This is a genomic window from Streptomyces sp. NBC_01669, assembly GCF_026339735.1.
Lineage (GTDB): Bacteria > Actinomycetota > Actinomycetes > Streptomycetales > Streptomycetaceae > Streptomyces > Streptomyces yanii.
The window spans coordinates 3,568,067-3,681,027 of record NZ_JAPEQG010000001.1; the positions used below are offsets into that span (position 1 = coordinate 3,568,067).

Genomic DNA, 112,961 nt, shown 5'->3' on the forward strand with positions numbered 1-112,961 from the left:
CCTGCGCGGCCGTGCCGCCGGACGCCTTCGCCCATCGCCGGTTGCCGTCGAGGATGACACCGATGTGCTTGGGCACCTGGGCGTGGTCGAGGCGGGCCTCCACCCGGCGCGCGTAGAGCCCGTACACCAGGTCGCGCAAGTTCACTGAGTTCACCTCTCGGTTCTGTGCGGGCCCTCCCGCCCCATTTCCCGGGGTCCGGGGTCGACCCCGTGGGGATCGTCGCACCGGTCCGCAGCGTCCGTTGCTCCGCCGTGCCGTGGCAGTCCCCGAAGCCGCCACATTACTGCGCAGGCACCGCACCGGCCCAACCCGGTCTGTCACAAGTCCGTGATAAGGAGGGAAACGTGACTGATTCTTCTTTCTCCTACCGCGCCGCCGGTTCGCGCTACGACTCCATGGAGTACCGCCGCACCGGCCGCAGCGGCCTCAAGCTCCCCGCCGTCTCGCTCGGCCTCTGGCACAACTTCGGCGACGACCGCTCCCTGGACTCCCAGCGGGCGATTCTGCGCCGCGCCTTCGACCTCGGCGTGACCCACTTCGACCTGGCCAACAACTACGGGCCGCCGCCCGGCTCGGCCGAGCTCAACTTCGGGAAGATCTTCCACCAGGACTTTGCCCCGTACCGGGACGAACTGATTATTTCTACCAAGGCCGGGTACGAGATGCACCCCGGACCGTACGGCGAGTGGGGCTCCCGGAAGTATCTGCTGTCGTCGCTCGACGCCTCGCTGAAGCGGATGCAGCTCGACTACGTCGACATCTTCTACTCGCACCGCTTCGACCCGGACACTCCGCTCGAGGAGACCATGGGTGCGCTGGCCTCCGCCGTGCAGCAGGGGAAGGCGCTGTACGTGGGCGTCTCCTCGTACAACTCGGAGCAGACCGCCGAGGCAGCCTCGCTGCTCAAGGAGATGGGCGTGCCGGCCCTGATCCACCAGCCGTCCTACTCGATGATCAACCGCTGGACCGAGGACGACGGGCTGCTCGACACCCTGGAGGAGGCCGGCATGGGCTGCATCTCCTTCGTGCCGCTGGCCCAGGGACTGCTCACGAACAAATACCTGAAGGGCATCCCGGAGGGTTCGCGCGCGACCCAGGGCAAGTCCCTCGACCCGGATCTGCTCTCGAACGAGGTGGTCCGCCGGCTGAACGGGCTGAACGACATCGCGCAGCGGCGCGGACAGTCACTCGCCCAGCTGGCGCTCAACTGGGTGCTGCGGGACAGCCGGATGACGTCGGCCCTGATCGGCGCTTCGAGCGTGAAGCAGCTGGAGGAGAACGTCGCGGCGCTCGCCGGACCGGCACTGTCGGCCGAGGAGCTGAAGGAGATCGACACCTTCGCCGTGGACACCGCGGGCACCAACATCTGGGCCGGACGGGGCTGAGACTCCGGTCTTCGCCGGACGGGTACAAAAAACGGGCCGGTCCGTGGGGGGGGTTACGGACCGGCCCGAGGGGGGGTTTCCACCATAACCCTTCGTAAGTGATGCTGCGTGCCACGCCACCCGATAATTACTCTCCGAATTCGGTGGACTCCGGTCCGAGCACGGCACCCGGGGGCGGAAGGGGCGGATGAGGCGGGTGCGCTGCTGGAGGCGTCGGCTTGACGCCGGGCACTCCCCGCCGGAGGTCAGTGACCGCCCTCCGGCTTCACGCAGCCGGTGCCCTCGATGTAGCGGCCGTGCGCCTCGGCCGTGACCTGGCCGCGGCTCGCGCCGTCCACCGCGCCGTACACCACGCCTTCGAGGCAGATCGGGCCGTTGTCGATCAGGTACCTGTGATCGTGGCCCCAGGAGCTGGTCGTGATGGCCCTGGAGGCGTAGCCCAATTCGGTGAGGATCTCGCGGAGACCGGAGTCGGTGGTGTGCGGGTCCTGGGCCGCCGGGGTCAGCGCCTCCTTGATCCGCGCGGCCCGTGTATCGCCCTCGGCCCGTTCGGCCGGGGACAGTTCGCGCGCCTGCTGGAAGGCGTGGTTCTCCTTGTAGTGCGGCGCGCCGTCCACGGTGCCGGGTTCCTGGTACGGACTCGCGCCGACAGGCGGGGAGCCGGACGCCGTGACGGGTGCGGAGGCGCTCGCGGCAGCCGGGCTCGTGGGCGCGGTCGCCGTCGTGGCGGAGACAGAGGCAGCGGCGGGGGCCGCGGCGGTCGGTCCGGCGTTCGGGGTCCGCCCCTTCCCGCAGCCCGCCAGTGCCGGAGCCAGGAACAGCACCGTCGCGCCGATCAGGACCGCAGCTGTACGTCTCGCGAAGGTCATGGGCCGAGTATGGGACAGCCTCTGACCTGATGGGCCGCTAGTTTCCGAATCATGACGACCCGAGCAGCAACCGTGACCTGGACGAGGGCGAACGCACGCCGGATCGAGCGCCAGGGTCTCTCCGCCCCTCTGGCCGCCTCCCCCGTCGACGCCGTGGCGGCGATGCTCGCCGCACACGCGCAGGTGCGGTCCGCCGCCGAGATGTCCGTCGGGCTGCGGCTGACGGGCGGAACGCGTGCCGACGTACGCACCGCGCTGTGGACCGACCGCACCCTGGTCAGGACGTACGGTCCGCGCGGCACCGTACATCTGCTGCCTGCGGCCGAACTGCCGATGTGGACCGGCGCGTTGTCCGCCGTTCCCACCGGGGCCGGTCCGTTCCCGGAGGACGTCCGGATGAGTCCCGGGCAGACCGAGGAGGTCCTGGCGGCGATCGGCGATGCGCTGACGGGCGCCGAGCTGACGATCGACGAGCTGTCCGACGCGGTGGTCGCCCGCACGGGTCCGTGGGCCGGGGAGCGGGTGATGCCCGCGTTCCAGCAACTGTGGCCGCGCTGGCGGCAGGTGATGCATCTGGCGGGCCACCGCGGTGTGCTGTGCTTCGCCCCGGACCGGGGCCGCAAGGTCACGTTCACCAACCCGGGCGCCACTGCGCTCGACGGTCCGGCGGCGCTCGCCGGACTTGTGCGGCGCTATCTGTACGCGTACGGCCCTGCCACCCCTGCGCACTTCGCCACATGGCTCGCGGCGCCGAAAAGTTGGGCGGTGTCGGTCTTCGCGGAGCTGGCCGGGGACGGGGCGATCGAAGAGGTGGCGTACGAGAGCGGTGGTGGCGGCGGTACGGCGTGGCTGGTGGCGGGCGACACCGGATTCCCCGCCGGACCGGCGCGCGGGGTGCGGCTGCTCCCCTATTTCGACGCGTTCGCCATCGCGTCCCAGCCGCGCGAGCGGCTCTTCCCCGGCGCGGCGTACGAGCGCGCGCTGGCACGCGGCCAGGCAGGGAACTTCCCCGTGCTGCTGATCGACGGAACGGTCGCCGGGGTCTGGCACCAGCGCCGCTCGGGCCGCCTGATCGCGGTGACCGTGGAGCCGCTGTCCCCGCTCACCGCCGTGCAGCTGCGGGGGTTGGAGGAGCAGGTGGAGAGGGTGGGGGCGGTGCTGGAAGGGACGGCGGAGCTGACGGTGGGAAAGGTGATGGTGGGGCCGCACGCGTAGGGTCTTTCGTCTGGACTCCGCACGAGCGGCCCACGCGCTACGTGACCGCTTCCGCGCCGCGGTGCCCCCGGGTGAAGCGGATCACCACCGTGTCGCCGCCGATGACGACGAACCGCCCGCCCTCGCACCGGATGACGGCTTCGTGCACCTCGCCGCGCTCGTCCCGGCGCTCCTCGGTGCGGGTGACCGTCCACCCGCCCGCGGGCGGTTCCGGCAGGTGCGGCAGGGCGGAGAACCCCCACTGGCCCGCGGGTACGCACCAGTCGGGCAGCTGCGGCCAGGTGCCGGGACCGACGTGCAGGGTCCAGTCGGAGGCGCAGGTCAGGAGCACCGACTGGCCGTCGGAGAGCAGGAACTCGACGGCCTCCGGTTCCCCCAATTGTCCCTCCGGCCGGTAGAAGAGGCCGAGTACGCCGGTGATCCGTGCCCCTCTGAGCCATTCGGAGTCCCCGCGTCGCGGGCTGCGGAAGGCTTCCTCGTCGTGCTCCACCCTCATGGCCTGCTCCTTCCCCGTGCACTGACCGCCCAGGGTCGCATCATTCGGGCGTACGTCGGTGGAGAGGGTGGTCCCTTCGGGTACGGCGGCCCGCTCGTCTGAAGTGAGCTGCGGTACGAGCCGGTTGGATGCGGCGGCCGTCGCCCCCTCGGAGCTCGGCGAGGAGGGCGCGGGCGGCGCTGAACACCTACCGCGGCTTGCGGGCCTCGATCAGGAAGCGGGTGGTGTGCGCGACGAACGGCCCCTCGGTCTCGATGAGGTGGTGCAGGGCGGCCAGCTGCGGCCGGTACTGCCCGACCGTGAAGCCGGGCACCATCCAGATCACCTTCCGCAGGAAGTAGACGACGGCGCCGATGTCGAAGAACTCGGTACGCAGCGTCTCCAGCCGCAGATCGACGACCTCCAGCCCGGCCGCCTCTGCCTCGGCGCCGGCCCGTTGCGGGTCGCGGGCGCCACGCGCCTCGGGCGGCTGCGGGCCGAGGAAGTACTCGACGAGTTCGAAGACGCTCGCCGGACCGACCTGCTGCGAGAAGTACGTGCCGCCGGGTCGCAGGACGCGTGCGATCTCCGTCCACCAGGTGGTCACCGGGTGACGGCTGGTCACCAGGTCGAAGGCGGCGTCCCCGAACGGCAGCGGCGGCTCGTCCGCATCGGCGACCACGACGACGCCGAGCGGGTGCAGTCGGGCGGTGGCACGGGCGATGTTCGGCGGCCAGGACTCGGTGGCGACGGTGAGCGGAGGCAGCTTCGGCGCGGAGGCGAGTACCTCACCGCCGCCGGTCTGGATGTCGAGGGCGGCGTGGGCCCGGCCCAGCCACTCCCCCATGGCGCGCGCGTAGCCCCAGGAGGGGCGTTGTTCGGTGGCCCGGCCGTCGAGCCAGGAGAAGTCCCAGCCGTCGACGGAGACGGCATCGGCCTCGGCCACGAGCGCGTCGAAGCGTGCGCGTTCCTCTTCGGGTGTTCCAGGCATACGAGGATGGTGTCACCGGTGCGCCCGCGGACGCGACCGGATTCCGGGTGCCCCGGGCCCGGCGGTCCGTGAGCGGTACGACAGGTCAGACACCCCATGTCGTTTGGTGTCAAGCGGCTTGGGGGTGGGCGTGGTGGGACCAGGTGGTTGCTTCGTCGTAGCGGGTGCGGGTTTTGAGGCAGCCGTGGAGGATGCCGACGAGTCGGTTGCCGAGTTGGCGGAGGGCGGGGTTGTAGCCGACTTCGCGGGCTCGTTGTTTGTCGTAGTAGTGGCGGGCGCCGGGTGAGGCGCGCAGGGCGGAGAACGCCTGGGTCTGGAGGGCGTCGGCGAGGCGGTTGTTGCGGACGTAGCGGGCCTGGACGGTGTGGCTCTTGCCGGAGGCCCGGGTGATGGGGCTGGTGCCGGCGTAGTTCTTGCGGGCTTTCGCGCTGGTGTATCGGGTGGGGTCGTCTCCGAACTCGGCAAGCACCCGGGCGCCGGTGATCTCCGCGATGCCGGGCATCGAGAGGTAGATCTCAGCGTCCGGGTGCGCCAGAAAATGCGTCTTCACCTGCTCTTCCATCGCGGCGATCTGCTCGTTCAACGCGATGATCAGACGGGCGTGAGCGGTGGCGGTGGCCGCGTAGGCGGCCGTGACCGGCTCGGGCAGGCCGAGCTGCCGCTCACGCAGCGCGGTCTGGATCGTGGCCGCTTTCGCGGCACGGTTGTGGCGGCGGTGCCGGGTCAGGACGGCGGTGATCTGGGTGCGGGTCAGCTTCGCCGCCGCGGCCGGGGCAGGCGCCTTGATCAGCAGTTCCAGCGCGTCTGTGCTGGTCAGGGTCAGGTCCGCGTAGGCGTTCAGGGCGGCGGGGAAGTACTCGCGCAGGGTGGTGCGCAGCCGCTGGAAGGTGCGGGTGCGTTCCCAGATCAGGGTCTGGTGGGCGCGGGCGACGACCTTGACGGCCTGGGCCTGCTCGCTGTCCCCGGCCACCGGCCGCAGCTGGGCCCGGTCGATGCGGACCATGTCGGCGAGCGCGTGCGCGTCGCCCTTGTCGCTCTTGGCGCCGGAGGAGGCATACCGTTCCTTGAAACGGGCGACCTGCCGGGGGTTGATCGCATAGACCTGGTAGTCGGAGGCGATCAGGGCCTGCACCCAGGAGCCGCGGTCGGTTTCGATCCCGACCACCACCTCGCCCGGATCCAGGTCCTCGCCGCCGTGGCGGGCGAGGAGTTCGTGCAGTTTGGCGATGCCCGCCACTCCCTCGGGCAGGTTCGCGGCGGCCAGCTTCCGGCCGGTCTCGTCCTGGATCTCGACATCGTGGTGGTCCTCGGCCCAGTCATCACCGATCAGCAGCAACAGACCCTCCCCAGTCACGTACTTGACACAGCGGTGCAGCCTGCGGAAGGCACGGCACGCGGCCTAATGGATCCAGTGCTCACACCCTGACGGGCGGGCACGCCACCCCATCAGCGGTCTGGCCTCCCGGCCGACCAGCAGGGGCACGGTCTGACCTCAGAAGTCGATGCTTCCGGCGGCGTTAGTGCTCACCTGCTGGCGGCTACGGAACCGAGCATTCCCCAGTTCCGTAGCTCCCATTAGGCGGCGAGACCGCCCAACAGCAGCCCGAGCAGGGCGCCCCCGATCATGAACGGCCCGAACGGGATGCCCGTCTTGCGCCCGGCCCGTCGCAGGATCATCAGCCCGAACCCGTACACCGAGCCGAACACGAACCCGGCGAAGCCTCCCGCGCAGACGATCGCCCACCCGTACCAGCCGAGGGCCACGCCCAGCGACAGGGCAAGCTTGACGTCGCCGAAGCCCATCCCGTTCGGGTTGATCAGGAAGAGCAGGAGGTAGAAGCCGCCGAGCGCGAGGCCGCCGAGCAGTGCGGAGGTCCACGATCCGGCATGTTCCGGAAGCAGCGCCGCACCGCCCAGGAGCAGGATGGCCGCGCCGGCGAGCGGCAGCGTCAGCTGGTCGGGCAGCCGGTGGACGCGACGGTCGATGGTGGCGAGAAGCACGGCGACAGGGGCGAGAAGCAGCCAGACGACGAGCTCGGGGCGGAGTCCGGTGGCCGCGGCCAGGGCGGTGCAGCCGAGGGCGGTCACGACGGGGGCGAGGAGGGAGGGGGTGTAAGGCTCAGCCGTTCTCCCGGCTTCGCCACTGCCTGCATCCGGCGCGGAGGCGGCAACCGTCGCCGCCCGCGGAGCCGTCCGTACCCCGGCACACGCAGCGCACCGGGCAGAACCGAGCCAGCCGCGGGCCACCCCGCTGAAGGGGTGGCCGGCGGGGCAGGTGTCCCGCCATGCGTCGTCCGGTTCGACCGAGAACCGGTAGGCGGCGCGAGGGACCAGTAGTCCGGCCGCGGCGCCCCAGAGCGCGGCGACTCCCAGCAACATGGCGAACACGGAACCGACCCTAGGCCGGTGGACGCGCACGGGTCATGGGTCCAGGGGCCCACTGCGTACGGTTCCGGGCCCAGCGACGGTCACCGGGCGCTACGGTCGTGGCCATGGGTCAATGGCGCAATGGAAACGGGACGTTGACGGTCACGGACCGGGAGGGCGGACCGGAGCAGCAGGTGCCGCTGCGGATCGCCGCCTCGTACCGGGCGCGGTCCAAGGGGCTGCTCGGGCAGGACGGGATCGACGGGGCACTGATGATCACCCCGTGCGGGAGTGTGCACACGTTCCGGATGCGGTTTGCGATCGATGTGGCGTACCTGGACCGGAAGTTCAACGTCGTGGCGGTCCACACGATGAAGCCGGGGCGGCTCGGGATGGTGCGGCTGCGGTCGCGGCACGTGATCGAGTCGGAGGCCGGGACGATGGAGAAGTGGGGGCTGCGGCCCGGGGCCCGGGTGCGGGTCGTCCAGACCTCCTGACGCGGGGACCTGGGTCAGGAGGGCCGGGGAGATCTGCTTCGCCGCCCGCCGCGCCGGGTTCGGTCCGGGCGTTCGCGGCGGGCGATGACGTACGGCTCAGAGCCTGTCGGGTGACCTTCGATCGGATGGCGGACGCGGTCTGGTGCGTGCGATTCCAAGGCGGCGGGATGTCCTCGGATGGGGTCTCCCCTGCTCGAACGAAGCTGAGAGCTTGGGGAAGGAGCTACTAGGATATTTCGGCAACGCGGGAAGCGTGCGTGCCAGGGCGTGGCCGCCCGATCAGAGGTCACCCGACAGGCTCTCAGGAAGCCGGGCGGCGTGTACCCAGGCCGCGGCCGACGAGCGGGGTCACCGTGCGGATCAGTTTCAGCTGGGTGGAGCGCAGGACCTTCACCGTCATGTCGTCGGACCAGCCGGTGGTCGTGGACCATTCGTATCCCGAGCCGACCATCTCGCTGGCGAACGCCAGCTCCGTCGCGAGCAGGGCCCGCGCCCAGTCCATCGGTTCCAGAGGCTCCTTGGCCGCAAGTGCGGTACGGATCCGGGCGCCTCGCCGGTTCAGGTCGTCCGCGTCGTCGAAGCCCATGGCCACGGCGAACTCCTCCGTGCACCGTGCTGGGCCGCTCCACTCGATCAGGCCCTGTTGCAGGAGCTGGGACTCCTCATCGGTCAGCGTCAGCTGTTCCGCCGTCTGCACGCCAGTCGTCACCCTTCCACCCTTCCGGGAGCCCGCCCGGCCCCGCGGTCGTGGTGCGTACGTGGGTGCCGGCGGAACGTTCAGAACCTCAGGGATGCGACGCTAACGACCCATCGGACGGGCCGTCTTGGGCCCCAGGGCTCATGCCGGGGCCCAGCCGGAGCCGTTGCGGAAGCAGCGGGACGGTCCTTTTGCAGGTCCCGTGGCCGTCGGCCGACCGCGCCGGCGGAGGGCGCCACGGCGCCCGGCGACGTCGACGGGCGCGCCGGACTCGTGGTCGGCGACCCGTCGGAGGACAGCAGCCGGGACGCCCGGTGGATCGTCCGCTCGGATGCCACCGGAGTCATCGCCAAGGGCTCGGTCTCGTTCGGCACGGCCATCTTCGGCGCCCCGACCGGCCCGTCCCGGTTCATCCGGTTCCTGAGCTCCCGCTGACGACGTCGAGCCGCTCCGTCCGACGGACCCGGCCCGACCGCCGAATTCGCTGCCTCCGTTGCGCACTTGGGCCCGACTTTGGGGCCAAGGGCCCAGGTCACGCGGCCAGTTCGCCCGTACGCTCACGCCACACCCGAGGTTCAGTCAGCGGGGCAGGTGCAGGGCGAGTGAGCGTCGGAGAGGGAGAGCCGTGAGCAGTGGCGGGGGCTGGGGACACGGAAGCGCAGGCCGCATACCGCCGGGGCAGGGACCCGGCGGTCCGGGCAGTGGTGGCGGCCCCGGCTGGAACGGCGGAGCCGGGGGCAGAGGCGGTGCGTTCTTTCCGCTGACGCGCAGTTGGGCCGTCGGCGCCCTCGTCTACATCGTCGCCGGGTTCCTGGTGAGCCGCGGGCTGGTGGAGACCCTCGCCACCGGTGAACGGCTCGAAGAGTTCACCTGGCGGCTGGGCCTGCTGCATGTGCCCAGTGTCATCACCTCTCTGCTCACCGTCCTGGCCGCCGCCCGCGTCCTGCCCGAGGAGCAGCGGGAGTCCCGCCCTGTGTATCTGGCCGCCGCCCTGGGTGTGCCGGTCGCCGGACTCGCGTACGGCCTCTTCGTCTCGTGGCATCTCGTCGGCGTCGAGGGCGTGTTGATGCCGTTCGTGGTGCTGGTCACCGGTTCGGCCGCCGGGCTGGCCGTCGACCGGCTGCTGGAGGAGGACGACAGCGCGGAGTCCGTCACGCCGAACTCGTACTCATGGCGGGACAGCGGTGCCACCGCCATGGAGTACCTCGGGGTGATCGTCCTCGTCGTCACGATGATCGGCGCGATGGCGATGGCCGGTGTCGGCGGTCAGATCGGCGAGCGGATCCGGTGTGCGATCAGTTCGCTCGGTGGCGGCGGTGGCGGGTGCACCATCGGTGGCAACAACCCGGTCGCGAAGCCGAAGACGGATGCCGACTACGAGCCCAAGCTCTGCCAGATCTCCAGCGTCTCCGACACGGTCGGTGACAAGGTCAAGATCGGCTGGTTCGAGTGGGGCAACGAGTACGGCTTCCAGCAGAAGGTCAGCCAGGCCAACACGGATGTGAACGAGGACGGCAAGGTCGACGAGAACGACAAGCTGGTCTACATGACGTTCACGGACGCCGCGTCCGTGGGCGCCACCGCCAGCACCCCCGGCTTCAAGCTCGGCAAGCTGGGCAAGGCGGATGTCGACGTCGGCGGCGGCGTCAAGATCACCAACGGTGACACCTGGGTCTTCAAGAGCGAGGAGGACGCCAAGAAGATGCGGGACGACATCGAGGAAATGAAGATGTGGGAGACCTCCACGAAGTACAGCGGCGCCTACGGCGGTAACTGGTACTCGGGGATGAAGTGGGCGGACAAGAAGGAGGACGTCGAGAAGCAGATCGGCAACAAGAAGATCTCCTACTCGACGATCGGCCTCAATGTGTACGCGGACGGCGGTCTCAACATCAGCGCGGGCGACGAGTCCAAGCTCGGCGCGAAGCTCGGCGGCAAGGCCAAGTTCTCCCCGGACGTGACCATCTCGAAGGACGACGTCAACGGCAACGAGTCGTACACGTACACCGCCAAGCTCGAACTGGAGGGCAAGGTCAGCGGTTCGGCCGGCCCGCTCACCGGTACGGCCGGCGCGAAGGACACCCGTACCGGGACCATCACCGTCACCCGTGACCAGAAGACCGGCAAGATCGTCCGTATCGACATGACAAAGACGGTCGAGACGGGCTCCACGTCCGACAAGGGTGAGGCCAAGGGCGACAACGGCAAGAAGGACGGCGACAAGCGCGGCGGCAAGGCGGGCGCCACCGACTCGTCCGGCGACACGGGCATCGAGGTCCAGACGAACTCGATCGTCTTCGGCAAGGACACCGACAAGGCGACCGAGGACAAGCGGGCCATCGCCGAGCAGTGGCTGGACGGCAACGGCAACAACACCGCGCCGTTCGAGTACATGTTCGGCGACAAGTCCCTGCAGCAGAAGCCCGACGGAACCGACCCGTTCGACCAGATGATGTTCCAGGACGGGCTGTCGAGCACGATGCAGTACCACGGCGAGACGGACGCCCAGGAGTTCGGCTTCGAGGTCTCGCTCGGCATGAGCCTCGGATTCTCCCTCTCGGACGAGCACAAGAAGGAGACACTGACGGACGCGCAGTTCCTCGGAGCTCCGCAGGGCGACAAGCGCACGTTCCTCCCGTACAGCTACTGCGCGAAGTGAGCCCCCGTACGCAGCACCCCGCACAACGAAAGGCGATGACGGCAGTGAGGAAGTCCCGGACGTCCGGCGCGGTTGTTGCCGCCGCCCTCGGTCTCACCCTGCTCACCGGCTGCGGCTCCTCGGACGCCGCCGCCGTCCCGGACGGCTGGGGCACGCTCGACACCAGGAGCGTGTCCGTCGGCTACCCCGAGGACAAGGGCTACAAGGAGCAGTCCGCCGCCGACCGCAACAAGAACAACGCGGCCGTCGCGCTCAAGGAGGAGGGCGGGCTGCGCACCGGCATGGTCTCGGTCCAGCTCGACTTCGCGACCGGCATCGACGACGCGAGCGAGGCCGCCTCCGCGGCGGGCGCGGGCATCGGCCTCGGTGCCACCCGCAAGGGCACCACCGACGTGCGGCTCGCGGGCGAGGAGAGCGCCCGTGAGGCGCGTCGGATCGATTACGAGTTCACCTCGTCCGGCAAGGAGCAGACCCCGGCGAACGGCACCCGGATGACGGGGGTCGTGGTGGCGGGGGTCGATTCGAAGGACGTACCGTTCGCCATCCGGATCAATGCGGTGAAGGGCTCGCTGAGCGCTCAGGACCTCGACGCGTTCGTGGGCTCGATCACCGTGAAGTAGCGGGTGGAGGACTGGCGTTCATGGATGTACTGCCCGGCGGGACCGCCACTTTCCTGCTGCTGTTCGGCCTGTTCCTCGGCGCGTTCGCCGTACGGTCGGCGCTGCGGCTGAGCCGCGTGCTGAGCCTCGTGCGACACGGGGAGCGGGCCGAGGGGCGGTGTGCGGAGCGCCGGGTCGTGGACCGGGGGGCGGACCGGGAGCGGAGCTATGCGACGGAGTACGTGTTCGCGTTCCGCACGCTCGACGGCCGCGAGGTCGAGTTCGTCGACCATGCGCCGGGGCCCTTCGGCTTCGAGGTCGGGGCGCCGGTCCGGGTCTCGTACGATCCGGCGGACCCGGAGAAGCGCGCCACGGTCGCCGGGCCGCGGGCCTGGGGTCCGGTACTGATGCCCGCGGTGTTCGCGGTGGTCCTGGGTCTGTTCGCGACGGGGCTGCTGGTCGGGTTCGCGGCGATGCGGGGCTGGCTCTGACAGCCGCCGTCCGGGCGGGTCGACCGGGCGGACCGTCCGGACTCACGTGGATGAGCCTGTCCCCCGGTTACTCCTCGTCGTCCTCGTCGAAGTCGCCCAGCACGTCGGAGAGGTGCCGCTCGATGGGGTTGCCCAGCTCGTCCTCCGTGCAGAACAGTCCGTGCACGGCGCCCATCGGATAGATGGCCTCCTCCGTGTCCTCGCCCGGCATCCCCACGCAGGGGTCGTCGATGACCCCCGACGGATCCGCCTCCCCGAACAGGGAGGGCAGTTCGGCGCCCTTCACGGCGAACGGCTCGAACTTCCACACCGCCCCCTGAGTGCGGCAGACCACTTCCCCGATGTACCAGCAGGCCCCTTGAAGGAATGCGTCGCGGCGCGCTCCGAGAGTCTCCGCGGCGCTGTCGTACCGGCTGCGGATGAGGTCTTCCAACGCATCCAGGGACCGGGGGGAGAAGTCCCATGTCCGGGGGACGCCGGTGGCCTCGGCCCAGTCCTCGAAGCTCCGGGCGCGTTCGGCCAGCCACGCCGGCAGGTCGGGGTGGGTCTGGGGGTCGATGCCGTGGTCCGTGCGGTCAGCCATGCCGCCCACTGTAGACAGGCTCCCGGACCGTGGGGACGAACTGTCCGTCGTGTCACGCCAGTTGACACGCCATGCCTCAGCAACCCGTTGTATCGACCGACGCATGGGGCTCTAGGGTGTGGGGCTGGACGGTGGCAAGCACGGGGGCCCGCACCGTCCAACTCCGTGTCCCATGAGCCCCCCACAGGGACAGACACTTGAGTACCTCCATACGATCACGCATACGATTCCGGCTGGCCGCCTGCTTCGCCACCGCTGCCGCAGCCGGAATCGTCGTCACCGGCCTGCCCGCCTTCCAGGGCACAGCCGACGCCGCACCGGGCAGGATCCGCTGCGATGAGAAGTTCCTCGGCCGCAAATACAACACGGACGAGGCCCGCGGCATCCAGGGCAAGAACACCCCCTACAGCCAGAACCCCGAAGACACCTGGGGCGACTACTTCTTCGACAACCCCTCCCACGCCTTCGACGGGATGTCCACGCCGGACCAGGCGAAGCTGGACGCCGCCGGCAAGACCGAAGACGACGTCCAGAAGTGGAAGAAGAAGTACGGCCGGACCGGTGACCCGCAGTACCGGGCCCTGGAGATCTACGCCCGCTACAACAAGCAGCTCGTCGGCGACGGCCCCCGGAAGATGACGGACTTCCGCCTCTGGCTCGACCAGAGGGTCATCGGCAACGAGGCCAACCAGCGCAAGGGCGACGGCTTCGAATCCCGCATCGTCAAGCAGTTCAAGCTCGTCGGACCGGACTGGATCTGCCAGAAGGAAGTGCCGGTCTTCGACAAGAACGGCAAGGCGGTCATCAACCCCAAGACCGGCGAGCAGGCGGTCCGCAAGTACGACGCCTACAACGCCAAGACCAAAGAGTTCGTCGAGTTCAAGTCCAACGGCAAGCACATCGCCGAACAGCTCCGCTGGGACAAGCACATCCTGCGCAACAAGGAGTACGCCGACCACAAGCTCCGCCTGATCACCGGCGACGAGACCACGGGCAACACCAAGCGCCAGTACGCCTCCCTGAACCGGCAACTCCAGAGCGAACGCGGCACGAGCCTGCCCCAGGCCACGATCCGCGAGCAGCGCGCCAACGGCCACGCCCGCTGGACGCCGAACAGGTACACCCGCTACGACAAGGTCTTCAACCCCGATCCGCGCCGCGTCGGCTCCTACGGCCCGCTGCACGACGACGTGTGGCGCTCGGCGAAGAGCCCTGAGCAGGCACGCAAGCTCCAGCACCAGTACAACCAGGTCAACACCCGTGGCGGCTTCGGGCGGCCCGGAGGCATCGACTTCTCCACCCTGGAGCTTCAGTACGTCGGCAACCCGACCAAGGGCAAGGGTCTCGACTACTCCTTCAAGGCCGACATGGTCGAGGACGAGGACAAGAACCCCGGCTGGGGCGGTGAGCAGCGCCTTCAGCTCTCCTCCGATGCGATGTTCGCCTGGCTGGCGCTGACGCCGGACAAGTTCTGGGTCAACCTCAACCCGGACCAGCCCGACAAGATCATGGACAGGACGTTCGGGAAGACCGACGCCGGACGTGTTCTGCTCCAGGCCGACCTGGAGATGAAGCACGACTACGCGCGTGACATGGACCCCCGCAGCGGCATCGGCAAGCAGTACTGGGATGCCATGACGGCCGCGAACATCCCGTGCGGGCACCAGATCCGGCTGTGGATCGTCCCCAAGACCGCCAAGGTCCGCGCCGACAACAACGGCCTGTACATCCTGGATGCGCCGCTGAAGGTCAACGCCGAGCCGCAGAAGGTCAACTTCCCCAGCCCCAACGGCAAGTGCGACCTGACCGAGGCCCAGATCAACACCTCACAGCGCCTGGTCGAGCAGTACGTCATCCCCGACGTCGAGGAGAAGGTCAACGGCGGGAGCGCGTACGCCGACCTGCGCCGCGTCTACAACGCCCGCGTCGCGGCCGAGTACATCCGCACCCAGGACAAGGGCCACGTCACCGACTTCCGGCCCCTCATCAACAGCAACAACGTGGCTCGGTGGCCTCTGCGGGGCAAGGCCAGGACCTGGACCCCGAAGCAGACGTGGGACGAGTACATGAAGTCCTACACGCAGGGCGACTACAGCTACCCCTGCCAGGTCGACGGCCAGAACAAGACCTGCATCATGGGCGGCGTCGACTTCTCCAAGGCCCCGAAGCGCAATATCTCCAAGACGGAGTTCAACCTCCAGCACCCCAGGACGGACACCACCACCAAGACCTCCAGGACCACCACGGTCACCTACCGCAACAGCAACACCGTCATGTTCGGCGGCTCCAGCTCCGGCCAGGTCTACAACGGCGGCGGGAACGAAACCCCGGGCCCGAAGCCGACCGGCACGGCCAAGCCCACCAGCAAGCCGACCCACCAGCCCACCACCCCGGCGCCGGACCCGTCCGACAGCCGCACTCCCGCCCCCACCGGCTCCCCCGAGGACCCGGACGGCAACCTCGCCCACACCGGCTCCGACACCCCCGTCGGCCTGATCGCCTCCGTCGCCGCGGCACTCGCCGTCGCCGGAGCGGGCCTGACCTGGTGGATGCGCCGCCGTAAGGCCGCCGCGAGCTAGGGTTTTCCGACGCTCACAGCGAAGGCCCCGCCCCCTCCATGGCGAATTCCAGGGGGCGGGGCCTTCCTCCTGACCGGCCCGGTAGTGCTGTGACGGCTGTCTGTTCAGGGGTGGTGGCCCGCAGCCCTGCGGCACGACCTGCCGAAGCGCTACTGGAACGTGGCCCGGTCGAACGGGACCGTCAGCGGCTCCAGCGCCCCGGCCGCCAGCAACTGCCTGTTCACCTCGGTGATCGTGTCGATTCCGGGCAGCTCCGTGCCACCGCGCGTGAGATCGACGACCAGGCCGCCGTCTGCCGTACGGGTGTACGTCCCCGGCAGCCCCTCCGGTACACGGTCCGCCCGGCCCGGGGACAGATACACCGACCGGCCGGCGCGCGGGGCGCCGGCCCGGAGCCCGAACTCCGTCTTCACCGCGCGGAACTCCTCCCTGCTGTACGCCTCACCCCAGTCCGGGCCCCAGCAGGAGACGAGCGCCTCCAGAACGGCCGTGGAGCGGCGCACCAGTTCCGGCGCATCGTCCGCGGCCGAGACGAGCCCCACCACGCACGAGTCGGGCGCCCGGTTCGCCGATCCTCCCGCGGTGACGGAGACGGTCACCTTCACCGTGTCCGGCTGACCCGACCACAGGGACGAGGTGTAGCCGATGTACGGGGCGTCCGAGTCCGGGTTGGTGAGCAGGAGGTACTCCGTCAGGGCGGGCACACCGAGCTCCACCGCCGGCGCCGTCGGGTCGTCCTCCGCCTCCGCCGCCCGCCAGGTCCCGCAGGAATCGGCATCGATGCCGCCGAGGGTACGGAGCAGGTGCCCCCAGCGCTCGGCGATTTCCTGCGGGTCCTCCTTCCGGACGCCCCACAGCCCGTGGACCGTGACATTCAGCAACGGGGTCTCCTCTCACGCTGCCCGGTCAGGGCTTCACCGGGGTGTGCACCACAGTAATGTCGAGGCCCCTGTCGTCGAACATCTCCTGCGTGGCCCTGGCCACGTCGGGGTCCGACATGTGCCAGACCACGGGCTTTCCGCGTGCGGCGTCGAGCTGACGCGTCGCCTGCTGCACCCAGCGGTTGGTCGCCAGGCTGGTGAGCTGGCCCGTCGCCTCGTTGTAGAACCGGGTTCCGCGGTAGCCCCACTTCGTCTCGATGTACGTCTGGTTCGCGGAGTCCCAGCCGTCGAACTCGACGGGCTTGCCGTCCATCTTGTCGAGCGGGACCTCGTACTCCTTGCCGCGCTTCACGCCGGAGACCTGCTCCTGGTAGCGGGCGCCCATCTCCTGCGGGTACGCGTACGTGTCGGCGCTCTTCGACTTCCACTTGCCGTCGCCGAGGTCCTTGGTGCCCGCCCGCGGGTTCTTGAGCTGGTCGTACCAGGACGGCTTCTCCATCTTCGCGAGCCGCTTCCGCTCGGCCTCGCGCTTGGCTTCCTTGGCCGCCTTGTCGGCGTCGTCCGCGTCCTTCTTCGCCTGCTTGGCCGCCTCGACCTCTTCCGGTGAGGCCTCGCAGCCCTCGGTACGGAAGCCGGTGGGGAAGGTGGCGTATCCGGCGTACGCGGCCCGTGTCACGCCGGATGTCGTCGTACGTGTCGTCGTGGCTGCTGTCGTGCCTGCCGTCGTGCGTACGGAGGCCGTGGTGACCGTGGTGGCACCCGGCCGGATGCCCGTACGGCCGAGGGGGCCCGCGCCGATCGGGCAGCCCTTGCTCTCGACCTTCTTCTCCAGGTCGTCGGCGTGCTGACGCGCCTCCTTCGCCGCCTTCTCCGCGCCGCCCACATCGCCGGCCTTGGCGAGCTTCTTGGCCTTGGAGGCGGCTTCCGAGGCCTTCTGGGCCAGCTCACCGACCTTGCCGAGCTTCCCGAGCTTGCCCAGCTTTCCGACCTTGCCGATCAGCTTGGCCTCGCCGTAGCCGGGGATGAAGAGCGAGCCGATGTTCCAGAGACCGGTGCCGATCGCCTGGCCCTCGTTGCCGTTCTTCCACATGTCACGGACTTCGTCGCCGATGAACATGTCGTCGAGGACCTTCCGGCCCGTGCCGCCGGACGCCTTGGTCCAGTCCCAGACGGCGCCGAGGTAGTCGCCCTTGGACCACTTGTCGCCCGCGCCCTTGGAGTCCTCGACCCACTTGTCGCCGAGGCTCTTGCCGTAGTCCATCAGGCCGTTCCACGCCTTGATGGGGTGAATGATCGTGTCGAAGGTGCCGGTGATATCGCCCCACAGGCCGTCGCCGACCAGGCCCTTGAAGAAGCCGCCGGTCTGGTGGGCGGCGCACGAGAAGAATGCTCCGACACCGGAGGTGCAGCTCTCGTCGTCCTTCTTGTCCTGGGTGCCGTCGTAGTCGCCGTAGTCGGCGTCCGGACCCTCGGTGGGGTCCATGTCGTCGCCGCCCTCGTCGACGTCGCCGTCCTGGGTGGTGGTGTCGGTGCCGCCCGAGCCGGTGGTCCCGCCGGTGCTGTCGGATCCGCCCGAGGCGCCGGAGCCCTCGGTGGAGCCGCCCGCGCCGTTGGTTCCGCCCGACGCGTCGGAGCCTCCCGAGTCCGACCCGCCGGAGTCCGAGCCCCCGGACGCGGCCGATCCGCCGGAGTCCGAGCCCCCGCCCGCGACCGCGCCGCCCGAGTCCGTGCCCCCGCCGGATGCCGTACCCCCGCCGTTCGTCCCGCCCCCGGCCTCCACGTCACCGCCGCCCGGCGCCGGGCACGCGCTGCCGGTCAGCTGGCAGATCGCGCTCCGGATCTCCCCGGTCAGCTGGGCGCCGATCCCCGTCGCCACGAGGCCGCCGATGAGGGCCACGACCACCAGGACCATGCCCAGGTACTCCATGGCGGTCTGGCCGCCGTCCCGACGCCACTTGATCATCCGCGCCATGCTGAACGGCCGGTGCGGCTGCCGCTGCTCCAGGGGGAGTTCGAACCAGTCGCGGGAGGACGGACGGAACAGCAGCACGACGATCACGACCGGCATCACCAGCTGCGTCGCCCCGCGCCCGCCGCCCGCGCCCAGCGTCGACAGCGCACCGAGGGTGAGCCAGACGTGGACGGCGAGCAGCCCGCGCCAGATCCAGATGCCGCCGGTACGCAGGTACAGCGAGAGGACGAAGGCACAGACGCTCGGCAGTGCCGCGTACAGCAGCAGTCCGATCAGCTTTCCGTCGACCTCGTTGATCGACGACGCCACCGTGAGCACACCGACGCCGCCCAGGACCGCGAAGACGAACAGCGTCCGGACGAGAATCAGCACCGCCTGCAGCGGGCGCGGCAGCGACTGCCTGCCTGAACTGGTCAGGGAGACGCCGCCGCCGCCCGGAACTGCTATTCCGCCTGTGCCAGACACGACGAGTCCCCAACTGGTCGGCAGGTGACCAGACTTGGGCCACTCCATTTATCCGACCACATCGCCCCGTCCAGGGCATGGGCCCCAGGGCCCAAACCCGGCCCCGAGCTCCCGGCCTGCCCGCCCTACCTGCTGGGAACCTCGCTCCCGAACAGCATCCACGGCGACTGCTCGAAGGACCTCACACCCGACAGCTGCGGCTGCATGTCCGCGACCTCATGCCGCACGGCGAGTGTGTCGGGCCAACTGTCGAAGAAAGTCGTGCCGTTGACGATGACAGCCCGCCAGTCGGTCGCAGCCGACGCACCCTCCCGGTCGACCACGAAACCGATACAGAGCAGGGAAGCCCTGCCGATCGCCTCCCTGATCGCGCCTACGGCCAGTTCCCGCTCGTCCCGGGACAGCCGGCGCAGCCCGAATTCGAGGGAGACGATGCCGTCCCGCGTGCGGCGGATGCGCACATGGATCTCCGCGCCGCGCTTCACCCAGAGCAGGAACCCGATCTCGTCGAGCCGCTGCAGGCCCGCCAGGAGCACGAGCTGCTCCCTGGTCACCCACGACTGGGTCATCGCCGGCTCGGGTCCCGGGGTGACGAGGGTGATGCGTCGGGTGGTGGGGTGGGTGATCCGCAGTCCGGCCGCATCGAGATCGCCGAGCAGCGACTCGGCATCGGGGCGGCTCCAGCCAAGGTGGTACGAGTAGAAGAATCCGTCACTCATCGACGCTTCACCTCATCGGTGTGGGGGCACCTCGCCAGTACGAATGGAGCGTGAAGTTCTCCGTGCGCGCGGGCATGCCGGATTGCCGCTTCGGGGCGGCGTCGTCACATGCCTCACGGTTGGTCGTGTACGAGCGTAATGAGCGCGCCGGAACGGGGCTTGGGCCCACGGACCCAAGTCGACCCCCTTCTCCACCTGCACCACAGCAGCGTCGCTCGCCGACTCGAACCGATCGCAAAGACCTTGGGCATCGAACTGACCGAGTCCACCGGGCTGATGCGGGCCGGGCTCGCCCTCACCGCGTGGCGGCGGCTCAACGACTGAGGCAGATGAGTCCGGGCCCTGGCTCCACGTGTGTCCGGAAATCACTCTACCCAGCAGGCCTTACCTTCTCTTTACTGTTGTGGACACGTCACCCGGGACCGACCCGAACGACGAGTACGAACCCCCTGTACGCCAAACCCCCCACGTGGTCTGAGACATCCCCAGTTTGCCTCGGCAAGGAGGAAATGTCCCATGCGACGTACACGGCGAAGAACGATACGAGCGGGACTGGTGGCATTCATGGCCATGTTGGCCCTGCTCGTCGGTGGCCTACCAGCCATGGCGAAGCCCGCCGACACGGTGCCCGCCGCACCCGTAGCCCGGCCGGCCGCGAAGGCGAAGGTACGCGACGCGGTCCAACACGACCTCTCCCCGAAGCTGCGTGACATCTCCGCGAAGCCTGGCGGTACCAAGCGCAGCAGCGCCAAGCCCTCCGTGCAGCCGGCCCATTCGCTGGAGCGCGCCGCCGTCAACCCGTCCGCGAAGGAGGGCAGCAGCCAGGTCCAGCGTGGCTTCACCGCCAGCCAGGTACCCGAGTTCAAGGCCAACTTCGAGGGCGTCGGCAACGTCGACGGGGTGCTTCCGCCGGACACCAACGGCGATGTCGGCCCCAACCACTACGTCCAGATGGTCAACCTCCACTACGCCGTGTTCGACAAGAGCGGCAACAAGCTGCTCGGGCCACTGCCGGGCAATGCGGTCTTCGCCGGCTTCGGCGGACCGTGCGAGACCAGGAACGACGGCGACCCGGTGGTCCTCTACGACGAGACCGCCGATCGTTGGATGATCACCCAGTTCGCCCTGCCGGGCGGATCCGCCGGCAACCACCAGTGCATGGCGATCTCGCAGACCTCGGACCCGACCGGGGCCTTCTACCGGTACGACTTCCTCTACCACCAGACCCGGATGAACGACTACCCGAAGTACGGGATCTGGCCGGACGCCTACTACATGACCACCAACGAGTTCGCGCCGTCCTTCGTCGGCGCCGGAGCGGTGGCCTTCGAGCGGGAGAAGATGCTCGCCGGCGAGCCGGCCCGGATGGTGTACTTCCACCTCGGTCCGGACTTCGGCGGCCTGCTGCCCGCCGACGCAGAGGGGCAGGCGCCGCCGGCCGGGGCACCCAACCCGTTCTCCATGTTCGACGACGACGCGTGGGGCACCTCGCCCACCGACCGGCTGCTGATGTGGGACTTCCACGTCGACTGGACCAACCCGGCGAACTCCACCTTCGGCAACAACCTGGCGCCGAACCGGTCCCTGGAGACCGCACCGTTCGACTCGAACATGTGCAACGGCGCCCGGTCCTGCATCCCGCAGCAGGGCACCTCGGCGCGACTGGACGCGATCGCCGACCGGTTGATGTACCGGGCGGCCTACCGCAACTTCGGCGACCACGCCTCCATGGTGCTCAACCACACCGTGGATGTCGGCGGCGACCACGCCGGCGTACGGTGGTACGAACTGCGCAGCAACTCGCCCACCGATTGGGCTATCCATCAGCAGGGCACCTATGCGCCGGACGGTGAGAACCGGTGGATGGCCAGCGCGGCCATGGACGTCACCGGCAACATGGCCATCGGCTACTCGTCATCGGGCAGCACGTCCTTCCCGTCGATCCGGATGGCCGGGCGACTCTCCGGTGACCCGCTGGGCGAACTGGGGCAGAGCGAGCGGACCCTGATCGCCGGGACCGGCGCACAGACCCACTCGGCGGCCCGCTGGGGCGACTACAGCTCGATGTCGGTGGACCCGACGGACGGCTGTACGTTCTGGTTCACCTCCGAGTACCTGTCCCAGACCAGCTCCGCCAACTGGCAGACCCGCATCGGCGCGATGAAGTTCCCCAACTGCGTGAACGGCCCGCGCGGTGAGGTGACCGGCAAGGTCACCAAGTCCGGTGGCGGAGCGATCGCCGGTGCGACGGTACGCGTCGGCGGTAGCGGCACCGTCACCGACGACCAGGGCGAGTACAAGCTGACCCTGCCGGCCGGTCAGCACGAGGCGACCGCTTCGGCATTCGGCTACGCGTCGAAGTCCGAGACGGTGACCGTGCCCGACAGTGGCACGGTGACGGCGAACTTCGCGCTCGACCCGGTTCCGCTGCGCAAGGTCAGCGGCGTGGTGAAGGACGGCTCCGGGCATGGCTGGCCGCTCTACGCGCGCATCGACGTGGCCGGCAAGCCAGGCGGCCCGGTCTTCACCGACCCGGCGACCGGCGCGTACAGCGTCGATCTGCCGCAGGGCGCCGAGTACGGCCTGACGGTCAAGGCGGTGTACCCGTCTTACCAGCAAGGCACGGCACAAGTCACCGTCAATGACAGCGACCTGGTGCGGAACTTCGACCTGTCGGTCGAGACCTCCTGCGACGCCACCGGGTACAAGACCGGCTACGGCGAACCGGTCGTCACCGAGCAGTTCGAGTCCGGGGACACGCCGGCCGGCTGGAGCGTGGTGAACACCACCCCCAACGGCGGCTGGAACTTCGCCGACCCGAGGAACCGGGGCAACCTCACCGGTGGCAGCGGCAAGTACGCCATCGCGGACAGCGACAACGCCGGTTCCGGCAAGCCGATGGACACCGCGCTGATCACCCCGGCGATGGACCTGTCCGCCGTACCGACACCGGTGCTGCGGTTCAACAGCGACTACCGGGCGCTCGGCGGGTTCGCCGACGTCGACGTGAGCGTTGACGACGGCACGACCTGGAAGAACGTGTCGCGCTGGACCAGCACCAGCCGGCGTGGTCCGGTGCTGGAGGAGATCCCGGTGCCACAGGCGGCCGGGAAGTCCGACGTGCGGATCCGGTTCCACTACCAGGCCACCTTCGCATGGTGGTGGGAGCTGGACAACGTGTCGATCGTCAACCGGACCTGCGACCCGATCCCGGGTGGTCTGGTGGTCGGCCGGGTGCTGGACGGCAACACCGGCGCCGGGCTCAACGATGCGACAGTGATCAGTGAGGACAAGCCGGCGGAGAAGGCGGTGACCGGACCGACTCCGGACGACGCCGAACTCGGCGACGGCTTCTACTGGATGTTCTCGACCCTGACCGGAAAGCACCCGTTCACCGGGGCGAAAAACCAGTACAAATCGGTTACATCCACGGTGGATGTGGCGGCCGACACGGCCACGCGGGAGGACTTCACGCTCAAGGCCGGCCGGCTGACCGTCACCCCGCCATCGGTGGAGAGCAGCCTGACGCTGGGCCAGACCAAGACGGCGACGACGACAATCCGCAACGACGGCACCGCACCGGCCACGTTTGAGCTGTCCGAGCGGGCCGGCAACTTCGACAAGCTCGGTACGCGTGGCGCGCGCCTGCAGAACCTCCGGGTCAAGGGGGGCGGCGTATCGCCCGCCTGGCGGGGCGACAGCAAGCCCGGCGACGTCCTGGAGCCGACCCCGTACGCGCCGCCATGGATCAACACGGCCAACTACCCGATCAAGGTCATGGACAACGCCGCGGCCGCCTACGACGGAAAGGTGTACTCGGTTGGCGGAACCGACGGCGCCGCCAACCTCGCCAACAGCTACGTGTACGACCCGGCGGCGAACACCTGGACGAAGATCGCCGACATGCCGGCGGCCCTGGAGAAGCCGGCAGCGACGTTCGTCGACGGCAAGCTCTACGTCTTCGGTGGCTGGAACTCGGCGGGCAACACGTCGGCAAAGGTCTATGCCTACGACCCCGGTACCAACGCGTGGGAGACCCGGGCCGGCACCAACCCGGCCCCGCGGGCCGCGCCCGGCATCGGGGTGGTCGACGGCCAGATCTATCTGGTCGGCGGCTGCGTGGACGGAAACTGCAACAAGTCCAATGTGACCGTCCGGTACAACCCGGGGGCCGACACGTTCACCACGGTCGCCCCGTACCCGGTCGCGGTGGCGTGGCAGGGCTGCGGCGGGATCGACGGCACGCTCTACTGCGCCGGCGGCAACGGGCCGACGACGCTGAAGAGCACGTACGCCTACAACCCGGGCGCGAACGCCTGGACCCAGATGGCCGACCTGCCGGTCGACTTCTGGGGGGTGGCCGCGGACACCGCGAACGGCCTGCTGTTGGTCTCCACCGGTGTCATCAACAACTCCACCACGGTCACCAACCAGGGCTGGGCGTACGACCCGGCGGCCAACTCCTGGTCGGCGCTGCCCAACGCCAACTTCGCCCGCTACCGGGCGGGTGCGGCGTGCGGGTTCGTCAAGGTCGGTGGCTCGACCGGCGGCTTCACTCCGACGCCGGACAGCGAACTGCTGCCCGGTTTCGACCAGTGCGCCACTGTCACCGACGTACCGTGGCTGTCCGCGTCCCCGACCTCGGCGACTCTGCAGCCCGGGCAGAGCATCACGGTAAACGTGAGGTTTGAGGCCTCCACGGCGGCGGGCGTGCAGCAGCCCGGCAAGTACACCGCCCAGCTCGGCATCAAGTCGGACACCCCGCCCGTGGCACCGATCGACGTGACGATGACCGTGCAGCCGCCCAAGGACTGGGGCAAGGCTACGGGCGTCGTCACCGGCGTCGACTGCCGCGACAACAGCACCGCGCTGCGCGGGGCGACCGTCCAGATCAACGGCAAGAGGGGCTGGACCCACACCCTGAAGACCGATGCGGATGGCCGGTACGTCATCTGGGCTCCGAGGGACAACCCAGTCGAGATCATCGCGGCTCAGGATGGCTGGAAGCCGCAGTCCAGGCTGGTGAACCTCAAGGCGGGCGAGGCGGTGACCACCGACTTCGCCCTGCGCCCCACCGCTTGCTGAGAGGAGTCTGATCCACCGGGCCCGCGCCGTTCACCGGCGCGGGCCCTTCCCGTCTCCACTTACAACAGCCCTGCCTTCACACGGCCGCGCAACGCCGAATCGGCCCTGTTGCACGACGTCGACACGAGATCGGCCGCACGCCGGCCACCGGTCAGGACTCCTTGCCGATTCGCGCCGATAATCACCACCGCGCCATCAACACAGTGCGCTTATTCGGCATTACGGTGAGCGAATAGGGCGCCCTTTATATGACGCAGACCACGTGACCCGCACCACTCTTGTGACGATTTGAGGCATTTGCCGTGTGGGGTGGGCCACGTGACGACCGTCACTCCGAAGTCGGATAGTAGGCCCACGGAGACCCTGTCCGCAGTCTCGACGGCAACTCTCCCGATCATTTCCGGCACCCGGTACGAATCCTTTTAGTAAAAGGGGGGCATTGACCCGGCATTTCTCCTCGATTAACAATTCTTGGCATCACCCCCCGACGGAAGAGGAATTACCGGATGCAGTTCACCGCGATGTCCACGAAGTTCGCCCGCATGACCAAGACCAAGAAGATCTCGATGGGCATGCTCGCCGCCGGCGCCGCAGTCATGGCCGGCACCGTCGCAGGCGCCCCGGCCGCCTCGGCCGCCACCCCCGCCCAGTCCGGCGGCGGCAACGTCGACGCCTGGATCAACGAGTCGCTCAAGGTCATGCACGCGAAGGGCATCCCCGGCACCTACGAAGGCATCCGCAAAAACCTGATGCGCGAGTCCTCCGGCAACCCCAACGCCATCAACAACTGGGACTCCAACGCCACCAAGGGCATCCCGTCCAAGGGCCTGCTCCAGGTCATCGACCCCACGTTCAACTCGTACCACGTCAGCGGCACCTCCCAGAACATCTACGACCCGGTCGCCAACATCACCGCCGCCGCCAACTACGCCGCCCACCGCTACGGCTCCATCGACAACGTCAACTCGGCCTACTGACCGAACGTGTCGGTTGCACAGCCGAACCCGGTCAGGACCTGCCCGGGCCCGGCCATGCGGACCCGCCCCCAGCCTGCCCGGTCAGACCTGGAACCGGTGATCCCGTGGCCGGCCGCGTAACAGAGCTCTACTGACCGATCGTGGCGAGCCTGGGAACGATGCGCGCGACGACCTGCTCGGCGAAGCTGACCGGGTGCCGGTCCGGCAGCACCTGGACCGCGCTGATGCCGAGCTCCGCATACGCCTCGACGTCGGCGAGAAACGCATCGGTCTCGTCCAGGACCGGCCTGCTGAACATCAAGGTCTTCTCGATGGCGTCGTAGTCACGCCCCACCGCCGCACAGTGCTCCCGCAGGACGTCGAGCTTGTGGGCCACCTCGTCGACGTCGGTGGCGAACAGGTTGCACGCGTCCGCGTACCGGGCGACCAGCCGCAGCGTCTTCTTCTCGCCCCCGCCGCCGATCATGATCGGCGGCCGCTCCCCGATCGGCTCCGGCACGCAGAGCGTCTCGGCCAGCTTGTAGTGCCGCCCCTCGTACGGGCCGTCCTCCTCGCTCCACATCTGCAGGCAGATCTGGAGCGTCTCCTCCAGCCGCTCGAACCTCTCAGCCACCGGGACGACCGGCACCCCGAGCCCGCGCTGCTCCCGCTCGTACCAGGAGGCGCCGAGCCCGAGCACCGCCCGGCCGCCGGAGAGCACATCGAGACTGGTGACGATCTTCGCGAGCAGGCCCGGGTAGCGGTACATCACGCCCGTGACCATCAGCCCGAGCGTCATCCGTTGGGTCAGCGCGGCCACGTACCCGAGGGTCGTGTACCCCTCCAGCATCGGCTCGTCGGCCGCGCTCTGCGGGGTCTCCATCTGGAAGTAGTGGTCCATCACCGTGAACGACGCGACCCCGCCCTGGTCGGCGATCCGCGCCGACTCGGCGAGCGTGGGCGCGATGAGCGCGGGGTCGGCCGGCTGCGAGTAATTCCAGTAGTGCAGACCGAGCTTCACGTCCACTCCTCCACGCCGGACACCTTCGGCAACCTTGTGCAGTCCTCATCATGTTAGGCGCATCCGGCCGTAACAGGCATGGCCTGTACGGCCGGACGGGTGCCGAGGCCAAGGTGATCGCCGACGACGGCCTTACCGAACCGGGCGCCGACTCCCTGGCGGCACGAGCGATTCCCGCGGCCTGCGGACCTCGGGGCGCGCCCCTCACCCGTTCGGGGCCGCCGACAGTGCGAATGGATCCCTCCGTGCGCATGGACGTCGGCGTTTACACAGGCTGAAAGGTGCTGCAGCCGTTGATCCACGATGAGGGACGATGATCGTATCGGTGGTGTCGATGCCGGAAGGGGTCGTTGCCCGTACACACGTGTCGGAGGCACGTGAGCGTCTCGCGGCATCCCGTTTTCTGCTCGTGGACATCGAGCTGCCCGAGGAGACATCGCCCGACGAACAGCCGGTCGCCCACCAACTCGGTCTGGAGGCCGAGGACTTGACGTGGTTCGGCAGGGAAGGCGAATCCGTGCGCGCCGAGTTCCTCGGGGACAGCGCCGCGTTCGTCGTACCTGTCATCGAAGAAGGCCAGGTCGCACATGTCCATGCCTTCGTGACCGAGCAGCACCTGGTCACAGTTCACCGAGGGCCGATCGGAGCAATCAAAACCCTTCTCGCCCGGTTGCCGCACGAGAGGCCCGCCGACACTGTGGCCACGCTGTTCCTGTTGCTGCAAGAGGCACTGGAGACCTATCGCCGGTCCGCTGTGCAGGCTCTGCTGGAGGTGGAGGACCTCGAGGACGAGATGTTCCAGCAACGGCGCCCCCAACAGGTCTACCATCTGGCGCGTCTACGACGGCGTGCGGCCCTTCTGCACCACTCACTCCTGCCCTACGTGGAGGCGACGGACGAGACCCTGACGCGCAGGACGATGAGCGGCAGGTTCCCGGAGGAGCGGCAGAGGCTGGCTCGCTCGTACCAACGCGCCGCGAAGTCAGTGCTCACGGACATCGCGTCTCTCCAGGATGCCTCCCGGCGAGCCTTCCTCAGCTACTCCTCCCTCGTGTCCGGCGAGCAGAACGGTGTGATCAACCGGCTGGCCATCGTGTCGACGATCTTCCTGCCGCTGACATTCCTCACCGGATTCTTCGGCATGAACTTCACCTACATGACCGACGAGCTGGAAAGCGGGGCCGTCTTCTGGATGCTCGCCGTGGGGGTGCAAGTGATCGTCCTGCTCATCGCCCTCTACGTGCTGCACCGCACGCGCCTCTGGCGGAAGCTGCGTGACGACAACGGCTCCGATGACCGATGACGCCGCCCACCCGCGTCGACACCGGACGGCAGCTCAAGAACTCCAGCTGGGAGAGAAGTTCCTCCCGTACGATCGGCTCTTCGAAGTCCGCTTCCGGCTGACGAGCGCCGCACAGGAGGCCACGGGCTTCCCTTCCGTGGCCCCTGCGCTGCGAGTACCCCCGCCCCCTCGCGCCTGATCAGCGCGGCAGCACCACCCAGGACTTGGTGCCCGCGTGCGACGGCATCGCGTCGCAGACATCCCATTCCCCGCCCCAGTCATCCACCACCGCAGCCAGCAGCCACAGCGCCCGCCGGCGCCGCGCCTCGCAGAGGGTGACAGCGTCCGGGTCGGAGTGGCGCGGGTGCTGGTCCCAGACGACGATGCGGAGCGCGTTGTCGCGCTGTCGAGCGGAGACGTACAGCTCCTGACCCGGGGTCATGGTGGAGGTGACGCCGACCAGTTCGCTCACCACGAGCACGGCCGGCCAGATGTAGGGAGTGAGCGCGTACGCGTGCAGCGAGGCCGTGATCGCGTCGCGTCCGATCGCCGCGCTCCGCGGATCACCGGGAAGAGTGAGACTGAGCGCGAGCCCACGCTCGGAGCGGCGCCTCGGGTACGGGGTCGCATACGGGTACGGGTCGGGTGCGGGCTCCTCGGTGGCTACCGGGCAGAGCGCGGCGCGCGGAGATTGCGGCATGACTGACTCCCCTTGTACGGGTGGCGAGTTGGCGGTCTCTCTATCGCGTCGATGCGCACAGGTGGCTCGTGCGCTGCTGAATGAGCAGTGGCTTGTCTCCCTGGCGCGGGCCGCCCCTCCCAGGGCAGGAGGTTGCGGGCAGGACCGCGCGATGCACTTCTGACTCATCGCAACGTGAGCAGTGCGTTACCCAATGTAGCGTCCGGAGGGCAAAATAACCCTTCCCACATGGAAACTGGACCCTTTCGTGGCCGGGTCGCACGCACAGGCGGCAGACTGCCGGTGACCGCATGCGGAAAGGAACGGCATGGCAGCAAGGACGTCGCCTACCGAACGCCAGAAGCGGCTTGGGGCCGAACTGCGGAGAATGCGCACGTCGGCCGACGTATCGGCCGAGTTCGCGGCCGGTCTGCTCGGTGTGGACCGCGGAAAGATCTCGAACATCGAGTCCGGAGCACGCCCCATCAGCCCGGACCGCCTGCGCACGTTGGCCTGCAATTGCGCCTGCACGGACGACAAGTACGTCGACGCGCTCGTCGAAATGTCTCAGCCGCGAAGCCGCGGATGGTGGGAGAGATACCGGGGGTCGCTACCTCAAGGGCTCCTTGATATCGCAGAATTGGAGGCGCACGCTCTCCGCATGCGGGCTGCGTACTCCATGCACATCCCGGGCCTGCTCCAGACCTCCGACCACGCCCTGGCCGTGTTCCGCGTGGTGATCCCCCAGTTGCCGGAACGCGAGATCGCACTGCGTCTGGCCCATCGCGTGGAGCGCCAGGAGGTCCTGGACGGCGACCCGCCACCGCCGTACACCGGCATCGTTCATGAGGCCGCGCTCCGCATGCAGTTCGGTGGCCGAGGGGTGGCCCGCGCCCAGCTCCAGCATCTGCTGAAGAAGTCCGAACAGCCGAACGTGACGCTGCTGGTCATTCCGTTCGAGGCAGGAGCGTTCCCCGGAGCGGGTCAGACGGTCCTGTACGCGGAGGGACCGGTATCCCAGCTCGACACCGTACAGATCGACAACTCGCACGGGCCCGTCTTCGTCTACTCGGAGGCGCAGTTGGCGAAGTACCGGGCCCACCTGGACTGGATGGAGGGAATCGCGCTGCCGCCGAGCGAGTCGCGGGACTTCATCCACAACATCGCACGCCAACTCTGAAGGGATCACGGATGCCGGACGTCAACTGGGAAGACGCGTTCTGCGGCGAGGGAAACTCCTGCTACCGGCTCGGAACCGATGAGCAAGGCAACAGCTACATCACCATCGCGGGTGCGGAGGAGCACTTCCTCACCGACAGTCGCGAAGCACTCCAGCAGATGATCCGCGACATCAAGGCCGGCGCCGCCGACCACCTGCTGTAACGGCGCAGGGCCCGGTACCGCGAGGTGTTCGCGGTACCGAGCCCCGTGCGTACGCGCCTGGGTCAGGAAGCGCTGCCGCGCGGGAAGGACACCTCCACGCGCCGGTTCTTCTTCCGGCCCTCTTCCGTGCTGTTGTCGGCGATCGGGTACTGCTCGCCGTAACCGCGGATCTCGAAGGTGATCGTCGATCCGAGCGACTCGACCAGCACGCCGTGCACCGCATCGGCCCGCTGCTTGGACAGCACGTCGCCGTGTGCGGAGGACCCGAGATTGTCGGTGAAGCCGAAGACGCGCACCTTGGTGGCGTTCTGCTTCTTGATCTCGGCTGCGACGGCTGCGATACGGGACTTGGCCGCCGCGCTCAGCTTCGCGCTGTCCTTACCGAAGAGAACCTCGGCCTGGAGCGCGAACTTGATGCTGGCGTTGCTGTCCTCGCGGCGCTCCTCGCCGCCCTGGTCCTCGACGACCTGGATGATGTCGAGGACCTTGGCCGGGGCGAGTGTGGCCCCCTCGGCCATCTTGAGGTCGGGGTCGTTGCCGTCCACCTTGACGGGTGGCACCGACGACGCCTCGGTGCCGGGCGGCACGCTGGGACCGTCGTCGGCAACCGCCTGCGCGGTCCCCAGGACGGTGACACTGGCCATCAGCAGGGTGGCCGCGATGACGTGTCCCGCGAGACGCGGTGGCCTGCGGCGCATACGGGTGTGGGTCATGTCGGCCATCACCCGGAGATCTTCAGCGAGGTGGTGGCGAAGGTCGGGAGCATGAAGTCAACTTCGGTCGTACTGGTGGGGGGAGACGGGAACTGCATGAAGACAGCAGTCGACTTGCCGGGCTGAAGCGGCAGGATTCCCGTGGTGCACAGGCAGCGGCTCTCGGTGTCCCGCAGGATGTAGTAGCGCTTCTTACCGACCTTGTCGATCAGCGCAGCACCGGCGACGGAGTTGGGGTTCTGCCTCACAACGGCTTCTTCGGAGCCGGCCCAGCCCGCAGTGGGCTGCGCCGTATCGCTCCCGTTCTTGATCTCACCCTGCACGGTGACGAAGCCACCAGAGTCACGCTTCACCTGATTGATGACGAGCGTGAGTCCGCCCTGCCCCCTGGCCTCGGCGAGCTTCACATTCGGGTCCACGTTGTCTCCCGCGGCGGTGTCCTCCCGCTTCGCCCCCTTGTCTCCGTCGGAGGACTTGGAGGGCGCGGAGGACGACTCAGAACCCGTGTCCTTCGTCTTTCCGCCGCCGTCGTCAGCACCGCACCCGGTGACGGCCAGGGCCAATGCCGCTGTCAGCGAGACAGCTGCCACAACCCTTCGGGACTTGGTGGTGCGCCGAATGCTCATGGGTTCTGATTCCTTTAGTCGTCGTTCGCTGTCAGTCGTCGATCAGGTGCACGTCGAAGAGAATCTTGCTCACCTGGGACCAGGGCGGTGGGCTGCCAGGCGCGATTTCGACGACCCCGCCGCCGTCGCACTTGAAGATGTACAAGTCCTGGACTCCGTCATCATTGAAGTCCAATGCCTTCCAAGTGCAGCGGAACTCGATCTCGGCAGTCGCCTCGGCCGTCGCGACCTTCTTGTTCGAGCCGGGAAGCACAGGCGAGTCCACCGCCTTGAGTCCCTGGACCTCGACCTTGATCCGGTCTCGGTAGCCACCAGGAATCGGCCAGCAGCCCTTGAGATCAGCCTCGTTGGCTGCGGCATATCCCTGAGCGGCAGTGCACCCGCCAACGGGGTGCGCGCGGAGGTACAGGTCCAGCGTGTTCCCGGGAAGCGACGCGAGGAACGGCGCCTCGAACTCGTCACGAGCCTGCTGAGCAGCGGCGAGTGCGGCGGCGTCCGCCGCACCCTGGGCCCCATTGCGCAAGGCTGCAGCCTTACCGACAGCGAAGAACGCCAACGCGAGAAAGAGCAGGCCCGCCACCATCACTACATAAATGGGGAAGGCCTGCCCTGAATCGCGGCGTTGACGACCAATCATCAGCCCGCGGTGATGGAGCTCACCAGGCCGGAGATCCGACCCGAGATCGCGCTGCCGATACCCGTAGCCACGATCGCACCGATGATCGCCACGACCACGAGGATGATGCCCAGGTACTCGAAGGCCGTCTGGCCGCGGTCCTTGGCCTCGTAACGCTTCTGGATCTTGCTGACGGCGGTGTTGGCCCAGCCGTTGACGCGGACGGCGGTCTTCAGGGTGATGTTCGACATGGTGTTCCCCTCCGGGTTCGGCCGACCGGTAGCCGGCCGACTCGCACGTTTCTCTGGTGTCACCCGCGGTACCGGCTTCCTCCTGGCCGGTCCCGCTGGCGACATGAGAAACATACGGCGGCACACCCTGCCCACCAGAGGGTCCCAGGGCCCATTCCCGGGCCCAAAAGGGGAGTTGGATCCCGAGGCTCGCCCTGCTGTCCGGTGTCCGGACCCTCACTTCAGCCACGGCCACCAGTCCCCCGCGCGCCGGGCCCACCCGTCGGGGCCGTGCCGAGCCAGCGGGCGATCGCCTCGCTGCGGCTGCCGCTGTGGAGCTTGGTGAAGATGCGGTTGATGTGGTTCTTGACCGTCTTCTCGCTGATGAAGCAGGTGGCGGCGATCTGCTGGTTGCTCATGCCGGACGCGATCAGCTCCATGACCTCCACCTCCCTCGAACTCAGCCCGTACTGCTGCCTATTGGGTGCCGTTCCCGGCGTCCCGGTCAGTGAAGACTGTGCCACAACCGGTTGCAGATGCGAAAGACCCTGAGCGTTTCGGACCGGTTGCGGCGCAGGTGGAACCATTTCGGGACCGGAGCCGTGTGCATGCGCACCGTCCTGCTGCGCCACGCCCGCCGGGGGTCCGTCGTATCCAGGCCTCGGGTAGGGGACGCCCGTGGTCAGCGCCGTCCCCAGCCCCTCCGGAAGGGGTTGCCCCTGTGGTGCCGTTCCCTGCCGCATATGGGCCAGGAGCGCGTTCGCCGCGGTCGCGGTGAAGTGGGCGCGGCCGCTCTTGGTGTCACGTACCGCCTGCACCAGTTGGTCCGCCGTGAACTCGCCGTGCACCAGATAGCCACCGGCGCCCAGCCGCAGCGCCTCGTGGACGATCTCGCTCTCGCGGCTGTAGGTCAGCATCATGACGGGGGCGACCCGCACGAGGTGCGGCAGCGCGGAGATGCCGTCGACGCCCGGCATGCGGACGTCGAGCAGGACGACGTCCGGGCGGTGCTGCACGGCCATGTCGTAGGCCTGGCGGCCGTCCACGGCCTCCGCCACGACTTCGATGTCCTCACGGCCGGAGAGCAGCACGCCCAGGCCGGCCCGGACCACGGGGTTGTCGTCGGCGACGACGACCCGCAGGGGGCTGGGGAGAGCCAGGGGCGGTGCCGCGGGGAAGGGAGGTGTGACCTCGGATGCCGCTGGCTGCTGGGGGATGGGGAACCCGGAGGAGCTGAGCTCCGAGGTGAGCGGGGTGATGTGCGAGGACGTGTGCTGGGAGGTGTGGTTCTGTGCCGCCCAGTTCTGGCCCGACGCGCGGGAGACATCGTCCGGCATTCTGCGACCTCCTCTCAGGATCTATGGGGGGTGAGGGTGGGGTGGAGCGGGTCAGTTCAGTTGCTGTGTTTCCGGACCGGCGACGAGAGCGGCCACCGGGAGTTCCAGGCGCACTTCGGTGCCCTTGGCGGCCTTGCCCTTGCCGATGCGGATGCGGGCGCCGATGGACGCGGCGCGTTCGACCATGCCGACGAGACCGAAGTGACCGGCGCGCCTGAGGTCGTCGAGCGTCGTGCCCGGGGGGAGGCCGCGCCCGTCGTCGTACACGCTGACGCGCAGGACATCGCCCTTCACGCCTGCGAGCACGACGAGATAGGTGGGGTGGGCATGGCGATGGGCGTTCTCCATCGCTTCGGAGGCGACCGTGAGCAGCTGGCGGGCGACCACGTGCGGTACGGACGGGACCGGGGCCTCGTTGAGCATCCGGAAGGTGGCCGTGAGTCCGTGGCGGCGGGTGAAGTCGTCCGCGCGGGCGCGGAGCTCGCTGACCACGTCCACTCCCCCGTCGAGTCCGGACTCGCGGCGCAGGTCGGAGAGGAGCTCCCGCGATTCCGCCGCCGCCCGGCGGGCGGAGCGCGCGACCAGTTCGGCCTGGTGCTTGACGGTGAGCGGATCCATCCGGTCTGAGGAGCCGGCCAGACCGTCGGCGGCCAGCGCCAGACCGTGCAGGGTCTTGGCCACCGAGTCGTGCATCTCCCGGGCGAGCCGGGTGCGCTCGCCCTCCACCGCCTCGTTCACCGCGAGCCGTGCCCTGGTCTCGGTGAGCGCCTGGCTGGCCGTGCCGAAGCGGAGGAGGAGATTGCGCAGGGTCACGCCGACGGCGCCCGCGATGATGCAGAAGCCGGGCAGGAGGAGTGCCGTCGCGTCGGCGGAATCCAGCTTCGGGTCGGTGGCGTACACGCCGAAGACGATCACCGTCTGGAGCGCCGCGAAAACCGCCGCGCCCCGCCAGCCGTAGACGAGTCCGGCCAGCAGCGGGGTGCAAACGGTCACGTACGCGAGGGTGGACTCGGGTGTGGCGGTGACCAGCAGCAGGGCACCGAACAGTGCGTCTATGCCGAGCAGCCAGGGGTGGCGGAGCAGAACGGGGCCGAAGCGCTCCCAGTCCCGGAACAGGACGTACGAGCCCATGAAGGTGACGAGGATCGCCGAGCCGATCAGCCAGGTGGCCGGTCCCGGCTCCGTGTGCGCGATCGCGAACGGCGTGGCCATGCCGATCATGGCGAGCCGGAACCCGAAGACCTGCCGGCACATCGCCTGGAGCGCGTTGAGCTGGATGGCGAACGCCGGGCGCGGCCCGGGGTCGGTAATCGCCTGGCGTACGTCCGACGTCAGTCCCGTCTGCGCGCTGCCGAGTGGGAACGACATGTGCCTGTCACCTCCTCCGTGGGTCGTGGTCATCGGCTCCGCCGTCCATGTCATCCGCCCGAGAGGAAGCTGAAGTCGACGTTGGCTCCGTAGACAAAGCCGACCGTCAGCAGCACCAGGGTTCCCGGCAGCAGGAAGGAGGTGACCGCGAAGGTCGCCTTGGGGACGGCCCTGGCCGCCTTCCTGCGGGCGTTCTGGGCGTCCGTACGCCGCATGTCGTTGGCGATCTGGATCAGCGTCTCGACGATCGGCGCACCGAGCTCCTCGCCCTGCTGGAGCGTCGTCACGAACATCGCGACCTGTTCCGAGTCGTTGCGCTTGCGCAGCTGCTCGAACGCCTCGCGGCGGCTGACACCCATGTCCATCTGGCGCAGGGTGATGCGGAGCTCGTCGGCCCACGGGCCCTCGTACTTCTCCGCGACACGACCGAGCGCCTGGCGGAAGCCGAGGCCCGCGGAGACGACGACGGCGAGGACGTCGAGAAAGTCGGGGAGCGTCCGGTCGATGTGATCCCTGCGGACACGGACCGCCGCCCAGATGCCGACCTCGACCCAGAACAGACCGAAGGCGATCAGCAGAATGGCGAGGAAGAGCTGGCCGCGCATCAGCATCGTCAGGGCGCCGAACGCGCCGAGGGCGCCGTAGACGAAGCGGCGGGCGGCGTAGCGGTCGATGGTCAGACCGCCCGGGTTGCCCGCCATGTCGATCTGGCGGCGCTTCTTGTTGACCGCCTTGGGGCCCATCATCCGTAGCACCATGGGGGCCCAGCGCATGCCCATCCGGTCGATGCCGGAACCGACCGCGGTGGTGCGGGTGGCGCCGACCTCCAGGGCGATGGCGAGGTCACTGGGCAGTTTGGCGTCGGCCCGGTACATGCGGATACCGGCGATGGCTCCGAACACCGCGAGTCCTACGACGCCTGCGAGCAGCAGGTCCATATTCGCGCCGCCCATCAGACGTCGATCCGGGACAGGCGACGGATCACGATGAATCCGATCGCGTACAGGACGATGGCGACGATCACCGCTACCTGGCCGATGAGGGCGCCGGTCATACGGTCGAGTGCGCCGGGCATCACCGCATTCATCAGGAGCATGGCGCCCAGGCCGAAGGCGGGGACCGCGTAGGCGGTGACCGTCACCTGGGACAGCTGGGTCTTGACCTCGCGCCGGGTCTCCTTGCGTTCCTCCAGCGTCTCGGTGAGGTTGCGCAGGGAGCTGACGACCGTACCGCCGGCCCGGTTGGACAGGACGAGCGTCGTGACGAGGACGACGAGTTCGCGCGACGGCAGCCGGTCGGTCAGTTCGCTCAGCGCGTCGTCGAGGGATTCACCGACGGCGAGGCGACGGGCGACCCGGGCCAGTTCCTCGCCCGCCGGGTCCTCCATCTCGTCCGCCGCCATGCTGATGGACGTACGGAGCGCGAGCCCGGCCTGGGTGGCGTTGGCCAGGATGCGGGCGAGTTCGGGGAGCTGGTTGATGAAGCGTTCGGTGCGCTTGGTCCGCTGCCAGTTCAGGAAGGCATTGGTGCCCCAGAGCCCGATGAGTGCCGCGACCGGACCGAAGAAGCTGGCGAGGATCGACGAGGCGATCATCCACAGTGCGGCCATCGCGGCGAGCGCGTAGACGAAGAATTCGCCCGGCGTGATCTCGAGTCCGGTGGCCGCCAGTTTCAGTTCGAGCTTGCGGCCCAGCCCGGTCTTGCGCAGCCTGCGGTCGACACCCCGGAAGCGGCGGTGGCGCCCTGCCTCGGGGATCTGGCCGGTGTGCGACAGCCGGTCGACCAGCGCTTCCTGGTCGGCCTTCCCGCCGGAGTAGGCGTGCAGGCCCATGACGCCCGTCACGCCGCAGAGCAGCGTGACGCCGATCGTGAGAAGAGGAAGATTTGTCATGGCACAGGTACCTAATTGGCCTCTCGGGTGGCGAGCTGTTCGGCGGACGCGGCGACTCCGAAGGCCTGCGGGATGGGCTGGCTGGCCATGTAGAGACGGTCGGCGATCTTGCGTGGGATCGGGAGGTACTGGAACTCGCCGTAGATCCGCCCGTCGGCGGCCATCGGCTGGGCGTTGAACCGGGCGACGGTCACGATGCGGTAGGGGTCACGGCCGTGCGAGTCGAGGACGGCGATCTCGGTGACCTTGCGGGAGCCGTCGGCGTGCCGGGTGAGCTGGACGATGACATCGACGGCGCTGTTGATCTGGTCGTGCAGGGCCTCGAACGGGATCTTGATCTCGGACATCGACGCGAGGGTCTGCAGACGCATGAGCGCGTCCTCGGCGTTGTTGGCGTGGACGGTGGCGAGCGAGCCGTCGTGACCGGTCGACATCGCCTGGAGCATGTCGAGCGATTCGCCGCCACGGACCTCTCCGACGACGATCCGGTCGGGTCGCATACGCAGGGAGTTGCGGACCAGGTCACGGATGGTGATCTGGCCCTTGCCCTCGACGTTCGCCGGGCGGGACTCCAGTCGGATCACATGGCTCTGCTGGAGCTGGAGCTCGGCGGAGTCCTCGATGGTGACGATGCGCTCCCTGTCCGGGATGAGCCCGGAGAGAGCGTTGAGCAGCGTCGTCTTTCCCGTGCCGGTGGCCCCGGAGACGATGACGTTGAGCTTGGCCTGGACGAGCCCGGAGAGAAGGATCAGCATCTGCTCGTCGAGCGAGCCGATGTTGATCATCTCCTGGAGCGTGAAGGCCCGCGGGAAGCGTCGGATGGTGAGCGTCGCACCGGACAGCGAGAGCGGCGGGATGATCACATTGACACGCTCGCCGCTGGGCAGGCGGGCGTCGACCATCGGATTCGACTCGTCCACCCGGCGGTTGACGGTCGACACGATGCGCTCGATGGTCTGCATCAGCTGCTCGTGCGAACCGAAGCGCATCGGGAGCTGCTCGACCTTGCCGCTGCGCTCGACGAAGATCTGGTCCGGTCCGTTCACCATGATTTCAGTGATGGACGCGTCTTCGAGGAGCGGTTCCAGGATGCCGAGACCGAGGGCCTCGTCGACGACCCGGCGGATCAGTTGCGTGCGTTCGACGGTCGAGAGGACCGGTCCCTCACGGCTGATGATGTGGCTGAGGACGCGCTCCAGCCGAGCCCGCCGGTCGGCCGCGGCGAGCGAGGACATCTCCGCCAGGTCGATCTCTTCGAGCAGCTTGGCGCGGTAGGTGGCGACCATGTGGCCGTCCTCCCTCGCTCCGCTGTGCTTCTCGGGGGCGGTGACGCGTGCCCGCAGACTCATGTCCGTAACTCCTCGTTCTGGCTTACCGGTGGGGCCTCAGCCGTACGTGCGGCGCGCTGTGGGCTCAGGTGCGGGGCATCGTGGAGCTTCGTTCGGCCCAGCCCCAGATGTCGACGCCGGGAATGATGCGCGGCACCTTGACGCGGACGGTGCAGGTGACCTCGTCGAAGGAGGGCTTCGCCCTGAAGCGGGCCCTGTTCGCGGTCCAGTCGCTCATCGCGTCCCTGCCCGCCCCCGCGCAGTCGGACCCGCTGGCGGACATGCTGGACAGGCGGGCTCCCGCACGGGCGCCGGTGCCCGCCTGGTTGGCGGCGTACGCGGCAAGGCCCATCTGGATCGCGAGGAGACCGACCAGGAGCAGCAGCGGGATGAAGCCCATGTACTCGATGGCGACCTGGCCCCGGTCGCGGCGGCGGGTGGTGCGTGCGGGTGTGTGCGTGCGTGTGTTCATCGCTCAGCCCTCCAGCGGTGCGGCGGCGTTGCCGGTGACGTGGAAGGGCCAGTTCAGGACGCCGGGCACCAGGACCGGCACCTTGAGCTTGACCTCGGCCTTGTACATGTCGGACGAGGAGCGGCACGTCGTCCTGGACTTCTCCCGCCATGCCTTCGGAAGGTGCTCGGTGGCGACCTGCCTGCATGCCTGTGCGCGCAGACCGCCGGAGATGGCGCCCTTGTGGGCGGCCTCGTCCGCCGAGTTCCCCGCCAGGGAGAACGTGTAGCCGATCAGCGCGCACTGCCACAGCGCGATCATCAGCAGGATGATCAGCGGTGTGACGCCCAGGAACTCGATGGCGGTCTGACCGCGGTCACGGTCCCGCCCCGTCACACGGCAGCCGTCGTGCTCACGGTCGGCTGTGCGGTAACGCCGTCCTCGTACTCCCTGTGTTTCCCGTATCTCCGGGCCGTTCATCTCGGTGGTCGCCATGGCTCAACGTGCCTCCTCGGTCGTCGCACGGCCCCCGGTGTCACCGTCGCGCCATCTGCGCGGGCGTCCGATCGAGCCTCGGTCGTTCTTGAACTTGCCGCGCTTGTCCGCGTTTTCGGGGACCTTCACGATCCCCAGCTCTCCGGCCAGGCCCCACAGCGCCTGCTTCACCGTGCTCTTGGCATCGAGTTCATGCATCCGCCCCGCGTCGACGGCGCCCTGGAGCTCCTTGAAGTTCGCGGGGACGGCCGTGTTCGCCATCCGGGTCCCGGTGATCTTCTCGATCAGCGGGGGCTGGATCTCGGTGTTGCGGATGAACCGGTTGACGAGGGTCAGCGTCTCCTCCGCCTTGCGGATCTGCAGCCGGTCCCACATCCGTACGGTGCGCTTCGCGCCGCGCACCGCGATCACGTCCGGGGTGGTGACCAGCAGCGCCGTGTCCGCCATTTCGATGGCCGCCGCGTTGGCGCCCTGGAGCTGGCTGCCGCAGTCGATGACCACGACCTCGTACCGCGACCGCAGGGCGCTGACGATCTGGCGGGCCGACCGGTCGCTGACCTCCTCGCCGCGTTCGCCCTCGCCGGGCGCCAGCAGCAGGGCGAGGCCGGAGCTGTGGCTGAACACGGCGTCGGACAGGACGCGGGGAGAGATGTCGGTGATCGCCGCCAGGTCGACGATGGAGCGCCGGAACTGCACATCGAGGTACGAGGCGATGTCACCGGCCTGGAGATCCATGTCGACGAGAGCGACCGTGCGGCCCGACGCCTGGGAGGCCAGGGCCAGCTGGACCGCTGTGACGGTGGCGCCCACACCGCCCTTGGCACCGCTGACCGTGACGACCGTGCCGCCGGGACCGGTGAAGACATCTCCTCCGGTGCCCAGGTGGCGCCGTACGCCGACCGACCACTGGGCGGCGGACTGGACCCGGTTGACCAGCTCCTCGTAACTCAGCGGCAGGGTGACCAGGCCACGGGCACCCGACTCCATGGCCGCGGCGAACAGGCCGGGGCTGGCGTCGGCGGTGATGAGCACGACCCCGATGGCGGGGAAGCGCAGCGAGACCTCCCGGATCAGTTCCAGAGCCGGCACCGGGCCGATCCGCTCATGGACCAGCACGACCTCGGGCAGTTCGTCGAGCGACTCGCCGGCGAGCCGGGCGAGGGTGTCGATCAGCTGCGTCGAGTCGCCGACGGGAGCCCCTGGCTCGGCGTCGGGGAGCTGGCTGAGCAGGGTGGTGACGGATCTGGCCGCGTCGGGGTCGCCGACCGCCGGGAGGATCCTCGTGGTCATTCGATCCTCACTTGTCCTTGTCGAGCGTGTAGGTGCGGTCGCCCGGGCGGATGGTGCTGTCGCTGCCGGAGGCGAGGAGCGCAAGGCGTACGTGCTCCGCGAAGGACTCGGCATAGGCGATGCGCTGGGTGTCGAGCGTGTTGAGCGCGAAGGTGATCGGGACGGCCTCGGTGCCCATGTTCGACTTGGCGTCCCGGCCCGGCTCCAGGGCGGTCAGCTTGCCGACGTCCAGGACCTTGGCGTTGGAGACGATGACCTTCGACTGGGACGGCGCGCCGTCCTGCTCCCCGGCGAAGGTGGCATAGATGTTGACCGTCGCACCGGGGGTGATCTTGCCCGCGACGCCGGTCGCGGCGTCGATCATGATGGCGATCTCCTGCTCACCGGGCTGCAGTTCGGGACGCTTCTGCATCATGTCCGACTGGAGCAGCGAGCCCTTGCGCAGCTGGGTGACGGCGATCTTGCCGTTGACCTCGGAGAGGTCGGTCACGGCGTTGGTCGAGAGCCAGCGCTTCGGCATCGTGATCTTTTTGAACTGCCCGGTGGACAGCGCCGTATAGGGGGCGACGTCGGACTTCAACTGGTAGGCGGAGACCTCGGGGCCGACCTTGGAGTTGACGTCGCTGATCACCGAGAGCACCCCGGCGAAGGCGCCGAAGGCGCACAGGACCGACAGGAGCAGGAGTATCACGCCGCGGCGCTGGCGGGAGTTCATGGGCCGGACAACCTCGTTCGTATGGATGCGTGGGGCAGCGGACAGAAGGATGTGCGGTGACTCGGGTTTATGTCTGAATCTGCGTCTGTATCTGCGCGTAGACCTGTCTATGGGCCTTGTGTGCAGCTTGACGGGGACGGCGGATGACAGGGAGCGGGGCTCAGGAGCGGTGGTCGGGGAGCGGAAAGCAGATATATGCGACTGTGGAGGAATCCGGGGGCGCTAGGAGCCCGGTGGTGCAGGTGCCCCCTGGCTGAGGACACCACCGGAAGGCATTCGGTTCTCGGGAGCGTGAAGCGGTGACGTACAGAATCCGCAACGGTCCCCGATGAGCTCCATTCCGCACCAGTGGCAGATCTCCCGCCTTACCGAGGCGACGAGTTGGTACAGCACGGAGATGTCCGGAAGGTAAGCGGCAAATTCCACCAGCTTTCCGGTCCCCCACCAGCCGGGGGAATCGGAAGGCAGGGCGGCCTCGTGAATGGCCTGGACCTTCCATGCGGGGGCCAAGGTCTGTTGCACCCATTCGGACTGCGACTGCCCCTTGGCGACCAGCAGATCCGTCGCGAATTCGGGGCCGTCCAAAGGTTTGACGGTCGGACCGACCTTGATGAGCTGCGGGTTCGGGCCCGCAAGCACGGCGAACTGGGACCCCGGGACCCAGGACTTGGCATGCGTCTTCAGGCTGACCGGAACCCGGTCCAGCTTGGTGACGGAGTTCAGCAGGGCGCCGGCGTGGATGTAGTGGGGCAGCAGCCGAGCGGCGGATGCCACCACCCCCGGGCTGAAGTCGCAGATCGACAACTGACGCAGCTGACGCACCAGTACGGCGAGACCCAACGGTGGCAGATCCACCTTGAGCAGGGCGATCCGGTCACTCTCCAGGACCGATCTGACGGAGTGCATCCTGCGCTCATGGGCGATCGGCAGGTTGGCCGAGTAGATGGCGACGACATACCCGTGCTGCTCCAGCAGCACATGCATGTCGCCGATCGCCTGGTCCATGGTCTGGTCTTCCGGAGCCCGGAGTAAAGCGGCTGTCGGTGTCTGCTGGTCGGTCGGCGGCAGCACGAGATCAGCACTGGTCACTGTTATTGCGGTCGGCACGCTGGTTCCCCGTTCGGCTCCGGCCGTTGTCGTCACGACAACGGCCGCAATCGCTCCTGCTCCGTGCTTCTGCGTCAGCACTTTATCCACGTCTTACCAGCCAGAGAACACTTTTCGGAGGCCAGTACGACAAGGTGCGCGCGGTGCGGGGGCGACCCGCACGCAACGCACCGGTGCGAAATCGGACGAAACCGAGACTCGTTAACTTCCGTACCACTGCGGAGGGTTACTGAACTCCGTTCCGATTCCCGATGTTCGGAATTCGTTCGCGCACGTCAGAATGGATCTCCGCCGATCGGCGGCAGGCTCCGAGTCGGGGCTCGGTCACTGTCCGACGATCTCGGCCCGCCCACCCGCGAGAGCGCTCGAACCGCGCGCGAAAAGATCACCGGAAAGCGTCAACGGAGATTGCCTCCGGGTGACTTCGACCGACAGCGGTCCGGACCACTGGACCTCGCGATTCCGTCGCGCCCACCACAGCCACCGCGCCCGCTGATCACAGCCGTTGCCGCCAGAGGTCTTGACAACTCGATTGGCCTGGACCAGCTTATCGGCCAGCATGGTTGCCCGGCCTTTGACACTGGCGTGTGGCTTCTTCAGTGCGTGTCGGGGGAGCAGGTTGTGACGCGTTGTGGTCGCGATGGTGCGATTTGGATCACAAGGGGGCAACTCCTGCCAGTTCTGGTCTTGTCGCATGGATCGTCGAGTTTCGGTCATACGGTCGTGTGTGTGCAGCTTCGTTACGCGTTTCGGATCGAGCCGGGGCCTGGCCAGCGCCTTGCGCTGGGCCGGGCGTTCGGCTGCGCTCGGGTGGTCTTCAACGACTGCCTGCGGGCCCGGAAACAGGCCCATGAGCAGGGCCTGCCGTATCCGACGTCGGCGGAGCTGTCGAAGCGGTACATCACCGAGGCGAAGAAGACCCCGGAGCGGTCCTGGCTCGGGGAAGTGTCGGCGGTGGTGCTCCAGCAGGCGTTGCGGGACCTGGATGCGGCATACCGGAACTTCTTCGGAAGCATCAAGGGCGCCCGAAAGGGGCCGAAGGCCAGCGAGCCCCGGTTCAAATCGAAGCGGGACAGTCGCCAGGCTGTGCGGTTCACCGCGAACGCAAAGTGGTCGATCACGGCGGACGGGAAGTTGAACCTGCCGAAGATCGGCCCGGTACGGGTGCGCTGGTCCCGGACCCTGCCGTCGGTGCCGTCGACGGTGACGGTGATCAAGGACGCGGCGGGCCGGTATTGGGTCAGCTTCGTTGTGGAGACCGACCCCGCAGACGAAAGCCTGCCCCCGCTCGACCGTGACCAGGGCATCGATCTGGGGCTGACTCACTTCGCCGTGATGGCTGACGGATCCCGGGTGCGGTCGCCCCGTTTCCTGTGCCGGGCTGAGAAGAAACTCAGGCGCGAGCAGCGCAGCTTGTCGCGGAAGAAGGGGTCGAAGAACCGGAACAAGCAGCGGATCAAGGTGGCCCGCGCTCATGCGAAGGTGGCGGATGCGCGCCGGGACTTTCACCACAAGCTGTCCACGAAACTGATCCGTGAGAACCAAACGGTCAGTGTGGAGAGCCTGAGCGTGAGGGGCCTGGCCCGCACCCGGCTGGCGAAGTCCGTGCACGACGCGGGCTGGTCCGCCTTCGTGACCATGCTGGAGTACAAGGCGTCCCGGTACGGACGCACCCTGACCAAGGTCGACCGAGCCTTCCCGTCCTCCCAGATCTGCTCCGCCTGCGGACACCGCGACGGACCCAAGCCGCTGCATATCCGTGCCTGGACGTGCTCTGCGTGCGGTACACGGCATGATCGCGACCACAACGCGGGCATCAACATCAGAACTGAGGGGCGGCGCATCCGCGCCGCACAACAAGCTGTACCACCCACCCCCGGGCCGGGGGCCTCACACTGGTAACGGTGCGAGTAAACGCCTGCGGAGCACAGGTAAGACCAGGGACCCGTCCCGGCACCGTGCACAACCCCCACCCCACTGGTGGGAAGGAACCAGGAATCCGACTCAAGGCGATCCGTTCGCACGGACGCCAGGGAGAGAATCCCCCCATGTGGGGGGAGAAGGCCAATGGCAGAACTTCAACAACGGTGCGACCGTGCAGAAGCTCAGCGCCGTTCCGGCGAACTATGACATCATCGCGGCCTCCGTCGCCGACGCCACGACCACGCCGGGTGCAGTCACCTTCAGCCTGGACACAGCGGGCCTGAACGGCTACACCGTCGGCCAGTTCAACGCAGGCATCAAGGCGAAGCGGGCGGCCGGGAAGAACGTCATCATCTCGGTCGTCCCCGCTTCCACCAGCGGCGCGGGCAGCGGCTACGTCTCCCCGTCCATCGTGAACGCGGCCCTGGACTGCCTGGCCTCCGGGACCAACTGTGGCACCTTCAAGCCCGCGAAGACCTACCCGGGTATCCGCGGCGCCATGACCTGGTCGACCAACTGGGACGCCACGTCGGGCAACGCCTGGTCGAACGCGGTGGCCCCGCACGTCCACGGCCTGCCGTGACCCCAACCCGGTGTTCGTGAGCACCAGCCCGTGACCAGCAGCGCCGCCGCTCCCCCGGTGGCGCTGCTGCGTGTTCACCGGGTGGTGGCCGCTCGGTGGCGCAGGGGCCGCGCTGCTCGACGCACTGCGCCGGGCAGCGCGGGATGTCCGGTCCGGCATCCCGCGCCCCGGCGCCACCGGCGACCGGCGTCGGATCACCGGGCTCAGCAGCGCCGCCACCGCGAATCCGGCCACCGAGAGGACCGTCTCCGGGCAAGCGGATCAGCTGGGGATCGTTCAGCTCAGGACGGCGAGCGCGTCGATCTCGATCAGCAGGCCCTTGGGGAGGCCGACGTACACCGTCGTACGGGCGGCAGGGGCCTCCTTGAGGTTCTGCTCGCCGAAGTAGGTGTTGTAGATCTCGTTCATCTCCGCGAAGTGGTCCACGTCCGTGAGGTAGACGCGCATCATCATCACGTCGTCCCAGCTCGCGCCGCCCTCCTCCAGGATCGCCTTGACGTTGGCGAACGTCTGGAGGGTCTGCTCACGCAGCGTCGGGCCGGCCGGGGTGGGGGCCTGGCCCTCAACGGCGGGCAGGAAGCCGACCTGGCCGGCGACCTGGAGGATGTTCCCCTTCTTCACGCCGTGCGAGAACTTGGCGGGCGGCGTGGTGTGGGTGCTGGGGGTGAGAGCGGTCTTCTCGGTCATCGCGGTTCAGGCTTTCTTGGGTTGGGTGGTGCCGGAGTACTCCCGGCTGATGGTGTCGGCGGTGCGGCGCACCAGCGGGAGCAAGGTGAGGAGTTCCTCGGCCGTGACCACCACATTGGGTGCGGAGACCGACATGGCGGCGACGACACGGCCGTCCGCGCCGCGGATCGGGGCGCCGATGCAGTTGATGGACTCCTCGTGGCCGCCGAGGTCGGTGGCCCAGCCCTGTTCGCGGACGACGGCGAGTTCCTTGAGGAAGGCACCGGCGTTCGGGACCGAACGGGACGTGTACATGGGGTAGTCGAGCTTCTCGGCGATCGCCCGCCGTTCGGGCTCGGACAGATCCGCGAGCAGCAGCTTGGCGACGGCGGCGACGGTGATCGCGACGGGCTTGCCGATCCGCGAGTACATCCGGACCGGGTAGCGGCTCTCGACCTTGTCGATGTAGAGGACTTCCTCCTCCTCGTACACCGCGAGATGGACGGTGTGCCCGCACTGCGCGTTGAGCTCGACGAGGTGGGGGTGGGCGATCTCGCGTACGTCGAGGTTCTCGACGGCCTCCTGCGCGAGGGCGAAGAGACGGGCTCCGAGGCGGTAGCGCTGGTCCTGCTGGCGGTAGACGAAACCGTGTTCGTGCAGCGTACGGAGCAGGCGGAGCGCGGTGGACTTGTGGACGCCGAGGCGGTCGGCGACCTGGCCGAGGTCGGCGGGGCCCTCGGCGAGGAGCGGAAGGATGCTCAGTGCGCGGTCGACGGTCTGGCTCATGTCGGGTGGACCTCCTGCGGGGCCGGGCTCCGGTCGATGCCGGCGCGGTCGGCTGCCGTCCAGCCGGGACCGAGACGAAGTCTCCCCCAGGCGGCGTCGTCGAGAGCGACGAGTTCGTCGGCGTGGGCACGGGCCGGCGGGTCGGTGAGGTCGCCGGGGACGGTGAGGACCGCGGCGGCCATGAGGTGGCCGTGGCGGACGCGGTCGCGGACGGAGAGCTCGCGGAGGGTGGCGGAGAGGAAACCGGCGGCGAAGGCGTCGCCCGCGCCGACGGCGGCGACGACGTCCACGCGGAGGGCGGGGACAGTCGTGACGGTGTCGGAGGTCGCAGGCGCCGCCCCCGGGCCGCCGGTCCGGAGTTCGGGGCGTCGCGCCGAGAAGACCGTCGCCCCCTCCGCCCCCCGCTTGACCACGAGCACCGCCGGTTCCGGCAGCGCCTCACGGATGGCGTCGGCGCCCCGCAGCCCCCAGGCCTCCTCCGCCTCGTCCTCACCGACGAAGACGAGATCGGCGCGGCGCGCGAGGTCGAGCAGCACGCCCGGTCCCTCAACGCCGGCGCGCCACAGGTGCGGGCGGTGGTTCACGTCGAAGGAGATCAACGGGCGGTCGGGGCGGGGCTCGGTGAGGGAGCGGAGCAGGGACAGGCAGTCCGCGGAGAGGGCCGCCGTGATACCGGTCAGGTGCAGGATGCGCGCGTCGAGCAGGTCCTCGTACGGAACGTTCGCCGGGGACATCGCGGAGGCCGCCGACCCTGCCCGGTAGTACGCGACCTCGTGGGTACCCGTCGCCCGGTCCGCCGCCGTACGGAAGTAGATGCCGGTGGGGCGGTCGGGGTCGCGCCGGACTGCCGACGTGTCGACCCCGTAGGCCGCGATCGCGTCGACGAGGTGGTCGCCGAACCCGTCCGCACCGACCCGGCCGACCCACTTCGCGCGGTGTCCCGCCGCCGCGAGAGCGCAGGCGACGTTGGACTCGGCGCCTCCGATCGCACGGCCGAAGGACGGGACGTCGGCGAGGCGGCCGGGCTGCGAGGGCAGGAACGTCACCATGGACTCACCGAGGCAGACGACATCGGCGGTGGCGGCTGCACGTCCCACGGCTGCGGGTCCGGACACTCTGGGCTCCTCGCTGGTCAGTGCTCCGCACCGGCTCTCACCATTGACCCGGCGTCGGCTCGGATGTTAGACAGCGTCAAGCGATATGCGCAATGGGTGTTGCGCATGATGCAACGAACAGATTTCGAGGAGGGTCCATGGCCGCCGCCGACGAGGACGTCGCGACAGCTCCCCACACGCTTGGCGAACTCGCCGCCGAGCGCGTCGACCACCGCTTCAAGGCGCTCCCGCCCGACGCCGACGGACTCACGGTCGCCGCCCTCGCCGCCGAGCGCCGCAACCTCTTCACCGGCGGCTTCACGACGCCCGTCCTCGCCCTCTCCGCCGAGTCCGTCGCGCACAACCTCGCGCTGCTGGAGACGTACGCCGAACGTCACGGGCTCGCGTTCGCGCCGCACGGCAAGACGTCCATGGCGCCGCAGCTCTTCGCCCGGCAGCTGGAGCACGGCGCGTGGGGCATCACCGCCGCCGTTCCGCACCAGGTCCGGGTGTACCGCGCGTACGGAATCGAACGGATCTTCCTCGCCAACGAGCTCGTCGACGCGGTCGCACTGCGCTGGCTCGCCGGCGAGCTGGACTCCGACCCCGACTTCCACTTCATCTGTTACGTCGACTCGGTGCGCGGCGTCGAGCTGATGGACGAAGCGCTGCGCGCCGCGGGTGCGGTACGTCCGGTGGACGTGGTCGTGGAACTCGGCGCCGGTGAGGGGGCCCGCACGGGTGTCCGTACCGAGGCCGGCTGCGCGGCGGTCGCCGACGCGGTGGCCACGGCGGGGACGCTGCGTCTGGTCGGGGTCGCCGGTTACGAGGGCGAGGTGCCGGACGCGTCCGCGGAGCGGGTACGGGACTGGCTGCACCGGCTCGTCCGGGTGGCCGCCGACTTCGACAAGGCGGGCCGGTTCGCCGCACTGGCCGACGACGACCTGATCGTGATCAGCGCGGGCGGCAGCGCCTGGTTCGACGCGGTCGCGGACGTCTTCGCGGAGATTCCGGACCTCACGCGCCCGGTCTGCAAGTTGCTGCGTTCTGGGGCGTACGTCTCCCACGACGACGGGCACTACCTGCACCTCACCCCGTTCAACCGGGTCCCGGAGGAGGGCGCTCTGCAGCCCGCGTTCCGCCTCTGGGCGCAGGTCGTCTCGCGGCCGTCCGACGAGCAGGCGTTCGTGAACGCGGGGAAGCGGGACGCGGCGTACGACCTCGATCTTCCGCAGGCACAGGTCGTACGGTCCGGGCGGGACGGTTCGGTGCGGGCTGCCACCGGCATCACCGTCACCGGGCTGTCCGACCAGCACGGGTGGTTGCGCACCGAGGCCGGGGCGGAGCTGGAGGTCGGGGACTGGGTCGGCATGGGGCTGTCGCACCCGTGCACGTCGTTCGACAAGTGGCAATTGATTCCGCTCGTCGAGGCGGACGGCACGGTCACGGACTACATCCGCACGTTCTTCTGATCCCTGCGGGCGTCGCCCTCAATCGCCGGACGGGCTTTGCCCCGCCCCGCCCGGCCGCCCAGGTCCCCCGCTCCTCAAGCCCCTCCGGCGGGCCCACTTCAGCCTCCGGCGATTGAGGAGCGGGGGTGCGGGGGCAGCGCCCCCGGTCACGGGTCCACTCCAACCGTCCGGCGGGTCCACTCAAGCCCCTCCGGCGATTGAGGAGCGAGGGTGCGGGGGCAGCGCCCCCGGTTACGGGAAGGGGCGGGGAGGGGGAAGAACACCGGCACTGAAAGGCCTGCACACCATGGATCTCGTCATCCGCGACGCCGCCGTCATCGACGGCACCGGCACCCCCTCCTACCGCGCCGACATCGGCATCGCCGGCGGCCGGATCGCCGAGATCCGCAAGGAGAGCGAGGGGCACGGCCCCCGCCCGACCGCCCGCCGCACCCTCGACGCCGGCGGTCTCGCCCTCTCCCCCGGTTTCGTCGACATGCACGCACACAGCGACCTCGCGCTTCTCCGCGATCCGGATCACAGCGCGAAGGCCGCCCAGGGCGTCACCCTCGAAGTGCTCGGCCAGGACGGGCTGTCGTACGCCCCGGTCGACACCCGCACCCTCGCCGAGGTGCGCAAGGCGATCACCGGCTGGAACGGCGACGGCGGTGACATCGACTTCGACTGGCGCACGGTCGGCGAGTACCTGGACCGCCTCGACCGCAACTTCGGCGGCGAGGGCATCGCGGTCAACGCCGCGTACCTCATCCCGCAGGGCACCGTTCGGATGTACGCCGTCGGCTGGGACGACCGCCCCGCCACCGACGCCGAACTGACCCGGATGAAGGAGCTCGTGGCGCAGGGGATGGCGGACGGCGCGGTCGGCATGTCGTCCGGGCTGACGTACACCCCCGGCATGTATGCCGATGACGCCGAACTCACCGAGCTGTGCCGGGTGGTGGCCCGGTACGACGGCTACTACTGCCCGCACCACCGCTCGTACGGCACGGGCGCGCTCGGTGCGTACGAGGAGATGGTCCAGCTCACCCGTAACGCGGGCTGCGCCCTCCATCTCGCGCACGCCACCATGAACTTCGGCGTGAACAAGGGCAAGGCGCCGGACCTGCTGGCCCTCCTCGACAACGCTCTCGCCGCGGGCGCGGACATCTCCCTCGACACGTACCCGTACACCCCCGGCTGCACCACGCTCGTGGCCATGCTGCCCAGTTGGGCGAGCGAGGGTGGCCCGGAGGACGTCCTGGAACGGCTCGCGGACGACGCGACGGCGGAAACCGTCCGCCACCACCTGGAGGTCCTCGGCTCGGACGGCTGCCACGGCGTGCCGATCGAGTGGGACACCATCGAGATCTCCGGCGTGAGCGTGCCCGCGCTCGCCGACCATGTCGGCCGTACGGTGGCCGAGTCCGCGCGGCTGCGGGGCGAGGCCCCCTGGGCGACCGCCCGGCGGCTGCTCCTCGGCGACCGGCTCGGCTCGACGATCCTGCAGCATGTCGGCCACGAGGAGAACGTCCGGCAGATCATGCGCCACCGCGTCCACACCGGCGGCAGCGACGGCATCCTCCAGGGCGACAAGCCTCACCCGCGCGCGTACGGCACGTTCCCTCAGTATCTCGGCCGGTACGTAAGGGAGTTGGGCATCCTTTCACTGGAGGAGTGCGTCGCCCATCTCACCTCCCGCCCGGCGGCCCGGCTGCGGCTGCCCGACCGGGGCTACGTCCGCGAGGAATACCGCGCCGACCTGGTCCTCTTCGATCCGGCGACGGTGGCGGCGGGCTCGACCTTCGAGACGCCTCGCACGCTGCCGGTGGGCATCCCGCACGTCCTGATCGACGGCCGCTTCGTCATCGAGGACGGCAGGCGGACCTCGGTGCTGGCGGGACGGGCGGTCCGGTCGTCCCGGTCGGTACGCAGCTCACGGTGAACCCTCCTCCGCCCGCTCCTTCGCCCAGGCCAGGTCCTCCTCGGTCGGGGCGTCGTCCTGGGTCAGCCTGCGCCGCCAGTAACCACTGAACTCCACCGCCGACCTGGGCATCCCGCGCTCCTCGACCAGGTGGCGGCGCAGCGCCCGTACGGTCCCCGACTCCCCCGCGAGCCATGCGGCCCCCGCCCCCGCCTCGCCCGGCAGCTCCGCCGCGCGGACCACGTCCGTCAGCTCCTCCCCCGCGTGCACCCAGCGCACGGTCACCTCGGCGGCGGAGGAGAGCCGCTGCTCCTCCCCCGCGTCGACGACCGCCACGTATGCCACCGCGCGCATCCCGGCCGGGAGTGCTTCGAGCAGCGTGCCGATCGCGGGGAGCGCTGTCGCGTCCCCGGCCAGCAGCAGCCAGTCGGAGGGGGGCAGCGGCCGGGCGTACGCCGAGGACGGGCCGACCATGCCGAGTACGTCCCCGGGCCGCGCGGTACGCCCCCAGCGGGTGGCGGGTCCGGTGTCGCCGTGGAGCACGAAGTCGACGGTCATCTCGTTGCGCTCACGGTCGTACGCCCGGACGGTGAAGCTCCGCATCCACGGCCGGTCGGCCTCCGGGATCGCGAGGTACGCCTCGTACCACCGCATCCCGTACGTGTCGTCGGCGTCCTGTTCCGGCAGCACGGGCGCGCCCTGCCCCTTCGGGAAGCAGAGCTTCATCTGCTGATCCGGCCGGTCCTCGATCAGGCCGGCCAGCGCATCTCCGGTAAAGGTGACGCGCGCCATCCGCGGCGTGATTCGCTCCACGCCCACAACCTGGACGTACGACACCGGCAGCGACTGACTCATCGGAACGGCCACCCACTTTCTCCCTGATATCTTATGCCATAAAGAATCGACTGGGCGAAGTTACTTTATGACGTAAGGAGTCGCAAGTGGTGGTCTATGCGGGACAGGGCGACGCCCGCCGTTCGATCGCCCTGCTGTGGCGCACGGAGAGCGCTCCGGCACCGGGCGGAACAGGGCCGGGCAAAACGGGACCGGCCCGGTCGGGGCCCAAGCCCGGACTGACCGTGGACGCGATCGTGAGCGCCGCCGTCGCCGTCGCCGACGCGGACGGCATGGCGGCACTCTCGATGCGCGCGGTGGGCGAGCGGCTGGGCCGGACGGCCATGGCCCTCTACACGTACGTTCCCGGCAGGAGCGAGCTCCTGGACCTGATGTACGACGCGGTGCACGCCGAACTCCCGTCCGACTACCCGGACACGGAGAACTGGCGCGCTTCCCTCACGCGCTGGGCGGAGGACACCCTCGCCTTCCACCTCCGCCACCCGTGGGTGCTCCAGGTCTCCCAGGCCCGGCCGGTGCTGGGCCCGCACGAGTACACCGCTCTCAACACCCTCGTACGCCTCCTGTACGGGACCGGGCTCGACGCGCATCTCCTGCGGCGGCTGATCGGCACGCTGTTCCACTTCGTCCGCGGCTCGGCGCAGACGGTCGCCGAGTCCCGGCAGGCCGCGGCGGTGACCGGCCAGTCCGACGAGGAGTGGTGGTTCGCCCGCTCGGCGCTGCTCGGCGAGGTGGCCCCGGACTTCGCGGACCGCTTCCCGGACGTCGGCCGTCTGGAGAGCGAGAGCGCACCCGAGCCGCCACCGGCCGACGACACGGTGTCCTACCTGGAGCGTCAGGCGCGCGAGACGTTCACCACCGGGCTCGGCGTGCTGCTGGACGGGATCGAGGCGGCGGTGCGACGCGCGGGCGCGCCGTGAGACCTGTGGGGTCTCACGGCGCGCGGGGACGGGTGCGCGACGGTCGAGCGGTCGGGCAGCCCGGCTACCAGCGGTACCAGCGGCCTCGGCCCGCACCGCTCCCGGGCCGGACGATGAACCCGAGCAGCCACACGGCCAGCACAATGATGGCGACCCACCACAACACCTTCAGCGCGAATCCGGCACCGAAAAGAAGCAGGGCGAGCAGGAGAACGAGAAGAAGAGGAACCATGGGATATCAACCTCCAGCCCATCGAGTGCCCCACATTTCGTCGTCCACACACGTGGGTGCCGTACGGGCGCGCCGGCCGCGCCCTTCGGGACCCGTTGTTTCTGCTTCCCGCCCCGGGGAAACCGGGCGACATGAAGACTTCCGCAATTCTGCGCCGGGGCCGGGGAAAGGCCCGCAGAGCGGCCCATGGTTCGGCGATCGAGGCCGGCGCCCGGGCCGGTTTCGTGGCCCGCGGGGTGATCTATTTCCTGGTCGGAATGCTCGCCCTGCGCATCGCCTTCCACGACGGAGGCGGCAGTGGCGACGGGACCGGTGGCGCGGGGCAGGCCGACCGGGGCGGAGCCCTGTCCGAGATGGCGCAGAAACCCTTCGGGAGCGTGCTGCTCTGGGCCACCGGCGTCGCACTCGTGGGGATGGCCGTATGGCGGCTTTCCGAGGCAGCTCTCGGCGCGGCGGGTCCTGACGGGCGGAAGGTGACCACGCGTGCGGCCTCGGGGGCGCGCGCGGTCTTCTACGGCTTCGTCTCCCTCTCCGTCCTCTCGTTCGCCGCGGGCATCGGAGGCAGCGGCAGCGGGGCCGGCGACCGGCAGTCGCAGGACATCACGGCCAGCGTTCTCGACCTGCCTATGGGCCGGTGGATCACCGGCGTTGCCGGTGCGGTCGTCGTCGGCGCGGGGCTCTGGACGGCCGGGCAGGCCGCCCTGAGGAAGTACCACCAGGATCTGCGGATGTCCGAGATGTCCGAGCGGATGCGCCGGGCGGTCGATGTCACCGGGGTGTTCGGCGGCACGGCCCGCGGCATCGTCTTCGCGACGGCGGGCGGCTTCCTGGTGGCCGCCGCGGTGAGCCACGAACCCGGAAAGGCCAAAGGGATGGACGACACCCTGAGGTCCTTGGCCGAGACCCCCGTCGGCCCATGGCTGCTGGCCGTGATCGCGGCCGGTCTCGCCGCGTTCGGCCTGTTCTCCTGCGCCTGCGGCCGGTGGCACAGGACCTGACGCCCTGACGCCCTGCCGCTCGCACCGCGTGGGACCACGCTCCGCGCGCGTCGCCCGGGACGGGCCGGGCGACGCGCGCGGACGCTTTCCGTCTACGGCTTGGGCAGGGTGCACCCGGTCCGGTTCAGGTCGATCTGGCTGCCGGCGCCGATGCACGGCACGATGCCGTACGTCTCCTGGGCGTAGTTGATGCCCTGGCGGACCGTCACAGTGCCGCTCTCGTCGACCTCGCACGGATTGTTGACCGTGCACTGCTGTCCGTCCTCGTTACCGGTGTTGTTGACGGCGACGACCTTGCCGGTCGCGTTGTCGATCACCGGGGAGCCGGACGTACCGCCGATGGTCTGGCAGGCCGAGGTGTAGCGGACCGAGTCCTTCCATGTCCACTCGCCCTCCTTGAGGCGATAGACGAAGCCGTCGACGTTGCAGCTGTACGTGCGCTTCCAGTAGCCGGAGACGACCGTGATCGCGGTGCCCTGGACAGGGTGCGCGGCGTTGAGCTCCAGCGCCTTGATGCCGTAGGTGCTCTCGATCTGGGCGTAGCTACGGGTGAGTTGGTACAGCGATATGTCGGTGTCGGTCATCGTCCCGTACGCGATCTTGCTGGCGCGCAGGGTGCCGACTCCACTGCCCGCCGAGTTCAGCAGGGTGAAGCTGCGGGTGGACCTCCGGCCGAGGACGACCTCCCCCGGACCGGGGAAACCGGTCTCCATGCAGTGCCCGTTGGAGAGCACGAGCGCCGGGTCGCTCGGGAGCGAGCCGGCCGTGCGGACCACGGAGCCGGAGCAGTTGCTGAGCGCGACCGTACCGGTGAAGTCGACCGCCTTGGCCGTGATCCGCTCGGCCCGTGTCGTCTTCTGCGGCGCGACCGCGTCGTGGCTTGTGGCCGCGACAGCGGGTGCCGTTCCCGCTCCGAGGAGCAGAACAGCGAAAAGCGCGCCGAGGAGAGGCTTTTTCATGTGGGGGTCCCCTCTATGACCTCTGTGACCGAAGTTCCTTCGGTTTTGTCATGCGCATTGTTAGGGGTGCGCGGGTCCGGGGCAAGACCCCCTTTCCGGCCTCGGGACAGCCCTTAGGCTGTGCGCATGGTGCAGAGCAAGGCGGAGGACGTGGACGGATACCTGGCCGAGGTGCCGGAGGAGCGCCGGGACGCCCTGCGCAGACTGCGGTTGATGTGCCGCCAGGAACTCAAGGGCTTCGGCGAGATCATGGCCTACGGAATGCCCGCCTACGAACGGGACGGGGTCACCGAGATCGCCTTCGCGAGCCAGAAGAACTACGTCTCCTTCTACCTGCTGCGCACCGATGTCCGTGCGGCATTCGAGGAGCGGTTGGCCGCACAGGACATGGGCAAGGGCTGCCTGCGCTTCCGCAAGCCGGAGAACATCGACTTCGACCTGGTGCGCGACCTGTTGAGGGCCACCGCCGCCCGGCCGGGCACGGTCTGCTGACGGGGTGGCGCGTGGCGCCGCCCCGTATCACCGCTCGCCTCGCCGGAGTTGAGGTACATCCGAGGCGGGGAGACGCGTCGGGCCCGGAACCAGGACCCATGTACCAGGACCCGCGTACCGGGGGGATCAGCCCCTGGCCGGAGGCTCCCGCCGCCCCCGTTGCGTACGGTCGGACCATGACGACCGACCGCGACCGCACTCTCGACCTCGACGCGTACTTCGCCCGTATCGGCTGGACCGGGGAGCGCCTCCCCACCGTGGAGGTACTGCGTTCCGTCCATCGCGCCCATGCTCTGGGCATCCCGTTCGAGAATCTGGACCCCGTGCTCGGCAGTGCGCCCTCGCTCGCGCTCGCGGATCTGCAGGCGAAGCTCGTACGCAGTGAGCGCGGCGGATACTGCTACGAGCACAACACTCTCTTCGCCGCCGTGCTGGCCGAGCTCGGATTCACGGTGACGCTGCTCTGCGGGCGCGTGGTGCTGGGGGCCGCGCCCGGGGACGTACGGCCGCGCACCCACATGCTGATGCTGGCCGAGGTGCCGGGCGAGCCGACCCCGTATCTCGCCGATGTCGGCTTCGGCGCGAGCAGCTCGCTGCTGGAGCCGATCGCGCTGGTGGCGGGCGCCGAACTGCACGACGCACCCCGCCGTCACCGGCTCGTCCACGCACCGCACGGCGGCCCGCTGCCGCTGTGGAAGCTGCAGACGCGGTCCGCGGGCGGGGAGTGGGAGGACCAGTACACGTTCACGCTGGAGCCGTTCGAGGCGCCGGACTACGAGGTCATCAACTGGCACATCGCGACCAATCCGCGCTCCCCGTTCCAGCACCTGGTGTACGTCCAGCGCACCACTGGGGACGGCCACGTGGCCCTGTCCGGCCGGACGCTCACGGAGACGACGCCCGACGGCACGCGGAAGGAGCGGGAGCTGACGGACGGCGACGAGGTGCTGCGGGTCCTGGCGGACGACTTCGGCATCCGGCTCCCGGACGGCACGCGTCTGCCCGAGTGACGGCGACGCCCCATTCGCGTGGCGCATCTCACCCGTCCAGGCCCGTCACACATCCATTCCAAGCCGCTCCGCCGCCTCCGGCCAGGGTTCCCACGGTCGGGGGCGGCGGGTGCATGGCGATGGAAGACCGGGTGGGCGGACCGGGTTCCCCGGGCGGGTCAACCCGCGGGCAAACCTCGCGCACCCTGTGAAACACCACCGTATCCTCGCTGACATGCAGGTCATCCAGTCCACGAAGCTCGCCAATGTCTGTTACGAGATCCGCGGCCCCGTGCTCGAGGAGGCGATGCGGCTGGAAGCAGCCGGTCACCGCATCCTCAAGCTGAACACCGGCAACCCCGCCGCGTTCGGGTTCGAGTGCCCGCCCGAGATCCTCGAAGACATACTGCGCAACCTCTCCGGGGCGCACGGTTACGGCGATGCGAAGGGGCTGCTGTCCGCGCGCCGCGGGGTGATGCAGCACTACCAGACCAAGGGGATCCCGCTCGACGTCGAGGACATCTACCTGGGCAACGGCGTCTCCGAGCTGATCCAGATGTCGATGCAGGCGCTGCTCGACGACGGCGACGAGGTGCTCGTACCCGCACCGGACTATCCGCTGTGGACCGCCTCCGTCTCGCTGGCCGGCGGCACGGCCGTGCACTACCGGTGCGACGAGCAGGCCGACTGGATGCCGGACCTCGCCGACATCGAGCGGAAGATCACGGACCGCACCAAGGCGATCGTGATCATCAACCCGAACAATCCGACGGGTGCGGTCTACGACGACGAGATGCTGCGCGGGCTGACGGAGATCGCCCGCCGCCACAACCTGGTGGTCTGCTCCGACGAGATCTACGACCGGATCCTGTACGACGGAGCGACACACACCCCGACGGCGGCCATCGCGCCCGATCTGCTGGTGCTCACGTTCAACGGGCTCTCCAAGAACTACCGGGTGGCGGGTTACCGGTCCGGGTGGCTGGCGGTCTGCGGCCCGAAGGGGCACGCCGCCTCGTACATCGAAGGGCTGACGATCCTCGCCAATATGCGGCTCTGCGCCAATATGCCGTCGCAGCACGCGGTGGCCGCGGCGCTCGGCGGGCGGCAGTCGATCGACGACCTGGTGCTGCCGGGCGGGCGGATCCTGGAGCAGCGGGATGTCGCGTACGACCTGCTGACGCAGATCCCGGGAGTCACCTGCGTGAAGCCGAAGGGGGCGCTGTATCTCTTCCCGCGGCTCGACCCCGCGGTCTACAAGATCAAGGACGACCGGCAGATGGTCCTCGACCTGCTGCGGGCCGAGAAGATCATGGTCGTGCAGGGTACGGGCTTCAACTGGCCGGAGCCCGATCACTTCCGGATCGTGACGCTGCCGTCGGCCAAGGATCTGACGGACGCGGTGACCAGGATCGGCGCGTTCCTGGACGGGTACGGACAGCCCTGAGGCAGCCGGATCCCGACACCACTCAACTTTAGACTCAATCCAATGTAGGATGGTCTCCTGACCGTGAGCAGGAGGCCGTCCCCATGTACGAACCGATCCGCACCAAGTCGGTCCACTCGATGGCCGACGCGGCGCAGTACCCCCACCGCACCCGCGAGGAGGAGCTGGACATCCAGCTCGCCGGGCATCTGGCCGCCCTGCTCGCCGTCACCGACGAGCTGGGGCTCGGCCGGCAGGGCGATCGCATTGCCGAGCAGGTGGCCAGGCTGCGCGGGGCGCCGCCGGCGCGGCATGCCGCGCTGACCCGGGCCGACCCCGCCGCATTGCACCGCCGGGCGCTCGCCCTGGCTCAGCCGCGGGCTCGTCGTCGCCGCGTCCCGCGCGGACACCGCCGCCGCGATTCTCGCCGCCGAGCGCATGGACGCACACACCGCCGCCCTGCGTGACGCCGAGTTGGTCGGCACCCCCTGACGGCCCCGGTCCGCGGGCCGGGGAGGCGCGCGGACCGGGTGCCATTCGTGTGCCGCACCAGGCCGTCCCGAGCGGCCGCCGGCTCGTCCGCGGGCACCGGCCTGCGACGCGAAGACACTTCCACGGCGGGGCCACCGCGGTTGCGCCGACCCCCGGTCAGGCGTTCACGAGCTCCCTCGAACCCAGCTTCTGCCGGGCGAATTCGAGGTTGCCGATCACGCGGTCGTGGTGCTCGGGAGGCAACTTGCCGCTCTCGAGGAGGCGTTGACTGCAGCGCTCCGACTCCTCATAGTTTCCGGTCCAGTAGGCGGCTACGGCGAGTTCGTCGAGCGAGCACCAGTCGTACCACTCGAACTCGACGAACAGAATGTCTTTCGGGTACGGGATCTGCGCTGCTTGCTGCGCGAACGTGTACGCAAGTGGCCAACGCCGGCCGTTCATGCGGCAGTAGCGCGCGAGTTCACCGAGTGCTTCGGCGCGCGTGGGACGGCTTTCGTGCGCGCGGAGGTAGCGGTCGATCACCTCGGCCGGCCGCCTGCCGAGCTCTACCGCAAGCCGTGCGGCGTAGAGGTGGGAACAGAAGACTTCCTCCGCGAAGCCGCCCATGCCTGCCCGGCGGTCGTAGACGGCGAGTGACTTCTTCGGCTCTCCGGCATCGCGCCAGCTCTGGGCGAGGTAGAAGACATAGCGGGAGTTGTCGGGTTCCTTGATCAGGCCTTGCTGAAGGACCTTGGCGTCGCGCAGGTACTTCTTCCGCTGCCCTTCTCCCCTCAGGCGTGCGCCGCCTCCCACCGAGAGGATGTTGGCGCCTTCGAAAGTCCCGAGGGTGTACGGCGTTCCGCAGTCGATGTACTCGTGCAGGACGCCGACGTAGCGCCAGGGCAACCGGGTTGAGACCAGAGCGGGGCGCCAGTGGGTGAGGGGTCCGTCGTGCAGTGCGACTCGGTAGGCGTCGTGGGTCAGCTCCGGCATGCGAAAGCCGGGCTCCACCTCCATCTCGTCGTCGGCGTCGATGAACAGCAGATAGTCCGCTTCGGCGCGCGCCAGGTCGATCGCCTCGCTGCGGCTCCCGTCGTATCCTTTCCAGGGACTTTCGTGCAGGGCGCCGGGCAGGTCACTGAAGACGTCACGGATGACGTCCTGGGTGCCGTCGGTCGAGCCCGTGTCCAGGATGACCCACGTGTCGATCAAAGGGCGCACGGACTCGAGGCAGCGTCTGATGACCGGGGCCTCGTTCTTGACGATCATGTTCAGGCAGACCGTTGATTTCACGAGTCACCTCCAACTCGGTGAGGTAGAAGGCCGACGACACGACGTCAGCTCGGACGCTTGAGCAGCACGAAGCCCTGTTCACTACTCACGGTGAGATACCCCTGTGCCCGCGCAATGCCCAGGGCCTGCTGTTCCTGAAGGACGTTCAGCGGCCACCGCTGATTGAACGGCACCCTGGTGTCCACCATGATCCACTGAGGATCTGGGCGGCTGTCGGGCCAGCCGTAGAGGCTGGCACTCGTACGGTTCGTGAGCTGGGGCACGAGCAGATTGGATGCCTGCACCGTGGCGCCGTCAGGGATCCGGTCCATCAGACGGTGGGCGACAGCGATGCGGGGATCGTCCCGCCAGGTGGCCGGCTGGACCAACTGCCAGAACGGATACTGCGGAAGGACCAGGAGTGTGATCGCAGCGGAGCCGGCGAGGTATCGGCGCAGGCTGCTTTTGCTCGGGTTCCGTCGGATCAAGGCGTCGATGAAGGCCGCGAAGACGATCGGCATCAGCACGAGCGAATAGTGGTAGGCAGTGCCCCAGTGGGTGCTGAGCTCTGAGGCAGCCCGCCACAACAGGGTCGGCACTGCGATCCACATCAACGGGGACCGCAGGGCCAGGAACAGGGTCGGGGCCAGCACGAGCAGGAGCGTCGAGATCTTGACCTCGGGGGTGATGAGACCGATCGTGCTCTTGTACAGCAGATCCGTCAGCCCACCCTCACTGCCTTCCGAACCATTCAGCCAGTGCCAGTAGTCGTAGGACCCGCTCGGACTGAAGGCCGGCAGAATGACCATCGTCGCCAGCAGCGCCCCGGCCAGACCGACTGCGGCGGTTGTGATCCCGAGCTTGCGGTCGCCACGCCGGGCGATGACGAGGCCGATCACGACCACGGTGAGCCCGAGGTCCTCCTTCACCAGCAGCAGGGGCAGAGCCCACCAGACCGCGGCACGCATCCGGCCCGTCGCGAGAGCGGTGAGTGAGCACGCGAGAAGGGGAACGGCGAAGGCCCATTCATGGAAGTCGGAACCGACCCCGCTCGCGAGACCCCAGGAGAGGCCGTAGCAGACCCCGATGACCGCGGCGGCGGGGGAGCCCAACGCTCGGCGCGCCCAGAGAGTCAGGGGCAGAACGCTCGCGGCGATCAGCGCCGCCTGCACCACGAGCAGGGCCATCGGCGAAGGCCACAGCCGGTAGACAGGTGCCACCAGGGCCAGAATGGGAGAGAAGTGGTCCCCCAGGATGGGAAAGTCCGGCCCCTTGATTTCGGAGACGGGCAGGTGCCCATTCGCGTAGGAGCGGACGATCTGCTCGAAGATTCCCAGGTCGAAACTGTGGGAGAGCATGCGCTGATGGATACGCAAGGACAATGTCGCGTACGTGAAGAACAGCGCTCCCGCCAGGGCCCAGATCCACCACGGGATGTCGGAGCGGCTCCCCCGAGACGGCTCGACCACCGGCCCTTCATCCACACTTGATTTTTGTTGCACCGGGAGCGTGGCGCTGTCAGTGGGTGGGGCATGCATGACTTATTCCTTCCGGAAACCGACCCTGAGAACCTCAAGATGCCAGCAGCCTTCACGGCCTGGCTCTGAGCCGCCATGTGCGCGCGCAGAATACTCCGAACAGCGGCACACCTGGGACGTGGTGGAGTCACCCGCGCTTCTCGCGAGGGGCATTGACCGATGCCTGTCGCACCGTTACCGACTTGATGACGACAGCCTTCTTCGGCCTTCCGTCGGAGGATCCGTCCTGCGTCCCGTTCCTGGCGATCTCCTTCAGTACGTCCAATCCGCTCAGGACTTTCCCAAAGGGAGTCCACTCGGACGGCATGGAAAAATCAGGATCGGCATAACTGATGAAGAACTGACTGCCGTTCCTGCCGGGAACCGCCTTGGACATCGCCACGGTTCCGGCCGAATATTCGGCTCCGTCCAGATTCTCGTCCTGGAAGAAATAGCCCGGATCGGCCGTACCTTCCCCTTTGGGGTCACCGCAGTCCAATACGAAAATCCCTCGGGTCGTGACGCGGTGACACGTGCTGCCGTCGTAGTACCCCTTCCGCGCCAGGAAGGAGAAGGAGTTGGTGGTGCAGGGCGCCTTGTCGGTCAGGGCCTCAAAGGTGATGGTTCCCCGGTTGGTCACGACTTCTGCCGTGTATGGCCGAGCCGCGGCCCGGGCGTCGAAAGTGGGAATTCCCACGGTCTTGGCACCATTGGTGAGGTTGTATGAGCACGCGACCGGCGGCTTCGCATCGACGCTGTTTCCCGTCAGGGAGACCGCCGCCCATGTCAGTCCTGAACACGTCGTGGTTACGGCGAGCGCGACCGTCGCCACCTTGACCACACGTCTCCTGGCCCTGGTGAAGAAATTCATCTTTCCTTGAAAATCCCTGACGGACATTCGAGCCTCGATTTGGCGAGTGGGGGCTGATGAAGCATGCAGAGCGTATCCATCCGTCTACGTGTCGGCTGCACCGACACACACTCGGAACTGAAACCACTATGGGGCTGCATGGCCCAACTCTTCGGGGCTCATCCTCTTTCGGCCCCCTTCCTCACTCTGCCGATCGCCTGAACGTCTGGTGTGTCTCGCCCACTTTCTTGCACATACACCTGAATGTTGCGTCAGAGGCGTTGCATGCCTCGTCGAGACCACTCCATTCGGTTCCCAAGGAGCAAATTCATGAGTCCTGAGACCAGGACCCCCTCACGTCTGGGCCCGGTGCCCCGCGGTCGCAGGTGGCTGGCCGGCGGTGCAATGGCAACGCTGAGCCTCGTCATGCTGGGCTTTTCCAGCCCTGCGGTGGCGGTCGCCCAGAACGCCTTCTCTCCGGGCGAGATGAACCGGCCTGTGCTTATGGGCGGTGACAAGTGCGAGAAGCAGAAGAACAAGCACGACAGGGACAAGTGCTGCGACCACCACAAGAACAAGCACGACAGGGACAAGTGCAAGGAGAAGGAGAAGGGCAAGCGCGGACCCACCGGGCCCACCGGGCCGACGGGGCCGACGGGACCGACCGGCGCCACGGGTGAAAACGGCGAGAACGGAGCCACCGGAGCCACCGGAGCCACCGGACCCACGGGACCGACCGGCGCCACGGGTGAAAACGGCGAGAACGGAGCCACCGGAGCCACAGGACCGACCGGACCCACGGGACCGACCGGCGCCACCGGCGAGAACGGCGAGAACGGCGAGAACGGAGCCACCGGAGCCACAGGACCGACCGGACCCACGGGACCGACCGGCGCCACCGGCGAGAACGGCGAGAACGGCGAGAACGGAGCCACCGGAGCCACGGGACCGACCGGACCCACGGGACCGACCGGCGCCACGGGTCATACCGGTGCGACCGGTGCGACGGGAGCCACCGGAGCCAACGGGTGCGGCACCGACATCGACTCCCTCCTCCCCAACTCGACCCAGGAGTTCAGCGTCTTCTTGATTGACGGGAAGGCGTTTGGGGGCCACCGGCACGACCCCACGACGGGGAACTACATCCGCGAGGACCTCACCAACCCGGCGCAGAACCCCGACTACCCCGACCCCGGCACCGTCTGTGCCGCCACGATCTCGTCCCAGGACAAGATCGTGAACTTCAAGGTCATCACCACGAACGGGGACGTGTGGGAACTCCAGTGCACCAACACTGCGATGAATCTCATCGACTGTGGCACTCCCGAGAACAAGGTGTTCTGGAAGAAGATTATGTTCACGGACCAAGCCACCGGGCCGTTCCTGACCGGGGAGCCGCCGAACTCGAGCCAGGAGCCCAGCAACCTGAGCAGCCCGTTGGAGCAGCTGCTGAACAGCATCGCCGCCAACAGGGCGATGAAGTCGGGCACGGACGCGGTCGACTCTCGATGAGCTGGAAGCGGTCCTGACCTCGTTGGGATCCCTCTGAAGTGTGCCGTGCCCGGGATCGTCCGGGCACGGCACACGTGCGTGCGCCGTGCAGCGCAGTCCACGGCTTCCTGTGATCGGGTTGCCGGAGAGAACGGGCCGCTCCCGTTGCATACTGGGATACGCACTTCACCTGACGTCCACTCAACTCAGCTCGGAATTTAGGCTTCCGCGAGCAGGCTGCCTTCGTGAGACGCATCGTGGGAATCGTCCTGGCGGTGCTGCTGATCGGCGGAGTGGCAGTGGCCGTCGTAGCAGGCCGCGACAGCAAGGACACGAGCACGGCAACGAAGACCGTGCGTGGAGTGATCGGGTCGGAGAAGGCGGAATTCTTCGCCGATCCCGAGGTGGTGAAGGCCCTTGCTGCCAAGGGATTCACCGTGAAGGCGGAGACGTCCGGGTCCTGGGCCATGGACCGACTTCCCTTGAAGGGGTACGACTTCGCCTTCCCCAGCTCGAAGGCCCCGGCCGATGAGCTGCAGCGCAAGTCCCCCGTCAAGGGCGGCCCGCTCAGGCCCTTCTACTCGCCGCTCGTCGTCGTCGCGCACCGCGGCGCCGCGCAGGTGCTGGCGGACAACGGGCTGGCGACTCTGAGCGGCAGGTCCAGCGGGAAGCTGCACATGGCCCCGTATCTGAAGGCCGCGAAGGCGGACCGGACCTGGCAGCAGCTGGGGGGCGCGGACGAACATGCCGAGTTGACCGGGACGTTGTTCATCACGAGCACCGATCCCGTCGCGTCCAACTCCGGCGCGCTCTACCTCGCTGCCGCCTCGTACGTCGCCGACGGCGGCCGGGTCGCCGCCGACGACGCCGCGATCGACCGCACCGCGCCGCTGCTCAAGAAGCTGATCCAGGTGCAGGGTGCGCAGCAGACCAGCAGTGACGCGCCGTTCCGGGACTTCATCAGTGGAGTCGGCAATCCGCTGGTCCTGGTGTACGAGTCGCAGGTTGCCTCGCTGCTGATGCAGAAGCAGCAGGAGCTCGGGGATCTGGTCGTCCTCTACCCGGACACCACCGTCTCCAGCGATCACACCCTCGTACCGCTGACCGAATCGGGCCGGCAGCTCGGCGAGCTGCTCTCCACCGACCCCGGGCTGCGCAGGCTGGCCGTGCGCCACGGCTTCCGCCCCCAGGGCGCGGCGGCCGAGTTCACCGCCGCGACCGCCGGCCACACCGACTACATCGACCAACAGCTGACCGGGATCCGCCAGGCGCCCGTGCCCACCGCAACGGTGCTGCGCGCGATGGCCCGCCGGACCCGCGGCTGATGACACACGCTTTCCGGGAGACCTCACCCATGACCGAAACCGAGCCGCAGCCGCTCGTCCTCACCCCGCCCGAGCCCGTCGCCCCCGTCCGTACCGAGCAGGCCGCCGGTCTCGTCCCGGTCGACGACTCCGTACGCACGGAGATGACGCGACGCGCCACCGAGTACGTCGCCGGCCTCGCCGGGCTCGATGCCCGCTCGCCCGAGTTCACCACCAGGATCGGGGAGATCGCCGCCCTCGGGCAGGGCGACATCCGCAGCGCCGCCCAGCAGTCCAACCGGATGCTGGACCGTACGGTCCGTGAGCTCTCGGCCGGGTCGGGGGACGGGGACGCCCAGTCGAGGGTCGGTGCCTCGCTCGTCGAGCTGCGCCGCACCGTCGAGGACCTCGATCCGCGCGACACCTCCGGTCGCGGCGCCCGCCGGCTGCTGGCGAAGCTGCCCGGCGGCAACAGGCTGCGCGATCATGTCGCGAAGTACGCCTCCGCGCAGTCCACCCTCAACAGGATCGTGGGCTCGCTCCGCGGCGGCCAGGACGAACTGCGCCGCGACAACGCCGCCTTGCACACCGAGCGCACCCGGCTCTGGGAGACGATGGGCAAGCTCCAGGAGTACGTGGTCCTCACCGAGGCCCTGGACGGCGCGGTCGAGGACCGCATCCGGGCGACGGAGGCCGCCGACCCCGTGCAGGCGGACGCCCTGCGGGCCGATGTGCTGTTCCCCGTACGGCAGAAGCACCAGGATCTGCTGACCCAGCTCGCGGTCTGCGCGCAGGGGTACCTGGCGATGGATGTCGTACGCCGCAACAACGAGGAGCTGATCAGGGGCGTCGACCGCGCCGCGGCCACGACCGTCTCCGCGCTGCGGATCGCCGTGATGCTGGCATCGGCGCTGGAGAGCCAGCGCAAGGTGACCGAACAGGTGCAGGTGCTGCGCTCCACGACGGAGGATCTGATCCGCGGCAATGCGGAGATGCTCGCCACGCAGAGCGGGGAGATCCAGCGGATCGCCGCGGACCCGGCGGTGGGCGCGGAGACGCTGCGTACGGCGTTCCAGCAGATCTACCGGACGCTGGACGCGATCGACACGTACAAGGTGCAGGCGACCGAATCCATGGCGGCGACGGTCGAGTCGTTGACGGCCGAACTCCAGCAGGCCGGCACCCACTTGGAGCGCAGCCGGACGGCGGGGGCCCTTGAGGGCAGTGGTCTCGGATGAAGGGCCGGATCAGAAGGCTGCGCCGTCGGGTGTCGCGCACGCTCGCCGCGCTGCTGGCCGCCGCGGTGCTCGTGCCGATCGCCGCGTGTTCCGCGGGGGACGATCCCGCGGCGTCCGGGAAGAAGGACGACGGCGCTCCGCGGGCCGGCACGCTGCGCGTGCTGGCGTCCAGTGAACTCGCTGACATGAAGCCGCTGTTGGAGCAGGCGCGGAAGGCCACCGGGATCACCGTGCGGCCCACCTGGACCGGGACGCTCGACGCCGTCCAGCAGCTCGGCTCCGGGAAGGCGGACGGGGCGTACGACGCGGTATGGCTGTCGTCCAACGACTATCTGCGGCTCCACCCGGAGGCAGCGAAACGGGTCACTTCCGAGACGCCGCTGATGGCGTCGCCGGTCGCCCTCGGCGTCAAGCCGGCGGTGGTGAGGCGGCTGGGCTGGGACCCGTCGCGCGTCACCTGGTCGCAGGTGCACCGGGCCGTGGCCGACGGGGAGCTGACGTACGGAATGACGGATCCGGCACGGTCCAACTCCGGTTTCGCTGCGCTTGTTTCGGTCGCTTCGGCGCTGTCGGGCGCCCAGTCCGCGCTGACCGACACCGATGTCCGCAAGGCGAGCGGGAAGATGGAGGAGTTCTTCGGCGGGCAGCGGCTGACCTCCGGTTCGTCCGGCTGGCTGGCCACCGCGTACGCCCGGCGGGGCACGGTCGACGCGCTGATCAACTACGAGTCCGTGCTGCTCTCCCTGGGCCGGGACAGTCGTACAGGGCTGACGGTGATCCGCCCGCGCGACGGTGTGGTGACGGCGGACTACCCGCTGAGCCTGCTCTCCGCCGCCTCGCCGGAAGCGAAGGACTCGGTGCGCGCCCTGACCTCGTACCTCCGCTCCCCCGCCGTGCAGCGGCAGCTGACCCGGGAGACGTTCCGCCGCCCGGTCGTCACGTCCGTGCGGCCGGCGGCGCCGCTGGCCGCCGAGGCGCGCCGTGAACTGCCGTTCCCCGGCTCGCGGTCCGTCGCGGACGGACTGGTCGACAGTTACGAGAACAAGCTCCGGCGACCCTCACGCACCGTGTACGTCCTGGACACGTCCGGGTCGATGAAGGGCGAGCGGCTGCGGAGGCTGAAGGCGGCGCTGACCGGGCTGACCGGGGACTTCCGGGAGCGCGAGGAGGTCACGCTGCTGCCGTTCGGGTCGTCGGTGAAGCGGGCGCGCACACATACGGTCGATCCAGCAGATCCGCAGGCGGGGCTTGCGGCGATCAAGGCGGACACCGCCGCCCTGACCGCGAGCGGCGAGACGGCGATCTTTTCGAGTCTGGAGTCCGCCTACGACCGGCTGGGTCCGGACACCGGGTCCGCGTTCACCTCGATCGTCCTGATGACGGACGGCGAGAACACGACGGGCGACTCGGCCGACGACTTCGCCGGCTTCTACCGTTCGCTCCCGGCTGCGCGACGCGTCACCCCCGTCTTCCCTGTCGTCTTCGGCGACTCGGACCGTGCGGAGCTGGACGCGATCGCCTCCCTGACCGGCGGCCGGCTCTTCGACGCGACGAAGGAGCAGGGGCCGGGTTCTCTGGACGGGGCCTTCGAGGAGATCCGTGGCTACCAGTAAAGCGCCGGGCCGGCTCCTGGCGTACATCGAGTCGCGCAAGAACCTCACCGGGAGCGCCTGCGGGATCGCCGGGCTCGCCCTCACCTTCACCGGGCTCGCGGGGGCGTACTGGCCGGTGGTGATCGTCGGGCTGTACGGCGCGGGTGCGCTGATCGCCCCGCCCGAGCGGCCATCGGCCCCGGACTTCCCCGACCCGTCGTCCCAACTGGATTCGTTGCGGGCCGACTTTGTGACCCTGCGGGCGTATCTGGACGAGGTCGAGCTGCCGCCCGCCGCGTCCGGGCGGCTCGTCGAGCTGACGGAGCTGCTGGCGGGGCTGCTCGCACCCGGCTGGGTCTCCGAGGCCCTCGCCACCGACCCGGAAGGCATCCACGCCCTGTCGCGCGCCGTGCATCAGGACATCCCGGAGTCCGTGGACACGTATCTACGGACCCGCTGGTGGACGCGGATCGCACCGGGCACCGAGCCGCCCGAGCGCCACCTCGAACAGCAGCTGTCGCTGCTGCACCGGGAGGCGGAGTCGCTGGTCGCGGGGTTGCGGGAGGCCGAGGCGCGCCGGCAGCAGACGCACACGCGGTACCTGGAGGACCGGGGCCGGTCCAACTGAGCCCCGTCACCCGACCACCGCCGGAAGCGCACCTTCGCCGACGCCGTCGAGTCCGTGCGCAGATCGTCGCCGGCGTAGCTCACCGTGTACGTCACCGAGTCCCCCACAGGCTCGGTCGGCCTCCGGACGGCTCGACCGAAGGCGATGTGAAGGGACATCAAAGCCATGTGAAGGTCTCGTGCGCAACTCTGCGGCGATGTGCGGATGTTCTCTATAAAAAGGGGCGGGAAAGGGCGGCCCCCGGAACCGTAAGGGGATTCCGGGGGCCGTTCCGCGGCGGGCTGTTGACCCCACAGGTCAGGGCGGATGTCGGAAGACCCGGCCGCGGGGATCGAAGGGGCGCGCTTCAGGAGTACGCCCGGGTGGGCGACGCCTCGAAGGCGCCGCCCGGGGGCGTCAGCCCAGGCGCTGGACCAGCGCGCGGTACTCGTCCCACAGTTCCTTCGGCGTGTGGTCACCGAAGGTGTTGAGGTGCTCGGGGACCAGCGCCGCCTCCTCGCGCCAGACCTCCTTGTCGACCGTGAGCAGGAAGTCCAGGTCGGACTCGGAGAGGTCCAGGCCCTCGGTGTCCAGGGAGCCCTTGGCGGGCAGGATGCCGATCGGCGTCTCGACGCCCTCGGCCTTGCCCTCCAGGCGCTCGACGATCCACTTCAGAACACGGCTGTTCTCGCCGAAGCCCGGCCACACGAACTTGCCCGCGTCGTTCTTGCGGAACCAGTTCACGTAGTAGATCTTCGGGAGCTTCGCCTGGTCCTTGTCGGCGCCGACCTTGACCCAGTGGTTCATGTAGTCGCCCATGTTGTAGCCGCAGAACGGCAGCATGGCGAACGGGTCGCGGCGCAGCTCGCCGACCTTGCCCTCGGCGGCGGCGGTCTTCTCGGAGGCCACGTTGGCACCGAGGAAGACACCGTGCTGCCAGTCGAAGGACTCGGTGACCAGCGGTACGGCCGAGGCGCGGCGGCCACCGAAGAGGATGGCCGAGATCGGCACACCCTTCGGGTCCTCCCACTCGGGCGCGATGATCGGGCACTGGCCGGCCGGGACGGTGAAGCGGGCGTTGGGGTGGGCGGCGGGCGTGTCGGACTCGGGGGTCCAGTCGTTGCCCTTCCAGTCCGTGAGGTGCGCGGGAAGCTCCTCGGTCATGCCCTCCCACCACACGTCGCCGTCGTCGGTGAGCGCGACGTTCGTGAAGACGGAGTTGCCCCACATCGTCTTCATGGCGTTGGCGTTGGTGTGCTCGCCGGTGCCGGGCGCGACACCGAAGAATCCGGCCTCGGGGTTGATCGCGTAGAGACGGCCGTCCTCGCCGAACCGCATCCAGGCGATGTCGTCGCCGATCGTCTCGACGGTCCAGCCGGAGATCGTGGGCTCCAGCATGGCGAGGTTGGTCTTGCCGCAGGCGCTCGGGAACGCGGCGGCGACGTACTTCGACTCACCCCGCGGCGGCGTGAGCTTGAGGATCAGCATGTGCTCGGCGAGCCAGCCCTCGTCGCGGGCCATGACCGAGGCGATGCGGAGCGCGTAGCACTTCTTGCCGAGCAGGGCGTTGCCGCCGTAGCCGGAGCCGTACGACCAGATCTCGCGGTCCTCGGGGAAGTGCGAGATGTACTTGGTGGAGTTGCACGGCCACGGAACGTCCTCCTGGCCCTCCTCCAGGGGCGCGCCCAGCGTGTGGACCGCCTTGACGAAGAAGCCGTCGGTGCCGAGCTCGTCGAGGACGGCCTGGCCCATGCGCGTCATGGTGCGCATCGAGACGGCGACGTACGCGGAGTCGGTGATCTCGACGCCGATCGCGGACAGCGGGGAGCCGACGGGGCCCATGCAGAACGGCACGACGTACATCGTGCGACCGCGCATGGAGCCGCGGAAGACACCCTTCTCACCGGTGAAGATCTCCCGCATCTCGGCGGGGGCCTTCCAGTGGTTCGTCGGGCCCGCGTCCTCCTCCTTCTCGGAGCAGATGAAGGTGCGGTCCTCGACGCGGGCGACATCGCTCGGGTCGGAGGCGGCGTAGTACGAGTTCGGGCGCTTGATCTCATCGAGCTTGGTGAACGTGCCCTTGGCCACGAGCTCCCCGCACAGGCGCTCGTACTCGGCTTCGGAACCGTCGCACCAGACCACACGGTCCGGCTCGGTGATGGCTGCGATCTCGTTCACCCAGGAAGCCAGCTCCTGGTGACGGGTGGGAACAGTGAGGGGAGCCGCGATGTCGCGCGCCACGATCGCTCCTTGTTGAGGGTGTCTTTGGGCAGTTGCCCCGTGGGGGCTGCGACCCGGATGCTTCGTAGCCGCTCATCCGGTGCCGACCATACTCATTTGATCATCCGACCGATTCGCCCATATGTCCAGAGGAGTGCCCACGTGAGCATCGCCACTCGTATTCGCAACCTACGGTGGCGTAGGTAGCATGCGGTCATGACTGCTGCCGCCGCCGCGCCCGAACCAGCCGAGGTCGAACCATCCGAGCCGGGCCCGGCCGAGTCGGCGCCGGGCCCGGTGAAACCGCGCATGCGCGGCTGGCTGCATGCCGGAATGTTCCCCGCGGTACTGATCGCGGGGATTGTTCTGATTGCGCTCACGGACAGCACCCGCGGCCGGATCGCCTGCGGCATCTACATCGTGACCGCGTGCCTGCTCTTCGGCGTGAGCGCGGTCTACCACCGCGGCACGTGGGGTCCGCGCGGCGAGGCAGTGCTGCGCCGGCTGGACCACGCCAACATCTTCCTGATCATCGCGGGCACGTACACGCCGCTGACCCTGCTGCTGCTCCCGGAGTCGACCGGGCGTCCGCTGCTCTGGGCGGTCTGGGCCGCGGCCGCGGCCGGCATCGCCTTCCGGGTGTTCTGGGTCGGCGCCCCCCGCTGGCTGTACACCCCCTGCTACATAGCGATGGGCTGGGCGGCGGTCTTCTTCCTGCCCGATTTCATGCGCACCGGCGGGATCGCGGTCCTGGTCCTGGTCGTCGTCGGCGGCCTGCTCTACAGCGCGGGCGGCGTCATCTACGGGATCAAGCGACCCAACCCGTCACCGCGGTGGTTCGGCTTCCACGAGGTCTTCCACTCGCTGACCCTGGCGGCCTTCACCGTGCATTACGTCGGCATCTCGCTGGTGGCGTACAACCACGCCTGAGCGAACCTCCTCCCCTGCCCTCCAGGGCCGCGGCTTCCGAGCCGCGGCCCTTTTGGATGGCGAGGCATCGCCGCCCGGCGCCCACCGCATCGATGGGTCATCGGCGCCGCGTCGCTGGTGACCGCGCTGCTGGTGGGGGCACTTCCGACGGACGCCGGCCCGTCGCCGACCGGGGACGCCGCCGTGGTCGCGGAGCCCGTCGATGCATGAGAATGACGACCATGGCCGCCACTCCCTCCTCCGTCACGCCCGTCGAGGCGCAGCCCCAGCTGGGGCTGCGCGAGCGCAAGAAGCTCAAGACACGGATCGCGATACGCAGCGCCACGCACCGGCTGATCGCCGAGCAGGGGTACGACGCGACGACGATCGAGCAGATCGCGGAGGCGGCGGAGGTGTCGCCGAGCACGGTGTTCCGGTACTTCGCGACCAAGGAGGACATCGTCCTCACCGACGAGTACGACCCCGTCATGGAAGCGGAGCTGCGGAACCGTCCCGCGGACGAGCCGCCGCTGGAGTCGCTGCGGTTCATCATGACGGAGGCGCTGACGGCGTTCCTCGCCACCGAGGAGGAGGAACTGCGCCGGCGCACCCGGCTGATGGTGGAGGTCCCCGCGATCCGGGCACGGATGTCGGAGACCATGTCGGACACGGCGAAGATCCTCGCCCAGGTGCTCGCCGACCGGAGGGGCCGCAGCGCCGACGACCTGGAGGTCCGGGTGTTCATCGCCGCGGTGCTGGGGGCGCTGCGCGAGGTGACGTTGTACTGGGGCGAGCACGACCAGAAGGGCGACCTGATCGCGATGATCAATCGGGCCATGGACACGCTCGAGGGCGGCCTGACGCTCTGACGCAAGCGGTGCGCCGGACCGTCGGCCCCGGTGGGGGAGACCGCGGACAGAGCGCCGGCCGGGCACGCACCGGGCTCCTCCCGGGGTCACCCCCCGAGCTTCCGCGCCAGCTCCCCCGCATCCGTGGTCGGCGCGTCGCACACAAAGTGCCGGCAGACGTACGCCGTCGGCGCCCCGCCGACCATCGGCCGGTCCACCAGCAGCGGAAACTCCGCGCCACCGGTCTCGCCCGCCGCGACCACCGCCCCCGGCGCCCGCCCCAGCAGTGCCGTGCGGTGCAGCCCGCCGCCGACCGGGCCGGCGACCGCCACCTCGCGCGGGCCGTCGAGCAGCGCCTCGGCAACCGCGAGACCCCACCCGATGAACCGCGGAACCCGTGGCCCGAGCGCCTTCACCACCCCCAGCGCGCCTTCCGCGGCAGCCCGATGAGCCTCGGATCCGGTGTGCGCGGCGTACGAGAGCAGCGCTCCGGCCGCCGCCGTCCAGCCCGCCGGAGTCGCGCTGTCGGTGGGGTCCTGCGGGCGGCGGATCAGCTGCTCGGCGTCGTCCGCCGTGTCGTACAGCTGCCCACCCTCGCCGGTGAAGTGCTGCAGCACGATGTCGAGCAAGAAGCCGGCGAACTCCAGCCAGACACCCTCGCCGGTGACGGCGGCCAGCGCGAGGAAGCCCTCCGCGACATCGCCGTAGTCCTCCAGGACCCCGGCGTTGTCACCCGCCCGGCCGTCCCTGGACGTCCGGGACAGCCGGGCGTTGTCGCCCATGTGGACCCGGACCAGCAGGTCCGCCGCCTCGGTGGCGCGTTCGACCAGGTCGGGCCGGTCGAAGTACGCCCCGGTCTCGGCGAGCGCGGCGATCGCCAGACCGTTCCAGGCCGCCACCACCTTGTCGTCCCGTCCGGGACGCGCCCGCTCCTCGCGCGCCGCGAGCAGCCGGGCCCGCACGTCGGCGGCCCGGTCCGGGTCCACCGCGTCGTCGGTGCGCGGCAGTTGGAGCACGGACGCGCCCTCCTCGAAGGTGCCCGCCTCGGTCACCCCGAAGTAGTCCGCGGCGAACACGGCGTCCTGCTCTCCCAGCGCCTCGCGCAGCTGCGCGGGCGTCCACACGTAGAACGCGCCTTCGACGTGGCTGCCGCCGCCGTCCTCGCTGTCGGCATCGAGCGCCGAGGCGAACCCGCCCTCAGCCGTCCGCAGTTCGCCCACGATGAAGTCGGCGGTCCCCAGCGCGACCCGGCGGGCCAGGCCGGAACCCGTCGCCCGCCACAGATGCGCGTACACCCGGCAGAGCAGCGCATTGTCGTAGAGCATCTTCTCGAAATGCGGTACGACCCATTCCCGGTCCACCGAGTAGCGGGCGAAGCCGCCGGCGAGCTGGTCGTACATCCCGCCCCTGGCCATCGCCTCACAGGTGTCGGCGGCCATCTGGAGGGCGCCCTCGGCGCCGGTGCGGGCGTGGTGGCGCAGAAGGAACTCGATCGTCATGGACGGCGGGAACTTCGGGGCGCCGCCGAAGCCCGCGTATTTCTCGTCGTAATCCCTGGTCAACCCGAGCAGCGCCTGCGAGAGCTCCTGCTCGCCGGGCAGCCCCTCCCCGCCGTGCGCCAGCGAGCGGCCTGCCAGGTCGTGGACGATGCGTCCGGCGACCTCGGCGACCTCGTCGCGCCGGTCGGTCCAGGCGGTCGAGACGCCTTCGAGCACCTGATGGAAGGACGGCATGCCGTGGCGCGGCTCGGGCGGGAAGTACGTGCCGAAGTAGAAGGGTTCGGCGTCGGCGGTCAGGAAGACGGTCATCGGCCAGCCGCCCTGGCCGGTCGCCGCCTGCACGGCCTCCATGTACACGGCGTCGACGTCGGGCCGCTCCTCGCGGTCGACCTTCACCGGGACGAAGTGTTCGTTCAGATAGGCCGCGACCCGGTCGTCCTCGAACGACTCGTGCGCCATCACATGGCACCAATGAATAACTGGAAGCATAAGTGGCAGGACGCATAGCCCACACTCAAGAGGATGGGCACGTCCCGCCGCTTTGCTTCCGTCATCGCCTCCTCTCCCCATGGCCACCAATCCACCGGGTTGGAGGCGTGCTGGAGGAGATAAGGCGACTGGGATTCGGCCAGTCGATTCATACCGGCATCGTCGCACGCCGACCCCCCTCCAGCCCACCTTGTGAGGCCGGAACACAGGAGTAGAACGATGCGGGCCTTGCCCCCGAATCGAACCGCAAGATTTGCGTGAGATCCGAGGTTCCCGGCCAGTAGTCGGCAGGGGGTCCGCCGCCCCCTGTGTGACCGCCCCTGGGGCGGCCGGTGGTCAGCCGCTGAGGGCCTGGGAGATCTGTCGGGCCGCTTCGCGCACGTGCTGGACGATCGTGTTCTGTTTCGCTTCGTCGATGCGGAAGGCGGGGCAGGGGGCCGAGAGTGCGGCGCGGGTGAGGCCGCCTTCCGTAATGAGCGCGGAGGCCGTCCACACGCCCTCGTCGATCTCTTCCCGGCTGGTGTCCCATCCCTGCTCGGTGGCGCGTGCGCTGGCGCTGAGCAGGGCGTCGCGGCCGTTCACCGGCGGCAGGGCACCGGCGGCGATGGCCCGGTCCACGTATCGTTCCCGCTCGGGTTCCGGGAGGCCGCCGATAAGAAGGCGGACACTCGCACCGCGCAGCGCCGGCATGTTCTGGCCGGGCTCGAAGGACAGCCGGAACGCCCTGAGCGTTTCGACCCGGTGGATACAGACGGGCAGGGAGTGGACCATCCGGACGAGCATGACGGTCTCGTCGATCTGCTCGGAGAGTTTGCGCATGTACGGCTCGGCGATGTGGACCAGGGGGGTGGCCGAGCGAGCGGCCCGGCCCAGGGCTGCCACGCGCATGGTGAGGTGGTACTGGCCGCGCTCGCGCTCCTCGACGAGGCCCATGTCCCGCAGCAGAGCGACGTAACGGTGCGCGGTCGGTACGGGGATCTGCAGATCCTCGGCGAGCTGCCGGACCGAGGCCACCGGACGCTGCTCAGTGAAGGCGAACAGTACCTCTAGTGCCCGTCGGCCACTGTCGGCGCCCGCTTTCGCGACTGTCACTGTGGTGGTCCCTTCCTGTTGACTCCCGCGCATGCCCCACCTACCGTAGCCGGATCGTATAGCGATATCCATTTCTCGCACAGCGATACGTGCTGCGTCAGGGGCCGTTCGGCCCCTCTGACCGCCGATGTGCGGCGGTTCCCGGTCGTGCCGTCACCTGCCGTCGTGCCCCTGCTCTTCATCCTGCGCAACGAGCCGGCCCCCGCGGCCGGCGGACCGGCCCCCGCGGCCGGCGGACCGGCCCCCGCCGCGGCGGACAGGACCGCACCGGCCCGCCCGCGGGAACGGCTCGACTTCCGTGCCATGCTCCGCAACCGTGACTACCTGCTCGTCTGCGTGACCGGCTTCTGCGCCTTCTGGGGCCTGTACGGCTTCATCACCTGGGCGAACGCGCTCATGATCGAGGGCCATGACGTGTCACCGGCCATGGCTGGGCTCATCGTCACCATCTTCGCCATCACCGCTGTAGCGGTGAAGCCGGTCATCGGCTTCTTCACCGACCGGTTCTTCGGCGGCGCCCGCAAGGGACCGAGCATCGTTCTCTTCGCCGTCTTCGCGCTCTCCCTCATCGGCTTCGGACGGCTCTCGACGCCGACCGGGTTCCTGCTGCTCGCACCGCTCCTGGGCGCCGCGGCCTACGGCTGGACCCCGCTGATCGTCGCGCTGGTGCCCCGGCTGGTCCCGTCGTCCGTGATCGGTACGGCCTCAGGGCTCGCCAACGCCATCTGGCAGCTGGGCAGCGTGCTGGTCCCGCTCGCGGTCGGCGCCGTCTTCACGGCGACGGATTCTTTCGGCATGGCCTGCCTCACCCTCGCGGCCGGACCCCTGCTCGCGGTGGTGGCCATGCTGCCGGTCCGCGACACCTTCAGGCGGCCCAAGTCCGATCCTGTCCTCCCGCCGGCCCCGGCCACGACGAGCTCGACGGCCGCCTGAGAGCCTGTCGGGTGACCTCTGACCAAGAAAGCGCCCTACCGACGAAGGTCGGCAGGGCGCTTTCTTGCGGTGCCCGGGGTTCTGGCGTGCGGTCAGGCCCGGGGCGGGAACTCGTCCAGCGCGTCGAAGACCCGCTGGGCGACGGCGAAGGCGGAGTTGGCGGCCGGCACTCCGCAGTAGACGGCGCTCTGCAGCAGCACCGCCCCGATCTCCTCGCGGCTCAGTCCGTTGGTGAGCGCTGCGCGGACGTGCATGGCCAGCTCGTCGTGGTGGCCGTGCGCGACCAGCGCGGTGAGGGTGATGCAGCTGCGCGTACGCCGGTCCAGGCAGTCGTCCGTCCAGATCTCGCCCCACGCGTAGCGGGTGATGAAGTCCTGGAACCGGGCGGTGAAGGCGGTCGTGCGGGCGGTGGCACGGTCGACGTGGGCGTCGCCGAGGACCGCCCGGCGGACGGCCATCCCGGCCACATGACGGGCCGCGTCGTCGCCCGGCTGTGCGTCGGGAGCCGTCGCCGCGAAGTGGGCCAGCAGGGCCGAGGTGACCTGCTCGGGTCGTTCGACGCCGGCGAGGTGGGCGGCTGCGGCGACTTCGAGCAGGCTCGCGCCGGGAATCCCGTCGGCGATCTCGCGGGCGTGCGCGGGCGGGGTCGCGGGGTCCTCCCGGCCCGCGACGACCAGCGTCGGCACGGTGACCCCAGCCAGGTCGGCACGCAGGTCGTAGGCGGCGAGCGCGTCGCAGCAGGCCGCGTAGCCGGCGGGATCGGCGGCCCGCAGGTCGTCGAGGAGTGCCAGGGCGCGCGGGTGGCCGGCGAAGCCGCGGGTGAACCAGCGGGCGGCGGCTGTGGCGGCGACCGGTTCCGTGCCCTTGGCCCGCACGAGTTCGGCACGCTCCTGCCAGGCGGCGCTCTCCCCGAAGCGGGCCGAGGAGCAGACGACCGCGAGGGAGCTGAGCCGGTCCGGGTGGTGCACGGCCAGGTACAGACCCACCGCGCCGCCGAGCGAGACACCGGCGTAGCCGAACCGCTCCCAGCCCTGGTCGTCGGCGAGCCGAAGCACGAGCGCGGCGAGGTCCGCGACGGTCGCCGAGCCGTCCACGGGCAGCAGGTCGGCGCGGGATCCGCCGTGTCCCGGCAGATCCCAGCGCAGCACCTGATGGTGGCGCGCGAGCGCGGCCGACTGGGGCTCCCAGACCGTGAGCGAGGTGCCGAGTGAGGGGCCGAGGACGAGCGGCGGGGCACCGGCCGGACCGGTGAGGGTGTGATGGAGCGTCATGAGGATGCCTCCGAAGACGTACGAGGGGTGCGGCGCAGAGCGCGGTCGGTGAGGGCGGCGGCGGAGCCGGCGTACTGCGCGGGGTCGGCGAGCTCCCGCAGCCGCTCCTTCGAGAGCAGCCCGGCCGGCACGCCCTGCTCCTGCGCGGTCTCCTCCAGCGCCGTGTCCAGAGCGATGCATTCGGAGGTGGCGAGGCGGGAGGCCGCGGTGAGCAGCTGCTTGGCCCGGTCGCGCCCGATGACGGGTCCCAGCGCGGCGGTGATCCGCTCGCTGACGATCAGCCCGCGGGTCATGTCGAGGTGTTCGCGCATGCGGTGCGGGAAGACGCGCAGCCCTTGGGCGAGCCCGGCAGCTGCCTCGGCGGCTCCTCCGGCGAGCCGCAGTGCTTCGCGCAGCGGCTGCCACTCCGCGTGCCAGGATCCGGCGGGCCGCTCGTCCTCGGCGGCCAGGGAGCCCAGCAGCACGGAGGCGAGCGCGGGCATCTGGCGGGCGGCGGAGGCGATGAGCGTGGCCCGGACGGGGTTGCTCTTGTGCGGCATGGCGGACGAGCCGCCGCCGCTGCCCTCGGCGACCTCACCGATCTCGGTGCGGGAGAGGACGAGCACGTCGGCGGCAATCTTCCCGAGCGCGCCGGTGGTGAAGGCGAGCGCGGCGGCGAGGTCGGCGACGGGGGTACGCAGGGTGTGCCACGGCAGGCCGGGCTCGGCCAGTCCGGCCTCCCGCGCGTACGCAGCCGCCAGCCGCAGCCCGATGTCGCCCAGCGCAGCGGCACCGGCCGGGGGCTCGGGGGCTGCCGCGGTGGCCGCGTACTCGGCGAACGCGGCCAGGGTTCCGGCAGCTCCGCCCAGCTGGGCGGGCAGGCCACCGTTCGCGACGGCTGCCAGGCGGTCGTGGGAGTCGAGCACCAGCGAGCGCCAGCCGGCCGCCTTCAGGCCGAAGGTGGTGGGCACGGCGTGCTGGGTGAGGGTGCGTCCGGGCATCGGGGTGTCGCGGTGCTCCGCCGCGAGCCGGGCCAGGGCCGTGGCCGTGCGGTCGAGGTCGGCCAGGATCGGCGCCAGACTGCGCGCGGCGACCAGCATCAGCGCGGTGTCCACGATGTCCTGGCTGGTCGCGCCACGGTGGACGTAGGCCGCGGCCTCCGGGTCCGTACGGGCCACCGCCGCGGTGAGGTCACCGACCAGCGGGATGACCGGGTTGCCGCCCGCGCGGGCCCGAAGCGCCAGGCCGCGCACGTCGAACTGCTCGACGTGCGCGGCCCGGTCGACGGCCTCGGCCGCCGAGCGCGGCGCCAGGCCCAGGCCCGCCTGGGCCCGGGTCAGCGCCGATTCGGCGTCCAGCAGCGCTTGGAGCAGTGCGCGGTCGCCGGTCACCACTTCCACGGTGGTGCCCGCTCGGACGGGCGACAGCAGCCCGGCGTCCTCGGGGTGCCCGAGTTCGTCAGACGAAGTCAAGGAAAGCCGTCTCCCCCTCGCCCTGCAGGCGGATGTCGAAGCGGTACGTGCGGTTCGGCTCGACGGTGGCCACCAGGGTCGCCCGGCGCTCCTCGTCCAGCGAGGAGAGCAGCGGGTCGGTGGCGTTGGCCTCGGCCTGGTCCGGGAAGTACAGCCGGGTGAACAGGTGGTTGAGCAGTCCACGGGCGAAGACGCACACGCTGATGTACGGCGCGTGGCCGGGCCGGGCGCCGGGCGGCAGGGTGTGGGCGCTCCAGCGGCCGTCCTTGTCGGTGGCGATCCGGCCGAAGCCGGTGAAGTCGATGCCGTTGCGGCCGACGAAGCCGCCGGTGACGGGGTCGCGGCGCATCGAGCCGGGGGCGCCGTCCAGGGAGCCGTCCGGGGCGGCCTGCCAGATCTCGATCAGCGCGTCCTGGACGGGGTCGCCGGCACCGTCGTAGACGTAGCCGTGGACGCTGATGGTGTCGGGGTGCCCGGCCGGGGCCAGGTCGGGGCCGCCGGGGAAGGGCAGCGCGTAGCCGTAGAACGGGCCGATGGTGTGGGACGGCGTCGGGGTGAGCGGCGTGGCAGGGCTGGTCGTGGTCATCAGCGGCCTTCCTCGATCCAGGTGGCGGACGGGCCGTCGAGCACGATGTCCCAGTGGTAGCCGAGGGAGAACTCGGGCACGGACAGGTCGTGGTCGTAGGCGGCGACCAGCCGTGACCGGGCCTTGTCGTCGGTCACGGACTGGAGGATGGGGTCGTAGGCGAACAGCGGGTCGTTCGGGAAGTACATCTGGGTGATCAGACGCTGGGAGAACGCCGATCCGAACAGCGAGAAGTGGATATGGGCCGGGCGCCAGGCGTTGGTGTGGTTGCGCCACGGGTAGGCGCCGGGCTTGATGGTGGTGAAGGTGTACCGGCCCTCGTCGTCGGTCAGGGTGCGGCCGACGCCGGTGAAGTTGGGGTCGAGCGGCGCCGGGTGCTGGTCGCGCATGTGCGCGTAGCGCCCCGATGCGTTGGCCTGCCAGATCTCGATCAGCTGGCTCCGGACCGGTCGGCCGGAGGCGTCGAGGAGGCGGCCGCTGACGGTGATCCGCTCGCCGAGCGGCTCGCCGTTGTGCTGCCGCGTGAGGTCGCTGTCGATCTCCGTGATGTCGCTGACGCCGAACACGGGGGTGTGCAGCTCGACGGTCTCCGGGTCGCCGCCGTTCACCGCCACCGGCGCCTGCTGCGGGTGGCGCAGGGCGCTGCTGCGGTAGGGGGCGTAGTCGCGCTGCGGGTGGTTCTCGACCGGGGCGCCTGCGGCCCGGCGGGCGAGGTACTCCTCGCGTTTGTGCGCTATCGCCTTGTCGATGTCGTTCTGGGAAATCTCAGTCATAGAGGTTCCTATCTCAGGAGCGCTCGGGTCAGCGCTCAAGGACGAGGGCGAGGCCTTGGCCGACGCCGATGCACAGGCTTGCCGCACCGACGCCCGAGCCCGCGGCGGCGAGCTGGTGGGCGACAGCTCCGGCGAGGCGGGCGCCGGAGGCACCCAGCGGGTGCCCGATGGCGATCGCGCCGCCGCGCGGGTTGAGGATCGCGGGGTCGAACTCGGGCCATTCGGCGACACAGCCCAGCACCTGGGCGGCGAAGGCCTCGTTGAGCTCCAGCACCGACAGGTCGGTGAAGGTGCGACCGGCCCGGGCCAGCGCCCGCTCGACCGCTTCGACGGGGCCCAGACCGAAGTAGTGCGGGTCGACCGCGGTGACGGCGGTGGCGCTGATCCGGGCCAGCGGCTCACGGCCGCAGGCCTTCAGGCCGTCCTCGTCGACCAGCAGGAGGGCGGCGGCGCCGTCGTTGAGCGGGGAGGCGTTGCCGGCGGTGACCGTGCCGCCGTCGGTGCGGAAGGAGGGCCTGAGCTTGGCCATGGCCTCCAGGGAGGCGTCCGGGCGGACGCACTCGTCGCGGTCGAAGAGCACCGGCTCGCCCTTGCGCTGCGGGACCGGCACCGGTACGACCTCCGCGTCGTACAGCCCGTCCTTCCATGCCGCTGCGGCCTTGGCGTGGCTGGAGAGGGCGTACGCGTCCTGCTGCTCGCGGGTGATCCGGTGCTTGTCGGCGATCAGCTCCGCGCTCTCGCCCAACGGGATGGTCCACTGCGGCTCCATCGCCGGGTTGACCATCCGCCAGCCGAGGGTGGTGGAGTACAGCTCGGCGTGCCCGGCCGGGAAGGGCCGGTCGCTCTTGGACAGTACGTAGGGGGCGCGGGTCATCGACTCGACTCCGCCGGCCAGGGCGACCGAGGCGTCGCCGACCGCGATGGCCCGCGCGGCCTGGACGACGGCCTCGAGGCCGGAGGCACACAGCCGGTTGACCGTGACCCCGGGCACGGAGGTCGGCAGGCCGGCCAGCAGCACCGCCATCCGCGCCACGTTGCGGTTCTCCTCGCCGGCGCCGTTGGCGTTGCCGAAGAAGACGTCGTCGATCCGCGCCGGGTCGAGGCCGGGGGTGCGCTGGAGCAGCGACCGGATGGCATGGGCGGCCAGGTCGTCCGGGCGCACCGAGGCCAGCGCGCCGTTGTACTTGCCGACGGGGGTGCGTACCGCGTCGACGATGTAGACATCGCGCCCGTTCATCGTGCCGCCTCAGCTGTCGTACGGATGGTGGCCCCCGTCTTTTCCTGTAGTTCCTGCGCGGTGACGCCGGGGGCGGTCTCCACCAGGACGAGGCCGTCGTCGGTGACGTCGAGGACGCCGAGGTCGGTGATGATCCGGTCCACGCACTGCTTGCCGGTCAGCGGCAGGGAACACTCCTGCACGATCTTGGGGCTGCCGTCCTTGGCGGTGTGCGTCATCAGGACGATCACCCGGCGGGCCCCGTGCACCAGGTCCATCGCCCCGCCGATCCCCTTGATCATCTTTCCGGGGATCGCCCAGTTGGCCAGATCGCCCCGGGCAGACACCTGCATGGCGCCAAGGACGGCCGCGTCGATGTGTCCGCCGCGGATCATCCCGAACGACAGCGCCGAGTCGAAGAACGACGCGCCGGGCAGCACCGTGACGGTCTCCTTGCCCGCGTTGATCAGGTCCGGGTCCACGTCGTTCTCGGCCGGGTACGGGCCCACGCCGAGGATCCCGTTCTCCGACTCCAGCACCACCTCCACCCCTGCGGGCAGGTGGTTGGGGATCAGCGTCGGCAGGCCGATGCCGAGGTTGACGTAGCTGCCGTCCTGCAGTTCCCGCGCGGCGCGGGCGGCCATCTCGTCCCTGTTCCAGGCCATTACGCGCTCACCGTCATCTTCTCGATCAGCTTCTGTGCCGCCTGCTGCGGGGTCAGGGCGACGACGCGCTGGACGAAGATGCCCGGCAGGTGCACGGCGTCCGGGTCGATCTCCCCGGGCTCGACCAGTTCCTCGACCTCGGCGATCGTGATCCGTCCCGCCATCGCTGCCAGCGGGTTGAAGTTCCGCGACGACTTGGCGAAGACGAGGTTGCCCTCACGGTCTCCCTTGGCCGCCCGGACCAGGGCGAAGTCCGTGGTGATGCCCTGCTCCAGCACGTACTCGCGCCCGTCGAAGGTGCGGACCTCCTTCGGCGGCGAGGCCAGTGCCACGCCCCCCGCCCCGTCGTAGCGCCAGGGCAGTCCGCCCTCGGCGACCTGCGTGCCCACTCCGGCCGGGGTGTAGAAAGCCGGTATGCCGCAGCCGCCGGCCCGCAGCCGTTCGGCCAGCGTGCCCTGCGGAATCAGCTCCACCTCCAGCTCGCCGGCCAGGTACTGCCGGGCGAACTCCTTGTTCTCCCCGACGTACGAACCCGTCACCCGGGCGATCCGGCCTGCCGACAGCAGCACCGCCAGCCCGGACTCCATGGCCCCGCAGTTGTTCGACACGACGCCCAGCCGGCCGGCCCCGGCCGCGTACACGGCCTGGATCAGTACGTCCGGCACGCCGCTCAGCCCGAATCCACCCACCGCGAGCGTCGCGCCGTCACCGACGTCCGCCACCGCGTCCGCCGCCGAGGCGACGACCTTGTTGCTCATCCGTCCGTCCGTTCCCGAATCGCTCAGTGCACTGAGTATTTTTGATGCGTCGGTCAACTTGCCACCCCGCCCCGCCGGCGTCAAGGAACGTAGAGAATTCAGAGGTGGCCGGGGAGAGACTGGCGGAAGTCGACGGGTACTGTTCCGTGCAATGAGGAAAATGTGGAGGCTGCCGCGCTCCAGGAGACGGGGACCGTCCGGCCGACGCAGCACCGGCATGTGAGGAAGAGGGCATGGACGCCGTCGATCTGGGCACGCACCCCGGGCATCTGGCCCGGCGTCTTCAGCAGGCGCACACCCTGCTGTGGAACGCGATGGTCTCGGAGGAGACCACCTCGCCGCAGTACGCCGTTCTGAACGCCTTGGTGGAGAAACCCGGCATCGACCAGCGCACGCTCGGTGAACTCGTGCACCTCGACCGGTCCACGATCGCGGAACTGGTGGCCCGGCTGACCCGGCGCGGGCTGATGGAGCGCGCGCGCGATCCGCTCGACGGGCGGCGCAACGTGCTGAAGCTGAGTGACGAGGGCGTCCGGCTGCACCGCAGGCTGACCACGCGGGCGGTCCGGATGAACCATGTCTTCCTGGCGCCGCTCGCGCCGCAGGAGCAGGTCGCCTTCCTCGATCTGATGAACCGGGTGGCGGACGCGGCCGAGGACCTCCGCAACGCCGAGCAGGCCGTCCGCGCCCCCCGCAAGGCAGGGACCGCCTGAGAGCCTGTCGCAGGGGAACGCGAGGACGCGGGCCGGCAGCAGCTCGGCTCGCGTCCCGTTCGGCGGCACTCGAACACGAGCCGGGTCACCGCGGGCAGCAAGATTTCGCCCCACCAGGTATCCGGGCTCGCCGGCTGAGCGCAACGGCTGTTCGGGTCCTGCCACTTGCCCCTCGTGCTCTCTCGCGCTCAGCCGCCCCACGCAGGACACTGTCCCGAACAGGGCTCTCGGAGGGGGACGGACATGCGGGACAGCCACCGGGCTGAAGCCGAACGGCTGTTGGTACGCGCCGTGGAGGAGGAAGTACGCCGTTCGGGGGGCAGGGCCGACGCGGGTGCGCTGACGGCGCGCGGGCGGGCGGCGCTCGACTCGCTGGCGGCGAGCGCGGCCGAGGAGTACGCCGCGTACACGCAGGCGCTCGATGCGATGGAGGCCGGGCAGAAACCCCTGTCGCAGCAGTTCAGCAAGGCGGCGATGGGAACTCCCCTGCTGGTCACGGTGGTTGCCGCGGCAGCGGCGTTCGGCGCCGATCTCGCGTTCGGTACGGCGGCGGGGCCGGCGCTCGGCGCGGGCGCCGTCGTCGCCGTCGCGGGCGCCGCGGCCACCGTCGTCAAGGTGACCGCCTCGCACTGGCCCGCCGCCCACCGGCACGCGGGTGCGGCGGGCCAGCCCGGCGGGCCCGAACAGCTGCGGCTGCAGTGGCTGGCGGCGCTGGAGGTGCGGGGCATCCGCCCGTTCCTGGACCAGCAGCGGATGCTGAGCGCGTCGTCCCGTACGCCGAAGAAGAAGGCCGCCGCCGTCGTGCCGCAACTGCGCGGCGGTGACCGCAGTGCGGCGGCGCGCAGGCGGTCGCTGCTCGACCAGTCCTTCGGGCATCTGCCCGCCCCCGACGGCCCGTTCGCCGGTCGCCGGGCCGAGCTGGCGCAGATCGCCCAGTGGGTGCACGCGGCCCGCGCGTCGACGGAGACCAAGCCGACCGTCGTCGTCCTGCACGGCACGCCCGGCTCCGGGCGCACGGCACTCGCGGTGCGGGCGGCGCACGAGCTGAAGGACCAGTTCCGGGGCGCGTGCGTGGTGGATCTGCGTTCCGATGTCACCGGCGAGAACCCGCTGCCGACCCGCGACGCGCTGCTGCACCTGCTGAACCGGCTCGGCGCGCCGCGCGAACAGCTGCTGTTCCGGGATGGGGTCTCCCCTGATCGAGCGGAGTCGGGATCCCGGGGCAGGTCCTCCGCCGAGCAGCAGGTGCGACGGCTCAGCGAGCTCTACCACCAGCATCTGACCGGTACGCCCGTGACGATCGTCCTCGACGACGCCGGCGACCCGGCGCAGGTCCGTACGCTCATACCGGAGCGCTCCGACAGCCTGGTTCTCGTCACCGCCCGCGCCCCTCTCGACCTGCCTGCCGACATTCCGGCGTGGGTGCATCAGCTGCCCGTGGGCCCGCTGGACGCGGCGGGTGCGGAGGAGCTGCTGCGCGTGTCGGCGCAGGAGGAGGAGCAGGGGCCGTACGACTCCCAGTCGACGGACGCGATCGCCGAGCTGTGCGGTGGGCTGCCGCTGGCGCTGCGGGTCGCGGGTTCCTCGCTCGGGCCGCGTACCCGCACGGCGCTGGCCGCCGAACTCGCCGCGTACGGTCCCGTCGCGCCCGTCGAACGGGCTCTGTGGCTGCGCTACACCGACCAGTCCGAGCAGGCGCGGAGGCTGCTGCGCCGGCTCGCGCTGGCCGGGCGCGCCAGCCTGGGCGCGGCGGCGGCCGCGGCGCTGCTGTCCGCCGAGGAACAGGAGGCGCAGTCGCTGCTGACGGCCCTGTCCCGGGCCGGGCTGCTCGACCATGTGCGGGGTACGCGCTACCGGCTGCACGATCTCGTACGGGGTTTCGCCCTGGCCCGGCTGCGCGACGAGGAGGAGGCGGCGGACCGTACCGCCGCGCAGGAGCGGCTGATCCACAACTATGCGGAGCTCGCCGGTGCGGTGATCCGGATGGTGGACGGGAAGATGTCCACCCGGGCGGGGCAGTTCGGTTCGCACGGGTTCGGCTCGCTGGACGCGGCACTGCACTGGCTGGACGACGAGTCGAGCTTCATCACCTCCGCGCTGCGGCATGCGGAGGGCGTCGACCAGGGGGCCGTGCTGGACCTGCTGGGCGCACTGTGTGACTACTGCCTGCTGCGCGGCGACCTCTACCGCCTGGGTGAGATCAGCGAGCTGACGCAGGCCGTCGACAAGGGGCTGCTGGAACGGTCGGTCCAGTGGCGTACGGGCATCGCGGCCCGGCAGCTCGGCGAGCTGGACAAGGCCCGCACCACGCTGTCCTCGGTCGTCGGTCTCTACCGCGAGGCGCAGAACGACGCGGGCACGGCGCTGGCGCTCTGCTCGCTCGGCATCACCCTGCACCACCAGGGCAACCTCACCGAGGCGTCGGCGCGGCTGCGCGAGGCGATCGCACTGCAGTCCTCCGACGGACAGGCCGAGGACCGGGCGTGGTCGCTGCACGCCCTGGCCGCCGTCGAGCGCGACCGGGCGAACCTGGCGGAGGCCCTGACCCTCCTCGACGCGGCGCTGACCCTGCACCGGGAGGGCGAGTCGCTGCACGGCGAGGCGTGGACACAGTTCCAGCTGGGCCAGGTGCTGCTGAGGATGGGCGATGTGCCCGGGGCCGAGGAAACGCTGCGTACGGCCCTGGACCTGTACGGCCGCACCCGTGACGAGCGCGGCGAGGCGTGGGCGCTGACCCAGCTGGCCCGCGCCCGGCTGCTCGACGGCGACCCGGACCCGGCAGTCGACGAGTTGCGCCGGGCGCTCTCCCGCCACCGTGACAACGAGGACGCGCGCGGTGAGGCCTGGACGCTGTACTACCTGGGCCAGGCGCTGGAGGAGGCGGGCGACACCGACCAGGCGGTGCGGGAGCTGGAGCGGTCGCGCACGATGTTCTCCCGGATGCGGGACGTCTACGGGCTGGCGTGTGCCCGGCACCACTCGGGCCGGGTCACCCGCGACCAGCGGGCCGCCCGGACCGGCAATCTGCGCAACTCCGGTTTCGCCCGTCAGCTCCTGGCCGACGCCCGGGCCGACTTCCGGCGCATCGGCGTCGCCCACGGCGAGGCGTGGACGTGTCTGGAACTGGCCCTGGTCGACGCGGGGAACAACCGGGCGGCCCAGGCGCTCGCGCTGTGCGACGAGGCGGTGGAGCTGTTCGACTCGTACGGCGACACGCGGGGCGCCGACTGGGCCCGCTTCCTGCGCTGCACTCTGCTGCCGTACGCGTCGGCGGGCGGCACGGAGGTGGGCACCGTGGTGGCCCAGCAGGAACTCGCCGACCTGCTCGGGGCCGGGCACCCGAACCGCGACAGCAAGCTGGTGGACTGCGCGGAGGCGTTCACCGTGGTCCTGAACCGCGGGATCGACCTGGAGGACGGCTGGCAGGCCTGGCGCCTGGGCATGACCCCGACCCGCCGCGCCCGGGAAATCATGGGCGTACCGGTGGGGGCGAGGTCGTAGGACACGGCCCCGCGCTCCTGGCCGGGCGCACCCGCATACGCCGGACGGGCACCGTCACGCCCGTCCGGCGAGTGAGGACGAGGCGCTACCGGGCGCGCCCGGCCCCGTTCCCCGAAGCCTCGGCGGCCGCCGGCACCGCATCCGGATCCGGCGCCTCCTCGAAGTTCACCTTGCCCATGTGCCGGTTCATGGACTTCATCAGCAGCCACACGCCCACCGCGAGCGCCGCGAAGACGAGGAAGCCGAGGACGCCGGGTGTCACCTTGTTCTTGTCGAATTCCTCGGCGAGAGGAACGACGTGGGTCAGTGCCTGGGTCGCGTACATATCAGGCATTGTCGCGGATGCCCGCGAAGAGGTCGCTCTCGGGGAGGGAGGTATCGACGAGAGACTTCGCCAGCTCGTACTCCTCGGTCGGCCAGACCTCCCGCTGGATGTCCATCGGCACCCGGAACCAGCCGCCGTCCGGGTCGATCTGCGTGGCGTGCGCGATCAGCGCCTTGTCCCGGATCTCGAAGAACTCCGCGCACGGAACGTGCGTGGTCAGCGTCCGCTCGACGCGCTCGAACTCCTTCCAGCGCTCCAGCCACTCGCCGTAGGGCGACTCCAGGCCGCGGGCGAGCAGCGCCTCGTGCAGCGCCACCGTGCGCGGACGGTTGAAGCCCTGGTTGTAGTAGAGCTTCTGCGGCTGCCAGGCGGGGCCGAACTCGGTCTCGGGGAACGTCTCGGTGTCCGCGGCGCCCTCGAACGCGATCATCGTGATCGTGTGGGTCATGATGTGGTCGGGGTGCGGGTAGCCGCCGTTCTCGTCGTACGTGGTGATGACCTGCGGCCGGAACGCGCGGATGGAGCGGACGAGACGCCCCGCCGCCTTCTCCTCGTCCTCCAGGGCGAAGCAGCCCTCGGGCAGCGGGGGCAGCGGGTCGCCCTCGGGCAGCCCCGAGTCGACGAAGCCGAGCCACTCCTGCTTGACGCCCAGGATCTCCCGGGCCTCGTCCATCTCCTTCTTCCGTACCTCGTGGATGTGCTCCTCGATGTACGGGTCGCCCTGGAGTTTCGGGTTGAGGATGGAGCCGCGTTCGCCTCCCGTGCAGGTCACAACCAGCACGTCCACCCCCTCGGACACATACTTGGCCATGGTGGCCGCGCCCTTGCTCGACTCGTCGTCGGGGTGGGCGTGGACGGCCATCAGTCGAAGCTGCTCAGTCAAGACTCGATCCTCAGTGATTCGGCCGCCACCGAGTGGTGCCGTCCCGGAGGGACGTCGGTGTGGGGCGGCGGTCGGGTGGCGGGTGAGAGGCTTCTATAGTGACCGAACCGGGGGGCGGAAAATTCCTCGATCCCCGGCACGGGAGGAACGATCATGGCTGCGGTGCGTGAAGCACTTCCGGAGGGCCGCTACGGGCGCTCCGCGGACGAGCGCGCGGACCGCAAGCTCAAGATCATCGGCTCGGTGCTGGGCGTCGCGCTGCTCGGCGTGGTCGGCTGGATCGGTTACGACTACGTGGCAGGCCAGGGCATCAGCGCCGAGGTGATCAAGTTCAGGATCGCTTCGGACGACCGGGTCGACATCCACCTCGAGGTGCGCAAGGACCGGGACGCGAAGGGGTACTGCACGCTCCGCTCCCAGCAGGTGGACGGCAGCGACGTGGCACGGAAGGACATCCGCTTCGACGACCGTTCCGCCCGGATCGACCGGATCGTCTCGTTGCGCACGACCTCCCGGGCGACCAGCGTCGAGCTGCTGGGCTGCACGGTTGACGGCGGGTCGTCGAACTGACCGGAACGGACCTGCTCTGACCTGCGATTATCGCCGCTGACCTGCGTTGATGCGGTCATAGCGGTTTACCTTCTCCCCCTTTTCCTGGGGAATTGTTAGGCTCGTGGTTTCGCCCACCCGTGGAGGCACATGCTTCTGGGTAGGGCGATGCTTTGTATTCCCAGTACCGACGCTTGAATATCCAGTACCGACTAGGAGCACCTGTGACCCAGACCAGCGAAAACGTCACCTGGCTCACGCAGGAGGCGTACAACCAGCTCAAGGCCGAGCTGGAGTACCTGTCTGGTCCCGCGCGCACGGAGATCGCCGTCAAGATCGCGGCGGCCCGTGAGGAGGGTGACCTCCGGGAGAACGGCGGGTACCACGCGGCCAAGGAGGAGCAGGGCAAGATGGAGTTGCGGGTGCGCCAGCTCACCCAGCTCCTGGAGCATGCGAAGGTCGGCGAGGCCCCCGCCGACGACGGCGTGGTCGAGCCCGGCATGGTCGTCACCATCGCGTTCGACGGTGACCCCGACGACACCATGACGTTCCTGCTCGCCTCCCGCGAGTACGCGAGCGCGGACATCGAGACGTACTCTCCGCAGTCTCCGCTCGGTACCGGCGTGAACGGCAAGAAGATGGGCGAGGACGCCGAGTACGAGCTGCCGAACGGCAAGCGGGCCTCGGTGAAGATCCTCGCGGCGAAGCCCTACTCGGGCTGAGCCGGCCACCGGACACGGCAGAACACCAGGAAGCCCCGGCCGCCGACGGCCGGGGCTTCCTGGTGTTCCTCAGGCGGTCGAGCGGTACTTGCGGACCGCGAGGGTCCGGAAGACCACGATGATCAGCACGGACCAGATCAGCGAGGCCCAGACGGCATGCTGCATCGGCCAGGCGTCGGACGGGGAGACGCCCGGGTTCCCGAAGAGCTCGCGGCAGGCCTGGACGGTCGCGCTGAACGGGTTCCATTCGGCGACCGGCTGGAGCCAGCTCGCCATGTTCTCGGTGGGCACGAAGGCGTTCGAGATGAACGTGACCGGGAAGAGCCAGATGAGACCGCCCGACGTGGCCGCCTCGGGGGTGCGGACCGACAGACCGATCAGCGCCCCGATCCAGGAGAAGGCGTATCCCAGCAGGAGCAGCAGCGCGAAGCCGCCGAGCACCTTGCCGACGTTCTCATCGGTGCGCCAGCCGACCAGCAGGGCGACGACCGCGAGAACGACCAGGGTGAGCGTCGTCTGGACGAGGTCGGCGAGCGTACGGCCGGTGAGGACCGCGCCGCGCGCCATCGGCAGCGAGCGGAACCGGTCGATGAGGCCCTTGTGCATGTCGTCCGCGATGCCCGCACCGGCGCCCGCGGTGGCGAAGGTCACGGTCTGCGCGAAGATGCCCGCCATCAGGAAGTTGCGGTAGTCGCTGGGGCTGGTGGAACCGCCGATCATCATGGAGCCGCCGAAGACGTAGCTGAACAGCACCACGAACATGATCGGCTGGATCAGCCCGAAGATCACCATCTCCGGGATCCGGGTCATCCGGATCAGATTCCGCTTGGCGACGACGAGGGAGTCGCGGACCGACCCGCCGATGCCGCCGCCCGCCCTGGGGGCTGCCGCGAGGTGCGGCGTGTCCGTCGTGGCAGTCACTTGCTGACCTCCTGTCCGGCCTTCCTGCCGGTCTGCGCGCCGGGACCCGGGACCGTCCCGTTCTCGTCGGTCTCCGGCGCCTCGGCGACATGGCCGGTGAGCGAGAGGAACACGTCGTCGAGGGTCGGGCGGCGCAGTCCGATGTCGTCGATCTCGACCCCGCGGGTGTCGAGATCACGGATGATCTCGGCGAGCAGCTTGGCGCCGCCGAAGACCGGGACCGTCAGTTTGCGGGTGTGCTGGGCGACGGTGACCTCGCCCTTGCCGAGGTTGGTGAGGACGGCGCGGGCCGGATCGATCTGGTCGGGATGGTGGACCACGACCTCGACGCGCTCGCCGCCGGTCCTGGCCTTCAGTTCGTCGGAGGTGCCGCGGGCGATGACGAGGCCGTGGTCGATGACACAGATGTTGTGCGCCAGATGGTCGGCCTCCTCCAGATACTGCGTGGTCAGCAGCAGCGTGGTGCCGCCTGCGACGAGCTCCTCGATGACCTCCCACAGCTGCTGCCGGTTGCGCGGGTCGAGTCCGGTCGTCGGCTCGTCCATGAACATCACCGGCGGGGAGACGACGAGCGCCGCCGCCAGGTCGAGGCGGCGGCGCATACCGCCGGAGTACGTCTTCGCGGGGCGGTCGGCCGCGTCCGCGAGGTTGAACCGCTCCAGCAGCTGCACCGCGCGGGCCTTCGCGTCGCGACTGCTCATCTGGTAGAGCTGACCGACCATCTGCAGGTTCTCGCGGCCGGTCAGATACTCGTCGACCGCGGCGAACTGGCCGGAGAGGCCGATCGAGCGGCGTACCTCGTTGGGTTTCTTCAGCACGTCGATGCCTGCCACGACGGCCCGGCCGCTGTCGGGTTTGAGCAGCGTCGTGAGGACACGCACGGCAGTCGTCTTGCCTGCGCCGTTGGGACCGAGGAGGCCCAGGACCGTGCCCTCCGGCACGTCGAGATCAACACCGCCGAGTGCTCGTACATCGCCGAAGGTCTTCACCAGACCTTCGGCGTAGATGGCGCCTGGCATACGGGATTCCCCCAGAGCGTTTGTAGACTTCCTCGACAGATCCTAGGTTTGCGCGCCTCTCCCCGCCCGGGGAACGCCCAATCCGACGGCGTGTCAGTCCGTCACCAGGTAGCCCGCACCACGCAGCTCCGCGGTGACCTCCTCGCAGTGCTCGGGACCCTTGGTCTCCAGATGCAGGTCGACCTCCGCCTCGGTGAGTCCGAGCCGCGGATCGGTCCGCACATGGCCGATGTCGAGGATGTTCGCGTCGGCGACGGTCAGCACGGAGAGCAGCGTGGCCAGTGCCCCCGGGCGGTCCGTGAGCCGGACCCGCAGGCTGAGATAGCGGCCGGCGGTCGCCATGCCGTGGGTGAGGATGCGCTGCATCAGCAGCGGGTCGACATTGCCGCCCGACAGCAGGGCGACAACCGGTCCGCGGAACGACTCCGGGTCGCTCAGCAGCGCCGCCACCGGGCTCGCCCCCGCCGGTTCGACGACCAGCTTCGCCCGCTCCAGGCAGAGCAGCAGCGCGCTGGAGAGTTCGGCCTCGGAGACCGTGCGGACCTCGTCGACCAGCTCCCGGACGAGCTCGAACGGTACGTCGCCGGGGCGCCCCACCTTGATGCCGTCCGCCATCGTCTGGAGCGAGCCGATCGCCACCGGATGGCCGGCGGCGAGCGACGGCGGGTAGCAGGCGGCGCCCGCCGCCTGGACTCCGACGATCCGCACGTCCGGCCGGATCGCCTTCACGGCCACGGCGATGCCCGCGGCGAGTCCGCCGCCGCCGATCCCGACGACGATGGTGCGGACCTCCGGGCACTGTTCGAGGATCTCCAGGCCCACGGTGCCCTGCCCGGCGATGATGTCCGGGTGGTCGAAGGGGTGGATGAAGACCGCGCCGGTCTCCTGGGCGTACTCCTCGGCGGCGGCGAGGGTCTCGTCGACGACGTGGCCGTGCAGCCGGACCTCGGCGCCGTACTCGCGGGTCGCGGCGACCTTCGGCAGCGGCGCCCCGACCGGCATGAAGACCGTTGAGCGTACGCCGAGCAGCGCAGACGCGAGTGCGACACCCTGCGCATGGTTTCCGGCGCTTGCGGCGACGACTCCGGCCGCGCGCTCGACCGGGGAGAGGCCGGCGATCCGCACGTACGCGCCGCGCAGCTTGAACGAGCCGGTCCGCTGCAGGTTCTCGCACTTGAAGTGGACCGGCGCGCCGACCAGCCCGGACAGGTGACGGCTGCCCTCCATCGGGGTCATCCGGGCCACGCCGGAGAGCATCTTCCGTGCGCCGCGGACGTCGTCGAGGATCACTGGGGGAAACGGGTGTGGCGTACGGAAGTTCATAACCACAAGTCTTGCAGCTGGACGCGGGGCCGGACGCCGTGCTGGTGCCGTCCTGCGTCGTTGTTCGCAGGTTTGTGCAGCACTGGTACACGTTGCCCCGTGGCCGCGTACTCTGTCCCCCACCCATCCGAACACCGCACGAAGAGAGCCCCCGGCCATGCCCCCTCAGGACATGACGACTGCTGCGTCTCCTTCCGGGGGCGCCACCCCCGACTCCCCGGGTCCCGACCACCTCCTCGATGTTCTGCAGCACCAGGTGGCCGTCTTCGCCCGCCGTGCCGAGCAGACCCGCCTCGGCGGTGTCGGCCAGGTCCGCAATTCCATGGACCGGGCGGCGTACCTGCTGCTGAACCGACTGGACCGGGAAGGCCCGATGGGCGTCAAGGCGCTGGCCGCGGGCATGGGGATCGACTCCTCGACCGTGACCCGTCAGGTCGCGCCGCTCGTCGACACCGGTCTGGTCAAGCGGACCTCGCATCCGGAGGACGGCCGCGCGGTCGTGCTTCAGCTGTCGCCGCGCGGACATGCGCGGCTGGACGAGGTGCGTGCGTCGCGGCGGGAGCTGATGTCGCAGGTGACGGGGGAATGGACGGCGGAGGAGCGCGAGACGTTCTGCACGCTGCTGACCCGGTTCAACGCGGCGCTGGCTGCGCGGCAGCACCAGCCCGCGAGCGGCTGAGGACTGGAATATGCCTGTACGACCTCTTGACCCGGGGACCTTCCCGGCGCTCCGATGTGGGTGTGCGAGAGCGGCAGGCAGGACTTCAGCGGCGGCGCGCCCAGGAGTTCGAGGCCTTTGTGGCGGGCGCCGCGGGCCGACTGCTGCATACCGCCACCCTGCTCACCGCCGAGCCGACGGGCGCGAACGAACGGGCGCAGCGGCTGCTGACCGCCGCCCTGGCCCGCACGTACGCGGCCTGGGACGGGCTGCACGGTGAGGATCCGTACGACCGCACCCGGCAGGAGCTGGCCATCCGGTTCGCCCATGAGGCGTGGCGGCACCATCGGCCGCGCGGTGGGCTGTTGGATCCGCTGACCCCGCGGGAGCGGCTGGTTCTCGTGCTGCGGCTGTACGAGGGGGTCGCGGAGGAGCAGACCGCCGCGTTGCTGGGGCTTCCGGTGGACCGGGTCCGGGCGCTCTGCAACCGGTCGGTGGCCACGATGCGCGGCACCCGCAGGCCCACGGCGCGGCGGCTGCCCGTACGGCTGCTGGGGGCGGGGCCATGAGCCGTCAGGGCCAGAAGGAGGAGCAGGTCCGGCGGATGCTGGACGTGCCGCATCCGCAGGTCCCCGCCGATCTGGCGGAGCGGGCGGCGGAGCAGGGCGGCCGGATGCTGCGGCGGCGCCGTGCGCTCCGTGCGCTGGTGGTGTTCGTGCTGTGCGTGGCGGTGGTCGCGTTCACGGTGTGGGTGATGATCGCCGAGCCCTGGCACGTGCCGCCCGCGGAGACGACCCCGCCCCTGGACGGGGTGTAGAGCCCGATTCCTGCGGATTTATCCTGGATGTGACGGCATGCCGCACGAGCCGAGGAGACCGTCATGACCCGGAAGATCGCTGACTGCCGCAAGCACCCGAGCGTCACGAACTGCTCGCTCACCATCGCCGGTGAGGAGGAGGAAGTGGTGCGAGCCGCGACGGAACACGCGGTCTCCGTCCACGAACACGCCGACAGCCCGGAGCTGCGGGAGCAGATCCGGGCGTCGCTGGAGGACGAGAAGGTCGACGCCTGACCCCCAGGACGCCGGGCGGGCGGGACGAGCGCCTGCCCGCCCGGTTCTGTGCCGCCGGACTCCCTGGGCCTCCCTTTGGGATCACGCCAGGCTCGCGGGCCCCGGCACGCACATTGCCGCGTTGCCGTCGGTCACCGACGCTCCGCGTCGCCTCCCCCTCCGCCTTGCAGCCGCGCGCACCGGACCCCGCTCCCCGATCCGGTCCGAAAGAAAGGCCCTATCCGAGCGCCTGCGTCAGGTCGGCCATCAGGTCGTCCGCGGACTCGATGCCGACGGAGAGGCGGACCAGATCGGCCGGTACCTCCAGGGCGGAGCCGGCCACGGAGGCGTGCGTCATCCGGCCCGGGTGCTCCACCAGCGACTCGACGCCACCGAGCGACTCACCGAGCGTGAAGAGCTTGGCCCGGTTGCAGACCTCGACCGCTGCCTCCTCGCCGCCCTGGACCCGGAAGGAGACCATGCCGCCGAACGCCTTCATCTGCTTGGCGGCGATCTCGTGTCCCGGGTGCTCCGGCAGCCCCGGGTAGAGGACCTGGGTGACCTTGGGGTGCCGGGTCAGCAGCTCGGCGACCTTGGCCGCGTTCTCGCTGTGCCGGTCCATCCGGACGGGCAGCGTCTTGATGCCACGCAGCACCAGCCAGGAGTCGAACGGTCCGGCGACCGCGCCCATCGCGTTCTGGTGGTACGCCAGTTCCTCGCCGAGCTCCGCGTCGGCGGCGATCAGCGCACCGCCGACGACGTCGGAGTGGCCGCCCATGTACTTGGTCAGGGAGTGCACGACGACGTCCGCGCCGAGTGCGATCGGCTGCTGCAGGTAAGGGCTGGCGAAGGTGTTGTCGACGACCAGCCGGGCTCCCGCGGTGCGCGCCACGTCCGCGACCGCGGCGATGTCGGTGATGCCGAGCAGCGGGTTGGACGGCGTCTCGACCCAGATGACCTTCGTACGGTCGTTGACCGCGGCCCGGACCGCCGCCGGGTCCGAGGTGTCCGCGACGGAGTAGTCGACGCCCCACCGCTGGACGACCTTGGCGAAGAGCCGGAAGGTGCCGCCGTAGGCGTCGTTCGGGATGACGACATGGGCGCCGGGGTGGAGCAGCGTGCGGAGCAGGCAGTCCTCCGCCGCGAGCCCGGACGCGAAGGCGAGACCGCGGCGGCCGCCCTCGATGGCCGCGAGGTTCTCCTCCAGCGCCGTGCGCGTCGGGTTGGCGCTGCGGCTGTATTCGTAGCCGCCGCGCAGTCCGCCGACGCCGTCCTGCTTGTACGTGGACACCTGATAGATGGGCGGAACAACGGCGCCGGTGAGGGGATCGGCGGTGTTGCCCGCGTGGATCGCGAGGGTCTCGAAGCTGTGCTGATCGCTCATGGGGCCCGAGCGTAGTTCGTCACAGGGGTGATCCACGGCCACTGCGCCGTCCGGTGACAATGGGCGCATGGAGATTCTCTGGTTCCTGATCGCGCTGTGCATGCTCGCCGCGGTCCTCGGCCCCTTCGTGCTGCGTCGCCGCTCCGGTATCCGCCAGGTCGCGCCCGGCTCCCCGGACGCCGCCGACCCGGACACTTACGGCTTCGTGCGCCAGGAGGAGCTGGACATCCGGATGCCGGGCCCCGACCAGGACCTCCTCGATGTCCTCGATGTCGTGCAGCGCACCCAGGACTGGCGCGCCGCCGCTCAGTTGCTGGCGGGGACGCCGAAGGAGGGTGAGGTGCGGTGGCAGCGCGTGCAGGCGTTCGCCGGTGCCGCCTCCCTGGAGCTGATGCAGGCGCCCGGGGTCGGTGGCGCGTGGCTGCGGTCGTGGCGCGCCCAGTCGCCGAAGGACGCGGGTGGGGCCGCGGTGCACGCCGAGTTCCTGGTCCAGCAGGCATGGCGGTCGTCGTCCGCGGGGACGGACGACTTCCGGATCATCCTGGAGGAAGCCCGTACGGTCTGCGGCGAGGCGGCCCTGCTGGCGCCCGGCGACCCGGTCCCGTACATCGTCGAGCTGGCCGTCGCGCGTGGACTCGGCTACTCCCACGAGCAGTTCGACCAGCTCTGGGCGAAGATCATCGACCGCGCTCCGGCGCACATGGGCGCGCACATCGCCGCGCTGCACTTCTGGTGCGAGAAGTGGCACGGCTCCCGCGAGGAGGCCGAGCGGTTCGCGACGTCCGCCGCGGCCCGCGCCCCGCAGGGTTCGCTGCTGGCCGCGTTGCCGCTGTTCGCGGTGTACGAGCATCTGCCCGAGGTCAATCTGGTGCAGGGCTTCTACCGGGGCGTCGTGGTGACGAAGGCCGTCGAGGGTGCCTTGTTCGCGGTGCACGCGGCGCGCCCCGACGACCCGATGCTCGCCCATGTCCGTCATCTGCTGGTGTTGTTCCTGGTCCGGATGGAACGCTGGGCGGAGGCGATGCACCAGCTCGTCCACATCGACGGGCACGTGGGTGCGCTGCCGTGGACGCAGAACCCCGACCCGGCCGCCGAGTACACGGTCTACCGGGCGCTGGCGGTCGCCGGATACGAGGCGAACGGCGGCAGCCCGGCGACGCTGCCGCGGTAAGGGGGCCGGTTCCACCGCTGGTCAGCCCTTGTTCCACCGCTGGTCAGCCCTCGTTCCGCCGCCGGCTCCGGCTCTCGCCGAACCACGTTGCCGCATCCGCCCGCGGTAGGACATACTCCGGTTCCCCCCACAACCCGCACCGCCCCGGCTCTGCCGTTCGCCATACGTTTCTCATTCCCGTGGGGGGAATCGCCCGATGGGCCCATCTCTGCGTGCCGCGCGCGCCCTTGTCCTGCTCGCCGGCTTCTATCTGCTGAGCGTCGTCCTGCTCGTCGCCCTCGGCGCCCTCGACTGGGCGGCGTTCGCGTGGACGACGGGAAGCGTCGCCACGAAGCTGTTCGTCCTCAGCGTCGTGCTGGCCGTCCCGATCGTGCGGGGCATGTTCATGCTGCGCACGCCGAAGGACGAGGGCCTGGCCGGACTTCCGGTCGACGACACCCACGAACCCCGGCTCTGGGCCACCGTCCGTGACATCGCGCAGCAGGTCGGCACCCGCGCGCCCGACGAGATCGTGCTCACCGGCGATGTGAACGCCGCGGTCAGCGAGGACGCCAGGTTCCTCGGCCTGGTCGGCGGCAGGCGCCGGCTCTATCTCGGCCTGCCCCTGATGACCGGCCTGTCCCAGGCCCAGCTGCGTTCCGTACTCGCCCATGAGATGGGCCACTACGGCAACTCCGACACCCGCCTCACCGCGATCACCGCGCGCGGCCGCATCCAGGTGATGCGCACCATCGCCCACTTCCAGGAGCGGGCGGGCAAAACCGTCGCCAAGGAGCAGGCGCGCCAGGAGAAGAAGGCGGCGAAGGCCCTCGCCAAGGGCAAGAAGGCCAAGGAGATCGACACCGGCGGCGCGGGTGTCACGTACCGCGCGATGGCGGCGATCTACACGGCGTACGCGAAGTTCTACATGCGTGCCACGCTCTCCGGAGCCCGCCGCGAAGAGCTCGCGGCCGATGTCGCCGCGGCCCGGATCGCGGGCCGTGACGCGACCGCGTCCGCCCTGCGCGAGCTCCCGGCCCTCGACGCCGCCCACGGCTTCTACATGAACGCGTACGCCACGCTCGGCGTCGAGGCAGGAATGCTGCCGCTGCCCGGCCAGGTCCTCGGAGGCGTACGGCATCTGTTGGCCGCCCGCCAGGACGAGCTGGACGAGATGCGCGGCTCCCTGCCGACCGAGCCGTCCTCCCCGTACGACTCGCATCCGCCGATCGCGGAGCGCGTCGCCCGGATAGAGGCGCTGCCGGACGACGGGCGTGCGTCGGAGCCGGTGGAACCGTCTCTGGCCCTGCTCGCCGATCCCGAGCGGGCCCTCGCCGCCGTCGAACAGGCAGTCCTCACACCCGAGGCGCTGGGGCTGCGCCGGGCCGACTGGCCGGAGCTGGTGCACGAGTCGATGGCGTCGTACACCGAACGGTCGGCGCAGGGGTTCGGCGCGGTGGTCGCCGAGGCGACCGGCAGCGACGGCTCGCTCTCCGCCACGCTCGACGCGATCGACGCGGGTGCGCTGTGGCAGATCGCCGACCGGCTGCCCAAGTCCGAGGAGGCCGCCGCGGCGACCGGCCGGGCGGCCCGCGAGTTCGCCAGGCCCCGGCTGCGGTCCGGCCTGTCGCAGCTGGTCAGCAACGAGTGCGTACGGCAGGGACGGGCCCGCTGGCAGCTGTCCTGGTCCGACTCCGCCACGCTGGAGCTGCCGCACGGGTACGCGCAGGAACTCCCCGCGGCGCTGGACGCCGCCGTGGCGGACATCCCGGACACCGAACCGCTGCGCAAACTGCTCACCCCGTGACCTCCCTGCATCCTCCCGGATTGGACCGGTACTCCCTGTGGCACGACTGATACCTCTGCTGGCGATCGCGTTCGGCGTCTACTTCTGGTTGAAGGCACGGAAGAACACCGCGTCGCCCGACACCCCCTCGGCGTCCAGCAGCCGCCGGAGCCGTAAGTCCGACCCGGCGAGGGCCGCGGCGGAGCTCGGCTTCGTCCCGGCCGACGCCCTCGACAGCGCACACGCCGCCGCCCCCGACCCGCACGACGAGGAGGTACGCGCCACTGTCCGGGCCGGGAACTGGCAGGCGGGCGCCGACTTCCTCGCCGGCGCGGGCCGGGACTGGCAGGAGCGCTACCGGCGCGCTGGCGTCCTCCAAGACGAGGCCGCGGCTGCGGCCGACGACACCTGGCTGCTGGCCTGGCGCACCGCGCAGCCGAAGGACGCGGGCGCCTCGTGCACGCGGGCGCGCTGATCAGCGTGGCGGCGGAGATCCGCGGTGCGAAGCAGGCGAAGTACACCACGCAGGAGCAGTTCGCCGGCTTCCACTGGATGATGGCCCAGGCCCGGGTGGCCTGCCACGAGGCCCAGGAGCTGGCGGGCGACGACCCGTGCCCGTACATCGCCGAGATCTCCTGCGCCCTGGGCCTCGGTTACGGGCACGACGACTTCCGCGCCCTGTGGGCCGAGATCGAGAAGCGCGACGCGCACCACCTCGCGGCTCACACCTCGGCGCTCCAGTGCTGGTGCCGCAAGTGGCGCGGTTCGCACGAGCTGGCCGAGCGTTTCGCGCGCGAGGCGGCGGCGAAGGGCAGCCCGGCCGGCTGCTCTCCTTCCGTCCGCTCTACGCCGCGTTCGAGCAGGAGACGGGGGAGCAGGACGTCGATCCGGACGTGTACTACAAGAGCCCCGAGGTGATCGCCGCGGTCGATGCCTGTCTGATCGATGTGTCGGCCGCCGTGGAGGCCGACCCCGGGGACCGGCGGATCATCGGGGTCCGCCACATGCTCGCCTGGCTGCTGTACTGGCAGGACCGGTACGAGGAAGTGGTGGAGCAGTTCCGCGCGGTCGACGGCCATATCGACAGCGCCCAGTGGACGTACTCCGGGGCCCCGAAGAAGCGCTACGTCCAGGCCCGCGACTTCAGCGCCGCACAGGTCCTGGCGGCGGGTGGGAACTGACCGGTGCGACGCGGCGGGGGCGCCGGAATCTGCAGCGGCCCCGCCGCGTCGTACGGGCTGCACACCCCTACCCCGGAGGAGCCCCCGCATGTTCCTGCACCGCCGCACCCCGCAGCTCCCCACCCCGGAGCCCGAATTCACCGTCCCGTCCCGCCACACGGTCCTCGGCAATCCGCTGCTGGGCCCATACCCGGACGGCCTGGAGGTCGCGGACTTCGCGCTGGGCTGTTTCTGGGGCGCCGAGCGCAAGTTCTGGCAGACGGACGGCGTCTGGACGACACTCGCCGGCTACCAGGGCGGCTATACGGAGAACCCCGCGTACGAAGAGGTCTGCTCGGGCCTGACGGGGCACACGGAAGCGGTGCGCGTCGTCTTCGACCCAAAGATCGTCACGTACTCCGAGCTGCTGAAGCTCTTCTGGGAGTCCCATGACCCGACGCAGGGCTTCCGCCAGGGCAACGACGTGGGTACGCAGTACCGCTCGGCGATCTACACCCACTCCCCAGAGCAGGAGGCGGCGGCGGCCGCATCCCGCGAGGCGTACCAGAGGGTCCTGACGGCCTCCGGCCACGGCGAGATCACCACCGAGATCCTCCCGGTAGAGGGCCGCACGTTCTGGCCTGCTGAGACATATCACCAGCAGTACCTGGACAAGAACCCGGCGGGCTACTGCGGGATCGGCGGGACGGGCGTCAAGCTAAGTACCCCGTTCGAGACCAACTCGGGAGCTTCCTGCCCGACCGGTGTCACCACTACCGACGGCTGAGACGCACGGCTCCAGCACTGCAGGCCCTGACCACGTCGGTCGGGGCGGCCTATCCGTCCTAGACGCTCCGATCACGGCCTGGTCGACACTTGCTTTCGGCCCAGCACGCCGTGATGTCCCGGACGGCCCGAGCGCACGCCGCCCACCGGGCCCTGGACCGGTCACGGACGACCCCAGCTGTGTCCGCCGCCGGCACCCTCTTCGTCCACGGCGGGGCACAAGCACGGCCCAGCCTCAGAACTTCCGCCCAGTCAGCCTGCGCCCGCCGCCGGGCCGCCTCTCGCGGTCAGCCCTCCGCGCGGGCGGGCAGCCGCCATCCCGGGCGCGGGAAATGGCAGGTGTAACCCTCCGGGTAACGCTCCAGGTAGTCCTGGTGCTCGGGCTCGGCCTCCCAGAAGGGGCCGACCGGCTCGACCTCGGTGACGACCTTGCCCGGCCACAGTCCGGAGGCGTCCACATCCGCGATCGTGTCCTCGGCGATCCGCTTCTGCTCGTCATCCACGTAGTAGATCGCCGAGCGGTAGCTGACGCCGATGTCGTTGCCCTGACGGTTCTTGGTGCTCGGGTCGTGGATCTGGAAGAACAACTCCAGGATCCCGCGGAAGTCGGTCCTCTCGGGGTCGAAAAGGATCTCAATGGCCTCCGCGTGCGTGCCATGGTTACGGTACGTCGCGTTCGGCACGTCGCCGCCGGTGTATCCGACCCGAGTCGCCGTCACGCCCGGCTGCCGGCGGATCAGGTCCTGCATCCCCCAGAAGCATCCGCCCGCCAGCACGGCCCTCTGCGTCTGCGCCGCCATTGCAGCCCTCCAATTTGTGTCAGCTCAGTCACTCGGGCTGCTCGGTTCACACACCACCGGCATCCCATGTCCACTTGCTCCAACGCGCGAGGGTTCCAAGCGATTCCGTGCCCGTCCAACCGGCCCTGCGGTCGTCGGCCGCCGCGAGGAGCGCACCGCCGTGTTGCCCCTCGTTATCTTCTTCGCGGTCCTGCGATAGGGCCGCTGGTTGGCCTCCTCGGAACCCGCGCGCCTTTGACCGGCGAACTCGCCGAAGGTGACGCTCTCCGTGGACCGGTCACACGGCACGGCAGGCTCGTGGGGACGGGGGTCAAGCTAAGTGCCCCGTTCGAAACGAACTGGGGGGCGTCGTGCCCGACGGGCATCGCTCCGGCACCGGAGGCCACGGAGTAACCCCGCCCATGCCGAACAGACCCCACAGAGGGCGAGCAACCATCGCCGGTCAGCCTTCGGGAGTTCGCTTTCAGTCAAGGTTCACCGTGGTGGCATGACGACACTCCGAAGTAGCCACCATTCCTTGCATGGCGGCTTCGGGAGCGAGCAGCAAGCGGTTTGGCGGACTGGGCCGGTGGTGGGGCGTTCTGGCTGGTGCCCTATTGATCGCGGCGTGGATTAACTCCGCCGCTGGCCCGGCGGTGGTGATCGCGCTCTCCGCGGCCGTGCTCTTGTGGTGCTTCTTCCAGGCACCGGTGACTTGCGGCGCACCCGTGCGAGGGCGGACGGACGGTTGCCGCAACAACGCTTCCGGACTGCTGCTTGGCTGCCACATCCGCCAACACCTCTGGCAGAAGCTAAAGCTGCTCATCGTCCGCCGTCAGCTTCGAGAGTTCTGCTCGGGCCTCTTCTCGGACGGGAAGGCCACCATAGTCACGCTGGCAGGTGCGGGGAGCTTCGTATCTGGCCTCGTCGCTCTCATCCCGGGTGTCGTCGTCCACTGACCAACCAAGCGGGTTACATGGCAGCACAGCCCTGGTGGGACGGGCGTATCGTGCCCGATCGGCGTCGCCAAGGCAGATGGCTGAGCCCCTCTCCCCGGAGGCGGCAGCGACATTGCGGGCGCTGCTGCCCCGCACGGATCCGGTGAGCAGCGCCCTTCGCGCTCAGATCCCGCACGCCCAAGTGGTGGACACGTGCGGATGCGGCTGTGTGACCGTCGACCTGGCAGTGGGTCGCGGCCGCGTCGCGCCGGCACCGGCGCATGGCAATCCGGCTGCAGATGCCTGGTATGCCGTACCGGACGACGCGGGGGTGATGGTGTTCACCAAGGGTGGTTATCTCTCGCTCCTGGAGATCTACTCGGCGTCCAGCGAGCCGATCACCGCGTGGCCGGAGCCTCGCTTCCTGAAGCGCTGAGCGGGCTCCTACAGGCGGCCGTCCGGTCCGACGACCGACTCGCACGCATCACAGAGAGTCAGCTCGATCGGCCGGGTTTCGCGCAGCGTTCCGGCGTTGCCGCAGCTCGCAGACGTGCTCGCTGACGGCCGTGAACTCGGCCACCAGCGCGTCGAGCCTCCGCCTCGTCGGACGTCCAGTTTCCGCCCCGCTTCCACGGCCGAGGAAAGGCCTGGAAGGCCAGGGCCGCCCACTTCTGCTTCACCGCCAGAAGCTCGTACTCGGGAAACTCCGCGACGACCGCCTCATGGCACCGCAGCACAAGGGACCGCCACCTGGGCCCCACATCGAATTCGGACGCGGGGTCACGGAAGTGGTGTCTAAGCGGCGCCAGTTCAGCGTCTGGTTCAGTCAGCGACAGGCGCTGGCACAGGACGGCTGCTCATCTCTCCGCTCCCTTCGTGTCGAACGCGTACACCCGTACGGGATCGAGGTGGAGCTCGTGCGGGCCCATGCAGTCGGCAGCGAGGGTGGCGACGAGGACACCGCATCCGCAGGCTATGTTGCGGCCCCCGGTGCCGAGCGGGCCGCAACAGCCCCGGTGCGGGCCACCCCGGTCCAGCAGCCGCAGGTCCGGTACGTCGTCGGGATGCACGACGACGGTGTTCCTCGGCCCGGTCGGGGTCCAGTCGGCCAGCTCGGGCGGCATGAGCAGTCGGCGCGGATGGTGCGGCCGAGGTTTGCCGGTCGGCGGCGCGAACGGTGCGCCCCACGGCTCGGGATCAATCGCATAGTGCCCTCGCGGCACAGTGGAGGGGGCCAGACGTGTCTCCTTGTCCCGATCCCTGTCACGGCCCGAGACCTCCGGCACGGCGGGCAGCTCCACCAAGTCCGGGGTGAGTTCGACCCCGCACTTCGCGCAGAAGAAGAAGACCGTCATACATGCCGTTGTAGCCGCCAGGCGCTTGCCGGCGCGACCCGTTCGAGACGAACTGGGGAGTTTCCTGCCCGACGGGCATTGCTCCTGCGCTGGAGACCACTGACAAGTAGTCCACAACAGGAACAGGGCCAACCGACTTGCCGTGGTGCCGAATCAGTGCGTACGAGACGCCACGGTGAGCACGCTCGCAGCCTGGGGGCCGCACACTCCCGTTCGTCAGCCTTCCCAACCCATGACTTCGCGGGCCCATGCGCCGCACGTTCGTCGGCACGGGGGTCAGGGCAACCGGGAAGACTTTCTGCCCCAACGGGATCGCACCTACCGGAAGTCAATGAGGAGCAGGCGATGCCCAGACGTTCGCCCGCCGGATACGGAGAGTGTCGACCCGGCGCTCAGTGGCAGTCGTAGCGGTGTGCGTACGGCAGATGGGGGCACCGGCGGCACAGGAAGACGTAGAGGCCTCCTGCGTCCCCGATCGCAAGTTCCGGCCCAATGGTGTCAAGGACGTCCTTTGCCGCTGGAGCGTCCCACTTCGGTTGCGTCGTTCCGGGTTCGTGCTCGTCCAGGGGGAGCCAATGCCATAGGCCGGCTCGCCGGTGACGCTGAACAGGTGCTCCATGCGGTGGCCCTCGCCACAGTGCGGCCAGTCCGGGCTCTGGGTCCAAGCCGGATATCCACCGACTTTGTTCTGCAGGGCGCTCGCCGCCTCCGTGCACCAGAACCCGAAGCGGTCCTGGAGCTCTTCGAGGCGGGGGCGTAGGGCTGTCAGCAGCTCATTGGGGAGGTCATGGCCGGGGTACTCGACCGCGGGAGTCGGACAGACCGTGCAGGGGCGGGGCACGAAGTCGTCTTCGTACTCACGAGGGGTGGGAAAATGGTGCAACAACCCCCTTGCGACGGTCTCGGCCTCGTTGCGCCAGTAAAGCTTCGGCAGTACGACCCCGGCCGGATCCTCCTCGTGGATGAGAGCGCACCAGAGCAGCTGCACCACGTCCTTGCCTTCGGGGAACTCCCACCAAGGCACGTCACGGGCGAAAAGCTGGATCACCGGCACCATGGGCACAGCACCGGGCTTTGACTCCCCCGCCGAATCACCGCAGGTGCCGAAGGCCCAGTGCCCGGACTGCGCGCAGTACGGCCATGGTTCGCCGGTCGGCCAGAGCAACGGACCGCCCATGGAACTGTGCCGGACGCCGGGCTCCCCACTCCTCGGATACAGCAAGGTTGTCTCCCTGGCAAAGCTCGCGAACTCCGGTACGAGCTCCGCCAGGTCGAAGGGCGGTGGGGGAATCTTGCGGGGCAGGGTGCGAGTCCTCCAGGGACGGACATGCTGGTACAGGCGGTAGGTAACCTATGCCGGAGCGCTGACAAACGAGGGACACATGGCACAACAGACCCGCGGGGACGGGCGTATCGTGCCCGATCGGTGTCGCGCCCGCGGACGGCTGACCTGCCGCCCGCCGTCTCGCGGACCTGCCCGAGGAGGAGTCCCACCCGATGACGAGCGACGGCCTCGACAGCCTTGCCGCGATGCGCGGCCGCCCCTGGTTCATGGCCAACGAACTCCTGGCGTTCGTCATCGAGTTGGCGGCGCTGGCGTGCCTGTCGTGGTGGGGTTTCACTGCCGGCGGCGGGGCCGCTGCCCAGTGGCTGCTGGGGCTCGGAATGCCGGCGGTGGCCATCGTGCTGTGGGGGCTGTTCGCCGCTCCTCGCGCCCGGGTCCGGCTTCCGCTGTGGGGCGTCCTGCTGGTGAAGGCGGTGGTGCTCGGCGGCGGGGTGTACGCGGTGTACCGCGTGGGTCATCCGGTGGCGGCGTCGGTGGCCGGCGTCGTGGTGGTCGTGAACACGGGGCTGGCCGAGTTCTTCCGCCGCCGCCCCGCACGGTGACGGGGCTCTCGAGGCCTCTCGCGTTCGGATCACGCCGGGCTCGCAGGGACCGATCCGAGGGGAAGGGCCCAGACGCCGCCGGCACGGCCGCGGAGGCGGCCGGGCCGGCGGTGCGTACGACACGGGATCAGATGAGGCCCTGCGCGAGCATGGCGTCCGCGACGAGTTCGAAACCGGCGATGTTCGCGCCGACCACGTAGTTGCCGGGGCTGCCGTAGCGCTCCGCCGTGGTGAAGCAGGAGTCGTGGATGTGGCGCATGATCTCCGCGAGCCGCTCCTCGGTGTGCGCGAAGGTCCATGAGTCGCGCGACGCGTTCTGCTGCATCTCCAGCGCGCTGGTGGCCACTCCGCCCGCGTTGGCGGCCTTGCCGGGGGCGAAGGCGACGCCCGCTTCCTGGAGGACCCGCACGGCCTCCGGGGTGGTGGGCATGTTGGCGCCCTCGGCGACCGCCTGCACCCCGTTGCGTACGAGCGTCAGCGCATCGGCCTCGTGGAGTTCGTTCTGCGTGGCGCACGGCAGGGCCACGTCGCAGGGGACGTTCCACACGCCCGTGCCGGCGACGAAGCCGACATGCGCGCCGCGCCGTTCCGCGTACTCCGAGACCCGGCCGCGACCGGCCTCCTTGACCTCCTTGAGCAGGGCGAGGTCGATGCCCTTCTCGTCGACGACATATCCGTCGGAGTCGGAGCACGTCACCACGGTCGCGCCGAGCTGCTGGGCCTTCTCGATCGCATAGATCGCGACATTGCCGGAGCCCGACACGACGACCCGCCGGCCGTCGAGGGATCCGCCCCGGCTCCTGAGCATCTCGTCGGTGAAGAGCACACAGCCGTAGCCGGTGGCCTCGGTGCGCGCCTGGGCACCGCCCCAGCCCAGGCCCTTTCCGGTGAGCACACCGGACTCGTACCGGTTGGTGATCCGCTTGTACTGACCGAACAGATAGCCGATCTCGCGGCCGCCGACGCCGATGTCACCGGCCGGGACGTCCGTGTACTCGCCCAGGTGACGGTGGAGTTCGGTCATGAACGACTGGCAGAACCGCATGACCTCGGCGTCGGAGCGGCCCTTCGGGTCGAAGTCGGCGCCGCCCTTGCCCCCGCCGATCGGCATGCCGGTGAGGGCATTCTTGAAGATCTGCTCGAAGCCGAGGAACTTCACGATGCCGAGGTCGACCGAGGGGTGGAAGCGCAGCCCGCCCTTGTACGGTCCCAGGGCGCTGGAGAACTCGACCCGGAAGCCGCGGTTCACATGGATGTCGCCGGAGTCGTCCGACCACGGCACTCGGAAGATGAGCTGACGCTCCGGCTCGCAGATGCGCTCGATGATCCGCGCATCCACGAACTCCGGTCGCTGCGCCAGGACCGGGCCGAGCGTCTCGAGGACTTCCCGTACCGCCTGATGGAACTCGCTCTCGCCCCGATTGCGCCGCAGGATCTCCGCGTACAGCGGCTCGATGACACGGATCTCGGCTGCGTGCGGCTCCGAGGAAACAAGGGTGGCCGGCATCTGATCAAGACCTTCCATGGGTCGGCAACGTGCGCGAAGGCGCCCCCGTCCCGAGGGGCACCGCCGGTCCCCCTCCCCATTGAGGACGTCACCCAGACATCGTGAGAAGTGCACTCACCAATGCGACGTACGGGACCGTTGTGACGTACCGATTGTCCCAGGGGAGCCGCACGATCCTCGGCCGCATCCACATGCTGAGCCTTCCCCCGGGCCTTCCGGCACCAGGCGTATGGCGCAATCCACACCGGATGCGGCCGGTCGGGGCCCACGGGTCAGGCCTCCTCGCGCCTGTCCCGCAACATCCACAGCCGCACGCCGGACGCGAGGACGACAGCGCCCGAGACGACGCTCAGGGCGATGTGCAGCCCGGTGTCCTCCATCAGGTTCAGGCCGACATTGGCGACGACTGCGAGACAGAGCACGAGCCAGAGCAGCGGCTTCATGGGGTTCCCTCCGTGGTTGATCCGATGCGTTCCATCCTCCCGGGCGGGGCGCGCCGCAGCGAGGGACCCGCCACCCGGAACGGGGGTGTACTCAGCTACACCTCGGCTCGGAGCCCGCAGCTCCTCGGGGCTCAGCCGTGACCCTCGCGTCGGCCGTCACCGGCCACGCGTCACCGTACGGGTTCCCGGCCGTGGCCCGTCAGGCATTGACGGCCGCTGCCGCCGCTCGCATCGCGGCCGCGGTCACCGACGCGTCGTACTCCGGTCCGACGCCTTCGACGAGCACCGCATCACCCGCCATGTTCCGGGTCCGCAGCGGCAGCAGTTCCCGGTAGGCATCCGACTCGTACCAACCGCGGGCAGCCGTCATGCTCGGGAACCCGATGACGACGAGCGCACCCGGCCAGTCGCCCTCGATGACCTCGACCTGCGCGCCATGGACGAGGAAGCGGCCGCCGAAGGGGTCCATGGTCGACTGGATGCGCTCGATGTAGGTGAGAACCTCCTCGCAGGGGTGGGCGGCGGGGTGCAGGTGGGCTATGGCGTATGCGGTCATGGTCTCGCCCTCCGGGATCTGCGTGCTGCCGTGTATCCGTCAGCCGGTGTGCACCATGCTGCCCGGGGGCGTGCGGAGCGTCGATTACCTCCGGGGTAGGAGCGGGGCTCAGTCGGCGATGCCCAGGTCCTCCCGCATCAGCTCCCGCATCGTGTCGAGGTACGGACTCGCCGCCCCCAGGTTCTCCAGGATCCGGGTCACGGTCTCGCCGTCGCGGGCGAGACCGCGATCCAGGCGTTTGACGGCTCCGTCCGCGTTCGCGAGGACCTGGTTGAGGTCACGGGAGGCCTGCAGGATCCGCTCCGGGACGATCATCTGCGCCTCGGCGTAGCGGTCGCGGTGGTCGAGGCGGGCCTCTTCGAGCTGGGTGCGTTCCTGCTCCGTATAGACGCCGTCCCTGATCCGGTGCAGGGCGTCCTTGAGAAGTGTGTGGAATTGCCGGGAGGCCCGGTTCATGGCCGTGTACTGGGCGCGCCGCTCCTCGAACCTCCGCCGCGTGTCGGCCAGTTCGGCCTCCTCCCGGCGCTGCCGCGCGGTCATTCGGTGCGCGAGCATCGGCGCGAACAGGGTGCCGAGCACACCGACGACTGCGGTGATCATGGCGGTGATGGCAGCGGTCATGACCGTGAGATTAGTGCGATGAGCAGAGGAGAACAGACATGATGCAGTCATGACAACACCACCCATCGGACCGCTGCCCCGCACCCCACCGCGCGCCGGGGACATGCGCCGCTTTCTCGCCGTCGGGCTCGACTGCTACCTCTGCCTGCTGACCGTCGGCTTACTGGCCCGGTCGCATGCCCATGCGGCCACCGGACCACAGCTCGCCGGCCTGATCCTCGGGCCGGCGCTCGCGTTCTCGTTCCTCAACCAGGTGGTGCTGACCGCACTCGTCGGGGCCGGTGCGGGCAAACTCATCATGGGCATACGGGTCATCGGACTGCCCGACGCCGGTCGCCCCGGCCTCGGCCGGCTGACCCGGCGCTGGCTCCACGGGATGGCCCGACTGCCGCTGCAGCCCTGTTACTGGCTGCGCCCGTTGCGCTCCGGCTTCTCCGGTACGGGCGAGGGGCCGCGCCCCGCGGGCAGCACCCCGCCCGGCCGCCCGCGGGCGGACCCGTCCGCCGACCTCTCCGGACTGCGCCAGGTCCGCCGCAGCGACCTCGCCGCTTACCGGAGCGCCTGCGAAACCGTGTACGGAACCGCAGGCGCCGGGCAGGGGCAGCGGCGTTAGCGCCGTTGCCCCTGCCCGGAAGGCCGGTGTGCCCGAGCCGGTGCGTCCGTGCGTCACGCGTACGCGTCCGTACGCCGTCTTCTGCGTCCGTACGCCATACCGTGGCGTCCGTGCGTCAGGCCGCCGCGTTCTCCGTGATCGTGACACGGCCCTTGCGGATGGTCGCCAGCCGCGGCGCCCTGCGGGCGATCGCGCTGTCGTGGGTGACCATGATGAAGGTCAGCCCGTGCTCCTTCCACATCGTCTCCAGCACCTCCATGACCTCGTCGCGCATCGATTCGTCGAGGTTGCCGGTGGGCTCGTCGGCGAGCAGCACCTTCGGCTGCTTGACCAGGGCCCGTGCGATCGCCACACGCTGCTGCTGCCCGCCGGACATCTCGCTCGGGAGGTGTCCGAGCCGCTCACCGAGTCCGACGGAGTCCAGCGCCTCCGCGGCCCGCCTGCGCCGCTCCGCAGGCCTGCCGCCGAGCGGGACGAGCGCCGTCTCGACGTTCTCCTGCGCGGTCAGCGTCGGGATGAGGTTGAAGCTCTGGAAGACGAAGCCGATGTTCTGCGCGCGCACCTTGGTGAGCTTGGCCTCGCTGAGCTTCGTGAGGTCCACACCGTCGAGTTCGACGCTGCCGGCCGTCGGACGGTCCAGACCGCCGAGCATCTGCAGCAGCGTGGACTTGCCGCCGCCGGTGGGGCCCTGGATGACCAGGCGGCCCCCGTCCTCGATGGTCAGATCGACGTCGGCGAGCGCATCGACGGTGGACTTGCCGCGGGTGTAGCGCTTGGTGACGCCGCTGAGCGTGTACATGGGTCAACTCCTGCTGGACTGAAAGGGGTGGGGCTCACGGGCGGGCTATTCGACGCGGCGCAGCGCGTCCGCGGGGCGCAGCCGGGAGGCCCGCCAGCCGCCGAACGCACCGGCGATCAGCCCGCCCGCCACGGCCAGCGCGACGGCGATGAGGATGGTGGAGAGGGAGACGGGTGCGGTCAGCGCGATGTCGAGGGACTTGGACGCCGCCTGCCGGGCGGGGCCGCCCATGCCGCCGGGGCCGCCGGCCATGCCGCCACCGCCGCCCGAACCACCGAGCTGCGCGGTGAGGGTGGGGCTGATGGCCGTCACGACGTACGCGCCGGCCAGACCGACCGCGATGCCGAGGACGCCGCCCATCAGACCGTTGACGAGGGCCTCGCCGACAACCTGGCGGGTGACCCGGCCGCTCTTCCAGCCGAGCGCCTTCAGCGTGCCGAACTCCCGCACCCGGCGGCTGACCGCGGAGGAGGTGAGCAGTCCGGCGACCAGGAAGGCGGCCACGAGGACCGCGATCGACAGCCACTTGCCGACGCTGGTGGCCAGGTCGGAGGCGGTGGACAGGGAACCGGAGACGGTGTCGGCGAGGTCCGCGGAGGTGGTGACGGTCGTGCCCGAGATGTTCTTCTGGATGGCGGACTTGACGCTGTCGATCTGCTGCGAGTCGGCGGCCTTGACGTAGACCGTGGTGACCTTGTTCTTGGCGTCGGCGAGGGTCTGCGCCTGCTTCAGCGGGATGTAGAGGTTGGCGGCCGCGTCGCCGCTGTCCGCCGTCGAGACACCGACGATCTTGTACTTGGTCCCGGAGACGGTCACGGTCTTGCCGACCGCGAGCTTCTTCTCCTTGGCGTACGAGGCGTCGACGACCGCGACCTCGGCGTCGGTCTCGGTTGCCTTGAACGTACGACCCTTGGTGATCTTCGACGAGGTCAGCGGGCCGAGGTCCTGCTTGGTGACGTCGGTCCCGTACACGGAGTACGAGTTGACGTCGAACGAGGCGCCGCCGCCCTGGACCTCACCCTGCGGTTGCGTCGTACCGCCGCCACCGGGACCGCGCTGGTCGGCGGCGCCCGCGTTCCCGTTCTGCTTGAACTCGCCGCGCTTGAACTGGCCGTCCACCTTCAGGACGTTGAGGCTCAGCCCACCGACGGCGTCCGCGACGCCGCTCTGCTTGCCGACCTTGTCGACGGTGGTGGAGGACAGCGTCTGGAAGCCCTGGACCATGACGCGGTCCGAACTCTGCTTCGAGTCATCGCCCTTGGCGTCGAACTCGAACCTGGGGCGCTGACTGCTGGAGCCCGGAGCGGCGGCGGCCTTGGTGACCGTCATGTCCGTACCGAGGCCGTACAGCGATTCCAGGACCTTGTCCTGGGCCTTGCTCATGCCCGAGGAGACCGAGCTGACGATGATGACCAGCGCAATGCCCAGGGCGAGCCCCGAGGCGACGACCAGCGCCGCCTTTCTGCGGCGGCGCAGCTCGCGCCGGAGGTAGGTGAAGAACATGACGCGACGCTATGGATCGGTTGTGATGGCGAGTTAAGGCAACGATGAGATCCGGATGAGAACGCTTCCGTACGACGAAGGCGGCGGCACCGGGGATCCGAGGGGATCCGTGGTGCCGCCGCCTTGCGTACGTACGTGGCGTCGGGGATTGCGCGGGTACGCGGTCGAGCGTGGGATACGGAGGGCGTCCGGGGACGCCTACCGGGGTCAGACTGCGGAGCCTGCCTGCCAGTCGGCCCAGCTCAGGTTCCAGCCGTTGAGGCCGTTGTCGGGGGTGATGGTCTTGTCCGGGGAGTTCTTGACGATGACCACGTCGCCGACCATCGAGTTGTTGTAGAACCACGCGGCGGGCTGGTTGGCATCGCCCGCACCCTTGACATCGGCGAGGCCGACGCAGCCGTGGCTGGTGTTGGCGCTGCCGAAGACCGACCGCGCGCCCCAGTAGTTGCCGTGGATGAAGGTGCCCGACGAGGACAGCCGCATGGCGTGCGGCACGTCCTTGATGTCGTACTCACCCTTGCCATCGGCGTCGGTGAAGCCGACCGTCGCGCCGTTCATCCGGGTCTCCTTGAACTTCTCGGAGATCACCATCTGACCGTTGTACGTCGGGTTGTCCGGGGAACCGGCCGAGATCGGGATGGTCTTGATCGTCTTGCCGTTCTGGGTGACGGTCATCGTCTTCGCGCTGGCGTCGACCGTCGAGACCTGGTTGCGGCCGACCTTGAAGGTGACCGTCTTCTGCTGCACACCGAAGACGCCGTTCGCGCCCTCGACGCCGTCCAGCGCCAGCTTCAGCGTGACGGTGGAGCCGCCCGTCCAGTACTGCTCGGGGCGCAGGTCCAGACGCTGCGAGTTGAACCAGTGGCCGACGACCTGCTGGCCGCTGCTGGACGTCACGGTGATCCCGGCCTGAACGGCCTTCCTGTCCGTGATCGGCTTGTTGAAGTTGATCGAGACCGGCATGCCGACGCCGACCGTGGAGCCGTCCTCGGGGGTGAAGTTCCCGATGAAGCTGTTGGCGGGCGACACCGTGGTGAACGAGGAGTTCTCGTGCGCCTCGCGGCCCTTCGAGTCCTTGGCCGTCGCGTTGATCTTGTACGTGGTCGAGCGCTCCAGCTGCCCGTTCGGCTGCCAGCTCGTGCCGTCGGCCGCCAGGGTGCCCTGGACGCTCGCACCGGCCGACGTGGTCATGGTGACCTCGCTCAGCTTGCCCTTGGTGACGGTGACCTTGGCGTCGTTGTTGATGCTGGCGTTGGTCGCGCCGTTCTTCGGCGAGATAGCTATCTGCGCCTCGGAGGCGTCCTGGGCTGCCGCCTTGTCGACCGCTGCCGCCTGCGACTTCTTCGAGCTCTCGGCGCTGGCCTTGTCTCCGCCGTCGCTGCAGGCAGTGAGTACCAGAACGCCGCCGAGCAGTGCGGACGCGGCCATCAGGCCCCTGCGTCGTTTGCTGTCCGTCATCACACGCTTCTCCATCGTTGCCGTATCCCCCGTAACCCCGAGCAGAGCCGCCGGCCGGCGGTACCCCGTCAATGTTCCAAGAACACCCGGGAAGGGTTCTCCGTTCCACATCCGTCCAAGATGTGGGGAACACCACTCATCGACGCAGCCGTGGCAGCTGTGGTTCCAGGGCCGAACACCTGGTGGCCCCGACCCACCGGGAACGG

General features: G+C 69.5%; 108 protein-coding genes and 3 pseudogenes (1 of these 111 cut by a window edge). 50 read left to right on the top strand and 61 right to left on the bottom strand.

Features of this window, described 5'->3' with window-relative positions; translation table 11 throughout:
* Positions 1–145, bottom strand: partial view of an isoprenyl transferase gene (locus OG972_RS15625; RefSeq protein WP_266982038.1) — the beginning only. Its footprint begins 617 nt before the window's first position; 145 of the gene's 762 nt are visible here — the first part of the coding sequence; the start codon lies at positions 143–145; the stop codon falls past the left edge of the window.
* 200 nt (positions 146–345) lie between these two features.
* Between OG972_RS15625 and mgrA the strand changes: the two genes are divergently transcribed.
* Complete coding sequence (gene mgrA, locus OG972_RS15630) at positions 346–1,386, top strand: L-glyceraldehyde 3-phosphate reductase (protein WP_266982039.1); 1,041 nt, start codon at positions 346–348, stop codon at positions 1,384–1,386.
* Between the two features lie 245 nt (positions 1,387–1,631).
* On the opposite strand, the gene OG972_RS15635 is transcribed toward mgrA, so the two are convergent.
* A complete protein-coding gene (locus OG972_RS15635) occupies positions 1,632–2,255 on the bottom strand; it encodes a hypothetical protein (protein ID WP_266982040.1) in 624 nt (207 codons plus the stop codon).
* Positions 2,256–2,306: 51 nt separating this feature from the next.
* On the opposite strand from OG972_RS15635, the gene OG972_RS15640 reads away from it, so the two are divergent.
* Positions 2,307–3,470: a winged helix DNA-binding domain-containing protein gene (locus tag OG972_RS15640; protein WP_266982041.1), complete on the top strand. Its 1,164-nt coding sequence runs from the start codon at positions 2,307–2,309 to the stop codon at positions 3,468–3,470.
* Positions 3,471–3,507: 37 nt separating this feature from the next.
* On the opposite strand, the gene OG972_RS15645 is transcribed toward OG972_RS15640, so the two are convergent.
* The 4 genes from OG972_RS15645 to OG972_RS15660 form a co-directional block, all read right to left on the bottom strand.
* Positions 3,508–3,966, bottom strand: coding sequence for a hypothetical protein (locus OG972_RS15645; protein ID WP_266982042.1), 459 nt, complete (start codon positions 3,964–3,966; stop codon positions 3,508–3,510).
* Between the two features lie 187 nt (positions 3,967–4,153).
* Positions 4,154–4,936, bottom strand: coding sequence for a class I SAM-dependent methyltransferase (locus OG972_RS15650; protein ID WP_266982044.1), 783 nt, complete (start codon positions 4,934–4,936; stop codon positions 4,154–4,156).
* 109 nt (positions 4,937–5,045) lie between these two features.
* Entirely contained in the window at positions 5,046–6,272 is a 1,227-nt protein-coding gene (locus OG972_RS15655) for an IS110 family transposase (RefSeq protein WP_266990507.1), read from the bottom strand.
* 239 nt (positions 6,273–6,511) lie between these two features.
* Positions 6,512–7,324, bottom strand: coding sequence for an A24 family peptidase (locus OG972_RS15660; protein WP_266982046.1), 813 nt, complete (start codon positions 7,322–7,324; stop codon positions 6,512–6,514).
* A 104-nt stretch (positions 7,325–7,428) separates the two neighbouring features.
* On the opposite strand from OG972_RS15660, the gene OG972_RS15665 reads away from it, so the two are divergent.
* Positions 7,429–7,800: a DUF192 domain-containing protein gene (locus OG972_RS15665; protein WP_266982047.1), complete on the top strand. Its 372-nt coding sequence runs from the start codon at positions 7,429–7,431 to the stop codon at positions 7,798–7,800.
* A 301-nt stretch (positions 7,801–8,101) separates the two neighbouring features.
* Here the strand turns inward: OG972_RS15665 and OG972_RS15670 are convergent, their stop codons facing one another.
* Entirely contained in the window at positions 8,102–8,509 is a 408-nt protein-coding gene (locus OG972_RS15670) for a hypothetical protein (protein WP_266982049.1), read from the bottom strand.
* A gap of 261 nt (positions 8,510–8,770) precedes the next feature.
* Between OG972_RS15670 and OG972_RS15675 the strand changes: the two genes are divergently transcribed.
* The 4 genes from OG972_RS15675 (at position 8,771) to OG972_RS15690 (ending at position 12,246) form a co-directional block, all read left to right on the top strand.
* A complete protein-coding gene (locus tag OG972_RS15675) occupies positions 8,771–8,932 on the top strand; it encodes a hypothetical protein (RefSeq protein ID WP_266982051.1) in 162 nt (53 codons plus the stop codon).
* 190 nt (positions 8,933–9,122) lie between these two features.
* Positions 9,123–11,156 (top strand): hypothetical protein, encoded by a 2,034-nt coding sequence (locus OG972_RS15680; RefSeq protein ID WP_266982052.1) that lies wholly within the window; start codon positions 9,123–9,125, stop codon positions 11,154–11,156.
* A gap of 35 nt (positions 11,157–11,191) precedes the next feature.
* Positions 11,192–11,776: a hypothetical protein gene (locus OG972_RS15685; RefSeq protein ID WP_266982054.1), complete on the top strand. Its 585-nt coding sequence runs from the start codon at positions 11,192–11,194 to the stop codon at positions 11,774–11,776.
* A gap of 20 nt (positions 11,777–11,796) precedes the next feature.
* Positions 11,797–12,246, top strand: a complete 450-nt coding sequence (locus tag OG972_RS15690) for a DUF3592 domain-containing protein (protein WP_266982056.1) — start codon at positions 11,797–11,799, stop codon at positions 12,244–12,246.
* A gap of 67 nt (positions 12,247–12,313) precedes the next feature.
* Here OG972_RS15690 and OG972_RS15695 read toward each other — a convergent pair whose 3' ends face one another.
* On the bottom strand, positions 12,314–12,829 hold the full coding sequence (locus OG972_RS15695) for a hypothetical protein (RefSeq protein WP_266982058.1): 516 nt from the start codon (positions 12,827–12,829) through the stop codon (positions 12,314–12,316).
* 197 nt (positions 12,830–13,026) lie between these two features.
* On the opposite strand from OG972_RS15695, the gene OG972_RS15700 reads away from it, so the two are divergent.
* Positions 13,027–15,408 carry a PT domain-containing protein gene (locus OG972_RS15700; RefSeq protein WP_266982060.1) on the top strand — a complete coding sequence of 794 codons (2,382 nt, stop codon included), beginning with the start codon at positions 13,027–13,029 and terminating at the stop codon, positions 15,406–15,408.
* 149 nt (positions 15,409–15,557) lie between these two features.
* Here the strand turns inward: OG972_RS15700 and OG972_RS15705 are convergent, their stop codons facing one another.
* The 3 genes from OG972_RS15705 to OG972_RS15715 form a co-directional block, all read right to left on the bottom strand.
* Entirely contained in the window at positions 15,558–16,289 is a 732-nt protein-coding gene (locus OG972_RS15705; RefSeq protein ID WP_266982062.1) for an Imm52 family immunity protein, read from the bottom strand.
* A gap of 25 nt (positions 16,290–16,314) precedes the next feature.
* Entirely contained in the window at positions 16,315–18,726 is a 2,412-nt protein-coding gene (locus OG972_RS15710) for a Tox-REase-5 domain-containing protein (RefSeq protein ID WP_266982064.1), read from the bottom strand.
* Between the two features lie 125 nt (positions 18,727–18,851).
* The gene (locus OG972_RS15715) at positions 18,852–19,445 is read right to left on the bottom strand and encodes a hypothetical protein (protein WP_266982066.1); all 594 of its coding nucleotides are present in this window, start codon (positions 19,443–19,445) and stop codon (positions 18,852–18,854) included.
* Between the two features lie 159 nt (positions 19,446–19,604).
* Here OG972_RS15715 and OG972_RS15720 point away from each other — a divergent pair, with 159 nt between their 5' ends.
* The 3 genes from OG972_RS15720 (at position 19,605) to OG972_RS15730 (ending at position 25,507) form a co-directional block, all read left to right on the top strand.
* On the top strand, positions 19,605–19,769 hold the full coding sequence (locus tag OG972_RS15720; RefSeq protein WP_266982067.1) for a hypothetical protein: 165 nt from the start codon (positions 19,605–19,607) through the stop codon (positions 19,767–19,769).
* A gap of 240 nt (positions 19,770–20,009) precedes the next feature.
* Positions 20,010–24,530: a carboxypeptidase regulatory-like domain-containing protein gene (locus tag OG972_RS15725; RefSeq protein ID WP_266982069.1), complete on the top strand. Its 4,521-nt coding sequence runs from the start codon at positions 20,010–20,012 to the stop codon at positions 24,528–24,530.
* A gap of 521 nt (positions 24,531–25,051) precedes the next feature.
* Positions 25,052–25,507, top strand: coding sequence for a transglycosylase SLT domain-containing protein (locus OG972_RS15730; protein WP_266990509.1), 456 nt, complete (start codon positions 25,052–25,054; stop codon positions 25,505–25,507).
* A gap of 127 nt (positions 25,508–25,634) precedes the next feature.
* Here OG972_RS15730 and OG972_RS15735 read toward each other — a convergent pair whose 3' ends face one another.
* Complete coding sequence (locus OG972_RS15735) at positions 25,635–26,507, bottom strand: LLM class F420-dependent oxidoreductase (RefSeq protein WP_266982071.1); 873 nt, start codon at positions 26,505–26,507, stop codon at positions 25,635–25,637.
* A gap of 313 nt (positions 26,508–26,820) precedes the next feature.
* Between OG972_RS15735 and OG972_RS15740 the strand changes: the two genes are divergently transcribed.
* Positions 26,821–27,810, top strand: coding sequence for a CorA family divalent cation transporter (locus tag OG972_RS15740; RefSeq protein WP_266982072.1), 990 nt, complete (start codon positions 26,821–26,823; stop codon positions 27,808–27,810).
* Positions 27,811–27,988: 178 nt separating this feature from the next.
* On the opposite strand, the gene OG972_RS15745 is transcribed toward OG972_RS15740, so the two are convergent.
* Positions 27,989–28,489 (bottom strand): ATP-binding protein, encoded by a 501-nt coding sequence (locus tag OG972_RS15745; RefSeq protein ID WP_266982073.1) that lies wholly within the window; start codon positions 28,487–28,489, stop codon positions 27,989–27,991.
* 307 nt (positions 28,490–28,796) lie between these two features.
* Here OG972_RS15745 and OG972_RS15750 point away from each other — a divergent pair, with 307 nt between their 5' ends.
* Together OG972_RS15750 and OG972_RS15755 are read left to right on the top strand one after the other, a co-directional pair.
* Entirely contained in the window at positions 28,797–29,648 is an 852-nt protein-coding gene (locus OG972_RS15750) for a helix-turn-helix transcriptional regulator (protein WP_266982074.1), read from the top strand.
* A gap of 11 nt (positions 29,649–29,659) precedes the next feature.
* Positions 29,660–29,851 carry a hypothetical protein gene (locus tag OG972_RS15755; RefSeq protein ID WP_266982075.1) on the top strand — a complete coding sequence of 64 codons (192 nt, stop codon included), beginning with the start codon at positions 29,660–29,662 and terminating at the stop codon, positions 29,849–29,851.
* Positions 29,852–29,913: 62 nt separating this feature from the next.
* Here OG972_RS15755 and OG972_RS15760 read toward each other — a convergent pair whose 3' ends face one another.
* The 14 genes from OG972_RS15760 to OG972_RS15825 form a co-directional block, all read right to left on the bottom strand.
* On the bottom strand, positions 29,914–30,564 hold the full coding sequence (locus OG972_RS15760) for an OmpA family protein (RefSeq protein WP_266982076.1): 651 nt from the start codon (positions 30,562–30,564) through the stop codon (positions 29,914–29,916).
* 8 nt (positions 30,565–30,572) lie between these two features.
* Positions 30,573–31,190, bottom strand: a complete 618-nt coding sequence (locus OG972_RS15765) for a hypothetical protein (RefSeq protein ID WP_266982078.1) — start codon at positions 31,188–31,190, stop codon at positions 30,573–30,575.
* A 31-nt stretch (positions 31,191–31,221) separates the two neighbouring features.
* Entirely contained in the window at positions 31,222–31,827 is a 606-nt protein-coding gene (locus tag OG972_RS15770; RefSeq protein ID WP_266982080.1) for a pilus assembly protein TadG-related protein, read from the bottom strand.
* Complete coding sequence (locus OG972_RS15775) at positions 31,827–32,057, bottom strand: hypothetical protein (RefSeq protein WP_037688590.1); 231 nt, start codon at positions 32,055–32,057, stop codon at positions 31,827–31,829. The genes OG972_RS15770 and OG972_RS15775 overlap by 1 nt, the downstream gene beginning before the upstream one ends.
* A 221-nt stretch (positions 32,058–32,278) precedes the next feature.
* Complete coding sequence (locus OG972_RS15780; protein WP_266982083.1) at positions 32,279–33,373, bottom strand: response regulator transcription factor; 1,095 nt, start codon at positions 33,371–33,373, stop codon at positions 32,279–32,281.
* Between the two features lie 51 nt (positions 33,374–33,424).
* Positions 33,425–34,741 (bottom strand): sensor histidine kinase, encoded by a 1,317-nt coding sequence (locus tag OG972_RS15785; protein ID WP_266982085.1) that lies wholly within the window; start codon positions 34,739–34,741, stop codon positions 33,425–33,427.
* Positions 34,742–34,791: 50 nt separating this feature from the next.
* The gene (locus OG972_RS15790; protein WP_037689519.1) at positions 34,792–35,679 is read right to left on the bottom strand and encodes a DUF5936 domain-containing protein; all 888 of its coding nucleotides are present in this window, start codon (positions 35,677–35,679) and stop codon (positions 34,792–34,794) included.
* A 14-nt stretch (positions 35,680–35,693) separates the two neighbouring features.
* Positions 35,694–36,632 (bottom strand): type II secretion system F family protein, encoded by a 939-nt coding sequence (locus OG972_RS15795; RefSeq protein ID WP_266982087.1) that lies wholly within the window; start codon positions 36,630–36,632, stop codon positions 35,694–35,696.
* Positions 36,633–36,643: 11 nt separating this feature from the next.
* A complete protein-coding gene (locus OG972_RS15800; RefSeq protein WP_037688583.1) occupies positions 36,644–37,981 on the bottom strand; it encodes a CpaF family protein in 1,338 nt (445 codons plus the stop codon).
* Positions 37,982–38,045: 64 nt separating this feature from the next.
* Positions 38,046–38,432 carry a TadE/TadG family type IV pilus assembly protein gene (locus OG972_RS15805; RefSeq protein WP_266982091.1) on the bottom strand — a complete coding sequence of 129 codons (387 nt, stop codon included), beginning with the start codon at positions 38,430–38,432 and terminating at the stop codon, positions 38,046–38,048.
* Positions 38,433–38,435: 3 nt separating this feature from the next.
* Complete coding sequence (locus tag OG972_RS15810; protein WP_266982093.1) at positions 38,436–38,906, bottom strand: TadE family protein; 471 nt, start codon at positions 38,904–38,906, stop codon at positions 38,436–38,438.
* A gap of 3 nt (positions 38,907–38,909) precedes the next feature.
* A complete protein-coding gene (locus OG972_RS15815) occupies positions 38,910–40,196 on the bottom strand; it encodes an AAA family ATPase (protein ID WP_266982095.1) in 1,287 nt (428 codons plus the stop codon).
* Positions 40,197–40,203: 7 nt separating this feature from the next.
* Positions 40,204–40,911 carry a Flp pilus assembly protein CpaB gene (gene cpaB / locus OG972_RS15820; RefSeq protein WP_266982097.1) on the bottom strand — a complete coding sequence of 236 codons (708 nt, stop codon included), beginning with the start codon at positions 40,909–40,911 and terminating at the stop codon, positions 40,204–40,206.
* A gap of 222 nt (positions 40,912–41,133) precedes the next feature.
* A complete protein-coding gene (locus tag OG972_RS15825; protein WP_266990512.1) occupies positions 41,134–42,000 on the bottom strand; it encodes a hypothetical protein in 867 nt (288 codons plus the stop codon).
* A 747-nt stretch (positions 42,001–42,747) separates the two neighbouring features.
* Here OG972_RS15825 and OG972_RS15830 point away from each other — a divergent pair.
* Together OG972_RS15830 and OG972_RS15835 are read left to right on the top strand one after the other, a co-directional pair.
* Entirely contained in the window at positions 42,748–43,920 is a 1,173-nt protein-coding gene (locus OG972_RS15830) for an RNA-guided endonuclease TnpB family protein (RefSeq protein ID WP_266982099.1), read from the top strand.
* Positions 43,921–44,086: 166 nt separating this feature from the next.
* A pseudogene (locus tag OG972_RS15835) lies at positions 44,087–44,524 on the top strand (hypothetical protein); the annotation flags it as partial.
* 276 nt (positions 44,525–44,800) lie between these two features.
* Here OG972_RS15835 and OG972_RS15840 read toward each other — a convergent pair.
* Genes OG972_RS15840 through OG972_RS15850 form a run of 3 tightly spaced genes read right to left on the bottom strand, consistent with a single transcriptional unit; the run spans position 44,801 to position 47,091 of the window.
* The gene (locus OG972_RS15840) at positions 44,801–45,211 is read right to left on the bottom strand and encodes a RidA family protein (protein ID WP_266982100.1); all 411 of its coding nucleotides are present in this window, start codon (positions 45,209–45,211) and stop codon (positions 44,801–44,803) included.
* A 6-nt stretch (positions 45,212–45,217) separates the two neighbouring features.
* On the bottom strand, positions 45,218–45,976 hold the full coding sequence (locus tag OG972_RS15845; protein WP_266982102.1) for an IclR family transcriptional regulator: 759 nt from the start codon (positions 45,974–45,976) through the stop codon (positions 45,218–45,220).
* Positions 45,973–47,091, bottom strand: coding sequence for a sugar kinase (locus tag OG972_RS15850; RefSeq protein WP_266982104.1), 1,119 nt, complete (start codon positions 47,089–47,091; stop codon positions 45,973–45,975). Before OG972_RS15850 ends, OG972_RS15845 begins: the two co-directional genes overlap by 4 nt.
* 137 nt (positions 47,092–47,228) lie before the next feature.
* Here OG972_RS15850 and OG972_RS15855 point away from each other — a divergent pair, with 137 nt between their 5' ends.
* Positions 47,229–48,542: an alanine racemase gene (locus OG972_RS15855; RefSeq protein WP_266982106.1), complete on the top strand. Its 1,314-nt coding sequence runs from the start codon at positions 47,229–47,231 to the stop codon at positions 48,540–48,542.
* 286 nt (positions 48,543–48,828) lie between these two features.
* A complete protein-coding gene (locus OG972_RS15860; protein ID WP_266982108.1) occupies positions 48,829–50,463 on the top strand; it encodes an amidohydrolase family protein in 1,635 nt (544 codons plus the stop codon).
* Here the strand turns inward: OG972_RS15860 and OG972_RS15865 are convergent.
* The gene (locus OG972_RS15865; protein WP_266990514.1) at positions 50,455–51,297 is read right to left on the bottom strand and encodes a siderophore-interacting protein; all 843 of its coding nucleotides are present in this window, start codon (positions 51,295–51,297) and stop codon (positions 50,455–50,457) included. The two genes, OG972_RS15860 and OG972_RS15865, sit on opposite strands and share 9 nt — an antisense overlap.
* 86 nt (positions 51,298–51,383) lie before the next feature.
* On the opposite strand from OG972_RS15865, the gene OG972_RS15870 reads away from it, so the two are divergent.
* Positions 51,384–52,217, top strand: coding sequence for a TetR/AcrR family transcriptional regulator (locus OG972_RS15870; protein WP_266982110.1), 834 nt, complete (start codon positions 51,384–51,386; stop codon positions 52,215–52,217).
* Positions 52,218–52,281: 64 nt separating this feature from the next.
* Here the strand turns inward: OG972_RS15870 and OG972_RS15875 are convergent, their stop codons facing one another.
* Positions 52,282–52,449: a hydrophobic protein gene (locus OG972_RS15875; RefSeq protein ID WP_266982112.1), complete on the bottom strand. Its 168-nt coding sequence runs from the start codon at positions 52,447–52,449 to the stop codon at positions 52,282–52,284.
* Between the two features lie 131 nt (positions 52,450–52,580).
* Here OG972_RS15875 and OG972_RS15880 point away from each other — a divergent pair, with 131 nt between their 5' ends.
* Positions 52,581–53,447, top strand: a complete 867-nt coding sequence (locus tag OG972_RS15880) for a DUF1206 domain-containing protein (protein WP_266982114.1) — start codon at positions 52,581–52,583, stop codon at positions 53,445–53,447.
* Between the two features lie 92 nt (positions 53,448–53,539).
* Here OG972_RS15880 and OG972_RS15885 read toward each other — a convergent pair whose 3' ends face one another.
* Positions 53,540–54,406, bottom strand: a complete 867-nt coding sequence (locus tag OG972_RS15885) for a serine protease (RefSeq protein WP_266982116.1) — start codon at positions 54,404–54,406, stop codon at positions 53,540–53,542.
* A gap of 126 nt (positions 54,407–54,532) precedes the next feature.
* Here OG972_RS15885 and OG972_RS15890 point away from each other — a divergent pair, with 126 nt between their 5' ends.
* From OG972_RS15890 to OG972_RS15905, 4 genes and pseudogenes are all read left to right on the top strand, one after another.
* A complete protein-coding gene (locus OG972_RS15890; RefSeq protein WP_266982118.1) occupies positions 54,533–54,898 on the top strand; it encodes an iron chaperone in 366 nt (121 codons plus the stop codon).
* Between the two features lie 176 nt (positions 54,899–55,074).
* Positions 55,075–55,908, top strand: coding sequence for an arylamine N-acetyltransferase (locus OG972_RS15895; RefSeq protein ID WP_266982120.1), 834 nt, complete (start codon positions 55,075–55,077; stop codon positions 55,906–55,908).
* Positions 55,909–56,122: 214 nt separating this feature from the next.
* Entirely contained in the window at positions 56,123–57,334 is a 1,212-nt protein-coding gene (locus tag OG972_RS15900; protein ID WP_266982122.1) for a pyridoxal phosphate-dependent aminotransferase, read from the top strand.
* Positions 57,335–57,417: 83 nt separating this feature from the next.
* A pseudogene (locus OG972_RS15905) lies at positions 57,418–57,805 on the top strand (hypothetical protein).
* A 156-nt stretch (positions 57,806–57,961) separates the two neighbouring features.
* On the opposite strand, the gene OG972_RS15910 reads toward OG972_RS15905, so the two are convergent.
* The 3 genes from OG972_RS15910 to OG972_RS15920 form a co-directional block, all read right to left on the bottom strand.
* Positions 57,962–59,077, bottom strand: coding sequence for a glycosyltransferase (locus OG972_RS15910; protein WP_266982124.1), 1,116 nt, complete (start codon positions 59,075–59,077; stop codon positions 57,962–57,964).
* A gap of 44 nt (positions 59,078–59,121) precedes the next feature.
* A complete protein-coding gene (locus OG972_RS15915) occupies positions 59,122–60,525 on the bottom strand; it encodes a DUF2079 domain-containing protein (protein ID WP_266982126.1) in 1,404 nt (467 codons plus the stop codon).
* Positions 60,526–60,721: 196 nt separating this feature from the next.
* The gene (locus OG972_RS15920) at positions 60,722–61,444 is read right to left on the bottom strand and encodes a peptidylprolyl isomerase (RefSeq protein WP_266982128.1); all 723 of its coding nucleotides are present in this window, start codon (positions 61,442–61,444) and stop codon (positions 60,722–60,724) included.
* Positions 61,445–61,753: 309 nt separating this feature from the next.
* Between OG972_RS15920 and OG972_RS49255 the strand changes: the two genes are divergently transcribed.
* The 5 genes from OG972_RS49255 to OG972_RS15950 all read left to right on the top strand — a co-directional run bounded on the left by OG972_RS49255 (position 61,754) and on the right by OG972_RS15950 (position 67,676).
* Positions 61,754–62,935: a hypothetical protein gene (locus OG972_RS49255; RefSeq protein ID WP_353961644.1), complete on the top strand. Its 1,182-nt coding sequence runs from the start codon at positions 61,754–61,756 to the stop codon at positions 62,933–62,935.
* Positions 62,936–63,159: 224 nt separating this feature from the next.
* Entirely contained in the window at positions 63,160–64,239 is a 1,080-nt protein-coding gene (locus OG972_RS15935) for a substrate-binding domain-containing protein (protein ID WP_266982132.1), read from the top strand.
* Positions 64,240–64,268: 29 nt separating this feature from the next.
* Positions 64,269–65,456, top strand: coding sequence for a toxic anion resistance protein (locus tag OG972_RS15940; protein WP_266982133.1), 1,188 nt, complete (start codon positions 64,269–64,271; stop codon positions 65,454–65,456).
* Positions 65,453–67,069, top strand: coding sequence for a substrate-binding and VWA domain-containing protein (locus OG972_RS15945; protein WP_266982134.1), 1,617 nt, complete (start codon positions 65,453–65,455; stop codon positions 67,067–67,069). Before OG972_RS15940 ends, OG972_RS15945 begins: the two co-directional genes overlap by 4 nt.
* Positions 67,056–67,676, top strand: a complete 621-nt coding sequence (locus OG972_RS15950) for a hypothetical protein (RefSeq protein WP_266982136.1) — start codon at positions 67,056–67,058, stop codon at positions 67,674–67,676. Before OG972_RS15945 ends, OG972_RS15950 begins: the two co-directional genes overlap by 14 nt.
* A 396-nt stretch (positions 67,677–68,072) precedes the next feature.
* Here OG972_RS15950 and OG972_RS15955 read toward each other — a convergent pair whose 3' ends face one another.
* Complete coding sequence (locus OG972_RS15955; protein WP_266982137.1) at positions 68,073–69,896, bottom strand: phosphoenolpyruvate carboxykinase (GTP); 1,824 nt, start codon at positions 69,894–69,896, stop codon at positions 68,073–68,075.
* 195 nt (positions 69,897–70,091) lie between these two features.
* On the opposite strand from OG972_RS15955, the gene OG972_RS15960 reads away from it, so the two are divergent.
* Together OG972_RS15960 and OG972_RS15965 are read left to right on the top strand one after the other, a co-directional pair.
* Entirely contained in the window at positions 70,092–70,805 is a 714-nt protein-coding gene (locus tag OG972_RS15960; protein ID WP_266982139.1) for a hemolysin III family protein, read from the top strand.
* 221 nt (positions 70,806–71,026) lie between these two features.
* The gene (locus tag OG972_RS15965; RefSeq protein ID WP_266982141.1) at positions 71,027–71,653 is read left to right on the top strand and encodes a TetR/AcrR family transcriptional regulator; all 627 of its coding nucleotides are present in this window, start codon (positions 71,027–71,029) and stop codon (positions 71,651–71,653) included.
* An 86-nt stretch (positions 71,654–71,739) separates the two neighbouring features.
* Here OG972_RS15965 and OG972_RS15970 read toward each other — a convergent pair.
* Both OG972_RS15970 and OG972_RS15975 read right to left on the bottom strand, forming a co-directional pair.
* Positions 71,740–73,772, bottom strand: a pseudogene (locus OG972_RS15970) (thioredoxin domain-containing protein).
* A 184-nt stretch (positions 73,773–73,956) separates the two neighbouring features.
* Complete coding sequence (locus tag OG972_RS15975) at positions 73,957–74,712, bottom strand: IclR family transcriptional regulator (RefSeq protein ID WP_266982143.1); 756 nt, start codon at positions 74,710–74,712, stop codon at positions 73,957–73,959.
* 165 nt (positions 74,713–74,877) lie between these two features.
* Here OG972_RS15975 and OG972_RS15980 point away from each other — a divergent pair, with 165 nt between their 5' ends.
* Positions 74,878–75,645 (top strand): nitrate/nitrite transporter, encoded by a 768-nt coding sequence (locus OG972_RS15980; protein WP_266982145.1) that lies wholly within the window; start codon positions 74,878–74,880, stop codon positions 75,643–75,645.
* 92 nt (positions 75,646–75,737) lie between these two features.
* Here OG972_RS15980 and pcaD read toward each other — a convergent pair whose 3' ends face one another.
* Genes pcaD through OG972_RS16015 form a run of 7 tightly spaced genes read right to left on the bottom strand, consistent with a single transcriptional unit; the run spans position 75,738 to position 82,365 of the window.
* Positions 75,738–76,916: a 3-oxoadipate enol-lactonase gene (pcaD, locus tag OG972_RS15985; RefSeq protein ID WP_266982147.1), complete on the bottom strand. Its 1,179-nt coding sequence runs from the start codon at positions 76,914–76,916 to the stop codon at positions 75,738–75,740.
* Positions 76,913–78,367 carry a 3-carboxy-cis,cis-muconate cycloisomerase gene (gene pcaB / locus OG972_RS15990; RefSeq protein ID WP_266982149.1) on the bottom strand — a complete coding sequence of 485 codons (1,455 nt, stop codon included), beginning with the start codon at positions 78,365–78,367 and terminating at the stop codon, positions 76,913–76,915. Before pcaB ends, pcaD begins: the two co-directional genes overlap by 4 nt.
* Complete coding sequence (gene pcaG, locus OG972_RS15995) at positions 78,354–78,953, bottom strand: protocatechuate 3,4-dioxygenase subunit alpha (RefSeq protein ID WP_266982150.1); 600 nt, start codon at positions 78,951–78,953, stop codon at positions 78,354–78,356. The genes pcaB and pcaG overlap by 14 nt, the downstream gene beginning before the upstream one ends.
* Complete coding sequence (gene pcaH, locus OG972_RS16000; protein WP_266982151.1) at positions 78,953–79,726, bottom strand: protocatechuate 3,4-dioxygenase subunit beta; 774 nt, start codon at positions 79,724–79,726, stop codon at positions 78,953–78,955. Before pcaH ends, pcaG begins: the two co-directional genes overlap by 1 nt.
* A 28-nt stretch (positions 79,727–79,754) precedes the next feature.
* Positions 79,755–80,963 (bottom strand): thiolase family protein, encoded by a 1,209-nt coding sequence (locus OG972_RS16005; protein WP_266982153.1) that lies wholly within the window; start codon positions 80,961–80,963, stop codon positions 79,755–79,757.
* Positions 80,960–81,607, bottom strand: a complete 648-nt coding sequence (locus OG972_RS16010) for a CoA transferase subunit B (protein ID WP_266982155.1) — start codon at positions 81,605–81,607, stop codon at positions 80,960–80,962. Before OG972_RS16010 ends, OG972_RS16005 begins: the two co-directional genes overlap by 4 nt.
* Positions 81,607–82,365: a CoA transferase subunit A gene (locus tag OG972_RS16015; protein ID WP_266982157.1), complete on the bottom strand. Its 759-nt coding sequence runs from the start codon at positions 82,363–82,365 to the stop codon at positions 81,607–81,609. Before OG972_RS16015 ends, OG972_RS16010 begins: the two co-directional genes overlap by 1 nt.
* A gap of 233 nt (positions 82,366–82,598) precedes the next feature.
* Between OG972_RS16015 and OG972_RS16020 the strand changes: the two genes are divergently transcribed.
* Both OG972_RS16020 and OG972_RS16025 read left to right on the top strand, forming a co-directional pair.
* On the top strand, positions 82,599–83,078 hold the full coding sequence (locus tag OG972_RS16020) for a MarR family winged helix-turn-helix transcriptional regulator (RefSeq protein ID WP_266982159.1): 480 nt from the start codon (positions 82,599–82,601) through the stop codon (positions 83,076–83,078).
* A 243-nt stretch (positions 83,079–83,321) separates the two neighbouring features.
* Positions 83,322–86,579: a tetratricopeptide repeat protein gene (locus OG972_RS16025; RefSeq protein ID WP_266982161.1), complete on the top strand. Its 3,258-nt coding sequence runs from the start codon at positions 83,322–83,324 to the stop codon at positions 86,577–86,579.
* A gap of 85 nt (positions 86,580–86,664) precedes the next feature.
* Here the strand turns inward: OG972_RS16025 and OG972_RS16030 are convergent, their stop codons facing one another.
* The gene (locus tag OG972_RS16030) at positions 86,665–86,904 is read right to left on the bottom strand and encodes a hypothetical protein (protein ID WP_266982163.1); all 240 of its coding nucleotides are present in this window, start codon (positions 86,902–86,904) and stop codon (positions 86,665–86,667) included.
* A 1-nt stretch (position 86,905) separates the two neighbouring features.
* Complete coding sequence (gene mca / locus OG972_RS16035) at positions 86,906–87,787, bottom strand: mycothiol conjugate amidase Mca (protein ID WP_266982165.1); 882 nt, start codon at positions 87,785–87,787, stop codon at positions 86,906–86,908.
* A 153-nt stretch (positions 87,788–87,940) separates the two neighbouring features.
* Here mca and OG972_RS16040 point away from each other — a divergent pair, with 153 nt between their 5' ends.
* Complete coding sequence (locus OG972_RS16040) at positions 87,941–88,357, top strand: DUF4307 domain-containing protein (protein ID WP_266982166.1); 417 nt, start codon at positions 87,941–87,943, stop codon at positions 88,355–88,357.
* A gap of 203 nt (positions 88,358–88,560) precedes the next feature.
* Positions 88,561–89,058 (top strand): transcription elongation factor GreA, encoded by a 498-nt coding sequence (gene greA / locus OG972_RS16045; RefSeq protein WP_037688517.1) that lies wholly within the window; start codon positions 88,561–88,563, stop codon positions 89,056–89,058.
* Between the two features lie 69 nt (positions 89,059–89,127).
* Here the strand turns inward: greA and OG972_RS16050 are convergent, their stop codons facing one another.
* From OG972_RS16050 to ilvA, 3 genes are all read right to left on the bottom strand, one after another.
* Positions 89,128–89,979, bottom strand: a complete 852-nt coding sequence (locus OG972_RS16050; RefSeq protein WP_266982168.1) for an ABC transporter permease — start codon at positions 89,977–89,979, stop codon at positions 89,128–89,130.
* Complete coding sequence (locus tag OG972_RS16055) at positions 89,976–90,998, bottom strand: ATP-binding cassette domain-containing protein (protein WP_266982170.1); 1,023 nt, start codon at positions 90,996–90,998, stop codon at positions 89,976–89,978. Before OG972_RS16055 ends, OG972_RS16050 begins: the two co-directional genes overlap by 4 nt.
* Before the next feature lie 93 nt (positions 90,999–91,091).
* Positions 91,092–92,321 carry a threonine ammonia-lyase gene (ilvA, locus tag OG972_RS16060; RefSeq protein WP_266982172.1) on the bottom strand — a complete coding sequence of 410 codons (1,230 nt, stop codon included), beginning with the start codon at positions 92,319–92,321 and terminating at the stop codon, positions 91,092–91,094.
* A 157-nt stretch (positions 92,322–92,478) separates the two neighbouring features.
* Here ilvA and OG972_RS16065 point away from each other — a divergent pair, with 157 nt between their 5' ends.
* From OG972_RS16065 to OG972_RS16080, 4 genes are all read left to right on the top strand, one after another.
* Complete coding sequence (locus OG972_RS16065; protein WP_266982174.1) at positions 92,479–93,000, top strand: MarR family winged helix-turn-helix transcriptional regulator; 522 nt, start codon at positions 92,479–92,481, stop codon at positions 92,998–93,000.
* Positions 93,001–93,062: 62 nt separating this feature from the next.
* Positions 93,063–93,548 (top strand): sigma factor-like helix-turn-helix DNA-binding protein, encoded by a 486-nt coding sequence (locus OG972_RS16070; protein ID WP_266982176.1) that lies wholly within the window; start codon positions 93,063–93,065, stop codon positions 93,546–93,548.
* Positions 93,545–93,796 carry a hypothetical protein gene (locus OG972_RS16075; RefSeq protein ID WP_266982177.1) on the top strand — a complete coding sequence of 84 codons (252 nt, stop codon included), beginning with the start codon at positions 93,545–93,547 and terminating at the stop codon, positions 93,794–93,796. Before OG972_RS16070 ends, OG972_RS16075 begins: the two co-directional genes overlap by 4 nt.
* Before the next feature lie 63 nt (positions 93,797–93,859).
* Positions 93,860–94,051 (top strand): DUF1059 domain-containing protein, encoded by a 192-nt coding sequence (locus OG972_RS16080; protein WP_037688500.1) that lies wholly within the window; start codon positions 93,860–93,862, stop codon positions 94,049–94,051.
* Positions 94,052–94,268: 217 nt separating this feature from the next.
* On the opposite strand, the gene OG972_RS16085 is transcribed toward OG972_RS16080, so the two are convergent.
* A complete protein-coding gene (locus OG972_RS16085; protein WP_266982180.1) occupies positions 94,269–95,414 on the bottom strand; it encodes a cystathionine gamma-synthase in 1,146 nt (381 codons plus the stop codon).
* 67 nt (positions 95,415–95,481) lie between these two features.
* On the opposite strand from OG972_RS16085, the gene OG972_RS16090 reads away from it, so the two are divergent.
* From OG972_RS16090 to msrA (OG972_RS16115), 6 genes are all read left to right on the top strand, one after another.
* Complete coding sequence (locus OG972_RS16090) at positions 95,482–96,585, top strand: hypothetical protein (protein ID WP_266982182.1); 1,104 nt, start codon at positions 95,482–95,484, stop codon at positions 96,583–96,585.
* A 196-nt stretch (positions 96,586–96,781) separates the two neighbouring features.
* A complete protein-coding gene (locus tag OG972_RS16095; protein WP_266982184.1) occupies positions 96,782–98,371 on the top strand; it encodes a M48 family metallopeptidase in 1,590 nt (529 codons plus the stop codon).
* A 37-nt stretch (positions 98,372–98,408) separates the two neighbouring features.
* Positions 98,409–98,825, top strand: coding sequence for a hypothetical protein (locus tag OG972_RS16100; RefSeq protein ID WP_266982186.1), 417 nt, complete (start codon positions 98,409–98,411; stop codon positions 98,823–98,825).
* Positions 98,807–99,268, top strand: a complete 462-nt coding sequence (locus OG972_RS16105; protein ID WP_266982188.1) for a hypothetical protein — start codon at positions 98,807–98,809, stop codon at positions 99,266–99,268. The genes OG972_RS16100 and OG972_RS16105 overlap by 19 nt, the downstream gene beginning before the upstream one ends.
* A complete protein-coding gene (locus tag OG972_RS16110; RefSeq protein ID WP_266982189.1) occupies positions 99,244–99,531 on the top strand; it encodes a hypothetical protein in 288 nt (95 codons plus the stop codon). Before OG972_RS16105 ends, OG972_RS16110 begins: the two co-directional genes overlap by 25 nt.
* Positions 99,532–99,619: 88 nt before the next feature.
* Complete coding sequence (gene msrA, locus OG972_RS16115; protein ID WP_266982191.1) at positions 99,620–100,297, top strand: peptide-methionine (S)-S-oxide reductase MsrA; 678 nt, start codon at positions 99,620–99,622, stop codon at positions 100,295–100,297.
* 286 nt (positions 100,298–100,583) lie between these two features.
* On the opposite strand, the gene msrA (OG972_RS16120) is transcribed toward msrA (OG972_RS16115), so the two are convergent.
* Entirely contained in the window at positions 100,584–101,096 is a 513-nt protein-coding gene (gene msrA, locus OG972_RS16120) for a peptide-methionine (S)-S-oxide reductase MsrA (protein ID WP_266982193.1), read from the bottom strand.
* Between the two features lie 521 nt (positions 101,097–101,617).
* Between msrA (OG972_RS16120) and OG972_RS16125 the strand changes: the two genes are divergently transcribed.
* Positions 101,618–102,034 carry a hypothetical protein gene (locus OG972_RS16125; protein WP_266982195.1) on the top strand — a complete coding sequence of 139 codons (417 nt, stop codon included), beginning with the start codon at positions 101,618–101,620 and terminating at the stop codon, positions 102,032–102,034.
* 208 nt (positions 102,035–102,242) lie between these two features.
* A complete protein-coding gene (locus OG972_RS16130) occupies positions 102,243–102,449 on the top strand; it encodes a hypothetical protein (RefSeq protein WP_266982197.1) in 207 nt (68 codons plus the stop codon).
* A 421-nt stretch (positions 102,450–102,870) separates the two neighbouring features.
* On the opposite strand, the gene OG972_RS16135 is transcribed toward OG972_RS16130, so the two are convergent.
* Positions 102,871–103,368, bottom strand: a complete 498-nt coding sequence (locus OG972_RS16135; protein ID WP_266982199.1) for a hypothetical protein — start codon at positions 103,366–103,368, stop codon at positions 102,871–102,873.
* A gap of 1,497 nt (positions 103,369–104,865) precedes the next feature.
* Between OG972_RS16135 and OG972_RS16140 the strand changes: the two genes are divergently transcribed.
* A complete protein-coding gene (locus OG972_RS16140; protein ID WP_266982201.1) occupies positions 104,866–105,255 on the top strand; it encodes a YrdB family protein in 390 nt (129 codons plus the stop codon).
* Positions 105,256–105,382: 127 nt separating this feature from the next.
* On the opposite strand, the gene gdhA is transcribed toward OG972_RS16140, so the two are convergent.
* From gdhA to OG972_RS16160, 4 genes are all read right to left on the bottom strand, one after another.
* Positions 105,383–106,762, bottom strand: coding sequence for an NADP-specific glutamate dehydrogenase (gene gdhA, locus OG972_RS16145; protein WP_266990516.1), 1,380 nt, complete (start codon positions 106,760–106,762; stop codon positions 105,383–105,385).
* Between the two features lie 272 nt (positions 106,763–107,034).
* Complete coding sequence (locus OG972_RS16150) at positions 107,035–107,205, bottom strand: hypothetical protein (RefSeq protein ID WP_266982203.1); 171 nt, start codon at positions 107,203–107,205, stop codon at positions 107,035–107,037.
* Between the two features lie 199 nt (positions 107,206–107,404).
* Positions 107,405–107,761, bottom strand: a complete 357-nt coding sequence (locus OG972_RS16155) for a DUF1330 domain-containing protein (protein WP_266982205.1) — start codon at positions 107,759–107,761, stop codon at positions 107,405–107,407.
* Between the two features lie 108 nt (positions 107,762–107,869).
* Complete coding sequence (locus OG972_RS16160; RefSeq protein WP_266982207.1) at positions 107,870–108,382, bottom strand: hypothetical protein; 513 nt, start codon at positions 108,380–108,382, stop codon at positions 107,870–107,872.
* A 49-nt stretch (positions 108,383–108,431) separates the two neighbouring features.
* Between OG972_RS16160 and OG972_RS16165 the strand changes: the two genes are divergently transcribed.
* The gene (locus OG972_RS16165; protein WP_323135873.1) at positions 108,432–108,995 is read left to right on the top strand and encodes an RDD family protein; all 564 of its coding nucleotides are present in this window, start codon (positions 108,432–108,434) and stop codon (positions 108,993–108,995) included.
* A gap of 115 nt (positions 108,996–109,110) precedes the next feature.
* Here OG972_RS16165 and OG972_RS16170 read toward each other — a convergent pair whose 3' ends face one another.
* The 3 genes from OG972_RS16170 to OG972_RS16180 all read right to left on the bottom strand — a co-directional run bounded on the left by OG972_RS16170 (position 109,111) and on the right by OG972_RS16180 (position 112,770).
* On the bottom strand, positions 109,111–109,794 hold the full coding sequence (locus OG972_RS16170; protein ID WP_266982209.1) for an ABC transporter ATP-binding protein: 684 nt from the start codon (positions 109,792–109,794) through the stop codon (positions 109,111–109,113).
* 45 nt (positions 109,795–109,839) lie between these two features.
* Entirely contained in the window at positions 109,840–111,297 is a 1,458-nt protein-coding gene (locus tag OG972_RS16175) for an ABC transporter permease (RefSeq protein ID WP_266982211.1), read from the bottom strand.
* Between the two features lie 207 nt (positions 111,298–111,504).
* Positions 111,505–112,770: an Ig-like domain-containing protein gene (locus OG972_RS16180; protein ID WP_266982213.1), complete on the bottom strand. Its 1,266-nt coding sequence runs from the start codon at positions 112,768–112,770 to the stop codon at positions 111,505–111,507.
* Positions 112,771–112,961: the final 191 nt, after the last annotated feature.

Excerpts from the sequence above, each read along its gene's own strand:
- OG972_RS15725 (WP_266982069.1), top strand. The coding sequence starts at position 20,010 with ATGGCCATGTTGGCCCTGCTCGTCGGTGGCCTACCAGCCATGGCGAAG.
- OG972_RS15640 (WP_266982041.1), top strand. The coding sequence starts at position 2,307 with ATGACGACCCGAGCAGCAACCGTGACCTGGACGAGGGCGAACGCACGC.
- OG972_RS16125 (WP_266982195.1), top strand. The coding sequence starts at position 101,618 with ATGGCGGCTTCGGGAGCGAGCAGCAAGCGGTTTGGCGGACTGGGCCGG.
- OG972_RS15860 (WP_266982108.1), top strand. The coding sequence starts at position 48,829 with ATGGATCTCGTCATCCGCGACGCCGCCGTCATCGACGGCACCGGCACC.
- OG972_RS15790 (WP_037689519.1), bottom strand. The coding sequence starts at position 35,679 with ATGGACCTGCTGCTCGCAGGCGTCGTAGGACTCGCGGTGTTCGGAGCC.
- OG972_RS15745 (WP_266982073.1), bottom strand. The coding sequence starts at position 28,489 with ATGCCGCAATCTCCGCGCGCCGCGCTCTGCCCGGTAGCCACCGAGGAG.
- OG972_RS16155 (WP_266982205.1), bottom strand. The coding sequence starts at position 107,761 with ATGACCGCATACGCCATAGCCCACCTGCACCCCGCCGCCCACCCCTGC.
- OG972_RS15685 (WP_266982054.1), top strand. The coding sequence starts at position 11,192 with ATGACGGCAGTGAGGAAGTCCCGGACGTCCGGCGCGGTTGTTGCCGCC.
- OG972_RS15645 (WP_266982042.1), bottom strand. The coding sequence starts at position 3,966 with ATGAGGGTGGAGCACGACGAGGAAGCCTTCCGCAGCCCGCGACGCGGG.
- OG972_RS15885 (WP_266982116.1), bottom strand. The coding sequence starts at position 54,406 with ATGAAAAAGCCTCTCCTCGGCGCGCTTTTCGCTGTTCTGCTCCTCGGA.
- OG972_RS15855 (WP_266982106.1), top strand. The coding sequence starts at position 47,229 with ATGGCCGCCGCCGACGAGGACGTCGCGACAGCTCCCCACACGCTTGGC.
- OG972_RS15800 (WP_037688583.1), bottom strand. The coding sequence starts at position 37,981 with ATGAGTCTGCGGGCACGCGTCACCGCCCCCGAGAAGCACAGCGGAGCG.
- OG972_RS15940 (WP_266982133.1), top strand. The coding sequence starts at position 64,269 with ATGACCGAAACCGAGCCGCAGCCGCTCGTCCTCACCCCGCCCGAGCCC.
- OG972_RS15750 (WP_266982074.1), top strand. The coding sequence starts at position 28,797 with ATGGCAGCAAGGACGTCGCCTACCGAACGCCAGAAGCGGCTTGGGGCC.
- pcaH (WP_266982151.1), bottom strand. The coding sequence starts at position 79,726 with ATGACTGAGATTTCCCAGAACGACATCGACAAGGCGATAGCGCACAAA.
- OG972_RS15740 (WP_266982072.1), top strand. The coding sequence starts at position 26,821 with ATGATCGTATCGGTGGTGTCGATGCCGGAAGGGGTCGTTGCCCGTACA.
- OG972_RS15775 (WP_037688590.1), bottom strand. The coding sequence starts at position 32,057 with ATGTCGAACATCACCCTGAAGACCGCCGTCCGCGTCAACGGCTGGGCC.
- ilvA (WP_266982172.1), bottom strand. The coding sequence starts at position 92,321 with ATGAACTTCCGTACGCCACACCCGTTTCCCCCAGTGATCCTCGACGAC.
- OG972_RS16165 (WP_323135873.1), top strand. The coding sequence starts at position 108,432 with ATGACAACACCACCCATCGGACCGCTGCCCCGCACCCCACCGCGCGCC.
- msrA (WP_266982191.1), top strand. The coding sequence starts at position 99,620 with ATGTTCCTGCACCGCCGCACCCCGCAGCTCCCCACCCCGGAGCCCGAA.
- OG972_RS16135 (WP_266982199.1), bottom strand. The coding sequence starts at position 103,368 with ATGACGGTCTTCTTCTTCTGCGCGAAGTGCGGGGTCGAACTCACCCCG.
- OG972_RS16090 (WP_266982182.1), top strand. The coding sequence starts at position 95,482 with ATGGAGATTCTCTGGTTCCTGATCGCGCTGTGCATGCTCGCCGCGGTC.
- OG972_RS15730 (WP_266990509.1), top strand. The coding sequence starts at position 25,052 with ATGTCCACGAAGTTCGCCCGCATGACCAAGACCAAGAAGATCTCGATG.
- msrA (WP_266982193.1), bottom strand. The coding sequence starts at position 101,096 with ATGGCGGCGCAGACGCAGAGGGCCGTGCTGGCGGGCGGATGCTTCTGG.
- OG972_RS15875 (WP_266982112.1), bottom strand. The coding sequence starts at position 52,449 with ATGGTTCCTCTTCTTCTCGTTCTCCTGCTCGCCCTGCTTCTTTTCGGT.
- OG972_RS16160 (WP_266982207.1), bottom strand. The coding sequence starts at position 108,382 with ATGACCGCTGCCATCACCGCCATGATCACCGCAGTCGTCGGTGTGCTC.
- OG972_RS16015 (WP_266982157.1), bottom strand. The coding sequence starts at position 82,365 with ATGAGCAACAAGGTCGTCGCCTCGGCGGCGGACGCGGTGGCGGACGTC.
- gdhA (WP_266990516.1), bottom strand. The coding sequence starts at position 106,762 with ATGCCGGCCACCCTTGTTTCCTCGGAGCCGCACGCAGCCGAGATCCGT.
- OG972_RS15650 (WP_266982044.1), bottom strand. The coding sequence starts at position 4,936 with ATGCCTGGAACACCCGAAGAGGAACGCGCACGCTTCGACGCGCTCGTG.
- OG972_RS15815 (WP_266982095.1), bottom strand. The coding sequence starts at position 40,196 with ATGACCACGAGGATCCTCCCGGCGGTCGGCGACCCCGACGCGGCCAGA.
- OG972_RS15900 (WP_266982122.1), top strand. The coding sequence starts at position 56,123 with ATGCAGGTCATCCAGTCCACGAAGCTCGCCAATGTCTGTTACGAGATC.
- OG972_RS15880 (WP_266982114.1), top strand. The coding sequence starts at position 52,581 with ATGAAGACTTCCGCAATTCTGCGCCGGGGCCGGGGAAAGGCCCGCAGA.
- OG972_RS16010 (WP_266982155.1), bottom strand. The coding sequence starts at position 81,607 with ATGGCCTGGAACAGGGACGAGATGGCCGCCCGCGCCGCGCGGGAACTG.
- OG972_RS16170 (WP_266982209.1), bottom strand. The coding sequence starts at position 109,794 with ATGTACACGCTCAGCGGCGTCACCAAGCGCTACACCCGCGGCAAGTCC.
- OG972_RS15895 (WP_266982120.1), top strand. The coding sequence starts at position 55,075 with ATGACGACCGACCGCGACCGCACTCTCGACCTCGACGCGTACTTCGCC.
- OG972_RS49255 (WP_353961644.1), top strand. The coding sequence starts at position 61,754 with ATGAGTCCTGAGACCAGGACCCCCTCACGTCTGGGCCCGGTGCCCCGC.
- OG972_RS16150 (WP_266982203.1), bottom strand. The coding sequence starts at position 107,205 with ATGAAGCCGCTGCTCTGGCTCGTGCTCTGTCTCGCAGTCGTCGCCAAT.
- OG972_RS15695 (WP_266982058.1), bottom strand. The coding sequence starts at position 12,829 with ATGGCTGACCGCACGGACCACGGCATCGACCCCCAGACCCACCCCGAC.
- OG972_RS15965 (WP_266982141.1), top strand. The coding sequence starts at position 71,027 with ATGGCCGCCACTCCCTCCTCCGTCACGCCCGTCGAGGCGCAGCCCCAG.
- cpaB (WP_266982097.1), bottom strand. The coding sequence starts at position 40,911 with ATGAACTCCCGCCAGCGCCGCGGCGTGATACTCCTGCTCCTGTCGGTC.
- OG972_RS16140 (WP_266982201.1), top strand. The coding sequence starts at position 104,866 with ATGACGAGCGACGGCCTCGACAGCCTTGCCGCGATGCGCGGCCGCCCC.
- OG972_RS15865 (WP_266990514.1), bottom strand. The coding sequence starts at position 51,297 with ATGAGTCAGTCGCTGCCGGTGTCGTACGTCCAGGTTGTGGGCGTGGAG.
- pcaG (WP_266982150.1), bottom strand. The coding sequence starts at position 78,953 with ATGACCACGACCAGCCCTGCCACGCCGCTCACCCCGACGCCGTCCCAC.
- OG972_RS15770 (WP_266982080.1), bottom strand. The coding sequence starts at position 31,827 with ATGATTGGTCGTCAACGCCGCGATTCAGGGCAGGCCTTCCCCATTTAT.
- OG972_RS15890 (WP_266982118.1), top strand. The coding sequence starts at position 54,533 with ATGGTGCAGAGCAAGGCGGAGGACGTGGACGGATACCTGGCCGAGGTG.
- OG972_RS15795 (WP_266982087.1), bottom strand. The coding sequence starts at position 36,632 with ATGACAAATCTTCCTCTTCTCACGATCGGCGTCACGCTGCTCTGCGGC.
- OG972_RS16080 (WP_037688500.1), top strand. The coding sequence starts at position 93,860 with ATGACCCGGAAGATCGCTGACTGCCGCAAGCACCCGAGCGTCACGAAC.
- OG972_RS16075 (WP_266982177.1), top strand. The coding sequence starts at position 93,545 with ATGAGCCGTCAGGGCCAGAAGGAGGAGCAGGTCCGGCGGATGCTGGAC.
- OG972_RS16030 (WP_266982163.1), bottom strand. The coding sequence starts at position 86,904 with ATGTACGCGACCCAGGCACTGACCCACGTCGTTCCTCTCGCCGAGGAA.
- OG972_RS15780 (WP_266982083.1), bottom strand. The coding sequence starts at position 33,373 with ATGCCGGACGATGTCTCCCGCGCGTCGGGCCAGAACTGGGCGGCACAG.
- OG972_RS16065 (WP_266982174.1), top strand. The coding sequence starts at position 92,479 with ATGCCCCCTCAGGACATGACGACTGCTGCGTCTCCTTCCGGGGGCGCC.
- OG972_RS15920 (WP_266982128.1), bottom strand. The coding sequence starts at position 61,444 with ATGAATTTCTTCACCAGGGCCAGGAGACGTGTGGTCAAGGTGGCGACG.
- OG972_RS15805 (WP_266982091.1), bottom strand. The coding sequence starts at position 38,432 with ATGAACACACGCACGCACACACCCGCACGCACCACCCGCCGCCGCGAC.
- OG972_RS16180 (WP_266982213.1), bottom strand. The coding sequence starts at position 112,770 with ATGGAGAAGCGTGTGATGACGGACAGCAAACGACGCAGGGGCCTGATG.
- OG972_RS15845 (WP_266982102.1), bottom strand. The coding sequence starts at position 45,976 with ATGAGCCAGACCGTCGACCGCGCACTGAGCATCCTTCCGCTCCTCGCC.
- OG972_RS16040 (WP_266982166.1), top strand. The coding sequence starts at position 87,941 with ATGGCTGCGGTGCGTGAAGCACTTCCGGAGGGCCGCTACGGGCGCTCC.
- OG972_RS16020 (WP_266982159.1), top strand. The coding sequence starts at position 82,599 with ATGGACGCCGTCGATCTGGGCACGCACCCCGGGCATCTGGCCCGGCGT.
- OG972_RS16005 (WP_266982153.1), bottom strand. The coding sequence starts at position 80,963 with ATGAACGGGCGCGATGTCTACATCGTCGACGCGGTACGCACCCCCGTC.
- OG972_RS15755 (WP_266982075.1), top strand. The coding sequence starts at position 29,660 with ATGCCGGACGTCAACTGGGAAGACGCGTTCTGCGGCGAGGGAAACTCC.
- OG972_RS16055 (WP_266982170.1), bottom strand. The coding sequence starts at position 90,998 with ATGCCAGGCGCCATCTACGCCGAAGGTCTGGTGAAGACCTTCGGCGAT.
- OG972_RS15690 (WP_266982056.1), top strand. The coding sequence starts at position 11,797 with ATGGATGTACTGCCCGGCGGGACCGCCACTTTCCTGCTGCTGTTCGGC.
- OG972_RS16025 (WP_266982161.1), top strand. The coding sequence starts at position 83,322 with ATGCGGGACAGCCACCGGGCTGAAGCCGAACGGCTGTTGGTACGCGCC.
- OG972_RS16095 (WP_266982184.1), top strand. The coding sequence starts at position 96,782 with ATGGGCCCATCTCTGCGTGCCGCGCGCGCCCTTGTCCTGCTCGCCGGC.
- OG972_RS16085 (WP_266982180.1), bottom strand. The coding sequence starts at position 95,414 with ATGAGCGATCAGCACAGCTTCGAGACCCTCGCGATCCACGCGGGCAAC.
- pcaD (WP_266982147.1), bottom strand. The coding sequence starts at position 76,916 with ATGACGCTCCATCACACCCTCACCGGTCCGGCCGGTGCCCCGCCGCTC.
- OG972_RS16175 (WP_266982211.1), bottom strand. The coding sequence starts at position 111,297 with ATGTTCTTCACCTACCTCCGGCGCGAGCTGCGCCGCCGCAGAAAGGCG.
- OG972_RS15840 (WP_266982100.1), bottom strand. The coding sequence starts at position 45,211 with ATGACCGAGAAGACCGCTCTCACCCCCAGCACCCACACCACGCCGCCC.
- OG972_RS15760 (WP_266982076.1), bottom strand. The coding sequence starts at position 30,564 with ATGACCCACACCCGTATGCGCCGCAGGCCACCGCGTCTCGCGGGACAC.
- OG972_RS15785 (WP_266982085.1), bottom strand. The coding sequence starts at position 34,741 with ATGTCGTTCCCACTCGGCAGCGCGCAGACGGGACTGACGTCGGACGTA.
- OG972_RS15810 (WP_266982093.1), bottom strand. The coding sequence starts at position 38,906 with ATGGCGACCACCGAGATGAACGGCCCGGAGATACGGGAAACACAGGGA.
- OG972_RS15960 (WP_266982139.1), top strand. The coding sequence starts at position 70,092 with ATGACTGCTGCCGCCGCCGCGCCCGAACCAGCCGAGGTCGAACCATCC.
- OG972_RS15765 (WP_266982078.1), bottom strand. The coding sequence starts at position 31,190 with ATGAGCATTCGGCGCACCACCAAGTCCCGAAGGGTTGTGGCAGCTGTC.
- OG972_RS15945 (WP_266982134.1), top strand. The coding sequence starts at position 65,453 with ATGAAGGGCCGGATCAGAAGGCTGCGCCGTCGGGTGTCGCGCACGCTC.
- OG972_RS15715 (WP_266982066.1), bottom strand. The coding sequence starts at position 19,445 with ATGAGTGACGGATTCTTCTACTCGTACCACCTTGGCTGGAGCCGCCCC.
- OG972_RS15665 (WP_266982047.1), top strand. The coding sequence starts at position 7,429 with ATGGGTCAATGGCGCAATGGAAACGGGACGTTGACGGTCACGGACCGG.
- OG972_RS15635 (WP_266982040.1), bottom strand. The coding sequence starts at position 2,255 with ATGACCTTCGCGAGACGTACAGCTGCGGTCCTGATCGGCGCGACGGTG.